Below are 115,343 nucleotides of genomic sequence, written 5' to 3' on the forward strand. Positions count from 1 at the left end.
CATTTTCCATCGGTACTGCTATCTCAACTGTCGGAGTTGTTGAAAGCCCTAAATCGACAATATCAATACCTAATCCTACCAACGTATTAACAACCAAACTCTGTATCATTGCACCAGAAATACGAGCATCACGACCAATGACTACCTTAGGATTGTCTTTTTTACAATAGTCCTTTAGCCAAGTACCATAGGCCGCAGCGAACTTTACAGCATCTACAGGTGTTAAATTATCGTTTACTTTTCCTCCTATAGTTCCTCTTATTCCAGAGATTGATTTTATTAGTGTCATGAGATTATTTTAAAACGCATCAAAGATAACTCTTTGACTAGGAAAGAAAAGGCATTTTATCGTGTTGTTCGACTTTCTGTCGAGTAGGAATTAAGGACATCTAATAATTTAGCGAACTTCTTTGTTGAAACAGATAAATCCCTTCCCTGGAGAGGAGACAATCACTGTATTAACTATATTTCTTAAAAAGTAATTAAACATAAAAACAGTAATTTCGATTAATGAACTTTCTAGCCCATATTTATCTTTCCGGAGAAGACGACCACATCAAAATCGGAAATTTTATTGCAGATAGTATCCGTGGAAAGAAATACGAAAACTTTCCAACGGCAATTAAAAATGGGATTTTATTACACCGTCAAATCGACACCTATACTGATAAACATCCCATCGTAAGGCAGAGTACAAAGCGTCTTCATAAGAACTATGGGCATTATAGCGGTGTAATTGTCGATATTTTATATGATCATTTCTTAGCTAAGAATTGGGCGCGTTATTCTGACATTCCACTAGAAGATTATATAAATGATTTTTATGATTTGTTAGAAGATAATTTTAATATCCTCCCTGATCGAATTCAGCATATGATGCCATATATGATCGCTGATAACTGGTTGAAAAGTTATGCCACTGTAGAAGGGATTGGCAAGATTTTACATCAAATGAATCGACGCACCAAGAATAAGTCAAAAATGAACTTCGCAGTCATTGAACTAGAGCAATTTTACACAGAATTCGAAACAGAATTCACCAACTTCTTCGAAGAGTTAATTGCTTTCTCTAAAAATACATTGGAGGAACTTCAATCTAAATGAATTATAAAATTAGTCGATGAGGCAACACTATTTTGTTGCATTAAGAATCTTTATATTTGAAAGCAAGTGAAATCAAGCTTCATTTTATAACCAACCATTATGAGAAAAATACTAGTACTCTCTTCCCTTTTCATTCTTGTATCAACTTCCAGCTGTAAACGTAACATCGTACGAGGCAAAATAGCCGAAAAAGCGATGGTTGTTTCTGCTCGTGAAGAAGCCTCGAAAATAGGCCAGACCATATTAAAGAATGGCGGTAATGCTTTTGACGCAATGCTCGGAGTTGACTTAGCTTTGAATGTGGTGTACCCCTTTGCAGGAAGTATTGGTGGTGGTGGTTTTATGGTATATAGAATGAACAATGGCACTTCTGGAAGTTTAGACTACCGAGAAAAAGCACCGGCTGCGGCCACTAGAGATATGTATTTAGATTCTCTGGGCAATGTTATTCCCGACAAAAGCACCTTGGGTGCTATGGCAGTAGGTGTTCCTGGTGGGATTGCCGGAATCTTCGAGGCTCATGCCAAGTTCGGAAAACTACCTATTGCTGATATTATTCAGCCTGTAATTGATCTGGCAAGAAATGGAGTTCCAGTAACCGAAAATCAGGCTAAGAGATTAAAAAATCAACAAGAGAAATTCCTTCAGGTAAATGACTCCAATTTCTTTTTAGCTAAGGATTTCAAAAATGGGGATATTATCAAATATCCCAAACTCGCTGAAACACTGACATTACTAAAAGATAAAGGCCCGCAAGAATTTTATACTGGAGAAACCGCAAAAAAGCTAGCTGCTTTCATGCGAGAAGCTGGCGGAATTATTACCGAGGAAGATCTTGCCAATTACAAACCAGCTTGGCGAGATCCTGTCGTTTTTGATTATGACGATAAGAAAATCATTTCTATGAGTCCGCCATCTAGTGGTGGCGTTTGTATTGCGCAGATTATGAAAATGATCGAGCCTTATGATATTGATAAGTTTGGTCACAACTCTGCAAAAACAATCCAAGTTATTACCGAAGCCGAACGACGTGCTTACGCTGATCGCTCTTTCTTTTTGGGTGATCCTGATTTTTCTGAGATTCCAATGAATGAACTGACATCTTCAGCATATCTCGCTGATCGCATGAGCAATTTCTCTTTCGATCAAGCTACGACATCAGAATCTGTTAGTCACGGTACAATAAACATGACAGCTGAGAGTATGGAAACTACCCACTACTCTATTGTCGATCAATTTGGAAATGCAATCTCGGTTACTACAACGCTTAACGGTGCTTACGGATCGAAGTTATACTGCGAAGAACTTGGTTTCTTTTTAAATAATGAAATGGATGATTTCAGTTCAAAACCTGGTGTGCCTAATATGTTTGGGTTAATTGGTGCTGAAGCCAACAGCATTGCTCCTGGTAAGCGCATGTTGAGTTCTATGACTCCTACTATTGTCGAGAAAGACGGTAAATTATGGATGGTTGTTGGTACTCCCGGAGGGTCGACCATTATCACGTCAGTAGTGCAAACAATTTTGAATGTGCATGAATACAAAATGGGAATGCAAGAAGCTGTTAACGCAGCTCGTTTTCACCATCAATGGCTGCCTGATGTCATTACATTTGAGCCTGATGCTTTTTCAGCTGAATTGTTACAGGAATTAAAGGATAAAAAATACATTATTAATGAGAATCGCACCCCAATAATAGGTAAGGTTGATGCAATTTTGGTATTAGAAGACGGAACACTCGAAGGTGGTGCCGATCCGCGTGGAGATGATGCTGCGGCAGGATTTTAATTGAAATTAAATGAAAAGGATATTTAAAGCATTACTTAAGATTCTCGGTATTTTTATCGGACTTCTAATTGTAGCATCGATTGTCATCTATTTTATTTATAATGAACCACTCCCAGAGGGAAAATCAGGTGCTAAGGCAGATGCATTGGCGGAAAAAATGCTTATTGCGGTCGATCAAACCTCTTATAGGAACACACGCTTTTTGGAATGGACCTTTGCTGGAGTTCATACTTACAAATGGGATAAGGAAATGGGATTAGTAGATGTCACTTGGGACACCTACAAAGCTGCACTCAACCTAAATGACCCGATAAAAAGCAAAGTTTACAAGAACGGAACTAAACTGATTGGAGATGCTTCGGAAAAACAACTACAAAAGGCCATTGACTACTTCAATAATGATTCATTTTGGTTGGTAGCTCCTTTCAAAATATTCGATAAAGGCACGACACGAGCCATTGTTGACAGTGAAGACGGATCTAAGGGTCTTTTAGTTACTTATGGCCAAGGAGGCTCGACACCTGGAGATTCTTATCTATGGAAATTAAATGATAACGGCTTCCCTCAGTCATATAAAATGTGGGTTAAAATTATTCCTATTGGTGGTGTTGAAGCTACATGGGATGATTGGAAAATTGTGCAATCAGGAGCCCGCCTTCCTGCTTCACATCAACTTTCGTTTATGGAATTGAGTATAAGTAATCTGAAAGGCTATAATTAAATAACGAAAATAGATAAATTCCTGAAGCCAGTATTAACTTGGCTCCTATCCTTAGAGTTTAGTAATTGCTGCTTACTGCTACTGCCAGTCCAAGACTATTCTAAAGCACTTCAAGCTTTGCAAATCTCAGCAAGAGCTTTTTAAGTCCGCCATTTTCGAAACGAATCTCAGCTTTTTTGTCTTGACCAACACCTTCTAGCTTGATAATCTCTCCTCTACCAAATCGAGTGTGGTTCACTTTTGTACCTGCGACTAAATCGCTATCAAACAAATTGCCTGTGGGTGCACCATCAGAAACTGGTTTTAGCTTGCGGAGTTTTCGTAGTTGTTCTTCCGAAGGTCCTTTTGGTGATTTCCCTGCAATTGGTTTTTTAAGGCGGAGTTTACTTTTATCGACTTCACCAAAAATATCTGCATCGATCATTGGCTTGTAGCGTCGGTCGTTTATTGGAGTAATGTATTCTAAATATTGTTCATCGATCTCTTCTATAAATCGACTAGGCTCAGCGTCAATAAGTTTCCCCCATCGGTATCTGGACAAGGTATAGGTTAAATAAGCCTGTTTTTCGGCTCGAGTAAGTGCTACGTAAAATAGACGGCGTTCTTCCTCTAACTCAGTACGTGTATTCATACTCATCGCCGAAGGAAACAGATCTTCTTCCATTCCCACAATATAAACATGAGGGAATTCTAATCCTTTTGCTAAGTGAATGGTCATTAAGGCAACCCGGTCGTCATCACCTGTGTCTTGATCTAAATCTGTTGCCAATGCTACGTCTTCTAAGAACTCCGATAACGAACCAGTTGCATCGGCAATTTCTTGCTGCCCTTCGACAAAATCTTTAACACCATTCAATAGCTCCTCTATATTCTCCATGCGGGCAATACCTTCTGGAGTACCGTCTTTTTTAAACTCTTGAATTAGTCCCGTTTTCTTCGATACATGCTCGGCTACTTGAAACGCATCTGCATTGGCGTTCATCACCTGAAAACTTCGAATCATCGTAACAAAATCTTCGAGCTTTCGCTTCGTTCCTGCGTTGATCTTCAATTCGATCTTATCAAGATGCATCATTACCTCGAAGATCGATCGGTTATAGTGATTTGCAGCTACCACCAAACGTTCTATTGTAGTCTGACCAATACCTCTTGTCGGGTAATTAATAACACGTTTTAAAGCTTCTTCATCAGCTGGGTTGACAATTAGACGCAAATATGCCAATACATCCTTTATCTCCTTACGTTGGTAAAAGGATAGGCCGCCATAAATGCGATATGGAATATCCCTTTTTCGTAAAGCATCTTCAATAGCCCTAGATTGGGCGTTCGTTCTGTATAAAACAGCAAACTCTCCGTTCTTGAGCTGATTGTTCATTTTATTGTCCCAAATAGAAGCGGCAACGAATCGACCTTCTTCAGCATCAGTAATCAATCGATTAACGATAATTTTTGGACCATCATCATTCGCAGTCCAAACAACTTTATCTAGCTTGGTTTTATTTTTATCGATAATAGAATTAGCCGCTTGTACAATGTTTTTAGTAGAACGATAATTCTGTTCTAAGCGATACGTTTTAACATCGTCATAATCCTTTTGGAAATTCAGGATATTATTGATGTTCGCGCCTCTAAATGCATAAATACTCTGTGCATCATCACCAACTACACAAATATTCTGAAAACGGTCCGATAGTGCTCGCACAATCAAATATTGCGAATGGTTCGTATCTTGATACTCATCCACCAAAATATATCTAAAACGATCTTGATATTTTAAAAGTACATCTGGAAAACGAGTAAGCAATTCATTTGTTTTCAGTAATAAATCATCAAAATCCATTGCACCCGCTTTAAAACAACGATCCACATAATTTTGATAAATCTCACCCATCCGTGGCCGTTTTGCCATGGCGTCACTTTCCTGCAATTCTCCATTTTGAAAATAGGCCTTGACGGTAATCAGGCTGTTTTTGTAAGATGATATACGAGAATATACTTGCTTGTATTTGTAAATATCCTTGTCCAAGCCCATCTCCTTAATAATACTAGAAATAAGACGTTGCGAATCTTGAGTATCGTAAATCGTAAAATTGGAAGGATAGCCTAGCTTATCAGCTTCAAAACGCAAAATTTTAGCAAAAATGGAATGGAAGGTTCCCATCCACAGGTTTTTCGCTTCGCTATTTCCAACAATATCGGCAATACGTTTTTTCATCTCACGTGCTGCTTTGTTGGTAAAGGTCAACGCCAAGATGTTAAACGGGTCAACCCCCTGACTCATTAGGTATGCTATGCGAATAGTAAGCACTCTTGTTTTACCCGATCCCGCACCAGCAATGACGATCATAGGACCATCTTTTTGCAGTGTAGGTGCAAGCTGTGCTTCGTTAAGTTGACTTAGATATTGTTCCAATGAAAAATAGCAATTTTAGAGGTCGTGAATTTAAAGAAAATGATACCAAACCAAAAGCAGTGAACCCATTAGTTATAAACATCAAGTCACTAAAAGTAAATTCCCATTTTTTAAATATCTTTAGCCTTTAACCAATAAAGTAAATGCACCAAAAGAACATACTAGTCCTTCTATCATTTCTTTTCGTTTTAGGAGTACAAGCACAAAAAAAAGGTCCGATTATCAAAGATTTCGGAGCAGTACGTCAAATTGAAAATCCGGATTTTAAAACTGATACTTCCGAAACCTTTAAGGTTGTTTTTGATGTGATGGATTCGCCTGAAGATTTAAATGCTATTAACAAAAAAATAGAGACCGCCGCCCGCTTTTTAAATATGCATGCACAAGCTGGTGTGCCTAAAGAACAGCTAAAAGTAGCATTGGTAGTCCACAATAAGGCATCAAAAGATCTAATTACTGATAAAGCATATCAAAAGCGATACAAAACAAAAAATCCGAATTCACAACTTATCCAATCATTAATGGATGCTGGAGTTGAAGTCATTTTCTGTGGTCAATCTTCAAAATCAAGAGGCTTCCCAAAGGAAGATCTTATTCCAGGGACCCAGATATCATTATCTGCAATGACAGCTTTAATTCAATTACAAAATCAAAATTACAGACTAATCAAATTCTAAATAATGAAATATTTTTTATTGGGCACTGCCCTGTTATTAGGTGGTTTTACATTTTCTCAAAGTAAAATTGACAAACAAATCGACAAGATTGAAAAAAAAGTCATCGAATGGCGTCGCGATTTTCATCAAAATCCTGAATTATCAAATAGAGAGTTTGAGACTGCAAAAAAAGTGGCTGCGCACCTTAAGTCATTAGGTATGGAAGTAACTACAGGTGTTGCTCATACAGGAGTTGTTGGTATACTTAAAGGTGGTAAACCAGGAAAAGTTGTTGCTTTAAGAGCCGATATGGATGGACTTCCAGTTGATGAACGTGTGGACCTTCCTTTTAAGTCGACCGCAAAGGCTACTTATAACGGAAAGGAATCTGGTGTAATGCATGCTTGTGGCCATGATACTCATGTTGCAATCTTAATGGGCGTTGCCGAAATACTTTCTAAAAACAAAAAAGATATTAAAGGAACTGTTAAATTCATTTTTCAACCAGCAGAAGAGGGTGCTCCCAAAGGTGAAGAAGGAGGTGCAAAATTAATGGTAAAAGAAGGTGTCCTTAAAAATCCAGATGTAGATGCTATTTTTGGATTGCATATAAGTTCAGGAACTCATATTGGGACTATCAACTACAAACCAGGGGGTATTATGGCTGCTGCGCAGCGGTTTGAGATTACTGTGAAAGGTAAACAAGCACATGGTTCTAGACCTTGGCAAAGTATTGATCCTGTAGTCGCATCAGCACAAATAATTATGGGGTTACAGACTATTGTTAGTAGAGAAACGGAATTGACTAAGGAAGCGGCTGTCATATCAGTTGGAATGGTAAATACAGGTATTAGAAATAATATCATTCCAGAATCTGCTACCATTATTGGTACTATCAGAACCTTAGACTACGGCATGCAAAAGAAATTAAATGATCGCATGAAAGAAATGGTGCCCGCTATTGCTAAAGCATATAAAGCCGAGGCGACTTTAGAAATTGCTGATGGTACTGCGATTACTTATAATAATGAAACCTTAGTTGCGCAAATGTTACCAACATTACAACGAACGGCAGGTAATGACAAGGTAAAACTTATTGATGCGATCACTGGTGCTGAAGATTTCTCGTTCTTTCAAGAAAAAGTTCCTGGTTTCTATTTCTTTTTAGGCGGTACACCATTAGACATGAAAGAAGAAGATGCGCCTTCACATCATACCCCAGATTTCTTTATTGACGAAGATGGAATGAAATTAGGAGTTAGAGCATTGACTAATCTGACTTTCGATTATTTGAATAGTAAATAAGAATAAGCCTATGTACCCTCGAGCGCAGTCGAGAGGTCTCTGGTTAGAAACTGTTTGAAATAGGTCTCGACTGCGCTCGACCGGACACACTAGTATCATGCAAGAAATTCTTGATTTTTTTGGAAATATCCCATGGTGGGGGTGGATCATAGTTTTAGTTGCGCTTGTTGCAATACGGGATATATTCTTTCAAAAGAAACATACCATTAGCCATAACTTTCCAGTTGTTGGTCACATTAGGTATATGCTAGAAAGTATTGGTCCTGAACTTAGACAGTATTTGGTTGCTAATAACCGCGAAGAGCTTCCTTTTAATCGCATTGAACGCGGTTGGATCTATGCATCAGCCAAAAAAGAAAACAACTACGAAGGCTTTGGTACTGACAGGGATATCTATACGCATCAATATATCTTTATAAATAATGCGATGATACCTTATAAAGTGAAGGAGGATCATCCTAATAAAGATGATAATACATTCGTGCCTTGTGCGAAGGTAATGGGCTTGCATAAGAATAGAAAACGTCCATTTAGACCTCGTTCTGTGGTAAATGTCTCTGCCATGAGTTTTGGTTCTCTATCGGCCAAGGCCATAGAATCACTAAACAAAGGTGCGGGATTGGCAGGTGCATATCATAATACTGGAGAAGGAGGCCTTTCCCCCTATCACAGTAATGGTTCGGATGTAGTGTTTCATTTTGGTACTGGCTATTTCGGAGTGCGGGATGAGAATGGGAATTTCTCTTTGGAAAAAATGAAAAAGTTAGTAGCCGATAATCCATTTGTTCGCGCTATAGAGGTGAAACTATCGCAGGGTGCAAAACCGGGAAAAGGTGGTGTATTGCCTGGGAAAAAGATAACTCCCGAAATTGCAAAAATTCGAGGTGTAGAAGTCGGAAAAGATGTTTTATCGCCATCTACACACTCCGCTTTTAATACCGTGGCAGAATTGGTTGATTTTGTTGAAGACATAGCCAATGAAACAGGATTGCCTGTAGGTATTAAAGCTGCAATTGGTAAACTTGATCAATGGGAAGAATTGGCAGATATCATGAAAAAAACCGGGAAAGGCCCTGATTTCATTGCTGTTGACGGTGGTGAAGGTGGTACAGGCGCCGCTCCCCCGGCCTTTGCAGATCATGTGTCATTACCTTGGGTGTACGGTTTTAGTGATATATACAAGCTCTTCAAAAAAAGAGGTTTGTGTGATCAAATTGTATTTGTAGCGAGCGGCAAATTAGGCTTTCCCGCAAAAGCGGCTATGGCCTTTGCTATGGGTGCTGACTGTATTAATGTTGCCCGCGAAGCAATGATGAGTGTTGGTTGTATACAAGCACAAATTTGTCATACTAATAAATGCCCAGCTGGGGTTGCTACCCAAAAGAAATGGCTTCAAAATGGAATTAATATCCCATTAAAATCTGAAAGACTTAATCAATATTTCAGGACTTTTAGAAAGGAGTTATTAGATATTACACATGCCGCAGGATATGAGCATCCTTCGGAGTTTACTATGGATGATGTTGATATTAGTTTGGGGGATAAAAACCTAACTAGGACATTAGCAGACACCTATATGTATCACAAGGAAAAAGTTGATTTCGATTCTATGCAGTTTTTAAAAGATTGTGAGCACATTGGGAGTATTCACGAATCACTTTAGTTCGGACACAACGCTTGGTCTTAGATTATATATATCCCAAAACATCTGAAACTTATCAACATAAGCCTATTGGTCTTCTATAAGTTTTCTATTTTTATCCTTCAAATCGCAAATAGTATAAAATATGGCAACCGTTACATTAAAAGGTAATGCAATACATACATCAGGAGATCTACCATCAGTAGGTAACGAAGCTCCTAATTTCAAACTAGTTTTAAATGATCTTTCATCTATTTCTTTAGGAGATTTCAAAGGATCGAATCTCGTTTTAAACGTCTTTCCTAGCATAGACACAGACACGTGCGCTGCATCTGTCAGAAAATTTAATGAGCAGGCGGCATCATTAGAAAACACTAAAGTATTGTGTATTTCTCGTGATCTTCCTTTCGCTCAAGCTCGTTTTTGTGGTGCTGAGGGGATTAAAAATGTTATTAATTTATCTGATTTTAGGGATCGTGAGTTCGGTAGATTGTACGGTCAAGCATTTATTGATGGCCCATTAGAAGGGTTATTGGCGCGTGCAATTGTAGTGATTGATGGTGATGGCAATGTAACGCATACTGAACAAATAAGTGAAATTGTTGACGAACCAAATTACCAAGCGGCGCTAGATGCGCTCACAAATGAGTAATAAAGATCAAAAAACATATAGCAAACGCTTTTTAGGCATTCAATATGCACTAAAAGGCGTTTTTCTTTTGTTCAAAACTGAACGCAATTTTCAGATCCAGTTCACTATAGCTATTATTATGACTGGAGCTGGGTTTTGTTTCAAAATTTCTACAACAGAATGGCTTTTTCAAATCATTGCAATTTCGATGGTGCTATCCTGCGAAGCTATGAATACAGCATTCGAAAAATTAGCAGATTTTATAATGCCTGATCATCATGATAAAATAGGACAGGCAAAAGACATTGCTGCAGCTGCTGTTTTCCTAACTGCCATTTTTGCTGGCGTTATAGGTTTGATTATTTACCTACCTAAACTGCTCTAGCACTATACTTTTTTATTAGGAAAAGCGTTAAACATTCGTATTTTTGTTTGAACCCTAACACCAATAATGGCAGTAAAAAAGAAACCTAAAAAACGTACCACTACTCCGAAGAAAAAATTAAGTTTTAAGCTTTCTAAACAGAATAAAATTATTCTTGGAAGCCTTTTAATGCTTTTGGGGATAGCCCTATTTATTGCTTTCGTTTCATTTTTCTTTAATTGGCAAGACGATCATAGCACTATAGCTAGTTTCAATGATCGCAACGTAGAAACCAAAAATTGGATGAGTAAATTCGGAGCCAATATTAGCTACTATGCCATTTATAAAGGCTTCGGAATTGCATCTTTTATATTAGTAGGCCTTTTATTTACTACCGGGTTGTATTTGTTTTCTAGTATTCCTCTCAAAAAATTGAATAAGAACTGGTTTTGGGGATTGATCATTATGCTTTGGACCGCTATCCTTTTAGGATTCCTTGCGAAGACAGAGCCACTACTTGGCGGTGTTTTTGGTTATGAAATGAACTCCTTTTTAAAAGATTACATCGGCACACCAGGAATTGCTTTACTTCTAACCTTTGGATTAGTGAGCTATTTAGTCGTTCGTTTTGGCCTGACCCCAGAAAGTGTTGTCTCCTTCTTCCAAAGAACTAAAAAAGAAATCATTCATGATTTTCAAGAAGAAAAACCATCGGTTCAAACGGAATCCTCGGTATCAACTGAACTCCCAAAAACAGATGACACTAAAAAAGAAGTTGTTTTTGATGCGACTGATGATGCTCAAGTATATGGCTCCTTTAAAGAGAAAGAAAATAAAACTCCTATAGACACCCCTATTTCTGTTACTCCTATTAAGAATGAAGTCGAAGATGTAGCTATTGAGGTTGAAAAGGTTGTTGAGGAAAAAGCAGTTAGTAAAAATCAGGCAGACCGATTAGTGAAAGAGTTTGGGGAGTTTGACCCGACATTAGATTTAAGTAATTACAAATTCCCAACGCTCGAATTATTAAAAGATTATAATGCCGGTGGCGGAATTACGATCAATCAGGAGGAGTTAGAAGAAAACAAAAACCGGATTGTAGATACGCTAAAAAACTACAAAATTGGCATATCGCAAATTAAAGCGACTATTGGTCCTACGGTAACTTTGTACGAAATTGTACCGGACGCAGGTGTACGAATTTCGAAAATAAAGAATCTTGAAGATGATATCGCCTTGTCTTTGTCCGCTTTGGGAATACGTATTATTGCTCCAATTCCAGGAAAAGGTACAATCGGTATTGAAGTGCCTAATAAAAAGTCGACTATTGTATCGATGCGATCCGTTATTGCATCACCTAAGTTTCAAGGTGCTGAAATGGAATTGCCAGTGGCGCTTGGTAAGACCATCAGTAATGAAACATTTGTGGTCGATCTTGCCAAAATGCCTCACTTATTAATGGCTGGTGCTACAGGACAAGGTAAATCGGTTGGTTTAAATGCAGTGTTAACTTCTCTTTTATACAAAAAACATCCTGCCGAAGTAAAATTTGTGCTGGTTGACCCCAAGAAAGTAGAATTGACTTTGTTCAACAAAATAGAGCGTCATTATCTAGCAAAACTTCCAGATTCGGAAGAAGCCATTATTACAGACAACTCCAAAGTGATTAGCACCTTAAACTCGCTTTGTATTGAGATGGATAACCGATATGAGCTTTTGAAAACAGCATTGTGTCGAAACATCAAGGAATACAATCAAAAGTTTAGAGCACGTAAATTAAACCCGAATGATGGGCATCAATTTTTACCATATATAGTCTTAGTTGTTGATGAGTTCGCCGATTTGATTATGACCGCTGGTAAGGAAGTAGAAACTCCTATTGCTCGATTAGCCCAATTGGCAAGAGCAATCGGTATTCATTTAATTATTGCAACGCAACGACCATCGGTAAATGTAATCACAGGTATTATTAAGGCAAATTTCCCAGCGCGAATTGCATTTAGAGTAACGTCTAAGATCGATTCTAGAACTATTTTAGATAGTGGTGGTGCCGACCAGCTTATTGGTCGTGGTGACATGTTATATACATCTGGCAATGATTTGACACGTATACAGTGTGCTTTTGTCGATACGCCTGAAGTAGAACGCATTTGTGATTTCATCGGTGCACAACGTGCCTATCCTGACGCTCATTTACTACCGGAATATGTTGGTGAAGAAAGTGGCACAAGTCTTGATATGGATATAAGTGACCGAGATGCACTATTTCGTGAAGCGGCCGAAGTTATTGTAACAGCCCAACAAGGTTCAGCCTCTCTTTTACAGAGAAAGCTTAAATTAGGGTACAATAGAGCCGGTCGTATAATCGATCAGTTAGAAGCTGCTGGCATTGTAGGACCCTTTGAAGGAAGTAAGGCTAGACAAGTACTAGTGCCCGATTTTGTTGCACTCGATCAGCTATTAAATAATGAAAGTGATTTAATTTAGTAAAAACCCAAAAATGAAAAAATTAGGAGCCCTTTTAATATGTTTGTTTATCGCGAATAGCGTACTAGGGCAAGATGCTGCAAAAGCAAAACAATTGTTAGACGATGTTTCTAAAAAAGTAAAAAGCTACGATAACATTTCACTCGACTTTAAATATGTGCTTAATAACACAGAAGAAGATATTAAACAGGAAACTACTGGTAATGTCGTTCTTCAAGGAGAAAAGTACCTTTTAAACTTTATGGGAATCACCAAGTTGTTCGATCTTAAAAAAGAATACACTATTGTTCCTGAAAATGAAGAAATCACGATTGCTGAGCCAGAAGATAGCGAAGCCGGTGTAATCACCCCATCTAAAATGCTTACGTTTTATGAAGATGGATATAATTACAGTTGGGATATTGTGCAGAATATAAAAGGTAGAAAAATTCAATTCATCAAACTAACTCCAATGGACTCTAGCGCAGAGATTTCTCAGATTTTGTTGGGTATTGATGTTCAAACAAAACATATCTATAGTTTAATTCAAAGTGACGGTAGCAGTACCACTACAACCTTTACTGTTAATTCTTTTAAAACCAATCGGCCTTTATCAAAAAGCTTGTTTACCTTTGATCCTAGTAAGTACAAGGATTATTACATTAACAACTAGACATTCATTTTGAAGATACTCGACAGGTATATTCTGTTCAGCTTTATAAAAATATTCGTGAGCACTTTAACGTTGCTCATGTTTATTTTTGTCCTACAGTCATTATGGCTTTATATAAATGAGCTCGCAGGAAAAGGACTGGGTATCGACATCATTCTGAAGTTTTTATTCTTCGTATCACCAAAATTAGTTCCGCTTGTACTTCCTTTATCAGTTTTACTAGCGTCCATCATGACCTTTGGTAACTTTGCTGAAAACTACGAGTTCGCGGCAATGAAAAGTAGCGGTATTTCGCTACAAAGAGCCATGGGAAGTCTTATCATTTTCATTTTTTTTACAGGAATTGGCGCTTTTTATTTCTCCAATACAGTAATTCCAAAGGCGGAATTAAAGTTTTTCAATCTAAGGCGAAATCTTGCTAAGTTACAACCAGCACTGGCAATTGAAGAAGGTATTTTTAATGATATTGGTGATAAAATCAATATTAAGGTAGATGATAAACACGGTGATAATGACGAATTCTTAACCAATATTACCATTCACGAAAAATCTCCTGATGGGACCAATCGCATAGTACTTCGAGCCAAAACTGGTGAGTTAAAAAGCAGTAAAAAGTCCGATGTTCTTCAACTCGTTTTATTTGAAGGAAATCGCTATGAAGATGTAAACCCCAAAAAGAGAAGGGACCGGGAGAAACTACCACATGCGAAAGTGTTTTTTGAAGAATATACTATGAACATCGATATTTCTGACTTTAACGATGTTGATCTGGAACAACAAGATTATAAGACATTTTATCGAATGCTAAGTGTTGTTGATCTAAAAGCAAAAAGAGATACCCTTACGGAAGAATACACAAAAAAAGTAGAGCTTTTTGGAGATAATGTTTTAAAACGCACAGGTATTGTTTCCTTATCAAATACAACCACAGTTACTGATAAAGAAGGAAGGACTAAGACAAAAAAGAACGACAAAGTCATAGCTAATCCGCAAACACCAAATCTTGATAGTGTTGTCCAAAATCTAAAGGATTATAAGACAATTATGATCCTCGATCAAGCAATCAACAATACCAAAAATTCCTTAGATATTGTAAAGAGTAAGGAGAAAGAGCTTTTTAATAGTGATAAACTTATCAACCTACATATAACGGAATTTCATAATAAGTTCGCACTTGGAGTCTCTTGTATTATCCTCTTTTTTGTAGGTGCTCCTTTAGGCGCAATAATTCGTAAAGGTGGTATGGGATTACCGATGGTTTTGGCTATAATCATCTTCCTGGCATACCATTTTATTGGAATTTTCGGTAACAAAAGTGCCGAAGACGGCACGCTAAACCCGATTATTGGGTCTTGGCTTTCAACCATGATTATGCTTCCATTTAGTGTTATTTTAACCAGGAAAGCAACAGCTGATAAAGGCCTGTTTAATCCTGATAGTATTACAATGCCAATTAAAAATTTCTTTGAAAAAATAGCAGGGATTAAGAAGAAAAAGTCGCAATAGCCGTAACTTTGCGTTATTGTATTTAAGGAGATAAGATATGCAGACATCAGAAACTATTACTTCTGTCAAACTCAACACCATAGCTGAAGCTATAGAAGACATTAGACAGGGTAAAGTCATTATTGTCGTAGATGATGAAAATCGTGAGAATGAAGGAGATTTTATTGCGGCAGCCGATAAGGTACATCCTGAAATGATCAATTTTATGGCAATGCACGGCCGTGGATTAATCTGTACACCGCTAACCGAGTCTCGTTGTAAAGAGCTAAAGTTGGACATGATGGTAAGTAATAATACTGATCCCATGGAAACTGCTTTTACCGTATCTGTCGACTTAAAAGGTAATGGTGTTACCACAGGTATTTCTGCTTCTGACAGGTCCAAAACAATAAATGCTCTAGTTGAACCTGGAACCACATACTACGATTTAAGTAAACCTGGTCATGTTTTTCCATTAATTGCTAAAGATGGTGGTGTCTTAAGAAGAACTGGTCATACTGAGGCTGCAATTGATTTTGCAAGGCTAGCTGGTTTAAATCCTGCCGGAGTGATCGTTGAGATCATGAATGAGGATGGCACTATGGCGCGACTTCCTCAGTTGTTGGAAGTCGCTAAAAAATTCGACCTTAAAATTGTATCCATTGAAGATTTGGTTGCTTACAGAATGCAACATGACTCTTTGATCGATAAAAAAGAAGATTTTGATATTGAAACGCGTTTCGGGAAGTTCCGATTACGTGCATATCAACAAACTACAAATGACCAAGTACATATTGCGCTTACCAAGGGAAGTTGGAAAGAGAATGAGCCTGTACTTACACGTATTAATGCCAGTTTGGTAAACCACGACCCGCTTAGTATGTTGACCAATAATACTGACAAAAAACTGGATGAAATGTTTGCTCTACTCAACGCAAATGAAAAAGGTGCAATCATTTTTATAAATCAGCAAAGTGATTCATTGAATCTGCTAAATCGCCTAACAATCCTAAAAAACACCCAACAAGAAAATAAAGTAACCAAAGCGCCGCGAATCGATATGGACGCAAAAGATTTTGGAATTGGTGCTCAAATTCTTCACGATCTAAATATTAAGAAGATCAAACTGATGTCGAATACCAAACAAGCCAAGCGTGTTGGGATGATTGGGTATGGGTTGGAGATTACTGAGTATATTAATTACTAGTTAAGAGTTCTAATATTCAAAAAAAAGCCAAATGTCAGTTCGAGTGATTTCGACGCTAGGAGAGATCGTATCGAGAACCTTTTCAAAACTAGTTCATTCCAAGACAATTGTAAAATTCTAAATAAACTGAGTAAGTACTTCCGCCATCTTTCTAGCTCTTTCCTGAACTTGTTCTTCTGTCCAAGACAATTTAATTAAACTAGAAACAGTGCGTCCCATCCAATGGTCAGACTTAGAAAAATCTTGATTATGATAATCCGGTAGTTGATTCTTAATTTCTTGTGGTAGTTTTCCTAAAGACTTTAGATCTTTTAAATGATCCCATTTTTTAATGTAGTGCCAATTGTTGTCATACCAATAAAAACAGGCGTCAACTCCATTTTCACCCAACGCTTTGTGCGCATTTCTAGCTGAATCTTCAGTAGGTAAAAAGAAATTCAAAAACCCATAATTAGGAACACCTTCTTCTGGAATCTTTCGAAATGAAATACCATCAATTTTCGATAATTCATTTTTAATAATAGAATAGTTTCTTTTTTGAAGCTCTAAAAAGTGAGGTAGTTTTTCCACTTGTGCTAAACCCACAGCAGCGTTTAATTCAGATATTCTAAAATTATATCCTAGAAAAGGATGCGACTCTGCTCCCCTATCATTTCCGACATGATCATGACCATGATCAGTATAATGATCACTATTGATATAGTAATTCTTATTATTGGTAATTACGGCACCACCTTCACCACAAGTTATAGTTTTTACGTAATCGAATGAAAAACAACCTAAATCTCCATAAGAACCTAGTGGTTTATTCTCATAAGTACCACCAATTGCCTGGCATGCATCTTCCAATAAAATAAGATTGTATTCGTCACAAATTGCCTTCAGCTCCTTCAATTGAGCCATACTACCGCACATATGCACTGGCATAACGACGCGCGTTTTTCCTGTAATGGCATTTTTAACCGCTTGCGGATCTAAGGTTAGGGTATCATCAATATCTACAAGAACAGGAACTGCTCCTAGTGCTATAATAGATTCAAAACTAGCTACAAATGTAAAGGTAGGCATAATGACTTCATCTCCTGCTCCTACACCAGCAGCAGCGAGTGCAACCGTAAGCGCAGCCGTGCCACTAGAAGTAAGTTGTGTATGCTTTACCTGCATTATTTTTGATAAAGCGGCTTCCAACTCTTTCGCTTTCCAATGGCCATTCCGCATGCCATCGAATCCATAGCGCATTAAAACGCCATTATCTAAAACATCATTTACTTGTTGGCGTTCTTCTTCACCAAAAAATTCAAATCCAGGCATAGTTATGTATTCAATATTACATGCAAAAATATTGAAAATAGACGGTGTAAAGGGAGTAATTAACGAATAAGACTAGAGCATCTTATCAACAAAATCAAAATACAATTCTGGCGAACCTGAATACGAATTAATGGTATTCTTGATCTTACCTTTTGAATCTAATTGTAATACCGTAGGGAAAAGACCACGCTTATTGTATTTACCCATTAACTGGATATTGTATTGCATTTGCTCTTTGGTAAGCAAATCGCGTCGTCGCGGAATATCGACCATCACTAAAATCAGATTTTGAGACTGTTCCACGAACTTCTCACTATTGAAAAAGTCTTTTTTCAACATTTTACAAGGTCCGCACCAATCACTTCCTGTGAAATACATTAAAATGGGTTTGCTTTCCTTCTTTGCAATTTTTTGGGCTTTATCAAGATCTGTAAGCCAGTCTAGCTTTGTTTCCTGTGCTCCAGCAAACGAAAATGTAAAAATCGATACTAGCAAAATTAGCGTTTTCATAAGCTTAGTTTAGTTGAAAATTTATGAACTACTGAATGTTTAACAATTATCTTGCCAACTTTATTGTATAGTAATAATAGAATCATGAAGTTCTTTACGTACTTTTTTAAAATCTGAGAACATATCATCATCGGCGCGATAGCCTACTGGCATTACTAAAACAGCACTTAATCCCTTTTCCTCCAAGCTCAATATGCGATCGTACTCTTCCGGAATAAATCCTTCCATTGGACAAGCGTCTATTTTTTCAATTGCACAAACAGTTAGCAAATTACCCATTGCCAAATAGGCCTGTTTGGTCGCCCACTCATTAACCTCTTCTCTATTCTTTTCTTTAAAACTATCAATAAGTGATTCTTTAAAAGGATCTAACACCACATCCGGCGTATTTCTAACCTTTTTGACGCGATTAAAATAAGATGTAATGTAATCGCTATCAATGCCTTTTTCAATAGCAAAAATCAAAAGATGAGAGGCATCTGCTACTTGCTGCTGTTGCCAAGAGTGAGGCACCAATGCTTCTTTTATCAGCCGATCCTTAATAATGATAAGCTTGACCGGTTGCAAACCGTAAGAGGTAGCCGTCAAGTTGAATGCATTTTTAATAGTTGCAATCTGTTCTTCTGACAAGTTCTTATTAACATCAAACTTTTTGACTGCATATCGCCACTCCAAACTTTCAATTATACTCATGCTATGCCATTTTTTACAAAATTAAGAAATAGTGAGTTTGTTGTTGCTAACTATACTATTAATTCAATATATAGTCCGATTAAAAGAACCATAGTTTAATCGAAATGGCTATTACCATAATAAGTAAGAAAACCTTAATTACCCCATCTCCCTTTTTTACAGACCATCGGCTTGCAAACCATGCTCCTAAAGAGTTTCCTACAGCCATTATAATTCCAATTAAATACTCGATTTTATCATTTAAAGCGAATACCACGACCGCGGCAATGGTATAAATAAAAGCTACTGTAACTTTGGTGGCATTACTTTTTACTAGCGATAGTTTATTAAACCGAGATAACAACAGCATCATAAAAAAGCCGATTCCGACATTTATAAATCCGCCATAAATGCCAATGAAAAAGAAAACTATTATTGAAATAGCTAGGTGCTTGCCACTTAGTCGCTCTATAGCCTCAGAAGTCGCCATTTTGGGTTTAAAAACAACAATAAGCACAACCATGATCATTATGATTGCAAGGATTCTGTCAAAAAGATCTCCTCGAATATCAGTCGCCAATTGTGCACCGAGTATGGCACCAACAAGGGCCGTAATACCAAAATAGATGCTATACGGAAAGGTAGTAACACCCTTTGATTTGAATCCGCCTACTGCTGTTGCAGTTTGAAACATGATAGCGATACGGTTAGTCCCGTTAGCAATGTCGGCTGGTAATCCAATAAAAATTAGGGTAGAAAGAGTAATTAGTGATCCGCCGCCTGCCATCGTATTGATAAATCCTGCAGCAAAACCAGCTGCTATAAGCAAGGGGATTTCCCAGGTAAGTTCCATTAAATGTTGGTTAGTTAAAGGAAATATTAGCAATGCGAAGTTATGCTTAAATGCCGAAACAATTACATTAAAAAAAGTTAGATATTTCTTTCAATAACCGTAAAAAGGATGTTATATTTGCACCCGCATTCAGCGAATAGCTGATGAGGCACTCGAGGAGAAATGGCAGAGTGGTCGAATGCGGCAGTCTTGAAAACTGTTGAGGGTCACACCTCCGGGGGTTCGAATCCCTCTTTCTCCGCTTAGTTAAAAGCTTCACCCATAAGGTGGAGCTTTTTTCGTTTTACATAGACTAAAGGTGCAGCTTTCAAAGTTGGAGTAAAATGAAAAGTGCAGTAGAGCACGATCTAAAACCATTTTTGATGTATTCTACTATTTGTTTAGGATCGGTGGAGTTGGCCCCATTCCTCGTATAGGAATTTAATATGTTCCGCTAAAATATTAGCGCTCAAAACGCCTCAAAAGCACAGCAGCTTCTAGATAATTACGACGTCTTCTAAAATCACGCTTTTTGGTATAATGTACATTCACAAGCTCACCAAAAGCAGTTTTTTGCTCAATATGATACAGTAGCTTTTGAATATTGTTAAAAGATCCGGTTACCGAAAAGGAGTAAGTGATTACTTTATAATCTTTTTCATTAAATATATGTGGCGCTACAAAAGCAGAAACCTTAAGATCATTTGCTGCATCAAAAGACGATAAGGTTTTTAATAATTCGTTCTGTAAAGAAGAACTCCCTATATTATTTGCGTTTAAAATGGAATCGTAATAGCGTTCCTTCTGTTTTAAGATAGAAATTCGTTGCGGAGTATTTTCAAAAGCAAGTTGCTCCTGTTCTAACTTCATATGCGATTTTCGCAACCGCAAAGTTTCAGCAAAAGCAAATTGGTAGGCAATGATTACCATTAAAGCAAATCCAAAAATCAATGCAATATTTTTATTTCTTTTCGTCATTGATTGTAAGAATTAATTCAAAATTCGCAGTTCGATTTCCTTCTTCGTAGCTTGATGTGAGAACAGACTTAATCCAATTTAAAGATTCGAGCATAGCGACCCAAGCTGTGAAAGATTCTTTATTAGCAGTAGTTCCCGATATAAATATTTCGTTTGCTTTTACATTAATTGCACTGTCGTTTTTTATTGCTCTTAATAAAGGCTGGTAGTTAATTTCTTCCAACACAACTGCAGCCGGCAATATTGTGATGATCTCATCGATTTGTTTAGAACTTTTCGAGGAGGCAGCATTTAGCAGGTTTTCACTTAATTGCTGTTTCCGTTTCACTTTTTCATTTAACTCAAGAAGTTTACCACTATTGGTGGTATTGGTTTGAGCTTGCTGTTGCAGGGTATTAACGCCATCAAAATAGTAACTAAACAGAAAAAAGTTAATAAGTAGGCTTCCAAGTAAAAGAGCAATAGCAACCCGTGAGAAAACAAAAAAGAAGCGATCTTGAAGGTAATCAGTTTTTACCTGATTGTTTCTATCAACTAAATTAGAATTGGCATTTTCCTTCCGTAAAACAGATTGTAAAGCGCCGCTAAAAGCTAAGAGTGATTGTGAACTTATATCTAATCCGTTGATATGGTAATTAAAATCCTCGCTACTCTCGCTTTTTTCTATATTCTTAATGTCATTATCTTCAATCGTTGTTTTAAAACCATTGGATATCAAATTCCCTGAAATAAAAGGAGTAAGTTCTTTTATCCCTATTGGGCCCAACAAAATCTGTACAACTTTAATTCCTTCTTTCTGATAAGAACTGACAAGGTCATTCACAATTTCTTTACGACAAATTGAAATAAACGTGGTAGTCGCTCCTTCACAAAAACTGTAGTAAAAATGATCAATAGCAATATTTGGAAATGCTTCGTTGAGCAGAGCACTAATAGTCCCCGATTTAGGAATAGTTTTAGTAAGCACCTGCTTTGTATTGATCGTTAAGAAAGCATGCTGCTTTTTAGGAAGCTTATTCGCTAGTTGTTCAATTTCGTTTGCTTCTACCCTTTGATCAACATCTAGCGTATTTTTCTTTTGCTTTATCAATAAAGCTAAAATTCCTTGATCAGTATGTTCTATACCGCAAAAGCGATGACAATATTTTGCGTATGACAACCAAGAACTCAACACTATTTAATAATGGTTGGTTTTATTAACACGGTCAATTTCTTTCTGGAATCTTCGCGCTTGCGCTTACTGAATAGCCATTTTATTACGGGGATTCTTGCTAAAAAAGGAACTCCAGAACCAGAATCGTTCTTTAAACGCTCTTCTAACCCACCTAAAACCACCAAATCTTTATTTTGAACTCGTATAGAGGAACTAAACTCTCTTGAATTTATTCCCGGAGGGGCGTCCTCATCAATTCGCTCTCCATTAAAATCAGATTGTATTACAAATACATTAAGTGTTACCTGACCATCCCCTGAGACAATTGGTTTTATGGTAATACCCAACTCCGCATCTATAGGAACAAAATTTCTAATCTCACTGGTTTGTGGATTATCCGTACCGAATATGTTTCTATTGGTTATCGCGTAATATGTAGTAGTTCCACTAGAGAAACTCGCTTGATGTCCGTTGAGCGTTGCTAACTTGGGTGTTGAGCGTATCTTGATATTACCGTTGGCTTCCATCGCCTTTACGCGTGCAAAAAACTCAGGTACCACCTGTCCCAAATTTCCCAAACCGCTGAATCCGCCAATTACCTTGTTAACCGTTTCAGCCCCAAAGGTGATATCTGTATTAGGAAACACATTTCCTTCTGTTTTTACTGGGTCCGAGCCAATTCCCCACTCAATGCCAGTCTCAACTGTGGCGCTCCGACTTACTTCAATGATCATTACTTCTATGAGTACAACGGGTACAGGCTTGTCTAGATTTCGAACGAACTTTTTAAAGCGAACAATATTTTGACTTGGTCCACTAACGACAAAGCTGTTTAATTCAGTATCACTGCGAATATCTAACCCTTGTTTCACTTCATCAGGTACTAAATCTAGTAAGCTTTGAGATTCCTGCGTAGTATTACTACTTCTTTGGAAATCTCTCGTTGTCGATCGATTATTCCTATTTTGAAAACCATTGACGCCCTGATTTCCAAAGCCACCTTGATTACCAAATCCTTGACTTAGGCCACCATAATAATTTTGAAATCCTCCAAAATCACTAAAGGTCCTTCCGACGCTTCTACTCGTACCTGCCGCTGGATCCCCTAAAATTTCAATAGCTCTGAATCGCATCGGCACCACTTCTACCTGACGCACACTTAATTGATCTGCTGTTCCGAAAAAATAAATATTCCCTTCTTTCTTAAACGTAAAGGCAGTATTGTTAACACCTCCAGAAATTGATGGTTGCGTGGCTTGAGGGCGATTATTAGAAGTAGTAGTTTGTTGATTGTTATTTTGAATTCCACTAGCACCTCCTTCAAAAAGGTCAACTAGTAATTTATCAAATGAAATGCGCTTTGCTTTAAATGATGCATTCCCAGCTTCTGTTAAGGGCGTCGCCGTAAAAATATTGATTCCTAAATCACTACCTATATCATTAATAACACTCGAAATTGGAGTATTCTCAAAATCCACCTCTACCACCATTTTTAACGAATCAAGAATCTTGTAATAGAAATTAGAATTTCCTCGTCTTCGAGGTCTAACTCTATTAGGCTGATTGTTGGTATTTCCAGTACTTACAATTGTTGTTGGTGTATTATCTTCAAACATGAAGAAGCCATCTCTAGTCTTGTTTACACTTAAATTATTAGCAAAAGCCAATTTGTTCATTGCTACCTCAAAAGGGGCTTCCTTGATGAAAAATGAGATTGACTTATTTTGAAGTTCAGGTGAAAAAACCAAATTCTTTCCTGTTTTGTTGATGACTTCCTTAAAAGCAACATGGAGTGTATCATTCTTAATATCTAGACTCAGTAAATCTCTAGCCGTATCATAACTAATTGGAATTATTCGATCAGGAATTTCCAGCTGTGGAGCTTTATATTTCCTAACCAACAAAATATTCCCAGTAAACTCAATATCAAGATCATACGCTTTACATAAAAAAACCAACAAATCAGAGACCGTCACATCTGGGAAGTTGTTGACAATATTCGTTTCATTTAATTCGGGATTCACCGTAATATTAACCTTATGCAACTGCCCAACTGCAATCAATAAGTTAGAAAGCGTGGTGCTCGTAACGTTAATATTCACTTTTTCAGTAAGACCTTTATTTTCAACCGCAAGTACCTCCAGATTATTCCTAATCTGTTGTATACGGTTCTCGTCCTGAGCAATTATGCTCAAACAAGTAAAAAGTAATATTAGGAGAATACAGCTTCTTTTCATTCAGAATAGTTAGTGAGCCAATATAGAAAATACTTCTTCAATTGAAGTTGTTCCGTCTTTAACCAGAGCTATGGCATTTTGCTTTAGGGTATTGATATTATTTTCGGCAATATAGTCATCTATTTGCAGTTCGTTAGTTTTTATTCGATCAGATAATGTATTTGTAATTGGAATAATCTCATAAATAGCCTTTCGCCCCAAATATCCCGTATGATAACATTTTTCACATCCGTTGGCGATCCATTGATTTTGAATATTTTTTAGGGATGATAATTCGGTATACTCTAGATGATCCAAGGCGATTTCCTGTTTACATGAATTGCAAAGTTTTCGAACTAAGCGTTGGGCTATACTAATATTTAAAGTACTAGCTATTAAAAAAGCTGGAACTCCCATATCGATCAATCGTGAAACTGTTGCCCAAGCACTGTTAGTATGTATAGTTGATAATACTAAATGTCCAGTTAGCGCTGCGCGAATTGCCATATTAGCCGTTTTAGCATCTCGTATTTCACCAACCATAATGATATCCGGATCCTGTCGTAAAAAGGTGCGTAAGGTACTGGCAAAATCTAAACCAATATTCTCTTTTAATTGTACCTGATTAATCCCTTCTAAGGTATATTCAATCGGATCTTCAATTGTAAGAATATTGGTCTTACTATCGTTTAATAACTTTAAAGTCGCATACAAGGTTGTGGTCTTCCCTGAGCCCGTAGGTCCAGAAATCAGAACGATACCGTTTGGCTTTTTTACGGAATGTTTATATCGTTTTAACTCCTCAACTGTGAAACCCAATTGTTCGAGTTGAATGGCACTCGCATCTTTACTCAGAAGTCGAAGCACGATTTTCTCACCATGCAGTGTTGGCAAAGTCGACACCCGAATATCAAACTCATCGTCTGATGAAGTCATGGTAATACGGCCATCCTGCGGAAGTCGCTTCTCAGAAATATCTAGCTGCGCTTTGATTTTAATTCTATTGATAATAACTGGGTATTCATCAATATTTATTTCATACTGTTCCTTTAGCTTTCCATCTAAACGAAATCGAATTCTACACTTTTCTTCATAGGGTTCAAAATGAATATCACTACTACCCACAGCTTTTGCATGGTGCAAAACTTTTTCCAGAAAATTAGCATTATAATGTAGCTCTTCAGTCTTGTTATTCTGTGTTTTACGGTAATTGGTAAATAATAATTTGTCTACTAATTCGGTATTTTCATTTTGAATTTGAACTTCTCTTCCTAATAATATTGACAACTCCTCCTCTACTAAATCCGATTGATCATTATCAGAAAGGAATTGTATTGTGCTTCCATTAATCGAGCTCGGTACTACTCGATAGTGATATGCCTGATCTGATGTGATTAATTGCTGCAAAGCAGCTGATAGTTGATAATCTTCAGTCCTCATTATTAAAATGTATAAATACTATCAAAAACTCCAATTCCATTTAATATGATACTAACGGCAAAAAAAAGTGCCACATATCCAGCTAGAGGAGCAGTTTGGTCTTTCATTTTTCTTCGAAAACCTAAGTGCATGACCAGAGCGAATATCAAAGAAAAAGATAGTAATACTATAAAAGCGATTGTCGGATACCCAAAGCATAATGCGATAAACAACAACAAGTCCCCCACACCAAAGCTATGGTTCAAAAAATTTTTTTTCAAAACAAAATTCGAATATCCATACAACACCGTTATGATAAGTGCAACTAGCACTAGATTAATCCCAATGTAATACCTCATAATCATATAATCTATTTGATTAAACGCAAGTGCACCAAACAAAAGACCGGTAATAACAAACAACCACCAATAAACTGCTCTATCGTTTATATCTTGATATAAGATGTATACAAGGCTAATAACTAATAATATCTGCAAAGCTAAAATCAATCTTTTACAACTTGTTTAGGGTTCCCATTTTGATCAATCTCCCAAATATTAAAAACCCCGTCACCATCAAAATCGACTACGGCAGTGGCTACTGCTTTAAAAGTAGAACCTGTAGCCTCCGTAATTTCATAACTGTAATTCGCTGTTCCATTCTGGTTAACTGTATTAGGCGCTTCAAAATCGATCTCATCAAAATCTAGCGAGTACTTAGAATGCATATACCTAAAAGTGGTCTGCATATTATAAATCTGCTTTAGTTGTGTTTGGGCTTCTAGGCTTTTTGTTTTACTTATTAACGGCATTAAACGCGGTAATGCCAAAAGAAGTAAAATTCCAATTATTGCCAAAACAATTAATATTTCCTGAAGGTTATAGGCCCTTAGTTTATGGTTTAGATGATTTTTTCTCATAGATAGTGCAAAGATTCAAATATAGAAAGAAAATGATTTTCTCTTAGCTTTCCGACAAAACATAGCATTTTAACATATACACCTACTTCATAGTATGTTTTAGCTGTTTTAAACAACAATAATCGAAATTCAACACAATTAATTTAAATTCAATGCATTACAATTTATGTTAACAACTAATAGAGATTTTTTTCTTCTATTTGTTTGTTTCATTATCATTTTTTTTTAGATTTGATTCATCCTCTAACAATAAATACTACACCTTGTGTAGGAGTATTGAAACTGTTTATAAAGAATATCCTTATTAAGGAAAAGGAATGTCCCAACCATTCCGGACTTTTATAACCAGCCAAATCGTAGTTTATTTTAATAATTCTCCGTTGATGTGATATCAATGGCTAAACGATATTGTACTAAAACGAGCCTTTAATACTTTTAAATGAAAACGATCTTTAAATTATTCTTATTAGTTTGGTTGATTCCTTCAATTTGTCTTTCTCAAGACAATGGAGAAAATCCTTATAACGTAGATTATCAGGCAGAGGTAAATCAAATGGTTAATATTCCTAATTCTCCTGAAGCTGCGGCATTCACTAAATACGGAAATACAAAGGTTAGCTTGTATTCAGGTACTCCTGATATTAGTGTACCATTATATACTATTCAAGGTAGAGAATTAAATGTCCCTATAGCGCTTACCTATGATGCCTCGGGAGTCAAAGTTTCTCAAATTGCAACATGGGCCGGATTAGGATGGAATCTAAATGTTGGAGGTCGTGTTTCAAGAATCACCAACGGATTACCAGATGATTATTTACAAGGCGCTTATACATCAATTTATAACGCAGATGTAAGGCAAAAAATAAACCATTTTGGAAGTAGAAATATTTATCAAGAAGGAAATGAGTGGTTTGATAGTGTTCAAGAAGCTCAGGAATATTACGAATGGTTACACCAAATTAATCAGAGTTTCATTGACACGCAACCAGATATTTATAGTGTTAATGCACCAGGGTTAAGCGCCCACCTTGTTTTTGATATTAAGACCAACAATCTTCCAAGAGCATTGAACAATCCTAGAATTAAAATACAAATATTAAACAGCAATTTAGGCTACAATCATATAAATGGATGGATCATCACTAATGAAGATGGAACACAATATTTCTTTGAAAATGTTTTTGAAAAAACACTGAGTTTAGGAGAAGACACCTCCGCCAATGGAGCTTTAGTTAACGAATATGCATCCTCATGGATGCTTACAAAAATAATTTCTGCTAATAAGAAAGATACTTTTGAGTTTGATTATACAACAGATGCCGAAGTTGGGTACTGGCTAAGTGAACAAAATGGATCGTCGGCATCTGCAGCTGTTACCACCACGAGAAATGAGGTCTACAATTACCCTGCAGCTGACCAAACATTCTCGGCCGGTGCTGGGCATTATACACTTCAGAAATTTTTAAAATCAATAAAACACAATGGGACTCCTTTAGCAACAATTTCTAGAGGTAATAGAACAGATATCGATCAAGCCCCAACAAATACAAAGCTGGACGGAATCACGATCAAAGACTACAAAGGAAACCTAATCAAGCAAGTTGATTTTAATAACAACGATTATTTCAATAATCACAAAACCTCATCAACCGACATCCGCTTAAAATTGAATGGTATAACCATCAAAGGGCGTAATAACGAAAAATACCAAGAATATACTTTTGAGTATGACAGCCCGAATGGTCTTCCTTCAAGAAACTCTTTTGCCCAAGATTACTATGGGTATTATAATGGTGTTAACAATAACGTATTATATCCTTCTTACCAATATGGAGAATTTTCTTTCGGTGGAGCCAACAGAGAGCCAAATTTTACTGAGGCCAAAAAAGGTCTGCTTAAAAGAATAACTTATCCTACCGGAGGATATAGCATTTTTAATTTTGAAGGAAATCAAGTAGTAGAATCAGTAAACACACCAATCACAAGAAATTACGCTGGAGCTGGTATTAATGCCTTAACGGAAAATAACGATGCCCTTTATCAAAATGAAGACGGCTCTTGGGCTGATGATCAATACCTCCCTTTTGCTCCAAAAATAGTGATCAAAAACTTTGATATACCAGAATCTGGATACTACACAATTAAATATTTTGGGAATGTAAATCAACAGGAAACTGAAGCTCATATTATTCAACGTGGAGTTATTGATAATACTTGTTATCAAAGTGGAGGCGAATGGACCTGCCCTAATTTTCCAAAATTTAAATCGTTTGGAGAGTTTTTGAGTGCTCCCGTAGAACATAAATTCTGGCAATCTACTGCCTATTATCAGGGGTCGAAATATTTCAACGCTGGGGTTTATTCTGTTATGGTGGTAATGGACGAAAATAATGAAGTTCAAGGTGATTATGGAAGTGTAAGCTTTACCATCGAACGACAAGAAACAGTAGCTGTAGACCAAACAAAAGACCTTGGAGGCATTCGTATCGCAAATATAATGGACTACACCGAAAATGGAACCTTTGCACAAGGTAAAAGCTATACTTATGATAATGTTAAGGTCAATTATAAGCCCTCTTTTGTTTCTTTGGATGTTAGCTATAGTGGACCTAGTACTTCAGCTGCCTATGGAACTGTTAATAGTTCTATAATTAGAAGGGGCAATATTCCAAGGGGGGATGATCCAGCTTTTGTTTATGGTAATGTTATCGAAAAAAACATCAATAGTAATGGGAATTCTATCGGATATACCTCCTATACTTTTAGTACTGACCAAGCAGGAATGAGGCCTAGAAACTCCCCTCCTTATGAATCAAACTATTTCCCAAGTATTTCTGGTGGGCAAGTAAACAAGGTAGAGGTTCTTAATACTAATGCTGAATTAGTATCTAGCTCAACAACATCGTACTATGAAGTTCCAAATTTTTCTGTTAGAGGGCGGGTTATTGTAAACAACAATGATCATGGCGAGAAAACAATTTTTCTTCGACAAGGAAGTAACGGAAAGTTAATTGCAGATAGGCTAAATAACTGGGCCTGTGGGGAAGGTTATTATGGAAGTTTCGGCAGTCCCATTACTCTGAATACTGAGTGCTGGGAACCAAGATATTTCACACATCCGGAAGAATATGGTTATGTGGCAATTTTAGCTGCTCACTATAGTCCACTTGAAAGCCGCTATACATTTGCTTCAGGAGCTGTTGGTGGACAGTCTTTAGTAGTTCAAAAACAATATTTTAAAAACACGGATACCACTTTTTCAGAAACATCACAAACCAGTGAAACAGTATATGATTCGTCTATAGGCTATTTAACCAGGAATGTTACAACAACCGATAGTAAGGGTGATCAAATCAAACAAAGCTTTGAGTACCCTAAGGATCATGCTTTGGTCAATAACTCCAATTCAGATGCTGTAGCACTACATGCTCAAAATAAACTAAATACCGTTTTAAAAACAGTTACGGAAGTAAAAAAATCTGGCTCTTATACATTTACATCTCTTTTTGAAAAAGAATATGCCTACTCTTACATAGCACAAGGTATCACATCACCAACAAGTGTAATTTCAAAAAAAGCTAATGAACAAGGAGAAGATCGTATAAACTTTACATACTATTCAAACGGCAATATTAAAGAAACCAAACAGGTAAATGGCGCTACATCCGTCTATGTCTGGGGATATAATGATATGTATCCGGTTGCTAAAATTGATAATGCTACCCATAGTCAGTTAGGAGGTACCGGTTATAATAGTGCTGTCTTAAATAATCTTGCTAGTTCTGATACCCAAATCCGAACAGAGATTAATAAAATTCGTACTGGATTACCTAATGCCATGATTACTTCATACACTTATGATCCCATGATCGGTATGACATCTATGACTGACCCTCGAGGATATACCTCCTATTATAAATATGATGCCTTTAATCGTTTGAGTTATATCGAAGATGCCGATGGCCATATCTTGAAGAAGTATAATTATAATTATGACGGACAAAGTACCGAAGGCTTGGCAGCACTAAATGCTAGCCTTAGTTTACCCGGAGCCGCACTGATCAATGATAATTCATCTTTAGTTGCTAATAACAGTGGTGGTTCTGGAAATTATAAACACCAATGGACCATTAACGACCAGCCATTAGCTCATAACAACAGTACACTCGATTTTGTATTTGAAGCTCCTGGTGAAAACAATGTGTCCTACATCCTAACAGATCTAAACACCGGTCTTAAAAAGACTGTCAATGGTACTGTTACCGTATACCAACCTTTAAAAACACCAACATTAACTAAGGATAAAACTCATATTATCAAAGGTAGTTCAGTAGTATTTACTACTGCTAATGTAGGTGGAGGCTCAGGTAGTCGTTCCTATGAATGGTATGAAGGTAGCACTAAACTTTCTTCTACTAACGGCTCTACTCTTACCCATACACTTAACAATACCGGTACTATTCCTGTTAAGTTCAAGGTAATTGACAATAATATCTCAGGGCATAGCAATGAGGTTTCTACAACAGTCAGTGTCTATAATCCATTAAACGCACCTTCAGTATCCGCCAACAATACCTATGTCCTAAAAGGGACTACCATTTCATTTGGTACTGGAAACATTGGTGGTGGGTCAGGCAATAGAAGCTATAAGTGGTATGTAAATAACACTGAACAATCAGCTACTGGTACTTCGTTTAGCTATACCCCTTCTACGGCAGGTAACTATACCATTAAATTTAGAGTGACGGATACCACTGTGCCAGGACATTATAAAGAAGGTGTGAGAACCGTATATGCGTACGAGCCGCTTTCTACACCAAATGTTGGGTCGAATGTCACCTATTTGCTCAAAAATGGTCAGGTGAACTTTACTGCTAGTAACATTCGAGGTGGTTCGGGAAATAGGCGTTATGAGTGGTTTGTAAAACACAACAGCGGTGGTTATGTTAAACAGACTACAACAGCGACTAGTTTTAATTACAATACTCCTAACACAGGTACCTATACCATCTTATTTAGAGTTTGGGATACTAGGATATCAGGGCATTATAAAGATAGAACAAGAGTAGTCTATTCATACAACCCTCTAAATACACCAACTGTTAGTTCAAATAAAACTTATGTGGTTAAAGGAAGTCCTATCAACTTTACAACTGGCAACATTGGTAACGGCTCCGGATATAGACGTTATGAATGGTATGTAAAACAAGGTTCTGCTGGCTATGTCAAACAATCGGTCACAGGTACTTCATTCACCTATGCACCACCAACCAATGCAACCTATTATGTAAAATTTAGAGTGATTGATACTAGAATCGCTAATCATTACAAGGAATTTGCAAAAGTGGCATATGCATACAACTCATTAAGTACTCCCAATTTATTTGCGGACAAAACATACATCTTAGAAGGTAAAACTATTAGCTTTACAACCAATGGCATCGGTGGTGGTTCAGGCTATAGGCGTTACGAATGGTTCTGGAGACGAAACGGTAGTAGTTGGACTAAAGAGTCTACAACAGCTACTAGCCTAAATAAATCATTCTCGACTGATGGTACTTATGTCATTAAATTTAGAGTATGGGACACCCGAACCAATCAGTATGTAGATCGCGATCGAACTGTATATGTCTATAATCCTCTCGGTGGTGGTATTTCTGCGCCTTCAACAGTAACGGTAAACAACAATGCTTCATTTAATATGGGGATTACAGGCGGAAGTGGTGTTTTTACGTATTCTTGGAACATTACTACTCCTTGGAAAACATATACCAATACGTCTAAATCATTTACCTTAAAAATGAACTATGATTACTATGGCACTAGAACAGTTCGATGTACTGTTCGGGATAGTAGAACGGGCGATAGTAGAACCGTCACTAAATCAATCACCACTAATGGCGCACCAACGCTGGGTGGAACATTAAGCAAATCAAACATTAATGTAAATACTAATTACGAGCAGTACCGAATTACGGCAGTACCAAAGTCTGGCTCCGGACATTATACTTATAAATGGTATTTCGGCAAATCGACAAGCGTAGTAAGTACCGCTACCAATGTATCTATTTATCTTGATTGCAGTACACTGAAGAAAAAAGTTACTTGTGATATTAAAGATACTAGAACCGGGCAGACTAAAACAGTGTATGCAACGTACTACTTCTCAGGTAACTGTAATAGCGGAGGCGATCAATACTAATCACTAACAATAAATAAGAAAAGACATGTTTTCATTTAAAAAATCTTTATTCGCTGTTCTTATCACGTTGTTAGGAACTAGTGCTCTCTATAGTCAAGTAATTACATCTGATAAAAACTATGTGCATGAGATAACGCCCCAAGTACCAGTTACTATTGGTAATATTAATAATGTTGGTGGTTTTGATGCTCCTGCGACAGAACGCCATATTAACAATGTCACCTATTTCGATGGTCTCGGTCGTCCCATACAACAAATCGGAGTGCAAGCTGCGGGGAGTACTAACAAACCTGTATACGCACCTGGGTGGACTAATGATTGGACTACCGGATCAGGCTCAACCGGATTCTATAATCGTAATGGAAATGTAGCCGAGAATGTACGACAATATGGCTCTGACCCTTTTGGTAACAACTCGATTCTTTGGAAATGTGTCAATGATGCTGCTCGTAATGGAGATGGAGGATGGAATACCGATTATATCCCCATCGATAAAAATGTAAGCTACCGCTATAGCGTTTGGGTTAAGCGTACTCACGGTATAGACGGAAATACCTATCACGGTACTCAAAATGTAAATGACCTTAATGGTAATTTTCAATCTAATCCGTATTTCTGGGTTGGTGCCCCACCAACTTTAGGACAGTGGTATTTAATGGTCGGAGTGATTCATCCTTACAACTATACTGGAGCTGATACAGGAATTAGTGGTGTCTACGACCGTAATGGGAATAAAGTTCTTGACGGAAAAGAATTTAAATGGACAGCTGACAGAACTACATCCAGATTTAGAAGCTATTTCTACTACTCTACTGATGTCAACACCCAACAGTATTTTTGGAATCCTGTACTAGAGCAAGTTGATGGTACCGAACTATCCATCCAGCAAATGGTCAATGGGCCTTCCATCAAAGATGTGGTTACCCATATTGAATATGATCAATATGGAAGACAAACCAAAGAGTATTTACCATATGCCACGGCTAGCAATAGCGGACTGTTTTTAGGTGGTGATCAGGTAGTTCAAACGCGAAGCTACTACCAACAGCACTATCCTGATGATTTTGCTGATTTACCAGATCATAGAGTAAACCCATTCTCTGCAACTGCATTAGAGGCTTCTCCACTAAATCGGGTACAAAAACAAGCAGCACCAGGTAAAGATTGGGCAATGGGTAGCGGACACGAAATTAAATTCGACTATCAAACTAATAGTACTGACGAGGTACGCTTATTTACCGTAAGTCTTGCTAGTGACTACACTCCTACTTTGGTTGATGGTAATAGCTATTATAACCCAGGAGAACTCTCTAAAACCATTACACGAGACGAAAACTATACTAGTGGTCTTGATCATACCACCGAAGAGTTTAAAGACAAACTAGGACGGGTAGTATTAAAACGTACCTATGAAAGTGAAATGCAGCATGATACCTATTATGTTTATGATGACTATGGGAATCTTACTTATGTATTGCCTCCTAAGGTCGATACTACTGATGGAGTCTCTGCCATAGAATTATCGGAGCTATGCTACCAATACCAATATGATGGTAGAAACCGACTAGTAGAAAAGAAAATCCCTGGAAAAGGAGAAGAATACATCATCTATAATAAGCTAGATCAACCTGTGATGACTCAAGATGCCAATCTTCGTGAGCAGGACAAATGGCTAATCACAAAATACGATGTGTTTGGCAGAGTAGCCTTTACCGGTATTCATCATCAACCTGCCGGATTTAGTAGAGAAACCATGCAGAATGATTACGCCAATAACACCAATACATACACCCAATATGTCACTAAAACAACCACACCAACTAATATTGGTGGTGGTATCATTTATTATACCAATACAGCTATACCACATGGTATAGCTGAACTGCTTAGCGTAAACTATTACGATGATTATAATTTTGATCGTGACGGCTTGGATAAACCGAGTTCAGTAAACGAAATAACTACCACGAATAACGTAAAAGGACTCGCCACAGGTTCTAAAGTTCGAGTACTTGGAACCAACAATTGGATCACCACCGTTACCGCTTATGATGAAAAAGGAAGAGCCATTTGGACAGGTAGTAGAAATCGCTACCTAAGTACCATTGATAAAACAGCATCGAAGCTTGATTTTAATGGAAAGGCTCTTGAAGTGGTCAATAACCATATACGAAATGGTGGAGCACCTATTATCACTATTGACCGCTTTACGTATGATCATGCGGGTAGGCTACTAAAACAAACCCAAGAACTTGATGGCAATATTGAACTGATTGCCGAAAATACTTATGACGAATTAGGTCAATTAATACGAAAAGGTGTCGGCGGAGGACATAACAACCACTCTCTTACCATTATAGACGAACTACTAACCCAACAAAATGACGATTTGATAACGACCACAACTACCACCAATTCATGGGGAAATAGTGGATTTGCTACTCTAGAAAGTATCTCGGGCGATGGTTATGTTGAATTTGAAGTAACTGCAACTAATAAATATTTAATGGTTGGCCTATCAGTTGACAATCCGGATGCACACTATAATACAATTAATTTTGCAATTTATCCTAGGTCTGGAGGAGAAGTACGGGTATACGAAAACGGAAGTTATAAAGGTTCATTTGACACCTACGTTATAGGCGATGTTTTAAGGGTAGAAAGGGTCGGCAGTACTATTTACTACAAAAAGAACAACACTACTATTTACACTTCAACAATAAGTTCAACTGCTACCCTTATTGGTGATGTAGCTTTCCACAGCACGGGTAGTTCCATTAAAAACCTAAAAGTTGTCAATTTTTCTTCGCAAAATTTTAAAAGTAGTGCCTTACAAAATGTAGATTATAACTACAATGTACGTGGCTGGTTAAAAGACATTAATGATGTCAATAACCCAGGCAATGACCTCTTTAGTTTTAAAATTGATTACAATACCAGCGCGAATGCATTATTTAACGGTAACATTGCCAAAACTTCGTGGCGTACGGCTAATACCGATAACAGCTTAAAAAGCTACGACTACACCTATGATGCGCTCAATAGAATTAAATCCGGGATCAGTAATAACGTGAACTACGACCTCTCCAACGTTAACTACGACAAAAACGGGAATATCCTAAACCTAAACCGTAAAGGACACCTAAACACAGGTGCGACTTCCTTTGGCGTGATGGATATCCTGAGTTATCAATATGACGATGGCAATAAACTGACCAAAGTCACTGATGCCGGCAATGACAATTACGGATTTAAAGATGGTTCTAACAATGACAACGACTATACCTATGATGCCAATGGTAATATGGAAAAAGACCAAAACAAAGGTATTACTAATATCGTGTATAACTATTTAAGCTTACCAACCAAGGTAACAGTAACTGGCAGTAATGCAGGAGTGATTGAATTTATATACGATGCGACAGGTGCTAAACAACGAAAAGTTGTAAGTTCTGGAACTACTGTTGACTATGCCGCAGGATATATTTATGAAAACGGAAACTTAATACAGTTCTCACAACCAGAAGGATATGTGAAACTTGATGGAAACGGTTATATGTATGTGTATAGTTTTCTTGACCACTTAGGTTCTGTTAGATTGGATTATTCTGATATGAATAATGATGGTACTGTAAACAGTTCTGAAATATTACAAGAGCGAAATACGTATCCCTTTGGACTTGAACACAAAGGATATAATGACCAAATTATTGATGCCGAAAATACTTATCAAACGTATTTAGGTCAGGAAACCAACAAAGAGTTAGGCTTGAATTGGTTAACCTTTAGGCATCGAAACTATATGCCAGAAATAGGCAGATTCTTTGGTGTTGATCCTGTTTCTGCGGATTATGTAAACATATCTACTTATCAATTTGCGCATAACAACCCCGTCTCTAAAATTGAGCTAGAAGGATTAGAAGGATATCAACCAAATGGTTTTGATGTTATAAATGCGCTTCCCTCTGGAGGAGGTACACAAAACCCTGCAGCTCACTTACCATTACCTATTGGCGATGGAACAGGAAAACATGGTAGCGTTGCTAAGGCAAAACCACAAATTAATGCGCAAATAGGAGTGGGGGCAGGAAAAACTATCGGCGCAAACTTTAAACTATTTGGCATTGAAGCGGGAGCAACTTATGACGGAGGTACAACGGAACAAACTTTTAGTACTTTAGATGGCGGAGTTACCTCTCATACGGAAGGATACTCCGTAAATGCTGCGATATTTGGTTATTCCAAAGGAACATCTACCGATTTGAGTGTAGGGGAAAACAAAACAACAAGCAGTTCGACCATGATAGTAACCGAAGAACAAACCTTTTCCACTACCCAAACTAGTTCGGAAGCTTTTTCGTATGCCTTTGGAGAAGCCTCCTTTGATACAACTACTAACGTTGATGTCTCAATTGAAGAATTTTCTACTACTGTAACTAATCATTCATCAAGATTAGTTCATGCCAGTAAAACGTCTTTTAATACTTCCATTTCCGAACCGACATCCGCTAACACTAATTCTACAAGTCATACATTAAATATTTTTGGTTTTGAAGTTAATTTTGGATTAAGAATTAAGGCTGATTTGAGTATTGACATACCTTCAGACTATCGCTCTAAAAAACCATATTTGCATCCAATATGTTTTATTCAAGGAACTAAAATAAGGATGGGTAATGGAACATTAAAAAATATTGAAGATGTAAAGAATGGTGATTATGTAAAGTCTTATAATGAAAAAAACCAGAGGATAGAAAATAAAAAAGTAATTTTAACGGAAATATCCAGTAGTTCTGAGTTTATAGAAATAGAGTTTGAAAATGGGACTAAAAATATTAATACATTAACTCATCCCTATTTTATCAAGAAAAAAGGTTGGAGTTCGTATAATCAGATTGAGGCTATTGACAAATATAAAGTAGCCGTTTCTAAGTTATCAGTTGGAGACATTGCTTATAAATTAGAAAATAATAAGTTAAAAGAGTTGAAAATTATAAGTATTAAAATTTTAAAAAAGAAAGAAAAAACCTATAATCTCTCCAATGTTGAAGACAATCATAATTTCTTTGCAAATGGAGTATTAGTTCATAATAGAAGTTAAAATGGAAGATAACAGTATAGGAAGCGAAATTTTGGTCAAATCGCAAAATTTTAATATCAATGTAAAAAGAGTAATTGCATTTTTCATTGACTTAATAACTTTTGCTGTATTTCCAATTATAATAAACGTATTAGAAGATATTATTGGTAAAAAAATTATCAGTTCAGATGTTCTTTTTTATGCTACAACATTTTTTTATTTATTTAAAGATTTGTTTAATAGTAGTGGTTCTTTTGGCAAAAAGACAATGAATTTAACTATTATCAATTCAAGCAATCAAGGAATTAGCTTTTCTTTAAAGAAAGTTTTGAGAAATATAACCAATTTTATTTGGCCTATTGAAGGAATTTTCATCCTTCTTACTAAACAAAGATTATCTGATAGACTTTTAAATATTGATGTCATAAACAACAATCAATAATGGTAATTTTTGCCTTGGGATTTAGCCAGTTCGATCTGGCTTAGTCAATAAAGCCCAGCTTTAGGTAGATGGTTTGGTATTGATGAACTAGCAGAAAACCCCGCTCTGCGAAGTGTAGCTCTGCGAACGCCCCGCTCTGCAAAGTGTAGCTCTGCGAATGTCTGTGACTTCGCAGCCTTACTAAGTTACAATGAAATTATTAAAATTATATTGCAGTTTGTAACTGGAAGCCAACATTTTATTGAACAGAAATAGCAATTGAGCTACTACATAAAGAAGTGCGAAGTTGTAAACTTCGCACAGCACTACACGAACGTATTTAGTATATTTCAACATGCAAACAGACGGTTACAAAATAAGAGATCAATCAAAACCGCATTTCATCACTTTTACCGTAGTTAACTGGGTAGATATTTTTACCAGAAAAGTATATAAAGATATCGTTATAGAGAATTTGCAGTATTGTATCAATAACAAAGGAATGGTTCTTTATGGATATGTTGTAATGAGTAATCATATTCACTTAATAATTCAAAGTAGTGATGATGATCTATCCGGACTAATACGAGATTTTAAAAAGAATACCGCAAAGAAAATTATAAAACAAATTAATACGGGACCTGAAAGTAGAAGAGAATGGATGCTAAACCAATTTAAAAAGGCTACTGAAAGCCACAATCGCAATCAAGAATATCAATTCTGGAAATATGGTAACCATCCGGAAGAAATATATTCTCAAAAATTTATGTGGTCTAAGTTAGATTATATTCATTTAAATCCAGTTAGGTTGGGCTTAGTCAATAAAGCTTCACACTACATATATTCCAGTGCATCGAATTATGTAAATAATGACGGTGTTATTGATACTACAAAAGTAGATAACGCAATTATTAACACTAATAATGATCAAGATTTTTGGAAAAGTATTGCGTGGTAGTTTAAACGCATTAAATTCTTTTACGGTCCACTATTGCTAGTCTGTAAATGAGAGTAAATACAAAGAGTTTTCCCACTTTATACATTTGACAATCACAACAAATATTCTATATTGCGATATAGGAATGAACTCCTTTTATGACAAAAAAACTACTATACTTTTTTCTTGTTTTAATTTCCTGCCAGTTCATTAACGGGCAACAAGAAACCGCTATTTGGTATTTTGGTGAGTACGCAGGCCTCGATTTTCGTGGTGGAGACCCAGTAGAACTTACAGACAGCGCCATGCGTACTATTGAAGGTACATCTGTCATAGCTACTGCAACAGGCGATTTACGATTTTATACCAACGGTGTTAACATCTGGAACCGTAATCATCAAATAATGCCTAACGGTAGTGGGCTAAAAGGAGACTCTAATTCTACCCAATCTTCATTAGTCGTACAACGCCCAGGATCTACCCAAGAATATTTTTTATTTACCGTAGAAGAATATGCCGGAGCCGATGGGTTTAGCTACTCCGTTGTCGATATGGCTTTAGATGGTGGTTTAGGTGCGGTAACTAGTCAAAAAAACATACAGCTAGCCACTCCAGTAATGGAAAAATTAACGGCTGTAAAACATCGCAACGGTAGGGATGTTTGGGTCATCGTTCATGGTTGGCCAAATACTGATTTTCAAGCGTATTTGGTCACTGACGCTGGAGTAAATACAACGCCAATAATAAGCAATGTTGGCGCAGATATCAGTACACAGTTTAATTTTACGGGCGAATATACATTGGGCTATTTAAAAGCTTCTCCTGATGGTCGTAAACTGGCAATCGCTCATTTTAATACCACCGTAGAGTTACTAGATTTTAACAATGAAACCGGAATTGTTTCAAATCCCATTCGTTTAGATAATCCTACAGATCGCTTTTACGGGGTGATTGGAGGGTTCGAACAACGTAATTTTTATGGTTTAGAATTCTCTGCTTCCGGCGATCGTTTGTATGTCGCAGTACAGCAAACGATTAATAGTCCAAGGGTAGAATCTGCCTTACTGCAATACGATTTAACCGCTGCTGATATTCCTGCCTCAGAAATTGTAATTGACCGCCCTTTATTTTTAATCGGTGCCATACAACTTGCTCCAAATGGTAAAATGTATGTGGCCAATCAATCTCAAAACAGTTTGGGTGTAATTAATAATCCTGAGGCACTAGGTACTGGGTGTAACTATCAAAAAGAAGGTTTTGCGCTTTCAACACGAAGCTTTGCAGGTTTACCACAATTTAATCAGTCCCTTTTTGTAGCAGGAATTTCTGCTGAAAATTTGTGTTTAGCTAGTATAACAGAATTCAAGTTAAATGCCAACCAAATACCCGATGCGGTCGTTTGGAATTTTGATGATCCCGCTTCTGGGGCGAACAATACTTCAACCTTAGAAAATCCAACTCACACATTCTCTGCGCTGGGTACCTATATGGTAACTGCACAAGCTACTATTGGGGGTATTGTTTCTGATTTTTCAAAAGAAATAACGATCAACAGCGTGCCCTCAATAACAAATATTGAAGATTTTGAAATATGCGATAATGATGCCGATGGCTTTGCTGAATTCGATCTGAGCAACTTGGAACAACAGCTAATTAATGGTCAAACAAATGTCAATGTTCGGTATTTTAATGAAGATGATGACGTTATTTCAAGTCCAATTTCGGATTCGTATGTCAATACAATCGCTAATCAACAACAAATTACTGCTAGGGTTGAAAATGTAAATGATGCCGGTTGTTATTCAGAAACTTCATTCAAGTTAATTGTACATCCCAAAGTGGTAGCCAATCCAGTTGCCAACATTGCAGTATGTGACGACAATAACGATGGATTTTTCGCTTTTAACACCGCAACTATTGAGTCAACCATTTTAGATGGGCAAACTGGGTTGGTAGTTACCTATGAAAATGAGAATGGTGACTTATTGCCTAGTCCGTTACCAAATCCATTCACAAATACAATTGCTAACCGGGAAACAATAAAAGTACGAGTCACAAACCCTGTTACCATGTGTGATGATGAAACATCTTTCGCGCTTATTGTAAACCCATCAGCAAAAGCATTTGCGATAACTGATTTACATAGTTGTGATGAAAATAATGATGGTTTTGCAGATTTTAATACATCAACCATCGAACAGGAAGTACTCGGCACACAAACAGGGGTAAAAGTGCGTTATTTTGATGAAAACGGAACGGAGTTGCCAAGCCCTTTACCCAATCCATTTACAAATACCATTGCTAATTTGCAGACTATTCGGGTTCGAGTAGAAAACGAGCTACTACCCACCTGTTTTGAAGAAACGAGTTTTAAATTAATCGTAGACCCCACTCCTACTGCTCATCCTCTCAATGATATTTTGGTATGTGATGATGACAATGACGGTTTTGCCGATTTTGATTTAACTGTAATACAAAATGAAGTTCTTAATGGGCAAACAGGTTTAGAGATTACCGTTTTTGACCAAAATGGCACAGCACTACCTAACCTCTTGCCTAGTATGTATACAAATAAAACTGCAGTTGAAGAGGCATTGAGAGTTAAAGTAACGAATCCGATTACTGAATGCTATGATGAAACCACTGTTAGCCTAAAAGCTATTCCAAAACCAGTGGTCCAAATCATAGACGATTTAGAAAGCTGCGATGATGATAATGATGGATTTACAGTATTTGATACTTCAGCAATAACAAGCACCATATTAGATGGACAACCAGACGTGCATGTTTTCTTTTATGATGGTAATAATACCTTTATCGGCGAGGAGCTTCCAGATGAGTTAATTAACACCGTAGCCTGGGAAGAAACAATAACGGCGAGGTTGGAGCATACGATCTTGTCGACTTGTATGAACGAGATTCAATTTAAACTAATAGTTAAACAAACGGGAATTGCTTATCCGGTTCAGAACATCGAAGAATGCGATGCTGATAATGACGGATTTATCGATTTCTTCGATACTTCTGCAATAGAATCTACGGTACTAAATGGCCAAACCGATGTTTTGGTTTCATATTTTGATGGTGATGGTAATGAATTGCCTAGTCCATTGCCAAATCCTTATACCAATAATAAAGCCAGTGAAGAAACAATTACGATACGCGTTACGAATCCTGAAACTAGCTGTTTTAATGAAACCTCATTCAAATTTATAGCACGTAGTTGTTCTGACGATATTATATTTGACTTTCCTAAATACTTCACTCCAAATGGCGATGGGTATCATGATATCTGGCAAGTGAATGTGCGATATGAAGATGCGATTTCAAGGCTATCTACAATCTCAATTTATGACCGCTATGGAAAATTAATAAAACAAATATCACCACAAAGCAGCGGCTGGGATGGGACATTCTCCGGCTCCGCAGTACCAGCTAGTGATTATTGGTATACTGCGACAATAGATAACCAAAAAGTGATTAGTGGACATTTTGCGCTAAAACGCTAGCCAGTTACTAATTGAAAAGGAGTTGACCAATTCTACGAAATGCGACTTTGAAAAGTCTATTGCCAAAACTATATAGAAACAACTTCGCAACACTATTCAATAAAAAATAGATAAACCTTATAAAAAGCGTATACAGACTATACGCTCAACCAAATATACTATCTGAAGATTAAAGACTATAATTTTATGATTTAGGTATCCTTTTTCATATTTTGAAAAGGAAATTTAGCTATAGAAAGAAAACTATTTATAAGCGTCCTTTAGAAAAAACTTCACTACTCGACCCTCGTAACTAATTTATAATCCAAATGCTGTATGTATATGTTAAACAAAATTTACTACATTTTATGTTAACAACTTACAGCGATTTTTTTCTTTCCTTCGTTTATTTGGTTAACATTTTTTTTATATTTACTTCCTCCTCTAACAATAAATACTACACCTTGTGTAGGAGTATTGAAACTGTTTATAAAGAATATCCTTATTAAGGAAAAGGAATGTCCCAACCATTCTGGAATTTTATAACCAGCCAAATCATAGTTTATTTTAATAATTTCCCATGCATGTGATGCCAATGGCTACGCAATATTGTACTAAAACGAGCTGTATAACTATTTTTTCAAATAACCCTATGAAAAAGTTTTTCTTCTTTTTTCTATTTGTATACAACATTAACTTTTTATTTCCGCAAACTAAGAATGAGCTACCTCAGGTAGTTCCTCCATCACCAACTGTCGCCAATCTTATGAGTTTTGAAGAGGTTCCAATTGATTACTATACTGGCCAACCAGATATAGGTATTCCTATCTACTCAAAATCCATTGGGAACGGTTTAACGGTAAACCTTTCGTTAAAATATCATACATCGGGAATTAAAATTGACAATCGATCTAGTTGGGTAGGAACAGGATGGTCTTTTATTGCTGGTGGTAGTATTTCTAGAACAGTTAGAGGAGTTCCAGACGAATTTCAAAAAGGGCCAGATTCTAGCAAGAAGACAGGGATACTACACAACCCGGATTTTTGGAATTACGATAACTTAAGTCAGCTAGAAAAAGGAAGGTTTAATTGGCGTGTAAACGGAGCAGAACAAGATATTTATGATTCTCAACTCGATTTATACCAATTTAGTTTCTTAGGGTTTTCTGGTCGATTTATAATAGTGAAGAATGGGAATGTCTTAAAGCCTGTGCTACTAACAAAAAACCAGAATGTAAAAATTGAAATTAACTATGAGAGTGCAAGCTATAAGATCAATAGCTTTTTGCTAACTGATCCCAATGGAAATAAATTTGTTTTTGATGTTATAGAAGATACAGAGTCACAACCTTTTTCTGGTTTTATCCCACAAGGATCGGCAGGAGTTGGGACTATTCCAGCAAGCGGTGTTGATGCTATTTACGCGAATCGCTCTGCCTGGCACTTATCTTCAGTGAAGAGTAGTAATAACATCACCCTTGCAACCCTTAACTACAACACTACTCCCTTAATTGAATCGTATACCGCATCGGTCACTCGAACTGAAAACAGAATAACCTCTATAGCAGGAAATATTAATGAAATGCTAGCAAATGCCTATAATACCTCCATTTTAAAACCAAAAGCTTCTGTAAATTTTCTTACTATAACGGCTTTTACTAAAAAACTAACTAGTATAACATTTAAGGACAATACTAGTATCGAGCTTAATTCCACATCTGGGCATCCAGAAACTAATGGGCAGATTTTAAAAGATATCATCATTAAGAATATTAATGGAAGTGAAAATAAGCGATACTCCTTAATTCATGAAAATACCGACAGACTTTGGTTGACTAAAGTAGAAGAAAAAGCAGGGGTAAATGTTTTAAACTATACACTTAACTATAACAGCAAGCATGAATTACCTTCTTTTGATAGCGGTTCTAATGCTTGGGGTTATAATTCCGGTCTCGGAAATTCTAATACTACCTGTAACCAGCAAGTTAATTTTGATCTGAATGCAATAAAAAAAGGACTGTTAACATCTATTACATATCCTACTGGGGGTAAAAAACAATTTGTTTTTGAACACAACACATTTTCATGGGAAGGAAGCACTCCCCTAACAACGGCTGACTTTTTCACTTATAATGCGAATAATGTTGAAAGTAGTTCTCTAATAGATAACTTTAGTATAGACAACAATTCAGGAAACCCGTTATTGCAAAATTTGTCTGTTGATTTTGACCAGAAAGTTACTATTAAAGTTAATTTATCTTCAAGTAATCCAGATGGTCTGTATAGATGCAAACTTGTTTTAACAGATGGTAATGGCTTTGAGTATCGCCAAGATTTAGATGATTCTAACTGCAATGTTGTTTCACTAGAAGCGGGTAATTACTCTTTTGGTGTTCAATTAATTGATCCACTAACATTGGATTCATTTTATGTAACAGGCTCCGCAAGTATTAATTTTAAAACTCAGAAATTAAATTATGCCGAAGAAGCTTTAGGTGGAGGCGTACGCATTAAAGAAGTGTCTTTTTACGACCTTGAAGATCCTTTTACTCCTAAGAAGAAAATAAATTATTTCTATACAGATGCAAATAACCCTAACCGGTCTTCTGGAAGCGCTGATGCAAAACTGGGAAGTCTAAGAAGAAATTATTCAGTAACAACAACTAAATATTTGTTTGGAGGAAGTATTAATATTTCTGGAGGTTTTAGTGCAAGACAAGTCGTCTATGATGTAACTTCTAACGGTAATACTGCTCAATTAACCAATGGGGGCTATATAGGCTATAAAAATGTTATCGTTTCCGAAACGGGCAATGGTAAAAAAGAATTCAGCTATACCAGCCCACGTGATTATCCTTCTCCTTCGGGGACTTTTTATTATCCGTATCCTCCAGCTCCTAATTTAGATTACAAAAGAGGATTGCTTATAGAACAGCGGGTTTATTCCGAGTCAGGAAGAATCCTTTCAAAACAATCAAACGACACTTTTAACTTCGTGGAATCGGTTGAAGGGCCAACATTTAATGTCTATGATCCCGAAAATTGTGAATGGAAGCAGTTTTACAGCATTTATGATATGTATATAAATAATAGCCTTCCTTTGGAAGGCGCGGTTCCGCTATGTGGTCCAAGTTTTCCCTGTATTACTGTTTTTTATAATTGTGGTCAACTCCCTATATATGCTTTAAAGGATAATGTGACTTCGGGTTGGGCGCAGTTAAAATCTTCCACCAGCAAGCAATATTTCTATGATGCCTCTGGCAATCAATCGGTGGTTGAGAAACGTCAGGAGTTTGATTACAATCCGGAGAACTTTCAACAAAGTGTGGTGCGATCCTTTCATAAAGAAAATGGAGTCGATGTGCTTTATAAAACAGAACTGTTCTATCCTGTGGGCGGATATCCTACCTCAGAATTTTCTTCGTCAGAGCAACAGCATATTACCAAAATGCAATCGCTTAATATGATTAATAGTCCGGTCTATACCAAGAGTTATCGCAATACAACGCTATTAAGCAGTGTTCAAAATATTTATAGCGAGCCTGTTAGTAATATGATTAAACTTTCAACAGTAAAGACCAAGAAAAGAAATGATGCTGCGGAAGATCGAGTAGTGTATCATGAGTATGACAGCCATGGTAACCCACTAGAATTATCTAAAAAAGACGGATCGCATGTATCCTACATCTGGGGCCATAATAAAACATTACCTATTGCTAAGATTGAGAATGCATCGTATCAAGAAATTGCAACTGCACTAGGAATTTCAATAAGTACATTAAAAGGCTATAACCAGACCAATCTTCCTACGATTAATACCTTAAGAAGTAGCCTTCCGAAAGCGATGATCTCGACCTATGCATATGATCCTATAAAAGGTATTGTAAGTAGCACGGATACCAGAGGTTACACGATGACCTATTCTTATGATGATTTTAATCGTCTTAAGGAGGTTCGTGATGCTAATAATAAACTAGTTACTGATTACGAATACCACTATAAAAACGAATAACCAATGAAAATTAAAAAGATTATACCTCTTTTTCTTTTAACATTAGTCAGCTTAAGCCCGTTATTAAGTCAAACTGATTTGCCCAACGTAATTCCACCTTCTCCTACCGTGTCAAGTTTGATGCGATTCGAAGAAGTGCCTGTTGATTATTACACAGGTGTGCCAGATATCAGTATCCCTTTAATGTCAAAACAGTTAAACGGCGATCTCCAACTTCCTTTAAGTTTACGATATAACACAATGGGTTTACGTGTAGACGAACGTTCTGGATGGACGGGAACGGGATGGGCACTTGATGCCGGTGGAACAATCTCTCGTACTGTAATGGATTTTCCAGACGAAATAAACTTTGACTTAGGCGGGTTTACTAGCTCAAATCAAAAAGCATACGGGGTATTACACAATGGTTTTTTTAATTATGATACTATGACGTTAGCAGAAAAATCAGAATTCTTATACAAGGCTCGCGGGGGATATGAAAAATATGACAATGAGTTAGATGTATATCAATTTAGTATTCTTGGTGCGTCAGGAAGGTTTGTTATTGTTAAGGATGGGATAAGCCTAGTACCAAAGTTTCTATCCAATACCAGCAAGGTTCGAATTGAACTTACATACGATTTCAACACATTTATTATCGATAAGTTCGTAGTAATTGATACTAGAGGGTATAAATTTCATTTTGAAGTTTTTGAGCAAACTACCACAGAGCCAATTACAATGGTAACACTTCAGGATGGAACAGTTTCTGCACCAAGTTTAGGTTCCTATACCTATTCAAAGTTTAGGTCCGCCTGGAAGATGACTAAAATCACTTCAAGTAACAACATCACTTTAGCAAACTTTTCTTATCAAGATGTTGACGAAAACTTTTTAACCCCTATAAATCAAACTGAAAATAAATTGCTAAGTGGACATCAAGCGGTTTTTCACCCAGTGCAGCAAGTAAGAGGATATAATATTGGAGTTGTAAAACCAAAATATGTTTCTAGCCAAAGTAGCGTATCTATTGACACTAAAAAACTATCAAATATCTCTTTTAAAGACCAAACAAGTATCCTTTTTAATATTTCAAATGGGCACCCCGAGCTTTCCAGTAGTGGTGCGAAATTAAATTCTTTGATTATTAAAGACCATAATAATCTGGAATCAAAGCGATTTAGCTTCTACTACTCCACAAATCAGTATAACAGATTGTTCTTAGATAAAGTAAGCGAAACAGCGGGAACGACGACCTTAGATTATACTTTGGAGTATAATTCCAAATCAAATCTTGAAGGTTTTGGGTCATCAAATAAAGATTATTGGGGCTATTTAATACTAAATCAAGGCATTACTTATGACCAAACTGATAAAACCGGAATAAAAACCGGTGCGCTTACTAAAATTACATTCCCTACAGGAGGCTCAAAAGAATTCGATTTTGAGTCAAATACTTTTGGATACGAAGGTTCTAATAAGCTGGATGAAGGCCAGTATATTGCCAACCCAGATAATACGGCTAATATAAATAATGATTCATTTACATTTAGTTATGACCCATCCAATCCTATTTTCCCAACCAGTTTTTTGAGTTTTGATCATGATCAGACCATTAATTTAAGTTCATTTGTATCAAATGACGCTACTGGTATTGCCAATTATTTTAGAATAACACTAACTAATGGATCTGGATTTAGTCAAGAAATTAAACTAACTGATCAAAATGTAGACATCCCTGTTCTGGCCGGCAATTATAGCCTAAGCATGTCTATAACTGAGCCATTCATTCCAAACACTAATGATACTGTTACGGCACAAGTCTCCCTACGATATCGAGATTTAAATAGTGGACCCTTAAAAGAATTTCTATATGGTGGCGGTTTACGGATTAAGCAAGTACTGTTTAAAGATTTCGATGGGAGTTTGCAACGAAGCATGGACTATACCTATGACGAAGGTAACAGTAATACTTCCTCTGGTGCTATTGATGGTTTTTTAAAAAATAAAGTGCGCATTTATCAAAAAGCCTATCCTACCTATCTTGCGATACAATACGATGGAAGTTTAGGTGGTAATTATATTGGTAATACAATTGGTATAACGTATGAAATCATCGACCGAAGTAATGCTGTACATCTTCAAGCTACTAAAGGGCAGTATATTGGTTATAAGACAGTCACAATGTCTGAATTCAACAAAGGTAAAACGGTTTTCACGTACACTTCGCCACAAGATTTTCCTTCGTATCCACCAAACTATGGCTGGCCATTTTTACCAATTGACGACATTGACTATAAACGTGGCAATATACTCAAAACGGAAGTCTATGATAACACTGCCAGAATGTTATCTCAGAACACCAATAATTATCAGTATATAGAAAGTGATGTTGTAGCATCAAAAACACTTTATGATATAGGGGACTGCCCCTGGTCACGATTTTACAGATCCTACACTCAATATGTAGCTAAGGTGTCAGACACAGGAGACCCTTTTAGTCCAATTGTAATTAATAACTGTGGGACTCTAGATTCCAATATTGGCTTTAATCCTCATACCTATACCAATGGCCGAGTAGAACTTATGTCAACCACTCAAAAAAGTTATTTCTACGACGAATTAGGCAATCAATCGGTGGTTGAGAAACGTCAGGAGCTTGATTACAATCCGGAGAACTTTCAACAAAGTGTGGTGCGATCCTTTCATAAAGAAAATGGCCTCGATGTGCTTTATAAAACAGAACTGTTCTATCCTGTGGGCGGATATCCTACCTCAGAATTTTCTTCGTCAGAGCAACAGCATATTACCAAAATGCAATCGCTTAATATGATTAATAGTCCGCTCTATACGAAGAGTTATCGAAATACAACACTATTAAGCAGTGTTCAAAATATCTATAGCGAGCCTGTTAGTAATATGATTAAACTTTCAACAGTAAAGACCAAAAAAAGAAATGATGCTGCGGAAGATCGAGTAGTATATCATGAGTACGACAGCCATGGAAATCCACTAGAAATATCTAAAAAAGACGGATCGCATGTATCCTACGTCTGGGGTCATAATAAAACATTACCTATTGCCAAGATCGAGAATGCATCGTATCAAGAAATTGCAACCGCACTAGGAGTTTCATTAAATACGCTTAAGGGCTATAATGAGACCAACCTTTCTACGATTAACACCTTAAGAAATAGCCTTCCAAAAGCGATGATCTCAACCTATGTATACGATCCTATAAAAGGTATTGTAAGTAGTACCGATAACAGAGGTTATACGATGACCTATTCTTATGATGATTTTAATCGTCTTAAGGAGGTTCGTGATGCTAATAATAAACTAGTTACTGATTATGAATACCACTATAAAAATGAATAAGTCAGAAACTAAAATAACTCGAAATCCAGATTCGCTAGATAAATTAATAAAACCTTCGTTCATGAAAAAGGGTCAACTTAAAACAACGCTTCCTCAAATTATTCAACTAACGGCCATTATTATGCTGCTTTTAGTAGCAATGCCCATACAATCACAAATAATAATTGGAGGACCTGGAGGTGGTGGTAATAGCAGTTATAGTATGTCTGGTTCTAGTAATGTTAATGTGGGAGAAACACATACCTATACCATTACTGGCGATACTCAAAATGCAGTTAGTGTTAGTTGGCCAAATAGTAATTCCAATTTTCAAGTTTTATCAACAAGTGGTTTCAGCGCTACAATTAAGTTTTTAACAGTAGGGAATTTATTTTTATCCGCTAGCGTTCAAGAAAATCCACTTATTACAGGTAATAGTACTCCTGTTCCGGTATCGGTTTTTATTTCAGTATCAGAACCACCTCCAGCAAATCCTAACAATCCAACAATGTCAACAAATTGTGGACAGGCAACACTAATCAGAAGTGGTACTCCGCCCTCTGATATAAGGTGGTATTGGCAAGGGAAAAGTAGTAGTGGCACTAGTACCTCATTAGGATATGGAAGTACATTTAATGCAAACCAAGGGAATGGATGGTATTACATAAGAGCAAGAAGAAATAGTACAGGACAATGGAGCAACGGATATGGAGCTGTATATGTCTCCATTAAATATTTTAATGCAGGAAGCATTAATGGGACGCAGACCATTTGCTATGCAGGTGATCCTAGTACTTTAGGTAATGCCAGCTCTCCCACTTATGGAAGTGGTGGTTATACCTACCAATGGCAATACTCCAATAATAATATCAATTGGGCTAATATAAGTGGAGCAACTTCTAGTACTTATAACCCACCAGGAGGGTTAACTATCAATCGTTGGTATAGACGCCGGGTAGTATCTTGTGGTAGTCAAACAAAATACACCGGGTCTGTAAAAGTAACGGTACGCGCAAATTTAAATGCCGGAAGTATTGCTGGAGTTTCAAATATATGCTACGGGGGTGATCCCAGCACCTTAGGTAATAGTGCAAGCCCAACTGGAGGTAACGGATCCTATACCTACCAATGGCAAATATCATCTAACGGATCTAGCGGATGGTCAAACATTAGTGGGGCAACAGCTTCCACTTATAACCCACCGGGAGGACTGACCTCTTCAAAATGGTATCGCCGACGAGTTATATCTTGCGGACAAACCAAGTATTCTAACACCCGTAAAGTAACAGTATACAGTAATTTAAGTGCTGGAGCCATTGGTGGTACACAAACCATTTGCTATGGTGGTGACCCGAACACTTTAGCCAATAGTACCAGCCCTTCTGGTGGTAATGGATCATACATCTACCAATGGCAGTATTCAAATAACAATAGCAGTTGGTCAAATATCTCTGGGGCGACCGCTTCTACCTATAACCCACCGAGCGGCTTAACGGCAGATCGTTGGTATAGACGTCGGGTAATCTCGTGTGGGCAAACCAAGCATACAGGTAGTCTAAAAGTAACTGTTAATGGTAATTTAAGTGCTGGAGCGATTGGTGGTACACAAACCATTTGCTACAGTGGTGACCCGAACACTTTAGCCAATAGTACCAGCCCCTCTGGTGGTAATGGATCATACACATACCAATGGCAGTATTCAAATAATAATAGCAGTTGGTCAAATATCTCTGGGGCGACCGCTTCTACCTATAACCCACCAAGCGGCTTAACCGCAGATCGTTGGTATAGACGTCGAGTAATCTCGTGCGGGCAAACCAAGCATACAGGTAGTCTAAAAGTAACGGTATATAGTAACTTAAGTGCGGGAAGTATTAATGGTACTACATCCGTTTGTTATAATGGAGACCCGGGCACTTTAGGCAATAGTGCTAGCCCATCAGGAGGCAATGGATCATACGCTTACCAATGGCAGATATCCTCTAACGGATCAAGCGGATGGTCGAACATCTCAGGAGCAACAGCATCTACCTACAACCCGCCAGGAGGCATGACAGCCTCTCGATGGTATAGACGTCGGGTCATATCTTGTAGTCAAACTAAATATACAGGCACCGTAAAAGTAACGGTATATGGTAACCTTAGTGCCGGGAGTATTAATGGCACTACATCGGTTTGTTATGGTGGAGATCCGGCTACACTGGGTAACAGTGCAAGCCCATCTGGCGGTAACGGATCGTATACCTACCAATGGCAACTATCGGCTAACGGATCTAGTGGATGGTCGAATATCTCGGGAGCAACAGCTTCTACCTATAATCCGCCAGGAGGAATGACTGCTTCACGTTGGTATAGACGTAGTACTAACTCTTGCGGCCAAACAAAATATACCGGTACGGTCAAAGTTACCGTATATGGCAACTTAAGCCCAGGAAGCATTAATGGAACTCAAACTATCGCGTATAATGGCGACCCTAGCACCTTAGGTAATAGCACAGGTCCATCAGGGGGTAATGGATCCTATACCTACCAATGGCAATTATCTTCTAATGGTTCTAATGGTTGGTCGAACATTTCGGGCGCAACAGCTTCTACATACAACCCACCAAGTGGATTAACTGCTGATCGTTGGTACAGACGTAGTGCCAACTCTTGTGGACAAACAAAATATACTGGGTCGATAAAAGTTACTGTGCTACCTGTATGGTATGCCGATTTTGACAAAGACGGATTTGGAGATCCAGGAAATAGTATATCTGCTGCTTCGGCACCTGAAGATTATATAGGCAACTCATTAGACAATTGCCCGGATATAGCAGGTGGCTTTAATGGCTGTACCTTTGCTTCTACACCATATACGCCTGTTACCAAAAGTGATGCGAACTATGTGTACACCCGCAATTATCAAACCGATGGTGCCGTCACAATTAATGGGCATATCATCGAGCAGATCACCTACCTTGACGGACTAGGGCGCCCTACGCAAAATATCAGCGCCAAGGCCACTACAGATGGAAAGGATATTGTAACCTATATGAAGTACGATCAATATGGGCGGCAAACAAAAGAATACTTGCCCTATGCGACGACTTCAGGTGCTATAGGAAGTCATAGAACCAATGACCAACTGGCTGCTGCAAAAACATATTATAACCAAAAATATGCTGCCGACTTTGCTGGAATGTCAACTATTGATATGAACCCCTATTCTGAACAAGATTTAGAAGCATCCCCTTTAAATCGTGTTATGAAACAAGCGGCACCCGGTAAGGACTGGAAAATGGGCAGTGGTCATGAAATTGAGTTTGACTATCGGGCTAATACCGCTAATGAAGTTAGATATTACCGAGTAAATCTTGCTGCGGATTACACCCCTACTTTAGTAGGCAATGGGTCGACCTATTATCAGCCAGGAGAGGTCTATAAAACCATTACTCGTGATGAAAATCATGATGGTACAACGGCTAAAGATCATACGTCTGAGGAATTTAAAGATCAGCTAGGTCGGGTGGTATTAAAACGCGCCTATGAAAGCGAAGTTCTTCATGACACCTATTATGTATATGATGATGATGACAATTTAACCTATGTACTACCACCAAAAGTTAACACGGCTGATGGTATCTCAACAACAGAGCTCAATGAGCTGTGCTATCAATATCGATACGATGGTAGAAATCGACTCGTAGAAAAGAAAATACCAGGTAAAGGTTGGGAGTATATTGTATATAACAGACTCGATCAACCAGTTATGACGCAGGATGCGAATCTTCGAGCTCAAAATAAATGGTTGTTTACGACTTATGATGCATTAGGTAGAGTTGCTTTTACAGGAATCGATGCGAATAATACATCGACGAGAATACAAGTACAGCAAAGTGCCAATAATGCAACAAGCACTTATGTAACTAAAACAACTACAGCAAATGTGTATGTTGGCACGACCATCTATTATAATAAGGGGTCTAACTTCCCTAGTAGTTTTGATGAAGTATTAACAATAAATTATTACGACGATTATACTTTTGACAATGCTGGTTTAAATATACCGAATACTGTACAAGGTCAAGCGACCACCACTGCTGTTGATGGACTACCCACTGGAAGTAAGGTTCGTGTCTTAGGCACTAACGATTGGATTACCACAGTTACGGGTTACGATGAAAAAGGTCGGGCAATATATGTTGCTTCTAAAAACACCTATCTTAATACAGAAGATGTAGCTGAAACCCGCTTAGATTTTGCTGGCAAGGTATTACAAGCAACTACTACCCATACCAAAGGCAGTAATGCACCCATCGTAACAGTCGATACCTTTACCTATGACCATATGGCACGGGTGATAAAACAATCACAACGTATCAATAATAACCCACCGCAAATCATAGCTAGAAATACTTATGACGAATTGGGGCAATTAGTACGTAAAGATGTTGGAGGGGTTCATAGTAACAATGCAGTTAGCTTAATCGATATTGTAAAGGCTAAGCAAAACAATGAACTTATCGAAAGTACTATAACTGCAAACGGCTGGGGAAATAGTGGTTTTGCTACCCTAGAAAGTATATCTGGTGATGGCTATGTTGAGTTTGAGGTAACCGCTACCAATGAATATCTCATGGTTGGCTTATCTGTTGACAATCCTAATGAGAATTTTAACAGCATTGACTATGCAATCTATCCAAGATCAGGAGGTGAGCTTAGAGTGTATGAAAATGGGAGTCATAAGGGTACTTTCGGCACCTTTACCATAGGAGATATTTTAAAAATTGAGCGAATAGGGAGTACTGTTTATTATAAAAAGAATAATAGCACCTTTTATACTTCAACCATCAATTCAACTGCCAACTTAATGGGTGATGTGGCTTTTAATAGTGTAGGAAGTTCTATTAAAAACTTTAAAATTGTAAATGCTTCCTCACAAAATAATGGAAGTTCCTTACAAAACGTCGATTATACCTATAACGTACGAGGCTGGTTAAAAGACATTAACGATGTAAACAACATTGGTAATGACCTCTTTAGTTTTAAGATTGATTATAATACTGGAACGAATGCTTTATTTAATGGAAACATTGCGAAAACTTCGTGGCGCACTGCCAATACAGACAACAATTTAAAAAGCTATGACTATAGCTATGATGCGCTTAATAGGATTACAAGCGGATTGAGTAATGTACATCATTATAACCTATCATATGTTACCTATGACAAAAATGGAAATATCCAAACCCTAAAACGTCATGGGTGGCAAAACAGCACTAACTACTGGGACATGGATATCCTGACCTATCAATATGACAATGGCAATAAATTAACTAAAGTTACCGATGCTGGTAATGGCAACTATGGTTTTAAAGATGGGGCTAACCAAGCTATAGAATATGAATATGACGCCAATGGGAACATGACCCAAGACCTTAATAAAGGTATTCAAGCCAATGGTATTACCTATAACCACCTAAACCTGCCAACCAAAGTAACTGTTAACGGGGGTGGTAATAATGGCACAATTGACTATATTTATGATGCCACAGGGGTCAAGCTAGAAAAAAAGGTCACTGATGGAGGTTCTTTGACGACTACAGCTTATGCAGGTAACTTCATTTATAAAAATGGGAACCTTGAGTTTTTTAGTCATCCTGAGGGATATATAGAACCCAATGGAAACGACTTTACATACTACTACCAATTAAAAGATCATCTTAGAAATAACCGGGTCAACTTTAAGTACAATGAAGCTACCGTTCAAGTTGAAATTACAGAAGAGAATAACTATTACCCTTTTGGACTAAAACATAAAGGCTATAATAGTGTTCAGGTAGGAAGAGACCATACCTATGAATACAATGGTGCAGAAATGGAAGAAGCACTAGGGCTGAATATGATGGAAATGGAGATGCGACAGTACAATCCTGCAATAGCCCGATGGGTTGTAAATGATCCTGTCACCCATCACTCTTTATCCCCTTACAATGCATTTGACAACAACCCTGTTTTTTGGGCCGACCCCAGCGGAGCAGATAGTCAAACATTTACTGGTATGGCAGCTAGGGATGCCTATAGACAGATTGTTTATAGCATGAATAATAATACAGATAGTAATGATCAAGGTGATGGAGAAGAGGATTGCTGTCCTGGATTGAAAAAAAAGCTCTCAGATTTTGCCGATCAGACTTATGGGAAAATTCTATTTGATACTGATATCAAGGGTGAATTATGGTTTGGTGAGGATAATTACACCTATCATATACAAGGGGATAATGAATTTTACCGTATTAGAAGAAACAGCTATGAAAGAGTAGATGAACTTCCTGCTAGTAATCAAGCTATACAGATTGTTCTTCCACAAAAAGCAGCTGCAAAGAGCGGAATAGTGCTTATGGGTGCCAAGGCATCAACAAAACAAACAATGGTTTATCTTGCTAAACGAGGAGGCAAAGTAATATATGTAGGAATAACTAATAATTTTGCAAGAAGAGCAGTACAACACTTAAAAGGCCCACACAAGCTTAAGATTAATCAAATTGATGATGCTTTGGAAAGTCTCTCAAGAAATGATGCAAGAGCAGTAGAACAGGTATTAATAGAGTATTTTGGACTAGGAGGAAAAAGAGGGCAAACAGGGCAACTGTTAAACCGTATTAATAGTATATCTGAAAAGAACAAAAAGTATGGAGCAGCCCTAAAAAAAGGTAAAAAATTACTTGAAACTGCAGGTTTTACATTTTAATTAGAATTTTATAAAAAATGGAAATAGGCGATATTATTGAAATAGAAGAAAAAGGAAAAAAAGCGTATTTACAATATGTTAAGGAAGCTAAAAATGAAACTTTATTGGAGAAAATGAGAGTTTTCTATGAAATATATGATAATCGTCCTCATGATGTCAAATCTGTTATAAAAGATGATTTTTTCTTTTTAGATTTTCCATATAGGTATGGTATTAAAGAGAAAGGCGTTAATCTAGTAGGTAATATACCTTTACCTGATAATTTTCAACTTCCCAAACAGTTTAGAACGGAGAACGTATTTGGTTCAGGTTGGAGAATAGTGAATGATGGTGGAGGGTCTAAAGTTGTTGAAGAACTTAATGATGAGCAGAAAAAGTTATCTCCATATGGAATGTGGAACATTCCTGAGATTTTTGAAAATTTAAAAAATGGATGGCGTTTGGAAAATTGGATTTAAAAATTACTGAGAAGTATTTTGCAAAAACCCCGCTACCGCTAGTCTGTGACTAGTGGCAAGCATGAGTAAGAAATAATAAACCCCCGCTACCGCTAGTCTGTGACTAGTGGCATATACGAGTAAGAAAATAGAAAGAGAACCACGGTCAAAAGCCGTGGTTTTTATGTTTTAACCCCCCGCTCCCGCTAGTCTGTGACTAGTGGCGAGTATGAGTAAGAAAATAGAAATTGAACCACGGCCAAAAGCAGTGGTTTTATGTTTTAACTACCCGCTCTTCGAAATCTAGCTCGCGAATGTACGTTACTTCACAGCCTTAATAAGCTGCATTAAATAAAAAAACTAAAATTCTAGTTTGTAATTGTATACTAAAACATCCGCCACTGCTACGCTTGCAACTTCGAAACTTACATAAGTATAGAACAACGAACGGTTGCTATTATATACATTTAGTAATGCTAATAAGATTAGCCAACTGCCTTATGTCTAGAAAAAAATTCTTAATTTTTAGGTCTTAATTCCTAAAACTAACTAGCCTTTAACATTATGGTAAGACCTATATTGGTTGTATTAGCACTGCTAGCCTGCTTGATAAGTTTTGCGCAGCAAAATAACGTACAACTAAAAAAAATAGACAGTATACATCAACTTGCTATTGCACAAGATAGCACGAAAGCCGCACCACTATTTAAAAATGCAGATGAACTGATCAATTCATTAAACACCAAAAAAAATGAACAAATAAACCTTCATCTTTATTATCAATTAATAAGTGCTGTAAGAAATGGGCAAAACAAAAAAGGAGATTCTATTTTTCAATTAATACAGACAACGGTTTCACCTTCCGACACCTTATTATTAGAATCTTTAAACTACAGGGCAAATCACTTTAGAAGACAAAATGATTTAAAAAACACCTTGGCCACTTATACACGCCTGATGAGCTTGGCTGAAAAAAGAGAAGATCCTTACTGGTTGGGAAAAGCTCATTTTTATATGAGCTTTTATTATTCTGACGTTAACAATGATGGGCAAACTTTACACTTTCGTAAAAAAGCACTTAATTATTATGATTCTGTCTCTAATACGGAGGCACAAAAGGCTATGGTTTGGTACGCTATGGCCCCTATTTATGCTTCAAGAGGGCAAATTGATTCAGCCATTACAGCAGTACAGCGTTCATTAGAATTAGACAGGACTGGGCTGTTAAATAGGCATGGTTCTAGACTGTACAACAGATTGGCTTTGATGCATTTTCACAGCAGAAATGTGGACTCTGCACAATATTACTTAACCAAGTACATTAATGCCTCTAAACACACACCAGATTCTACCTTTATTTACAAAGCGTACGGCAATAAAGCAATGTTTGCCGCTAGATCTGGCAATAGAGCAGACGCACTAAAATATTTAGATACCGCTACCACCTATTTCACGTCGGATATTGAAAATCGAGATTTATTTAATGTTCGTCAGTTTTATTATAACAAGATTACTGTTCATTCGGGGCCAAACAAAGAAATCATGCCGATAGTAGCACAAATGGACTCGATTATTGGCAAGAAATACGAAAATAAGGTACATGTTGAAATAGATGAATTAAAAGCATCATTTAAACGAGAAGCAAACCTAGAACAAAACGAAACCAATCTTAAAAAGAGTCAAACCCTATTAATCACAATAAGTTCAATTTTACTTTTAGGAATTGCACTAGTGTTTTTAATTTTCCGGAATAAGCGGCAACGATTACAGCTTGAAAAACTGGAGATCGAACAGCGACTACTGCGCGGACAGATGAATCCGCATTTTGTATTTAACTCATTAGCTTCTTTAAATACATTTATTGATAATGAACCTGATAAGGCGAAAGAGTATTTGAACAAGTTTTCTCATTTATTAAGAGGTACTCTCGAGCTTACTTCTGAAAGTTTTGTTTCTATTAATGAAGAGATCAATCTTATTAAGAACTATTTAGACATCCAACAACTAGCAAAACCTACTTTATTTGAATACAATCTTGTAAGGGATATTATTAATAATAACATTATGATACCGCCATTTTTAATTCAACCTTTCGTTGAAAATTGTGTAAAACACGGTTTTAGTGATATGATTGAAAATGGAAGGATTACCATTACTTTAAAGGAAAAAAATCAGTTTTTAAATATTCAAATAGAAGATAATGGTATTGGTATAGGTAATAGTGTTAACAGGGCGAACAAATCATATAGTCAAGATATTGTTGAAAAAAGGTTGAAAGGTTTAGAACGACTAACCAATAGAAAAGCGCAACTATCGATCTCTAATAAACAAAACGAAAAAGGGACCTTAGTAGTAATGAAAATTCCATATCTTGAATCTTGAGCGACTTAGTAATCCTTAAAAATGAAAGTACTAATTATTGAAGATGAACCAAATCAGCTAAAGTATATTGTTAAGCTGATTGAAAAGTACTTACAACAAGTTAAGGTCATAGAAACGGCTGATAGTATTGCTCAAAGTGTCGAAAAAATAAAATATTTTAAGCCGGATGTTTTGTTAGCTGATATTCAAATAAAAGACGGATTAAGCTTTGAGATTTTTAAAGAAATACCAGCCGAATTTGAAGTTATTTTTATTACCGCTTTTGAAAAATTTAGAGTAGAAGCGATGCGACACTTTGCTTTTCATTTTTTACTTAAACCTATATTCCCAAAAGACTTGATTGAGGCTTTTGATGCATTACGCAGTGTTTCTTCAAAAAAAGACAGTCATAATACTATTGAAAAAGGCTTTGACTTTATTAAAGGTCTTAGTGATACCATAGTTTTACATTCGCAGGGAGAAACCAACTTTGTCAGCGCTGCAAAAATTATTAAATGTGAGGCCTCCGGCAGCTATACCAATTTGTTTTTAGATGATGGCAAAATACATCTTGTATCTAAAAACCTTAAGCATTACGAAGTTCTATTAAAAGTCCACAATTTTGTAAGAGTCAGTCGCTTTGCTATCGTGAATACAAACTACATTGAAAAAATAATAGGAGACAAAGAGCTAATTCTTCGAAATGGTGACAGGCTAAGTCTTTCAAAAATGGGGAAAATTAATATAAAAGCTGCTCTTTCTTAATACCAATAAGTTCGTTTGGTTTTGTTCATAAAAGGAAATAGATAGTTCGTAAAACTATAAGACTATCTCATAAAACCATTTCGATTATTTTCCACAATTCTCTTCAAATCTCGTAGCTTTAATTCATTATTAAAGTGCGTACCTGTCGCTTTAATTTGCAAACTTCTAATAATTAAACGCTGACCATGAAAAGTAACCAAAGAATTATTCTTTCATATCTCACTTTCATAAGTCTACTGCCACTTAAAGCGCAAGACAGTAATAAGTACATCGCTGATATTGTACCCCCAAGTCCAATGGCTTATGAAATTACTCGCTTTGAAGCACAGCAGCCAGATTTATATACTGGCACCGCAAGTGTAAATATCCCGCTGCACACAATAGATTTTGATGGTTGGCAACTGCCTATGACGCTAAACTATCACGCCAGCGGCATTCAGACCAATCAAGAGGCTACAGAAGCTGGTTTAGGGTGGGCTTTAAATGCCACCGCAGTGATTAGTAGACAGGTTAGAGGAATAAACGATTTTCAACAATCAAACAACTATAAAGGTCATATATACAATACTTTAGATTACAATGACAAATTACTTAATTGGAGTAGTTTATCAGAAAATGAAAAGACTTCTATATCATTAGGTATAAACGGCAATTTCATTGACACTGAGCCAGATATTTTTAACTACAACTTTTTTGGTTTTTCAGGATCTTTTAGTCTCTCAAGAAAAGAAGTAACCAACGATGTAATTGAAGTAATTAAACATGACGTTGATGGAGTAGAGATAATTTTTAATGAGGGTGACCCACAATCACGAGGTGATGAAGATTTTGAAATTATTACTCCAACCGGTTTTAAGGGGATATTCCGGATTAAGGAGCGTTCAACCAATATGAGTGGTTCTGGTGACAAAGGCATTAACCTTGATGACAATGGTAATTTAATTGACTTTCAAACAATCATAAACCGAGGTAATTTTAGAGTTGTCACGGGTTGGTACCTCGAAAAAATAATAAGCCCAAAGGGCAAAGAGATATACTTTTCCTATAATATCTCTCCAAACCAAAATAGCGAACACCTCTCAGTTACAACTCCAGCTTTTGGCGAAGAAAGACTGCCAAGTTTACTCAACGTTTTCAGTAACGGTGCATCCTTTTTTTACCCAGGAACGGGCAATAAAGTTTCATTCAGCAGGCAAATTCATGAGCATGTATATCAACAATCAATAACAGTACCCGGTGAAGTGGAAATTACCTTTACCATGGAGGACAGGGAGGACATCAAAAAAAATGATCTGTATTTGAATCAGTTTGTTAATATTTTCCCCCAACAACTGCAAGATGTTAAAAAGCCAAAGCGATATACAAATATTACTATTCAAGGATTAAATACAGCATCGACCTTTACTAAAAATATAGAATTAGGTCAAAGTTATTTTAATTATGACAAGCTTTATGAAAACAGTAATCTTTACAGTCAATATCAATACTTAAGGAGCAGGTTAGATTATATAAAAATTGATGACCAACGCCATAATTTTGAATATGCAGAAGGTTTAAATGGCTTGCCCCGTAAATCAACATTAGCTGTTGATCATTTTGGTTATTACAGTGGTAAAGATGGTAACAATGCGCTATATCCACCTATAAACGGTTATAATTTACTGTTGAATTCTGCCCTGCAGTATTCGCCCAATGAAAACAGAATTAGTTGGGGAGATGTTATTAATTGTGATGTTTACACACAGCTACCCAATTCTTTATATTATGTGCAACGTCAAGATAGAAAACCAAATGTTGATTATGGTATTGCCGGAGCGCTTGTAAAAGTCCAATATCCAACAAGAGGTTATAGCACCTTCGAGTATGAATCACAAGAGTATTATGCTACAGGAAGAGGTCAATCACAATTATTTTTGGTTCCCGAGGCTATTAATTACAATGGTGAAAGTGGCAATGTCAAGGCTGGAGGATTAAGAATTGCATCTATACAAACGAGAGATGAAAATGACCAATTGGTCAGTAAAAAATCATATAGTTACACTAGTACCATAAATTTTTCGTCAGGCCGCCTAATGACACCCATGTTATATCTGCAGGATACTAGTGCAGATAATTCGATGTTTTGGTTTGAAGTTGTCACTAATAACGGAGCACCTTCTCTTTGTTTAAAGGCTTTTCATTATCAACTCTCCATTCCAGGAAGTAATACTGCTGGCGGGAAACGAATTGGTTATAGCAAAGTCATTGAAACCATTGAAAGTACACAAACAAATGAAAACTATAAGGTGTTCTATGAGTTTGAAAATACTCCAGCTGAATTTTTAGGCAATCCTCCAAAGGTATTATTGAAATCTAAGCTAAATAGTAAGCCTATTTCACGAATTGATACAGATAAAAATGGCACTGTGAAACAGCTTACTGAATATCAAAAATCCTCTAATTCGGACGGATTCGTTGATGCTGTAGGATATACCAATTTGCTTTATGATTTTGGAGCTGGTATTCAGGAAAGCCAGGGAAGCGTGCCTGTTACTAAACTTTTTTTAACTCCATTAACACCCTATACAACACCTATTGAGACTGTAAACATAAGTCAAACGAAAACCACTCAATACTTCGATTCTGGTAATTTGACTGCAACTTCAGACTATGAGTTTAACACTAAAAATCAACTAATATCAGAGCAATCAATCAATAGTAAAGGTGAAGTAGTTAAATCTGTTTACAAACGTTTGTCAGATTTTGGAAATGCGCCGTGCACCTATGATACAAGCGGTCAAATTTGTATGAGAGATTATATGAATAGTAAAAATATTATCGATCTAATAATGGAACAAATTACATACGTAAATGACATCGCTGTATCTGCTATGGGATACAAATATGATGTAGAGGAAGGTAATGTAATTCTAAGAGCGATTTATACATACGACAAATCTCAAGGTAATTTTACCGGATCCAGTAATGGTTTTGATTTCACCATTGGTTATGAATTAAAAGTAACTTATGATAAGTATGATGGTGAGGGCAATGTGTTACAATATACGATAGCCGATGGTCTGAAAAGCTCGTTTATTTGGGGTTATGACAATGAGTACCCAATAGTGAAAGGAGATGGTATATCGCATGCAAATCTTTTAGTTGCCTACAATTCAGCATCTAATCAAGGTACAAATTATGAGCAAGTTATTAGAGAACATCCAAATACAATAAACGCTTTTGTCTCAACTTATAAATTTAATCCATTAACTGGCTTAACAGAAAGTAAAGATCCCGCTGGAAGAAGTACTCATTACACATATGATGAATTTAGAAGATTAATAGGGATAAAAGATTTAAATCTAAAATTAGTACAAGAACTTAAATATAAATACGCCGACATATTAAAAAGTGGTGGACTCACTTCAGCATCCGTACTACCTTTTGGAGTTGTCAATTCAAATACATCAAGAGAGGCATACATTAAACTCACGAATACTGGTAATTACGGTATTACAATTAATGACCTTCAGCTACCCACTAATTTTAGTAGTCCATGGGATAATCAGATAATTTTTATTCCTCAAGGCTCTTCGTTTAACTTACCAATTACATTCAACGCTCCATCTACTACTGGTAATTTTGGAGGGACATTATTGATAAAAAGTGATGATATTAACGGAGATTTAGCTATTACGTTAAATGCTTCGGCAGGAGTTGAGACAAGAGATCTAACCATTAATCCTGATTGCTATATAATAGATATAGAATTTGGATATGTTGAAGTCGCTCTAGTTAATTCAGGCAATTCTCCCTTGTATGTAGCTAATATTGTAAGCGACGATAATTGCATAACAAACGAATGGCAGCAGCTAGTATTAACCCCGGAATACGAAATTGTTCCATATGTAATTCCAGCTAACAGCACAAAACTAGTTAAAGTTCAATTGGAATGCCCGTTAAATACGAATGCAAATTGGGATGCGCGGTCTCAGTTAACAGTTAGATATTCTGAGAATTATAGTGATTTTTCCAAATACTTATCGTTTCAGGTAGTTCGGTATGAAACTTATTGTCCCGACCCTCCTCCTACTGGACCTGCTTTTACAGTAACCGGCGATACTGATGCAGATTGTTCTACAGGAATGGCCGGAAGTATAATCGTAAATAGAGGGGCTATACGAGTTGTAAACAACTCAAATCAAATAAGCGGACCATCATTCGGCGGAACAACCATCGATTTGGGAGCAATAAATTTAAATCCTGGGGCATCAATAATTCTAACTCCACCATCATATCCGTTTACCTATAATTTCAATAGTAGTCCTGCTGATTGTTCTAATGGTTTTGGCACTAGTCAAATACAAGTGTATCCCAACTAAAAGAAACAGAAAAACAAGTTGTAAAACTTTGAAAACAAAAACAAAAACTAACCACCTGAGAAAAATAGCGAAGTATGAACTTAATTAATTCCTTAAAAGATAAAACAAGTATCGTTTTATTCTTCTTACTCCTACTTTCGACTCTTGCTGCAAAAGCTCAAATTAGCGGACCATCTACTATGACAGTTGGTCAACAAAGCACATTTTCAATTCCCTTTGGTGACCCAAGCATTTCTTGGAGTGTGAACAATACTTCACGCGCACAAATCATCTCAGGAAATGGAAGCACAAGTGTTCAAGTAAGGGCATTATCTGCGGGTACTTTCATTTTGCAATTACAATTAAGTGGTGGTTCATCGAGCAAAACTGTTACTGTACAGTCAACCCCAACTCCGGCAAAGCCAAGCACTCCAACACTAAGTATCGCAAACTGCTTGGCAACTTTAAGTCGCTCTAACCCTCCTAGCGGAGTAACATGGTATTGGCAAACTAGTTCAACCGGCACGAGCACATCAAACCAACAACAAAGTTTTAATCCAACTTCTAATGGTACATACTATTTAAGAGGGCGAGCAAATGTCACGAACGGACCGTGGGGACCAGCTTCTAATGGAGTTTCAGTAACAATCCCCACTCCACCATCAACACCAGCTACAGTTTCGGTTTCTAACCAATGCGGACAAAGTGTATTGACGAGACCTAATCCACCAAGTGGAGTGACTTATTATTGGCAATCCAGCAGTTCAGGAACGAGTACTGGAAATTCTTCTAGTTCTATAACACGAACTTCTGGTAGCACATATTACCTAAGAGGAAGAAATTCATCAGGTTGCTGGAGTGGAGCACGAACAGTTAATTATAGTATTAATGCGATACCAAATGCCCCTGGCCAGCCAACTGCAACTAATAATTGTGGTTCAACGACATTAACAATGGGTAGCGGTATTAGCGGAGCCACTCTATATTGGCAAACATCAGCTAATGGTACTTTAACTGCAAACTCAGCACAATCGTTTAATGTTACATCAGGTACAGTCTATTATCTAAGAGCACGATATCCTAACTCCTGCTGGAGTCCTGCTGTTTCGGTGAGCTACACTGTTAATCAAAACCCATCAACACCACCAACTCCTTCGGTTTCATATAGCGGCTGTAATGCTGTTTTGTCAAGAGCTAATCCGCCGAGTGGTACGACCTATTATTGGCAAAGTAGCAGTACGGGAACAAGTACTTCAAATTCAGCAACATCCATTACAAGATCATCTGGATCCCAATATTGGATAAGAGCAAGAAGTGGTAATTGTTGGAGTACAGCAAGAAGAGTAACTTACACTATAAACAGACCTGCAACACCCACCATTGCAGACACTGATCAATATTGTGGATATACCATAATACAACGAAATAATCCACCATCAGGTGTAACTTGGTATTGGCAATCAAGTGCAAGTGGTACTAATACGTCTAACTCAAATACCAATTCTCCACAACTGACTTCGGGAGGGTCCTACTATTTAAGAGGTAGAAATAATACCACTGGATGTTGGGGTACTACAGCGACAATTAATTACACAGTTAATAACGTACCTCCAAGCCCAGCTCAACCAACTGCAACTAATAATTGTGGTTCAACAACGTTGACGATGGGATCCATTCCAAGTGGAGCTACTGGCTACTGGCAAACATCAGCTAATGGTACCTTAACGGCAAACTCAGCACAATCGTTTAATGTTACATCAGGTACAGTCTATTATCTAAGAGCACGATATCCTAACTCCTGCTGGAGTCCTGCTGTTTCGGTGAGCTACACCGTTAATCAAAACCCATCAACACCACCAACTCCTTCGGTTTCATATAGCGGCTGTAATGCTGTTTTGTCAAGAGCTAATCCGCCAAGTGGTACGACCTATTATTGGCAAAGTAGCAGTACGGGAACAAGTACTTCAAATTCAGCAACATCCATTACAAGATCATCTGGATCCCAATATTGGATAAGAGCAAGAAGTGGTAATTGTTGGAGTACAGCAAGAAGAGTAACTTACACTATAAACAGACCGGCAACACCAACAATTGCAGGTACTGATCAATATTGTGGATATACCACAATTACCCGAAATAATCCACCATCCGGGGTCACTTGGTATTGGCAATCTTCTTCTGGAGGCACGAGTACAGCTAACTCAGCAAGTACTTCTCCTCAATTAACATCTGGTAGCACCTACTATTTAAAAGGACGCAACAATACAACTGGATGCTGGGGTACAGCAGCAACAATTAATTATACCGTTAATACAGCACCGTCAAGTCCGGGCCAACCAACTGCAACTAATAATTGTGGTTCAACAACGTTGACGATGGGATCCATTCCAAGTGGAGCTACTGGCTACTGGCAAACATCAGCTAATGGTACCTTAACGGCAAACTCAGCACAATCGTTTAATGTTACATCAGGTACAGTCTATTATCTAAGAGCACGATATCCTAACTCCTGTTGGAGTCCTGCAGTTTCGGTGAGCTACACGGTTAATCAAAACCCATCAACACCACCGACTCCTTCGGTTTCATACAGTGGGTGTAATGCTGTTTTGTCAAGAGCTAATCCGCCAAGTGGTACGACCTATTATTGGCAAAGTAGCAGTACGGGAACAAGTACTTCAAATTCAGCAACATCCATTACACGATCATCTGGATCCCAATATTGGATACGAGCAAGAAGTGGTAACTGCTGGGGGCCTTCAACTCGAGTAACCTATAACATTAATAGACCTGCAACACCGACCATTGCAGACACTGATCAATATTGTGGATATACCATAATACAACGAAATAATCCACCATCAGGTGTAACTTGGTATTGGCAATCAAGTGCAAGTGGTACTAATACGTCTAACTCAAATACCAATTCTCCACAACTGACTTCGGGAGGGTCCTACTATTTAAGAGGTAGAAATAATACCACTGGATGTTGGGGTACTACAGCGACAATTAATTACACAGTTAATAACGTACCTCCAAGCCCAGCTCAACCAACTGCAACTAATAATTGTGGTTCAACAACGCTAACAATGGGGTCTATTCCCAGCGGAGCAACAGGTTATTGGCAAACCACCCCTAATGGAACACTTACAGCAAATTCGTCTCAATCTTTTAGTGTAACATCTGGTACAGTTTACTACTTAAGAGCACGATATCCTAATTCCTGCTGGAGTCCTGCTGTTTCGGTTAGCTATACCATTGACAATAGCCCTATCTGGTACGCCGACACAGACAATGATGGTTTTGGAGATCCGAACAATACAAGTTCGGCTTGCACACAACCAACGGGCTATGTAAGCAATAATACCGATTGCAATGACAGCGATGCTACTATCAGCCCTAATACTATCTGGTATCTCGATGCTGATGGGGATGGCTACGCTGCTTCAACACAAACAGGTTGTACTAATCCGGGAGCAAACTATACAACGACCGTATTACCAATTGGTGATTGTGATGATACCAATTCAAGTGTTTATCAAAACATAACCTGGTACGCAGATACCGATGGTGATGGTTTTGGAGATAGCAATAACACAACCGTAACTTGTACGCAGCCGGCAGGTTACGTTAATAATAATACAGATTGTGATGATACCAATGCTACGATTAACCCTAACAAAATTTGGTATGCGGATACTGATGGTGATGGTTTTGGTGATGCTAATAATACGACTACTAATTGTACTCAACCTAATGGATACGTTGACAATGGTGATGACTTAGATGACACTAATGATCAGATAACCGATACTATTCCCAATACTTTTTATCAAGATAGCGATGGAGATGGTTTTGGTAATCCGAATCAGTCAATTAACCAAAGTACACAACCCGCAGGCTACGTAACGGATAATACGGATTGTGATGACACCAATACCAGCATCAATCCCAATACTATTTGGTATGCTGACACAGATGGTGACGGACTAGGAGATCCAGCTGTTTCTATAACACAATGTACTGCTCCAGCGGACTATGTTTTAGATAATACAGATCAATGTCCCACAATCAACTCCACAACCAACGATTGTTCAACTAACCCACCAGTAGGTGGTTGTACTGCCGATGTTACGGCGTTCCCATATTCAGAAAGTTTTGAAACCGATTTAGGCGGATGGACACATGATGCTAATGATGATTTTGATTGGAGAAGAGATAGTGATGGAACTCCCTCAGGTAGTACCGGGCCGTCAAACGCTTCAGATGGAACCTTTTATATCTATACAGAAGTATCTAATCCTAATTTCCCAACAAAAACAAGCATCCTATATTCTCCCTGTTTTGATCTATCAAGCTTGAATACTGCGATGTTCAAGTTTGATTATCATATGTATGGTATCGATATCGGGACAATTAAGTTAGAGATTTCTACTGATGATAGTGCTAGCTGGACAGAACTATGGTCGCTATCCGGAAATCAAGGTAATTCCTGGAAAAATCATACCATCGATTTAAGTACTTACGCTGGTCAATCTGTCAAACTTCGCTTTAATACCGTTTCAGGAACCAGTTATCGCGGAGATATCTCAATTGACAACATTGCCTTACTAGATCCTAACAACATTCCAAGCTGTACAGCGGAAGTAGCTAGTTTCCCATATAATCAGAGTTTTGAAAACACCTTAGGTCTTTGGACTCAAGATCAACTAGATGATTTTGATTGGGCCTTAAGAACCGGTGGCACTCCCTCGAGCAATACTGGACCTGCAGGAGCTATTGAAGGTTCCTATTATGTATATGTAGAGGCCTCGAGCCCAAACTATCCCAGCAAATTAACAAATCTAGACTCCCCTTGCTTCGATTTTACAAATGCTAGTAGTGCTACCCTTACATTCTCTTATCAAATGACTGGAAATGCAACCGGGACATTTACCGTACTTGGTAGCACCAATAATGGTTTCTCATGGGAGTCACTATTAGAAATTACAGGTGATCAAGGAGCTGATTGGAAAACAGCTACAGTCGACATCACGGCTTTAGCTGGTGGTACTGCCAAAATTAGACTTACAGGTCTAACCAATGGTTGGCAAGGAGATATTGCTGTAGATAAATTAAGTATTGATATTGAACAAGGCGTAGCCCAAACTCCTTATCAAACTCCAACTTTTAGCGACGAAAATTATGTATTCACTCGTAACTACATGGTAGAAGCTAATTCTGAAAACGACATTCAAAACAATAGGGATGTGATTGAGTCGATTACCTATTTCGACGGTTTGGGCAGAGCAAAACAAAGTATTGGCATAAAAGCCTCCCCTACTCAAAAAGACATTATAACCCATATGGAATACGATCAATACGGTCGTATGCAAAAAGAATTTTTACCCCATATGGTTGATACAGGTGATTTAGGTAGTTTTAGAACAGGTGACCAAGCATTAGCAACACAAAGCTATTATCAAACGGCTTATCCAGATGACTTTGCGGGTATCGCTAATCCCGCGGATGTAAATGCCTTTTCGCAAACACAATTTGAAGCATCACCCTTAAATAGACCTTTAAAACAGGCTGCTCCAGGTAAAGATTGGGCTTTGGGTAATGGCAATGAAATTGAGTTTGGTTATGATACCAATCTAGCGAATGAGGTACGACTATTTAAAGTCACGCTTTCTTCTGATTTTACTCCAGTCTTAGTAGGAAATGGCACTACCTATTACAGTGCAGGTGAGCTAAACAAAAACATTACGAGAGATGAAAATCATGATGGTTCTGCAACAAAAAACCATACTACCGAAGAATTTAAAGACAAACAAGGTAGAGTACTCGTAAAACGCACCTATGCAGACATTGATCTTAATGATGATGGTACTTTAGAACTAGAAGTCCCGCACGACACCTATTATGTATATGATGATTTTGGAAATCTAACCTATGTGCTACCTCCAAAAGTAGATACATCTAACGGAGTTCAAACAACTGAGCTAGATGAGCTTTGTTACCAATATAAATACGATTACCGAAACCGACTTATTGAAAAGAAAGTACCTAGCAAGGGCTGGGAATATATTGTGTACAATAAGCTGGATCAACCTATAATGACCCAAGATGCTAATATGCGCACTGAAAATTCTGGAGAGGCCGATGACAAATGGTTATTTACCAAGTATGATGTCTTTGGTAGGGTGGCTTATACGGGGATGTTAATTGATGGTAGCAATAGAAGTGTACTACAAACAAGTGCCAATAATGCTACTGCTGCCTACGAAATAAAAAATACTTCTGAAGCGAATGTGGGTAATACTAACTTATACTATAGTAATAATGCATACCCAACAGCAATAGGAGAAATTTACACGGTTAACTATTATGATAATTATAATGTTGATCTAACTCCCTTTAATACTAATAATTTCCCTAACGGAATATTAAACCAAAATGTCAAAGGTCTACCAACCGTTTCGGCAGTACGCGTTTTAGATGTACCCGAAGCTAATGGCTGGATTTACACCCTAACGGCTTATGATGAAAAGGGAAGGGTAGTTTTTACAACTTCTAAAAATTTGTACCTCGATACGGAAGACACCGTAACTATGGATCTTGACTTTACGGGCCGGGTTCTAAAAACAACCACTTCTCATAAAAAGGGTACCAATGCACAAATATTGACAGTTGACAACCTTAGCTATGACCATATGGGCCGTATGAGTAAACAAACACAGGAGTTAGCAGGTAAAACTGAGGTTATTGCCGAAAACACCTATGATAATTTAGGGTTATTGGTAAGCAAAGATATTGGCGGTGTAGAAGGCACTAACCGATTACAACAAGTAGATTATAGCTATAATGTAAGAGGGTGGTTAAGAGGCATTAATGATGTTAATAATATAGGTGACGACCTCTTTAGTTTTGCTATTCACTATAATACTAGTCCCAATGCCCTATACAATGGCAATATTGCTGCAACACAGTGGCGTACCGCGAATGTAGATAGCAGTTTAAAACGTTATGACTATACCTATGACGCCCTGAATCGGATTAATAGTGCAACAGATAATACAGGTAGTTTTAACCTAAGTAATGTGACTTATGATAAAATGGGTAACATAAAAACCTTAAACCGTCAAGGTGCTATTGTTGAAACCCCAGTACTAGGTACACCTTCACATTTCGGTTCAATGGACCAATTAGAATATGAGTATCAATCTAACAGTAATAAACTAAGTAAGGTAGTCGACCTAAGTAACTCGATTTACGGCTTTAAAGATGCTAGTAATACTGGTGATGACTACAGTTATGATGCGAATGGCAATTTAACTCTAGACCAAAATAAAGGGATTACTGGTATTGAATATAATCACCTTAATTTACCAACAAGAGTTATAATTAATAATGCTGATCACAATGGCTATATCAATTATATCTATGATGCAACTGGTGGAAAACTGGAAAAATTAGTAGCGGAAGGCTTTAATTTTACAACCACTAAATATGCTGGCAACTTTATTTATGAACGTACAGGAACAACAGATGAATTAAAATTCTTCTCACATCCCGAAGGATACATTGAACCAGAAACGAATGGTATTTTTAATTATATTTACCAATATCGCGATCATCTTGGCAATAGTAGATTGAACTTTCAATACAATAAAGCGCTAGCTCAAATTGAAATTATTGAGGAGAATAATTATTATCCCTTTGGTCTTAAACACAGGGGGTACAACGATGTCATGTCTGCTAACGTGAATAGCGTTGCAAGTAAATTTGAGTTCCAAGGAGTTGAATTTGAAGAAGCTTTAGGCTTGAATCTTCACGAAATGGATTTTAGAAACTATGATCCAGCCTTAGGAAGATTTACGAGTATTGACCCAGTTACTCATCATTCAATGTCGCCTTATGTAGCGTTTGATAATAATCCTATTTTTTGGGTTGACCCTAGTGGAGCTAATGCAACAGACCCAATTAAGGAAACAAATACTGTAATAAGCTCTAAAGTTGATGAACACAATGTAACTCATATTACTCAAACTAAGACTACAACAACGACAACGACAAATGATGATGGTAGTGTATCTGTTACATATTCATCAGGTTCAATTACTAATACGGTAGATGCTAATGGTAACGTGACGAATGGGACAACTCAAATCACAGTTACAGGGACTATAACAAAAGATGCCAATGGTAAAGTCTCTGTAGGCGATCCAACATCTACAATAAGTGATGTCAATGCTAACAGCAATTCTGCATTAGGCGAATGGACAGGTCTGGTAGCTAATTATAACAAAAACAATAAAGGTGTTTATAATAAAGATAAGATTAATGAACTGTCAGAAAAAACAACAAATGCTACAAGAGTTGGTATTGCAGTCCTTTCCATATTTGGACCTTTAGATAATAAAGTAGCAAAGCTTCTTGAGAAAAAATTAGGAGATAAAGGCGCTTCTGCTATAGGCCTTGTTGGTGTTCCAACAAGTTTAGATGGGGTAACCCAATATGCAGGAGATGCCTTAAATAAGGCTATTGGAGAAAATAATGGATATATGATGATTTATGGAGTAGAACAGATTAGAAATGGCGTAACGCTTAAAAATATGAAGACACCTTCAAAACCTGAAAGCAGTAATAGAAAGAGTGTTGGTCCAACTTCATTCCAAGACTTGTTTAAAGTCTCTAAATGGAAAGAATGGTGGAATGGTGGTAATTAAATTAAACAATGGAATTAGTAAAACAAAACCCAATAATCTTTAGAGTGATAATACTTATTATCACTCTAATAATATTATATTACAGATCGGATTTTATAATTAAATCATTAAAGCTGAATATAACCAAAAGACAATTATTGATCTTTGCTTTTGGATTATATCTTTTGATTGACTTTATGTTGTCTTGGCTATGAAAAAGAAAAGTATTAGGGAGATTACAATAAAAAAGTCTTTCCTGCTCTGAAGAGTGTAGCTCTGCGAATGTTTGTGACTTCGCAGCCTAACTAAGCTTCATTAAATACCCACAATAATATTTCAGTTTGCTCCTAGAAGCAAAACATAGAAATTGAGCTATATGAAGAAACACGAAGTCGCAGACTTGGAATAGTAGCGGTATCACTTCTACTTCGCTATATTGAAAATGCAGATAATTCCAATCTTCTATCCTCCAATTACCCTAGAACTTTTCGCCTAAGCCCTTTGCATCCCCAGCACTTTTACTTACATTTAAAAAATATTCATCATTTGTATTTATGAAGAGAAGAGAAATGCTTTTTTATACAATCCTAGCAACATTTTTTGTCGCTACAACGAGCATTGCACAACAACAAAAATCTGCTCAAAATGCCATTTTTTTAGGAACTGTAGTACAACAAAAAGGCATGGTTTTTAATAAAAGTATAGAAGCGAGTGCAGTCGTTAATTGGATTGAAAAACAGCCTTTGAGTGTTACCGTTACCGATTTCACTCAAAAAAGCTATGCATTGTACAAAAAGGCCATACGCGATCAAGGAAAAACGGTTTTTTTTGAATATCATGATTCTATAGCTGAAAAGCCCACCTATCTCACACTAAAATTGGCAGATAAGGTTGGTATTATTGAACAGTTAGAACAATCTCAAAATAAGAAGTTACTCCACTATATAGAAAATAGCGAGGATAATGAATTGGTCAATGAAGTGAACATATTAGTGCAACAACCCATGTATGACCAAATTGTATATGCTCAAAAAGTGTATTTACATACAACTAAAAATGGATTGTTAGCACTTCAACTACAAAACGGAAAAACTACGCAATCGATAACTAGTAATCAATTTCAAGTATTTGGTTTTGAGACAGCTTGTCTATGTTGGAAATTAGGTGAGAGGGAGGATGTTATAGTGGTTGATCTGGCTGCAAAATCTAGCAGTTGTCCCAAGGGAACAAAATCGCACCCAAGAAAACTAAAAAGAAAAAAAGAAGAACGTTACGATCGGTTTTAATTTATGAAAGGTCCTTTAAAAATAGTTATAGGTTGTTTGTTACTTGTTGTAGGCTGTAAAGACATTTTAAATGTTGAAGATATCAGCGAAGCTCAAGTCAACTTAATCGCACCAATTAATGGTACTAGCTTAGGCATTGACAATATAAATTTCTCTTGGGAAGGAGTGGAATTTGCGGAAGGGTATCGCCTTCAACTAATCACTCCGAATTTTGAAGCTCCATTACAGCTTGTTCAAGATACCTTAGTAAACGGTACAAATTTCACTTTGGCATTACCACCGGGGGAGTATTCATGGAAAGTGCGCGCAGAAAACAGCGCATTTGCTAGTGGTTTTTCAGAAACAAGACAATTGCAGGTTACTGATATTTCGTTTGCAAATAGAATTGTAACTTTAGTAAGTCCGTCAGATAACTTTAATACCAATACCGAAATGCAAACGCTTACTTGGCAAGAAGTACCTACGGCTATGGCTTATAATGTGCAAATACTTGATAATGCAAATACCTTAGTTAAAGAAGAAAGTGTTACTACAACATCCTTTAATAATACCTTTACAGAAGGGACTTTTAACTGGCAAGTACAAGCCATAAATGGCAGCGATACCACCGCATTTAGCACCCATCAAATAATCATCGATCTAACAGTACCTAGCAAACCTGTTGCAACCCAACCAGCAGACGATAGTACAACCACTCAAACAGCAATTACATTTGCCTGGACACGTATGGACGTTCCTGGAAGCACTGAACGAGACAGCGTATTTGTTTATAGCGATAATTTGCTACAAAATTTGGTAGTAAAAGATGAAGGGACGGATAAAAGTTTTAGCGCAACGCTGGATCTTGGGCAGTTTTATTGGGTGGTGAAAGCCTACGATGATGCTGGTAACGAAAGTGAACAAAGTGATACCATGAGCTTTACCATAAACTAGTGAAAAAGAATACAAAGACATACGTTTTATTAGCTGTAGTAATACTCATTTGGGGATTGCTGCTTTATCGTATGTTTAGCTGGGGAGATGATGAGAATACCATTACTCAGAATAACAATGCCTTCGCCCAATTTAATCCTATCAAACCGACCGAGAAAGATACTTTTTCGATCACTGTTCATGAAAGAGATCCTTTTTTAGGAACGATTGAAAAACCGAAAAGAAGAACAACTACAAGACCAAAACAAGTTGAAACAATCGTTTGGCCAACCATTTCATACAAAGGACTTGTAGGCAGTAATACAGGATCAAATGCCATTTTTTTGGTGGACATTAATGGAACACAACACCTTATAAAAAAAGGAACAACCACGAACGAAATAACCCTGATTAGCGGTAATAAAGATCAAGTTGTCTTGCGGTTTAAAGGGAAACGCAAAACCTTTAAACGCACTTAATGAAAAGGGCGTTTTTCATAAAACTAAAAGCCGGGTCCCTACAATTCGTTTTATTTATTGGTGTGGTGATTGCCCTGTTACTACTTGCAGTGATTCTACTTACACAAACACAGCATACTTTTGAGAATAAAAAGGAACAACTTATATCCACTATTCAACAAACAAACGCGCTATTCAAATCAACTTCATTACCACAACAAGATATTGACAGCACATTAAAGATATCTGACTCCAATTGGGGGCTTTTTAAGAAAAGAAGTGTTCGGAATTCGAGATTTGAAAAACGTGCATTAATAGGCAATTCACGTTCTAAAACATCGACCAAAGCCTTATTCGTCAAAGATGAAAATCGACCCTTGGTTTTAGTAGGCAATACTAAAATCGAAGGAAATGTTGCTATTTCAAAATCTGGATTAAAAGCTGGGAATATTGCTGGAGTTTCCTTCTATGGATCATCACTCGTAGATGGACAAGTTACTTCAAGTAAAACAGAACTTCCGTCTTTTGATTCCAACACCAAAACCTATTTGAAATCGCTCTTGAGCCTCATGCCTTCAACTTTAGGTGCGATTGATGAGAATTATAAACCAGGTGGCTCACTTTCTAATTCATTTAAAAACGATACTAAAGTAATTTATAATGATGGGGCAATTGATCTGTACGACGGTCAACTAATTGGAAATATTATTCTTAAATCCGCCACTCGTATAACCATCACAGCCAATGCTACTTTAAAAGATGTTATTATAGTGGCGCCTGTTATTGAAATTAAATCAGGCGTAACTGGCTATTTTCATGCGATTGCTTCAAAAGCAATTGAAATGGGAACTAATTCTAATTTACAATATCCTTCTAGCCTTATACTCATTGATTCTGATAGAAGTGACGATAAAAATTTCAGACGTACAAATCACCATCAAATAACAGTTGGTGAAAACAGCATTTTCAAAGGAAACTTAATGATGTTATCTGAAAACACCAATAGTAAGTTTGAACCTCAGATTATTATTGGCAACAATAGCGCGATTCATGGAGAGGTTTACTGTGAAAAAAGCATTGAATTAAAAGGTAGTGTTTATGGAAGTGTATACGCAGGTAGTTTTATAGCCAAAGAATCAGGGTCTACTTACCTAAATCATATCTATAACGGATCTATCCACGGAAATTCACTCCCAGATAATTATGCAGGGCTTCCATTTGAAAACAAGAATACTTCAGTTGCAAAATGGTTGTACTAAAAAAAATAAAAGCTTCCACTTTGATGGAAACCTTAGTGGCAACAGTTTTAATTGTGGTGCTATTTATGATCGCTAGTTTGGTCCTAAATGGCATCGCAAGATCGAATGCAAAAAGGAATACTGTCGCCATTGAAAGCAGATTACAAAAACTAATTTATCTAGCTGAAAATGATAAAGTCTCTTTTCCATACACTGAAGTGTTTCAAAATTGGAATATTTCTGGGGAAACAACTATAAAAGATGAAATAGTAAACACTCAATTCATTGCAACGCATGGTACTACAAAGAAGAGTTTAAGCAAACAATTGCAATATGCCAATTAAAAAAGTAAAAGCGTTTACATTGAGTGAGCTGTTGGTGGTTTTAGGCATTACCACCATTGTTGTAGCCATCGCCTATTTAGTTCTGGGATTGGTTCAAGGAAATATTTTTCGCTTGCAACAGAACTATAAAGACAGCACTCAAGTGCAACAATTGCAACAAGCGCTTTGGATCGATTTAAACACCTGTAATCAGGCAACCAATTCTAATATCGATGGCATAATTCGATTTAAGAATGAGCTGGATTCGGTTCAATATGCGTTTTCCGATTCCTTACTTGTTCGTTATCCCGATACTTTTAAAATCAATATTGAAGAATTGAAGTTCTACTTTGACGGTACTGAAATTAAAAATGGAAATATCGATGCTATTGAAGTAGGTGTTTTAAATAATAGCGTACAACAATCATTGTTTATCTTTAAAGAGAATGATGCAGCTACTTATATGAATAATTAATGGCATTTAAATTAGAAAATACAAAGGCTGAAAAGTCAAAAACCAAGGCGTTTGATTTAGATGGCTTATTGAAAAAGGAAATCGAACTTTTTGGAAAATCATTCAATTCCAAAAAGAAAGAGGCTTTCTATATTGAATTAAGTGTGTTATTAAAAGCGGGGATATCTTTAAAGGAAGGATTACAATTACTATCAGAATCAGCCAAAAAAAGATCAGAAAAGCTGTTATTTGAAGAGATCATTCAACAAATAATCAATGGTAAAAGTCTGTCAGAAGCCATTGCCACTAATAAACAGTTTTCCGAATACGAATTCTTCTCCCTAAAAATAGGTGAAGAAACTGGAACTCTTTACAAGGTAACTGAGGAATTAGGGGCCTACTACACACGAAAAAACGAACAACGTAGAACGCTAATAAGTGCTCTTACCTATCCGATTATTGTACTGGGAACCGCGTTTTTGGTCGTATTTTTTATGCTGAAATACGTAGTGCCAATGTTTCAGGATATATTTAAACAAAATCGGGTTGACCTCCCTCCCATTACAGAAGCTATTATAAGCATCTCTAAAGGGCTGGAAACATACGGCTGGTTGCTATTACCAACTATCGCCATTCTTTTGATTATTCGTTACATCAACAAGAAAAAACAGTGGTATAGAAAGCTAACCGATTCCACTTTATTACGATTCCCCTACTTAGGTCAGTTTATTCGAAAGGTATATATGGCGCGTTTTACGCAAGCCGTTTCATTATTGACCGCTTCTAAAGTTCCAGTGCTGAATAGCATTCAATTAGTGAAAAAGATGGTTGATTTTTACCCACTAGAAGATGCGCTAGAATCCGTAGAGTCAAATATCCTCAAAGGAAGAAGCCTAAGTGAAAGTTTACAACAACATTCCATTTTTGATAATAAGATGATTTCCTTAGTTCGGGTATCAGAAGAAACAAATCAAACAGAATTTATCTTTCAGCGACTTAATCAGCAATACAATACTGAAGTGCAGCAGCAGTCTAAAACCTTAACTACGGTTTTGGAGCCATTTATAATTCTAATTGTGGGTATAATTGTCGGAGTAATTTTAGTTGCGATGTATTTACCTATGTTTAGTTTGGGAACTGCTATTGGATAATTTCTCAAGGGAGAATTTCAATTGTTTCTTTGCGCATATTTGATTATTAATGTTTTAAAAAAATAGGTGAGTAATTCAGTGCAAAAAAACTAATAATTTCCATAACCACGATTAAAAATAAGATATACTCCATTGAGCAATATCTCATTGCAAATAAAACAGCATTTCAGCATACTGATTTAAGTCATTTTGAATATAAGCTAAAATCTTTAGATTAAAACTCTAAAGCATACTTACTATGGCTGTTAAGAAATTAATTGGACTCATTATGTTTTTAGCGACCATAAGTGATTTTCTTTTGATTATTAGGGTATCTAAATTATCTAATGAACAAGGATTACCAAATCCTTGTTCTCAATCACCTCTTAGTAGCATTATAGCTCTGATGTTTTTGACGATAGCCTTCTTTTTTGGTATTTCTCTTTTACTTGAAAAATTTAACGGTAATAAAAATTAAGCGTTTGTAATAAGCTAGGTTACACCGCAATAATTAAGTTCTTTCAATTAAATTTAAGTAAAAAACTAATTTAATTGAAAACCTTCCCTTTTAAGGTAAAAGAGAAAGACTTTACACATTATAGGTCTAGTCTAATCACAGCGTAACTCATGACATACTCAAGAGATTTTGTCCTATTATCATAATCTTAGCCAATTGTTATGATCGCTCTTTTATAATTCAAAAAACTACCCAAAAATAAATCTTAGCTTACTAGGTATTTTGTAAAACTATAAGTAAGGTATAAAATCACCAAACAAGCACCTTCTCCTTTTTGAATTCCTTTTTTTCGATTTAAAAACCATAAGAAAAAAATACTTGTAACTAGCAGCATGGGCATATCGAAATAAAGAATGATATTGTCCACTTTAATTTGTGTAATTAATGAACCTATACCCAAAGGAACCAATAAATCAAAAATGTTGCTTCCTACAATATTACCAACAGAAAGAGTAGGTTTTCCCTGAGAAATAGCCTTTAAAGATATAGCAAGTTCTGGCAGACTCGTTCCTAATCCGATAATAATAGCACCTATAAAAGATTGATTAATATTCCATCTTTCGACTAAAAATAGGGCATTTTCTAGTGTAATGTGCGAACTAACAACTACTGCAACAAGACTAACTATCAAAAGTAATACAGGCACGATTATATTCTTGTTGTCTTCTTCGATAATTTTATCTTTTCTAGTTTTCTTCTCTCTTCGATATAAAGTGAAAATGTACATTAAAAATGATATGAGAAGTAAAGCACCATCATTCCAAGTAATTGTTTTGTCAAAGGAAACAAGTGCCAATAAAACAACAGATCCGATAAGTTCTGTTGCCATTTCCTTTATTTGGATTCCTCCAATCGTAATGTAATGAAACAATGCAACGAAACCGATTATGACGCTAATCTGAGCAATAGAACTACCAATGGCATTACCAATAATAACACCAGAGGCGTCGATTCCAGCTAAATTTTTAAAAGCACCATCAATAACTACAACCAATTCGGGTAAATCAGTCCCAAAAGCCAAAACGGTAAGTCCTATGAATAATTCAGAAACATTGAGATATCGAGCAATTTTTACGGCATTTTTTATAGTGTATTCTGTAGAGGCTAATAGACCGAAAATTCCTAGAATAAGATAAATAAATGGATTCATAATAGAACCTTGGAATTGAAACCATTTAACTCGGAGATGACCAAATAATTATTGGCGCATCACGGCTAATCGATTAAAAAATAAAATTAATATGCTAACGGTTTAGATGAAATGACATGGGTCATTAGAAAAATATTTGTAGCTAAGACTATGTCCTTATACTCTCTCAACATCTCTCCTACTCTTAAAGCTCAAGTATATAAGAAATAATAACCCTGACCTAGGTCATTTCTTGAACAAGCTACAGACCCTATTTTTATCACCTATTGTATAACTAAAAAATAAGAAATTATGTCATTAGTAAAGTTTAGAAAAAGAACACCGTTCGGCGGTCTCATCGCTTCAGATTTTTTTGATTCCGACTCTATCTTCGATAAACGAATATGGGATAGTGATCTTTTTAATTGGGATTTCTGGAATGGAAAATCACAAGAACCTGCATTGAATATCAGAGAAACAGATGATGCCTTTGAAGTGGAGTTAGCCGCACCTGGATTTTCTAAAAAAGATTTTGAAGTAACCATAGATAATGGATGCCTTAATATTTCAGCAGAAAAGTCAGAGTCTAAAGAAGAACAGGAGGACAACTATAGACGAAAAGAATTTAGTTACAATTCTTTTGAAAAACGCCTACGACTCCCAGATTCTGTAAAGGATGAAAATGTTATAGCAAAATAAAAAAAATGGGATATTAAGGTTCGATCTTATTAAAAAAGAAGAAGCCAAAGCAAAAAAACCAAAAGTGATTGACATCGTTTAAAAACACCTATCTTCTTTAGAAGATCTTCAATAATGACCCTCTAACTAAATCTTTTCTACATAAGGTTATGGTGTGAGGGTCTTCGGTTATGGATACAAACCAATCTAATTCATAATAATGACTCTAGAACCTTATGCTACGGAAATTGAAAAAGTTGTACAAAAACAAGACAGCTCTATTGAGTTTGGTTTAACCAATGAGCAAGTACAAAAACGTATTAAAGAGTTTGGAGGCAACGAGATACTTGAAGGTAATCCCAAAAGTAGATGGCGCATTCTTCTAGATCAGTTTATAGACCCCATTATACTAATACTAGGTCTCGCGACATTTTTCACTTTTCTATTTAGTCCTGATCTACTAGAGACTATAGCCACATTAACAGTTATAATTCTTACAGTATCAATAGGATTTGTAATGGAATTACAAGGAATTCGCTCTCTTGAAGCTCTTCGCAAAATGGGAGCCACAGAATGCCTTGTTTTACGTGACGGAAAGATTAAAATGATACCATCATCATCATTGGTGCCTGGTGACATTATTCTTGTTGATACTGGTGATATGGTATCGGCAGATGCACGTTTAATAACTGTTAAAAATCTATCTATTAAAGAAGCTTCGTTAACGGGAGAAAGTACAGCAGTAGAAAAGGATGTTAAACCACTTCCGCAAAACATACCTCTTGCAGAAAGGAGTAATATGGTTTTTAAGGGGACATCCGTCATTCAAGGTTCAGCAAAAGCTATTGTAACCAATACTGGATTAGATACACAATTGGGTAAGATCCAGAAAATCAGCTCGACGATTGAAGAACCCAGAACGCCATTGGAAAAAAAGTTAAGTCAACTTAGCAAATGGCTCATTTGGCTCACCTTAATATTTGCTATACTCATCTTTTTTACTGGATATTTAAGAGGTATGGATATAATAACAATTCTTAAAACAGCAATAGCGCTTGCTGTTGCAGCCATACCAGAAGGACTTCCGATAGTGGCAACTATCGCTCTAGCAAGAGGCATGCTTAAACTGTCTAAACGGCAAATTATTATTAAAAAGATGGAGGCCGTAGAAACATTAGGTGCTACAAACATTATTTGTACGGATAAGACAGGAACCCTTACCGAAGATAAAATGCAAGTACATACACTGGCCTTTGAAGGTAATATGTTGAATGCTATTCAAAATGAAGAACATCATTTCTTTGAGCAACTACTCCAAAAAAAATATTTCAACAAATTGATAATGGCTAGCGTTTTATGCAACAATGTTGTTTTAGATAACGCAAATAAAAGAGGTGATAGTATAGAATTGGCGCTCATAGAATTTGTTGAAAAATTGAAATTAGATTCAAAAAAGATTAAGGCGGTTAACCCAGAGCAGCTAGAAATACCTTTTAACACCAATAGTAAATTGATGGTAACACTAAACAAAAACGAAAGTAATGGCTCTACTATATATGTCAAGGGAGCATTTGAAGGTTTAGTTAAATACTGCAATACAATTATCAAGGCAAATAAAATTGAAAAATTTACAAACAAAACCGAATGGTTTGAATTGGTAAATAACTTGGCATCACAAGGGCTAAGAGTATTGGGGTTTGCTTACAAGGATATAGATGCGCACTCGCCAAAAGAGGATTTATTATCCCAACTGACCTTTATAGGCATTATCGGATTTTTGGACCCGGCAAGAAAAGATGTTAAACCAACTATAAAGGCATATAAAGACGCAGGAATTAAGGTTGTTATGCTCACGGGAGATCATCCCGGTACAGCTAAAAAGATTGCTGAAGAAGTAGGACTATTAACAACAGGCTCTAATATTGAAGCTGTAATTCACAGTGAAAACATAAAAATAGAAGAAGAACTCGATACTGATAACAAAGAACGATTACTAAATGCCTCAGTCTTTGCAAGGGTCACTCCTGAACAAAAACTAAAGATAATTTCGTTTTATCAAAAGAACAATAATATTGTAGGCATGTTTGGTGATGGTATAAACGATATTCCTGCACTACGTAAGGCGGATATTGGAATCGCTATGGGACTTCGGGGAACTCAAGCTGCAAGGGAGGCAGCCGATATCATCCTAAAAAATGACCGATTTACCGCTATGCAGCTAGCCATTAACCAAGGACGTGCTATTTTTGATCATATCAGGCAATTCGTTGTATATCTCCTGTCTTGTAATCTTGCTGAAGTAGTATCCGTAGGTCTGGTGGCATTACTCAATTTACCAGCTCCATTGTTACCATTGCAAATCTTATTTCTAAATCTAGTTACCGATATTTTTCCTGCACTGGCTTTAGGAATGGGCAAGGGAGAAGTCGATATAATGAATCGACCGCCTCGAAAAGCAGATGAGCCCATTATGACTCCACAGCTCTGGTCATCTACAATTATTTATGGTTTGTGTATTACTGCCGCAGTGGTAGGCATTACTGCCTATGCTCATTTCACATTAAAAGCTTCTCCAAGCGAAATAAACAATATGGCTTTTTTCACCTTAGTACTGGCGCAACTCCTCAATGTATTTAACATGTCTAAATCCGAGGTTTCATTTTTAAATAACGAAGTCATAAAAAATCCTTGGGTATGGGGTGCTATTGTCCTATCAATATTTATAACGGTAGGTGCATATTATATAACTCCTATTGCTAATGCATTGCACCTAATTAATTTATCAACACAACAATTCGGATGGGTGCTTGTATTTGCACTTGGATCTTTGGCATTGTCTCAGATAATTAAACGTTCTGGAGGTACATTTTGACAACCTAATTTTTCTGATACCGGTAAATGTCATTTAGAATTTGTTCTTTCCCAAATTCATCTGCAATAATTGTATCGTATCGTATGGTGATTTTAGTACCAACAGGTGCGTGATAATAGAGTACCCAAGCATCTGCTTCACGGGTTCCAATACAACCATTTGAAGATGCTTTCCCAAGAGAAATAGGATTAGTCGTGGGATGAATTAATTGTCCATTTCTTATACCACTCACTTCAGTTTCTAAAAATGGTATTTGAGGTAGTTTGGTTACTTTATTATCATCTCGTTTTGTTGTTAAATATTGATGCCCGTCTACTGGGTTGTAGTAATCAGGTTTTTTTATATGACCAACAATGGTACCATTCCCTGTAATTGTTCTCAAGTCTGTTATTCTATCGCCCATTTTAAGATATTTTTGTTCATTGCGACCAACACGAATCACAAATTGATGTAGTAGTAATGTATCTTCATAAATACGCAGCTTAAATTCTGGTATATTGATATCGATGTGAGTCTTTTTCAAAGAAGAATGTATTTTTTCCGCTTTTATTGAATCTGGAACCTCAAGAACACTTCCAGCTTTAAGAGCAATCATTTCTTTTTGATCATACACAAAAGAGTCTTTTGCTTTCATGTGGTAGTAATCGGTATTTTTAAGCGTATCAATTATCCATGGATTCGCATGTACCAAAATATGTTCGGTTAATGCATAAGGTGTTAGGGAGTCGTATTGAATTGTGATAGAATCGAGAAACTGAAAATAAGTTCGGACTGGTATATTTTTAGGAACCCGAATAAGCGTTGTTGAATCATTTTGAACACTAATTTCGTTCACAATTGCATTTGCTGAAATGCTAATAGGGTTGTTTTCTCTTAGATGATAAAGAAAAAAACCTGCCAACGTGATTGTTAACAATAGACGTATATATCCATATTTAGAGGCAATCATTAGTAAAAAGATAAGGAATCGTAATTCTTATTCGTCATGATATTAGAATTGGGCTTCTAAAAGATTATAAATAGAAAACGGGAAGCCAATGACTTCCCGTTCCTTGAAAAGTGATTATTATTCATTCATCAATTCCAATCAATCAAAGTAGCTATTTCTAGCTATTCTGAACCGATGGCTTTTGAAAAAAAAGCAAGTCACTCAACAATGCCCTCTTCGCACTTTGCAGTATAAAAAGGGTTTTATTTTGAAGAAACTGAGACACCTAAATATCCCAGTTTCTCCGAAGATATCAAATGTACTTTAAGATTGCTTACTGTTAGTTGAATAACTATCACTAGAAACCCAATAAAAAAAGCGCTTAAAACACTTTTGATTACCTTCAGGATTCAAAGTGTATTGCTACCCTTTAAATCTGTTTTTTAATATTTTAAAGAACTTGTTTTTTAATTACAGTGCTAATATATAGCAGCTTTTTTAGTTATAAATTGATCTGGATCAGTTAGAGGATATTTTTTTGTTTTATTTCCAAAAACAAGCGAAACAATAACACGAATCAACAACTATTTCTTATTCCTAAATAAATATATGATTAAAAATAATCCCTTTTAAGGCTTTGGGTAATTCACCTCGAATATCCTCCATTTCTCCATCTGAGACATATTGTTTGAGCATCATAAAGGTGCTTGTGATATAATCCTCAGCAATTTCATTTGATTCAAAATCATATAAAGAAGTCTTACCATCAAAAGTTCTGATAAGATCAATAAACCCTTCTACGTTTTTTACTTTTTCCTTATGTGCTTTTATCGACCACCCATTTACGTAAACTGCTTTTAAAAACATAGGGAGTTGGGCTATTAATTGTAGAGATTCCTCTACGGAGATTATAGAACGCAAACCATGCAGAATTGCTGTGAGTACACGACCCGCTCTATCTGGGTTATCAGGTAATCCAATTTGCTTTGCATATTGTTTAAGAAAGGTATTTCCTTCTGCTGCGTATTGATTAAAATTAAGTGCCATAATTATTGTTTTTTTGATTCTATGAAACGATGGTTTGATTCTTCAAGAATTCGTATTGCTCTTTTATCCAAAACAGGATTAAATTTTTTATAAAACTGTCCAACTGCTCTAAAGTGTTGTGGAATTCTTAAACAAACTACCTCATCTATATAAGGTGAATTATAAATTTTTTCGATAGCAGACCTTGAGGCAACCGGAATTGCTACAATTGTCTTAGAAGGTTCTTGCTCTTCAATTAATGCAACCGTTGCAAGTATTGTATTTCCAGTAGCAATGCCATCATCTACAACAATGACAATTTTATTAGTAAGCACCTTAGGTGTAAGATTTTTATAATATTGATCTTGTCTCTGACGTAAAACCTCCCGAACGCGCCTAGTTTCTTCTTTTATATAACTTAATGCCGCATCCGAAGAGTCTGTTATGTATTTGTTTTGAAGACTAACAGCTCCTATTGCAAACTCCTTATTAAGTGGATGCCCAATTTTTTTGGTTAGAACAACGTCTAAAGGTGCGTTAAGTTCTTCAGCTACTATTGCACCTAATGGAAGCCCACCTCTAGGAATAGCTACGACAACTACATCCTTATTTTTATAGTTTATTAATTTTTTAGCCAATTGCCTTCCCGCATCCGTTCTATCCTTAAACATAATCTGCGGTTTTGGCTTTCATTTTTTCTGCAAACCAGTTAGCCGAAATAGCGGCGACTTCTTCCAACTTCCCTTTTTCTTCAAATAAATGTGTAGCATTCGCAATAATCTTTAAACTACGATCACAAGTCAATTTTTGATATGCTTTTTTATTAAGTTCTATAACAGCAGTATCATTTCCGCCAACAATAAATAAGCTTGAAGCGGTTACTTTATCTAACACATCCAATGCTAAATCAGGTCTTCCTCCGCGGGAAACAACAGCTCTGATCTCACCTTTTAAAGCCGCTGCGGCTCGTAAAGCGGATGCAGCTCCTGTGCTGGCACCAAAATATCCAATAGGAAGATTATGGACTTCATTATAGGTTTCCATCCATTGAGTTACGTTAATGAGTCGTTTGGTCAACAGCTGAATATTGAACCTATTCTCATAAACGCTATCTTCCTCTTCAGTCAATAAATCAAAAAGTAATGTTGCAAGGCCATTTTCCTGAAGATATTGTGCTACATATCTATTTCGAGGACTCAATCTGCTACTACCACTTCCGTGAGAAAAAATAACGAGGCCAATGGCATTTATAGGAATGCTCCATTCCCCTTTTAGCTTTACATCCTTTAACTCAATATCAATTGTGGTATGTTCTATACTAATTTGCATTTAGAATGAATATGAAGTTTACATCAAAGAAAGCAAGCTTAATTATGAATTGGAATGATATAGATCAGTTACATTATTTTTAAGATAATCATTGATAGGTTGCTACTATATTCAAATTTTTCTCTGCTTTATACATATTTGATATGCCTTTTATTAAGGCATCTGGATTAAATGAAATACTGTTTATCCCTGTTTGAATTAAAAAGGAAGCAAATTCTGGGAAGTCACTAGGAGCCTGGCCACACAAACCAATTTTAGTATTTGTTTTTTGTGCAGATTTTATGACCGTTTCTATCATTCGTTTAACTGCTTTATCGTTTTCATCAAATAATGTCCCCATTAATTCTGAATCCCGATCCACACCTAAGGTAAACTGCGTAAGATCATTCGTCCCAATAGAAAACCCATCAAATATGTCGGCATACTCTTCAGCTAATATGACATTGCTAGGAACCTCTACCATTACGTATACTTCAAGATTATTCTCACCTCGTTTTAACCCATTTTCTTCCATAATAGCAAGGACTTTTTCACCTTCTTCAACGGTACGACAAAAAGGCACCATGACTTTTATATTGGTAAATCCCATGGTCTCACGAACCCGTTTTATTGCACTACACTCCAATGCGAATCCTTCCTTGTATAAAGGATTATAGTATCTTGAAGCCCCTCTAAGACCTAGCATGGGGTTTCCTTCCTTAGGTTCAAAATCTGCACCTCCCATAAGATTTGCGTATTCATTGGTCTTAAAATCACTTAGTCTTAAGATCACTTCCTTAGGATAAAAGGCGGCGGCGATGGTTGCAATACCTTGAGATAGTTTGTCAATAAAATAGTCTTCCTTGTTTGGATAAGTGACTGTAATCTTCTCAATCTCTTTTTTGACGGTATCATCTTCTATTTTGTTGAAGTGGATTAATGCCATTGGATGCACCTTTACCATATGCGTAATAATAAACTCCATTCGCAACAAGCCCACACCATTATTGGGGTAGAATGACATTTGAAAAGCATTCTCCGGATCTGCTAGAATCATTTTAGCCTCAGTTAAAGGCATTTTAATTGTTGAGAAGTCAATGTCTGTCGTTTCATATGCAGCTTTACCTTCATATACATAGCCTGTTTTGCCTTCGGCACAGGACATTGTAATTATGGTACCATTCTTAATACTATGCGTAGCATTTTCACATCCGACAATAGCAGGAACGCCAAGTTCACGTGAGACAATGGCAGCATGGCTTGTTCTACCGCCTTTATTAGTAATAATACCACCTACCTGTTTTAATATAGGATCCCAATCTGGTGTAATCGTATCGGTTACTATTATTGTATTTGCATCTAGTTTATCAATATTTTTAGAAGATTTTAGAAGACGCGCCTTTCCAATACCAATTTTTGTTCCTATCGCGTTTCCAGTGCTTAATATCTTTCCCTTTTCTACTAATTTGTATTCTGTAAAGATGTTCTTGTTTCTTGTTTGATGTACCGTTTCAGGTCTTGCTTGGGTAATGAATAAGGCATTAGATATGCCGTCCTTGGCCCATTCAATATCCATGGGCTTTTGATAATGCTCTTCTATTATTCTTGCCCAGTTTGCCAAGGTGATTATTTCTTTATCAGAGAGTACATATTGTCGCTGTTTTTGTGAAAGCGTTTTTATATTTTTTGTTCCACTTTGATCGGGGGTTTCTGAATAAATCATTGTCAACTTCTTATCTCCTAATTTCTTCTGAATAATGGGATACGAATCTTTAGATAGAAAAGGTTTGAAAAGATAGAATTCGTCTGGATTAACAGTGCCTTGCACAATATTTTCGCCTAATCCCCATACACCAGATAATAAGATTGCATTGCTAAAACCAGACTCAGGTTCTACAGTAAAACCAACACCAGAACAACCTTTATCTGCTCGTACCATAAGTTGCACTCCTACCGAAATTGCTATGTTGTGATGCTCAAATCCTTTATCTTCTCTATACTTAATAGCCCGATTTGTAAACAACGAAGCAAAACATTTTTTGATGGATTCTAATAGAGGTTTTTCGCCACTCACATTTAAAAACGTATCGTGCTGACCCGCAAAACTAGCATCTGGAAGATCTTCGGCAGTAGCACTACTACGCACTGCAATAGCACACAAACCTCCGTTACATAGTTCTTTATAAGCTAGCGTGATTTCTGTTATAAAAGCATCCGAAAACTTTCCTAAGAGTATAAGATTGCGAGCTTGTTGACCTATATCCTGTAAGTTGGAGTAATCCTTCCTATCCAGCTGTGATAGAAGCTTTTTTATAAAAGCTTGAATTTTATTCTCCTTTAAATATTCCCAAAAGGCAGCTGAAGTCGTTGCAAAACCATTTGGGACTTTAACTCCTTTGGGCATTAATTGATTATACATTTCTCCTAAAGACGCATTTTTGCCCCCTACAATTTCGATATCCTTTATACCTACTTCACTGAATTTTTTAATGCGAGTTCCCATGTGCGATTTATATAAACTAAAGTTAGTTTTAGTTTATTTCAGAATAAATGATCCTAATCAGTCTTTGATAGTTCATTGACTGACGCAAGTCATTTTATTCTAGATCTTCTGTTTGCATCTTTATACTAATTATTGAACTCAAAACGCGTTGCTATGGCAAAAGAGACTAAATATTATGTAGATCGTGAGGAACTTCAGATATTAATAAAACAGAAGTTACCCGATCTTGTTAAACTCAAAGCAGAAGAAAATAGAATTGCATTCGACAAATTACTATTAGATATAGTCCCTGAAATAAAAAAGTACATAATTAAAAAAGTACGTCATGCTATCAAAAAAGGACATTTTCCAAAGAACAAATACACTGCAAATGATTTCATAGATCAATTATTTATTGAGGTTTATGACGGTATCGAGGGTTTCTCAGGCGAAGATGAATTCTACGTATGGTTATTTAGAAAAACTAATGAGCTTCTGGATGAAGCCATAACTGAAGAGGAATTTGATGATCTATTTATCCAAAACATAGACGACTATTCTAAAAATGAATGGGATCAAATGCAAGAAAAATTCACTGCTGAAAGCGATGGCGATCTTATAATGAAAGAAGAATTGGCCGACATTTCTTATTACAAAGACACCTATGCATTAGATGATGTATTTATAGAAAATACAGAAAAAGAGCTTGTAAAAAAGATAGATGAAACTTTACATCAAGAAGAGGTAGATAGGCATATAGAAATGGTATTGCACAACTTGCCAACAGCTATGCGTAATGTATTCGAGCTATTTACGAAACAACATCTTACACTTGCAGAAATTGCAGAATTAAGAAAAACAACTATTGAAAAAACCCAACAACTTCTCAATGATGCTAGAAAAGGTCTTAAGATAAGTTTTTTCAACAGGTATGACCTCGATTAATAGCAGCCACAAATGAACTACAAGGACTATTATAAGATACTAGGTGTTGTGAAGGATGCTTCTGCGAAGGACATAAAAAAAGCCTATAGAAAACTTGCAGCTAAATATCACCCAGATAAAAACCCTAATGACCCTACGGCTGAGGAAAAATTTAAAGAAATCAATGAAGCAAATGAGGTTTTAAGTGATGCGGAAAAAAGGGAGAAGTACGATACCTTGGGCTCAAATTGGGAGGCATATCAACATGCTGGTGATGATTGGAGGGATTATGCAAATCAGCAAAGACGTTACAACCAAGGTGGTTCGTCTGAGTTTTACGGAAATGAAAGCGGAGCAGATTTTTCAAGCTTTTTTGAAACGTTCTTTGGAGGTGCCAGACAAACAGGAAAACAAGGGAGAAATGCATTTTCTGGTGGGGACATTCAAGCCGAACTACCTATTACTTTACTTGAAGCTTATCAAGGAAGTAAACGCACTTTTGAAATTCATAATGAAAACTTGAGAATTACAATAAAACCTGGTTCCTACGATGGTCAACAATTGAAAATAAAAGGTAAAGGGCAACCTGGTGTAAGGGGTGGCAATAGAGGCGACCTTTATATTTTTTTACGCGTACAACCAGACCCTCGATTTGAAAGGAATTTTCATAATCTTTTGTACAATGCATCTATAGATTTATATACTGCCATTTTAGGTGGAAAAATTGAGGTTCCAACACTTTCTGGAACGCTAAAAGTTACAGTCCCCAAAGGAAGTCAAACTGGAAAAACACTACGGCTTAAAGGAAAGGGAATGCCTAAATATGAAACTCAATCTTCATTTGGAGATATGCTAGTTAAACTAAATATAACATTACCCAAAAATCTAACCGAAGAGGAAGAATCGTTGTTTAAACGATTAAAGGAACTACGAACAAAAAAACAAAGCATGTATGGAGTATGAAATTAAAGCAAATTCAACCACCAACAATGGCGCTGCATTAGCAATTAAACAAAATGACATTGGTTTTGGAATAACTTCAGAATCTGAGGTTGTTTCTCCTAATCCTGCTGAATTATTCTTAGGTTCTTTTGCGGCTTGTATTCTGAAAAATATCGAGCGGTTTTCTAATCTAATGAAGTTTACATATTCAGGCACAGATATTATTGTGAAAGCCAAACGTACTAATGCGCCTCCAAGAATGACAGATATTGTATACGACCTAACTATCTATTCTGACGATTCCCGTTTAAATGTCAATTTACTTAAAAAGAATATAGAGAAGTTTGGCACCATATATAATACCGTAAAACTGTCTTGTTCAATAGCAAGTACTATCAGGGTTTTAGAGTCAAATGCAAACACTATAAAAACGTAATTATTATGATAACCATGTTACAGAAAAGCACATATCGAGCTAATAACATAAACTACTTTTTAGACCTTTATTATAGTTTGAATATGAAATATTGGGCTAGCGATCTGCTGGAAAAAGGACTATCGCCTAAACAAATCAGTGAGGCAGTTAATACCGCAATTAAAATAGCCAATGCTTCAGGTCTTGACACAAGAAAACATTTTAAACCAATGTTTAGCGGAACAAAACAAGACATCATTCAAGATTGTAAACTCTCTCACTTAGGCTATGGACTTGTACTTCTTAATGCAGATAGTAATCTTTCTGTTGTTGGAACGTTTCAGGTGGGTTTGTTAGAGGAATTTCTTCATATTGAACCCTAAACGTAACTAACAAATAAGACTCTTCTAGTACTCTGAAGAATAAAGCCACACATTTTAACTTAGAACTAATGAACGGTTTCAAAACGACAAAGAATAACTTAATTCAAACAGGCATAGTATCGTTGAGTCGTTTTCCCAAAATGCGTTCTAAATCTTTTTCATCAACTATTTCTTGTTTTAAAAGTAACTGTGCAAGTTCTTCTAATTGCGGCCTGTACTTTTCCAATAAGGCTTTTGCCCTTTCATATTCCGAAGTGATTAATTCAATAACCTCTTCATCAATTCGTTTTCCCAGGTATTCGCTATAGGGTTTTCCCAAAAGACGTTCATTTTCTCCTGTTGAGTCATAAAAACTCACCGGACCTAAATCTTCATCTAAACCATAATATGCAACCATACTGTAGGCCTGTTTTGTTACCTTCTCAAGATCATCTAATGCTCCCGAGGAAATCTCATTAAATACAACTTCTTCTGCAGCACGTCCTCCTAGTGCTGCACAGATTCTGTCTGTAAATTGTGGTTTCGTAATAATTTGATGCTCTTCAGGTAGATACCAAGCGGCTCCTAAAGACTTCCCTCTTGGTATTATTGATACTTTCACTAGTGATTCTACATTTTCAAGATACCAACTCACGACGGCATGTCCCGCTTCGTGATATGCTACAATTCTCTTCTCTTTTGGTGAAATAAGCTTACCCTTTCGTTCTAGACCTCCAACAATACGATCGCGCGCCTCCATAAAATCTTCTTGTCCAACTTCTTTCTTAATTTTTCGAGCGGCTATTAAAGCCGCTTCGTTACACATATTTGCTATATCAGCTCCAGAGAAACCAGGAGTTAAGGATGCCAAAAGTGGCACATCTACGTCACTTCCTTTCGTAACTGGTTTTAAATGTACTTGGAAAATAGCTTCACGCTCTTGTTTGGTAGGAAGTTCTAAATAAATATGCCTATCAAAACGACCAGGTCTCAATAATGCTTTATCCAAAATATCGGCTCTATTGGTTGCAGAAAGTACAATAACACCTGTATTCGTTCCAAAACCATCCAATTCAGTCAGTAATTGATTTAAGGTATTCTCGCGTTCGTCATTACTTTGCAGGGCGTTAGCTTTACCACGTGCTCGACCAATGGCATCTATTTCATCGATAAAAATAATACTAGGTGCTTTTTCTTTAGCTTGTTTAAAAAGGTCTCTAACTCTAGAAGCTCCCACACCAACAAACATTTCAACAAATTCAGATCCTGATAATGAAAAGAAAGGCACTTGAGCTTCTCCAGCAACGGCCCTTGCTAATAATGTCTTACCGGTCCCTGGAGGACCTACCAGCATTACCCCTTTTGGTATTTTTGCGCCCAGTTTTGTATATGTATCTGGATTCTTCAAAAAATCAACAATTTCCATGATCTCAATTTTAGCTTCCTCTAGGCCAGCCACATCTTTAAAGGTCACCTTGCTCTTTACGTCTCTATTGGTCAATTTTGCAGTAGATTTTCCAAAATTTAATATTGAGCCTGGTCCCAAACCTCCTTTACCTGATCGTCGAAATAACAGCATCCAAAAAATCAAAAGTAATATGATCGGAAATATCCAAGAAAGTAAATTGATTAAACTCGTGCGATTCTCATAAAAGACTTCCACCAACTCATCTTCTTTAAAATCCTTTTGAGCTTGTTCCATTTTATTTTCAAAACTTTCTATAGATCCTATCTCTAAGGAATAATTTGGTATTCCTGATATGTTGAATTTGGAGGTATTGATTGACTGATATTTTGAATCGGAAAGACGATCAGTCCTTATGTATATTTCTGCTGTCTGCTTATTTACAACTACTACCTTCTTAACATCATGAGCATCTAACATCGTTGTTTTAAAAGTGAGCCAACTTATATCTGCGGTATTGTTTAAAGAACTGAATAATGAAGTAACCAAAATCAAAATAAGGAGAAAAGCATATAGCCAAAAGGGGTTGAACCCGATTGGACGCTTACTACTTTTTGACTTCTTGTTTTCTTGATCCATTAGTTCTCAACAGTATTAAATTGATCTAACACCTCCATTGCCTCGCAACCATAAACCAGTGCAGGACCACCTCCCATGCAAATCGCAACACCAATAGTTTCCATGATTTCTTCAGATGTTGCACCACCTTTAAGAGCATCATGTACGTGATAGGTTATACATCCCTCACATTGAACAGTTATAGCGATACCTAAGGCAATAAGTTCTTTGGTTTTAGAAGGCAATGCCCCATTTGCGACGCTAGCCTTATGGAGTGCCCCAAAACCTTCCATTGTTTCGGGTATTTTTGTTCCTAATTTCTCCATACGTGATGAAATGTCTTCGTATTTCTTCTTATAATTTTTCATAGTACTCCTTTAGATATGGTCTTACCAATGTTGAGATTTTATGAAATCAAAATTATTTTAAACACCCCATCTATAAAATGACATGGATCATTTCCATCCACATGCCCGCTTGCTTTCTTTGTACTATCAAATAACTCATTATGAAAAGGAATAAACCATTATTATCTATTCTACTAATTTCGAGTCTACTATTTTTCGGAAGCTGTGGACCCATAATTATAGCTCCTGATCCACATGCTCCACCTCCACCATCTTGGTTTTATCCCGCTAGAATTGAATCTGTACGTTATGTCTATTTCCCTGAGTATGTAATCTACTATGACCTTTCCGTACGACAATATCTTTACTTAGAAAATAACATTTGGATTCGTGTTAATGTGCTTCCTCCAAGATTTAGGAGTATCAACCTCAGACGAAGCAAGTTTGTGCGTATTAAGGGGCATAGAAGTAGTAGTATTAAGACCTACCATAGAGAAAACTACTCTAATAGCCCTAGATCGAGCAGGACGTCTAGAACAAGAGGCAGAAGAGGTTAATTTAAAACTTGAAAGAAATGAAAAACAGTTTTTTTTCTGCTGTTCCTAATGTTCTTCTTAGGATATAACAGCCAAGAAAAAGGGAAAAGGAACCATTGTCTGTAGCTAACATCTCTTCGGGATTAATGTCTTGTATTCTTTACTTTTTTTACATACGGGGTTTTGTATCTCCTTTTCTTCGTATGGTTAACTAAACTCGGTTAGTTGTTGACAACTCTTCTCCTTCTCATTCCTGTATAATTACTGTAACTGACTCAAATCATTTTAAATTGTTTAAGTGCACTCTAATTTTGAGACATTATTCAATTTTAAAATCTAACAAAATGAAAAAGGTATGTGTTTTAGTGGTAATGTCGTTAGTTGTAATGACAACCGCATTTGCTCAGGATCAAGATCAAGTACGAGATAGAGATCGGCTAATGCTAGTAGATGGAGATGTTTTACAAATTAGAGATCGCGATCAAATCAGATTAAAAGACAAAGCTACGCTTGCAGATGGTACCATTTTAAGTGCAGATGGTTATATCCAAATTAGAGATAGAGACAGATTACGCCTAAATGATGGCGAATGTATAGATCCAGAGGGTGTTCGATATCGCAATGAATACCATTACCGTTTTAAAATGCATAAAAATAATCAAGGACTTACTCAGGCTCAAATACAAGCTAGAAGCCAGAACAGATTTCATTACGTCTACATTGATGGAGAGGTTATTAAGGTACTTAACCAGTCCCAAAATAAAATTGAAAAACAAGTGCGACTTGGTGATGGTACGACTGTAAATCCCGATGGTAGTTATGTGCGTGCACGCGATCAGGATCAAGCTAGGCTAAGGGACGGCGAGTGAATTAATATGGAAGGAAAGGTTTATAGAAATATGCTACAACACCGTAAAATGCTCTTACAGAAAAAAATGCTTAAGAATAAAATGAAAAGTAAGCCCAAGACTAAAAAAAAGATTGGAACATCAAATTAGGGAGATCTGGGCTCTGTTTTAAGATAAAACAAAGCCCATTCTCAACATAAAAAGGATTCTTATGAAAAGGTATGCAGTACTTAGTCTTTGTCTTGTTTCCTTCTCCATATCTTCATTATTCCCGCAACAACGAGAAGAAGTTATTAAAGAGGTATCTAATGACGACTCTTATATTCTTGCCGATATAAGTTATATTAGTGATGCTGTTTTTATGGGGCGACGAGACTCTATAGCCGCTCCTTATGTTTTTCCATCTATTGGGTATTATGATGCTTCTGGTTTTTTTGTCGATGCAACCCTATCCTATCTTACAGCTTCCGAAGAACAGCGAGTAGATCTATTTTTACTGAGCGGAGGCTACCTATTTGATAAAAATAAATGGAGCGGTGGTATTACAGCCACTGGCTATTTTTACAATGATGACAGCTATAATGTTCAATCCGAAATATCGGCCAGTTTAAATGGTCTTCTGTCTTACGATCTAGATTATATAGAACTTTCTGTAAGTATAGGTAGTTTCTTCACTTCTGGAAGTAGCAATGATTTGTTTGCAGGTTTTTTTATCGAACGAGCGTTCATAAATAAAAAGGAAAACTTACTGTTTCAACCTTCCATTGGAGTAAACATAGGTACTCAAAATTTTTACGAAGCCTATTACCAATCCAGTCGCTTAGGAAATAGAAAAGGGAAAGGATCTGGTAACGGAGGTCAAACAGAATCGAATACGGTAACATTTGAAGAGAGTTCTTCCTTCAATATCCTAAACATTGAGCTATCTGCACCCATAGAATATCATTACAAATCATTCATATTCTCATTTACGCCATCATTGTCTTTTCCACAATCAAGCGTTACTATCGTTACCGAAGATGCGGTTTTTGAAGAAGACCTAGATACTGTATTCTATTGGGCCGCTGGTGTTAGCTATTGGTTCAAAACAAAAAAGAAGCAACAATGAAATATTTAGCCTTCATACTATTTTGCGCGATTCCATTAGCTGTTATTGGTCAGTATGACACCATTTTTATTACAAAGAAGGAAGTATTATCTAAGATAACTTCTAACAATATGATAAAGATTTCTGAACAAGAAGTGCTTGCTGCAAAAGGGAATTTTAATCAAACTAATAGCATTTTCTTACCTAAGATCACAGCATCTCATACAGGCATATCTACCACGAATCCGCTCATGGCTTTTGGTTCAAAATTAAATCAGGAAGTTTTAACGGAGAGTGATTTCAATCCGCTCTTATTAAACGATCCTACACGAATAGAGAATTACAGCACTAAAATTGAAATATTACAACCTTTAATCAACTTAGACGGTATTTATCAGCGCAAAGCCGCCAAGGATATGTTAAACGCATCGGAGCTTCAGTCAGAAAATGCAATCAACAAAATCTCATTACAAGTAGAAAAAACCTATATGCAATTACAATTGGCGTATAAGGTGATTGGTGTACTTGAACTAACAAAAAATACGGTTGAAGAAAATAAGCGTCTGGTTCAAAACCTATATAAACAAGGTCTGGTTCAAAATTCTGACGTCTTGGAGATGGATGTTAGAAGTACCGAAATCGAAAATCAACTGCAATATGCAAAAAGTGCTATTCTAAATACTTCGAATTATTTGTCGGTTTTGATGAATGAATCTACAACAAAATTATTGAAGCCTTCAGATTCTTTAAAGATCAATCCTATAAACGAACTTCTAGAATCTGTTCCAAAATCAAGAGCCGATATTCTAGCTATGGATTACTCCATAAAAGCATACACTTCCATCAATAAAGCAGACAAGATGAGTTTTCTTCCTAGGTTAAATGCCTTTGGAAGCTACGAATTATATGACAACACATTGTTTCAAGGAAATGCAAGCGGTTATGTAATAGGTGCGAGCATACGTTGGGATCTTCTAGACGGCTCTAAACGTTTTGGCAAAGCCCAAAAAAGCAGGGCCGAACTGGAAAAATCAAAATTTCAGTATAGCGAATATATAGCGCAGAGTCAGCTAGAATTAAATAAGGCTATTCGCCACTTTCAAGATGTAAAGAACAAACTCGTTTTAACAAATCTGGCAGTTACGCAATCGAAAGAGGCTCTAAGAATAAGAACCAATCGATTTAAACAAGGATTAGAAAAAATAAGTGATCTACTAGCTTCTGAAATGTTATACGCTCAAAAACAATTAGTCTATAACCAGACTGTTTTTGAGTACAATTTCGCACAATTATACATCCAATATTTAACCAAAGAAGGAAAACAATGAAAACGTATAGATATATAATCACGCTAAGCATATTGACACTTTTGGCTTGGAGTTGTAGTAGTGATGAAAAAAAGAACCGTTCGGATGATACACCTGCCGTCGCAGTCGCAGTAGCATCTGTAGAACTAGATACTAGTGCTCCCACCCTTAATGTGAGTGGCAAAGTGCAAGCTATAAATAGCGCTACCTTAAGTACACGTATAATGGGCTCAGTAAATGAAGTCTATGTGAATATAGGAGACAAAGTGAAAAAGGGCCAGTTACTTGTATCTATTAATAGTGACGATCTAAGAGCAAAGCAAGCACAGATCAACGCAAAAATATCCGAAGCCAATGCGTCCTTCATAAATGCTGAAAAAGATTATAACCGTTATAAAATATTGTTTTCAGAATCCAGCGCAACACAAAAGGAGTTAGACAATATGAATACAAATTTTGAAATGGCTAAGGCGCGATTAGAAACTGCCCAACAAATGAGAAATGAACTAGAAACACAATTTTCATATACAGATATTCGTGCACCCTTTAATGGTGTCGTTACCAACAAATCTATTAAAAGCGGGGCCATGGCCACAATGGCAACACCGCTGGTCACCATTGAAGCTCCGGAAAAACTTGAAGTAAGTGCTATGGTACCTGAAAGCGAAATTTCAAAAATAAATACAGGAATGGACGTCGACGTTCTTATAAAATCAATCAATCAAACATTAAAAGGACGTGTTACACAAGTAAGTCCGTCTGCAAATGAAACGGGAGGGCAATATGCCATTAAGGTTTCTCTAGATGATAGTAAGGTACCTGTTTTATCGGGAATGTATGCCACAGTTCGTTTTCCAATAGAGCCTAGTATGTCTTCTCAAAGGATTAGTATTCCACATACCGCCATCATAAGAAAAGGTGAATTATCTGGAGTATACACCATAAGCGAAAGTAATAAAGCACTGCTGCGTTGGTTACGTTTAGGAAAAGATCTAGGAGACCATGTCGAGGTATTATCTGGACTTAAAGCTGGCGAGTACTACATCGTTTCTGCGGAAGGAAAACTTTTTAACAGAGCGAAAGTAGTAGTAAAATAAAATCATAATGAAAGAAGGTTTAGCAGGAAAAATAGCCAAAGGCTTTATAAGTTCGAAACTTACAGTATTGTTAATGATCGTTTTCATGGTTATTGGCGTGTACAGTTCGTTCTTAATTCCAAGAGAAGAAGAACCTCAGATTGATGTTCCTATTGCAGATATATTTGTAGGTTATCCCGGAGCGAGTCCTACAGAGGTCGAATCTCGTGTTATTAAACCTTTGGAAAAACTCGTTTCCAATATTAAAGGCATCGAATATGTCTATTCAACGGCGATGCAAGAGCGAGGGATGGTTATTGTACAATTCTATGTGGGTGAGGACATTGAACGCTCTTTTGTAAAACTATACAACGAGATAAACAAACATATGGATCAAATGCCTGAAGGTGTCACATTTCCATTAGTAAAAACAAGAGCTATAGATGATGTTCCCGTTTTAGGCTTAACACTTTGGAGTGATCGTTATGACGATTTTCAATTAAAGCAAATGGCGAGTGAGCTGACAAATGAGATTGAAAAAATTACTGATGTCTCTGCTACGCGCAAAATAGGTGGTAGAAATAGACAATTACGGGTTGTTCTAGATAAAGATAAGTTATCGGCTAGCGGGCTAGACTTTTTATCGGTTTCAGAAATGATCAAAGCCAATAATCATCAATTAAACTCAGGAAGTTTCAATAAAAATGATACAGAGTTTTTAGTAACAACAGGGCGCTTTTTAAAGAGTAAAGAAGATGTTGAAAATCTGATTGTTGGTGTTCAACAACAGCAGCCTATCTATTTAAAACAAATTGCTGCCGTCCACGACGGACCCGAAATACCATCAAATTATGTCTCATTTGGTTTTGGTCAAGCGGGTAATCAAGGTACTTTATATCCTTCAGAATATCCAGCAGTCACGATATCCATCGCTAAACGAAAAGGCGCGGATGCTATGAAACTTTCCGAGGAAATATTAGGTAAAGTTGACCATTTAAAGCGCACGCTTATCCCAGATGATGTACAGGTTACCGTTACTCGAAATTATGGAGAAACCGCTTCTCATAAAGTATCAGAATTATTAATGCACCTTATTGGAGCCATCTTTGCTGTGACCCTTGTTGTTATGCTTGCTATGGGCTGGCGTGGCGGTCTTGTTGTATTTTTATCAGTACCTATCACCTTTGCTCTTACCCTATTGAGCTACTATATGCTAGATTATACCCTTAATAGAATTACGTTATTTGCACTAGTATTTGTTACCGGTATTGTGGTGGACGATTCTATTATCATAGCCGAAAATATGCATAGGCATTTTAAAATGAAACGCCTTCCTTTTAAACAAGCCGCACTATTTGCCATTAACGAGGTTGGGAATCCTACTATACTTGCGACGTTTACAGTAATTGCTTCTGTATTGCCTATGGCTTTTGTTTCTGGCTTAATGGGACCTTATATGTCGCCTATGCCCATAGGTGCTTCAATAGCGATGCTGTTATCCTTGTTTGTAGCATTAACTATAACACCATATTTGGGCTATATCTTTCTTAGAGAAAAAGATAAGAAGAAGGTAAAAAAGAAGGAAACAAAATCATTAGAAGACACCTTTATATACAGAATATACGCAAAACTTGAAACACCATTAATCGAAAACAAGAAGAAAAGATGGTTGTTCTTAGGCATTACATTTCTACTGTTATTAGGATCAGTAGGTTTATTCTTTACGAAGTCTGTGGCAGTAAAAATGTTACCCTTTGACAATAAGAACGAGTTTCAAGTTGTCATCGATATGCCCGAAGGAACGACACTTGAACGAACTGCAGTCGTAACTCAAGAAATTTCACAATACCTATCTAGTCGTCCAGAAGTAGTAAACTACCAGGCATATGCAGGAACATCAGCTCCCATAACTTTTAACGGACTTGTACGCCATTATGATCTTCGTGGCGGGAGTAATATGGCAGATATTCAGGTAAACCTTACAGACAAAACTGAGCGCAGTGCCCAAAGTCACAATATTGCTAGCGCGATGCGAGTAGACATTCAAGCTATTGGTAACACATACAATGCCAACGTGAAAATAGTAGAAGTACCCCCAGGTCCCCCAGTGTTATCAACTATTGTAGCAGAGATCTATGGCCCGGATCATAAAACACAAATACAAATTGCAGATCAAATACAAACCATTTTAAACAAAACTGATGATGTGGTTGATATTGATGGAATGACCGAAGCAGATCAAACCGAATATGAATTTATCATAGATAAAGAAAAAGCAATGTTATACGGTATTGCTCCGCAACAAATCGTGTATACAATGAATTTGGCTCTTTCTAACAGGCCTATTACTACTCTATACGACGAAAATGCAAATTCACAAATAGGCTTGGTTTTAGCACTAGATGAAAAGGAGAAATCGACTCTAAATGATATTTCTCAATTACGCATTGCTTCTAAAAGTAATACAATGACAAGTATTGGTGATCTTATGGTCATCAAGGAACGTATTAAGGAAAAGAGTATCTACAGAAAAAATCAGAAACGGGTTGTATATGTACTTGCAGATATGGCTGGTAAATTGGAAAGCCCGGTATACGCAATTCTTGGAATGGAAGAAAAACTTGAAGATATAAGTTTACCTAAAGGATATAGTATTAACGAATTGTATATTAATCAACCTAGCCTAGAAGATGATTATACGGTAAAATGGGACGGCGAATGGCAAATAACTCTCGAAGTTTTTAGGGATTTAGGAATCGCTTTTTTAGGAGTAATCATCATTATTTATATCCTAATTGTAGGTTGGTTTCAAAACTTCAAAGCACCTATAGTTATGATGGTAGCTATACCACTTTCGCTTGTCGGTATTGTGTTAGGGCATTGGATAATGGGAGCATTCTTTACAGCGACCTCATTCATTGGAATGATTGCTTTAGCAGGTATTATGGTTCGTAACTCGGTGTTATTAATTGACTTCATCAACCTACGACTGGCCGAGGACGTCCCAATAAAAAAGGCAGTTATTGAAGCTGGAGCCGTTAGAACAACACCTATTTTACTAACGGCAGGTACCGTGGTTATTGGAGCTTTCGTGATATTATTCGATCCCATTTTCCAAGGATTAGCAATTTCTTTAATGGGAGGTACTATTGTCTCCACCATATTGACACTGCTTGTGGTGCCGTTGGTGTATTATTTAATTGAACGTAAAAAATATGAAAAATGAAATTACTGATCGTAACCGTCGTAGAAGAATATCATGAGGATATCCTAGAATTATTTAAAGATGCTAATATTGAGAACTTTAGTGAATCTGATATCGACGGATATAAAACAACCGGATCCCTATTAATGACTTCCAATTGGTTCCCAAGTGAGAAAGGCGCAGCCGATTCGAGATTGTTTTTCTCGTTTACGGAAGACGAAAAAATTGATGCCGTATTTAAGTTGACTGAAGCTTATAATAAACGTTTGGTAACCTATAACCCAATAAAGGCTGTCGTTGTTCCTATCGAAAAATACATTTAAAACAAAGTATTATGAAAAATCGAATTGTAAGAGGTATAGCTGGAAGTTTTATACTAATAAGCCTATTATTAGCTGTTTATGTGAACTTGAATTGGCTTTGGTTTACAGCTTTTGTAGGAGTAAATCTTTTGCAATCCTCAATAACTAAATGGTGCCTATTAGATACTATTCTAGAGAAGTTTGGAATTACGGAGTGAGTTTTTATATATGAAAACTAACCAGACAGTAAAACACTAATATTCAATTAGGTAAACCTATCTCTATTCTCAAATTAGTAACCTTCAAAAATCAAACTTGACAATGATCTATATCATTGATTTAATGTGTTGCTCATTGTAAATTTAGATGTTCAATTTGAATTTTTATTTAAAGGAAATGAATACACTTAAAGATAAAGTAGCAATAATTACTGGAGGTGCAGGGGGAATAGGCAAAGAAACAGCCAAACTATTCTTAACTCAAGGTGCTAAAGTAATGCTCGTGGGAAGAACAGAACAAAAATTAAAAGATGTTACATATGAATTTAATACTCCCAATGTAGCCTATTGTATTGCCGATGTTTCAAAACCGGAAGACACCAAAAATTATGTAGCAAAAACATTGTTAAAATTCGGTAAAATCGACCTCTTTTTCAACAACGCTGGCATTGTAGGAACATCTATGTCCATTGCAGAATATCCCGAAGACATATTTGATCAGATCATCGCAATAAACTTAAAAGGTGTTTGGTTAGGATGCCAAAATGTGATTCCTAAAATGTCTGATGGAGGAAGTGTGATTATAACTTCTTCTGTTGCTGGAATAAAAGGATTTAAAGGCTTGGGGGCATATGTCGCCAGTAAACACGCTGTAGTTGGAATTATGCGTACCGCAGCTTTAGAAAATGCAGATAGAAATATAAGAGTAAATACCATACATCCTGGGCCTGTGCATACTAAGATGATGCGATATCTTGAAAAGAATATATCACCAAATGATCCAGATGAGGTTCAAGAAGCTTTTGAATCAAAAGTACTATTTGGAAGGTATGCTGAAGCCAATGAAATAGCAAATTTGGTGTTGTTTCTGTCTTCAGATGAAAGCAAATATATTACTGGAACAATGCAGGTTATAGATGGTGGGATGAATCTATAAACACAGTGCCTATTCATGAATAACATTGTTGATTGGCTTCTAGAAGGAGACGTATCTATCCAATATCAAGTATACCTCGATTTGCTATCCACCAATAACGATGACCTACGAAACCGCATTTCTGAAGAAGGTTGGGGGGCGAAACTATTGTCACAACGCCAGCAAAATGGAAGTTGGGGAAAGTCCTTTTATAAACCAAAATGGACTTCTAGTCATTACACATTATTTGATTTACGCAATCTAACTATAGCTCCCAATAATCAACTTATTAAAGAATCCATTGAAATTATTTTAGAAAACGAAAAAGCAGCTGATGGCGGTATTTTACCAATTGGTAAAAAGAAATTGAGCGATCTATGCATAAACGGAATGTTCTTAAACTACGCTTCTTACTTCAAAACAAATGAAAAGGACCTAAAGTCTGTTGTTGACTGCATACTAACACAAATAATGCCCGACAGCGGATTTAATTGTAGGTCTAATAGATATCCAACAGTTCATAGTTCATTACATACAACCTTATCTGTTTTAGAGGGACTTACAGAATATGTCTTTAATGGATATCAATACAAAGTAAATAAGGTGAATGAAGCTATCTTATCTGCCAAAGAATTTGTTCTCTTACATAAATTGTATATTTCAGACAGGACGGGAAACATTATCAATAAGGATTTTCTCAAACTATCATATCCTAGAAGATGGCGGTACGATATATTAAGTGCGTTAGATTACTTTCAATATTCAAATTCGCCATGGGATCCAAGAATGCAAAAAGCTATCGATGTGCTTTTAAAAAAAAGAAACAAAGATGGTACTTGGAATGTACAGGCGAAGCATCCCGGGAAAATTCATTTTGAAATGGAAAAAGCAGGAAAACCAAGCCGTTGGAACACCTTAAGGGCACTTCGAGTATTTAAACATTTTGCAATAGAGTAAATTGGAGAATAAACTTCAGAGTAATCCTTGATAATTTGATTTTTTTAAAGAATATTCTAAATGAGGTCAGAGTATATTTCAAATAATAAGACAGCGTCACTAATTATGGCTTTTTTATCAAACTATCTAAGTTCATTTAATACTAGAATGACTTTCAGATAATAAATTGAATAGATACCTTAATACTGGCAAATGAAAAACATTCTAAGAGTATAAATAAAGGGCCAGAAGAGGTCATAATTTTAGTCGAAGCGTCAAAACAATAAAGCAATTCTATAAACACCATTGAAAGAGCACTTTAAAAAACCATAAATCATGAAAAAAAACCGCAATTACTTTTAGTATTATACTTTATGCCGTAGTTGTACCATTTTTAGAAATTAATGTAACACATGTTTTTAATCCTAATTGGACACCACATGTTCGTATTCATGAGGTTTGGCAACTAATTACCAATTCTAGTATTGGGCTTTTGTGCTTGTGGTTGGTTTGGGTAAAAAAAGAAGTTATTGTAAGTGCGGTTTTAAGTTTAATCATAACGGGGAGCTTTTTAGTGGCGTTTATTCTGCAAGATTTTTATGGAGGTTCAATGAAGTATCTCGATGGAACCGAGAAAACCCTATTCGGACTTAATATTGGAATTATTGGGTTTGGGGTAGCCGCTATATTATTAGTCATAACATTATATACTGAACTAAAACAGTCTAAAAAATAATAGGGTTATTAAAATTCATTATTTCTATCAGTGCTCAACTACTTGGATTAGGTACGAGCAACTTTTCAAAAGCTCCTATTAAATGTTTTTTACTATCCTCAAACTCATTTCACTTTTTAGTGGCTACATCTTGATATGACAAATATCATAGAAAAAAAAGAGGTTGATAGATAACTTAGTATACAAACTAAGTATCATGAAACCAAAAAAGAATCCAAAAGTAGATTTAAATCGAAATAGCAGCTTATACTTCGTAATAGGCTTAAACATTGTTCTATTCCTTACATGGCGAGCAATGGAAATGAAAACATACGAGCAGCCAGAGCATTTATCGATAGTTCAAAATATTGCCGAGGATATTACAGAGGATATCCCAATTACCAAAACACTGAACCTTCCCCCTCCACCACCTCCTCCAGCGGCTCCAGATGTCATTCAGGTAGTTGAAGATGAAGAGGAAATTAAGGAAACTATTGTAATATCAAGTGAATCGGATCAGGAGACAGAAATATCAGAATTTGTTGAAGTTGATGATGTCGCAACCGAGGATGAAGTCGAAGAAATTTATGTGCCATTTTCAGTAATTGAAGAAGCACCTATTTTTCCAGGATGTGAAGGTCTGGACAAATCGGAACGAGCGGCTTGTTTCAACAAAAAAATGCAAGAACATATCAATAAGAACTTTAAATACCCTCAAATCCCCTTAGACATGGGAATTCAAGGCAGGGTGTTCGTGACATTTGTTATAGATAGAAATGGTGACATTGTAAAAATCCAAAAAAGAGGGCCTGATAAAAACTTAGAAAATGAGGCTGTTCGAATCATAAAACTTCTACCAAAAATGAAACCAGGTAGACAGCGAGATAAAAACGTAAATGTACCTTATAGTATTCCTGTGAATTTTATTATTCGAAACGGTTAGCAATACTTAAGTAACATCTGGTTTTATGAATATTAAGTCTATCCCATATCACATAATTTAACCACTAATAATTACCTAAAAAATGAATAAAACGATCCTATTTGCTACTGATGGTAAAGAGCATTCCGCTCCAGCTTTAAAGTATGCTCATTTTATAAGTAATGCCTTAAATGCAGCGCTGGTTGTATTGCATGTATACGACATACCGATAATGGCAACTTCAAGAAGTTCTCGTTCGGCTTTTAAAATAGGTAGTTTCGCCGAGCAGGAACATCTAGAAATATTACAATCGTTTTGCGCACATCATTTAGGCCACGAACTTGATAAAATGAATGTTCGAGCCAGAGTCGTTAACAATGTTTCTATTAGCAGCACCATTATCTCTGAAGCAAAAGAACTCTTCGTCGATATGGTTATTGTGGGAACAAAAAATCAAGACTCCGATAGAGGATTCTTGTCAGGAAATATCGCAAAAACACTTACAGGAAAATTAGATTGCCCACTTTTAGTATTACCGGCTGATATTGAAACCAAAAAGCCCCAAACCATAGTTTATGCCACCGATTTTGAAGAGGAGGATATCTACTCGATAAAAAAACTAATCCCCATTGTGGCTCCTTTTAAACCAGCAATAAAGATAGTTCACATATCTCCCGACAGTGAATATTCTGGCTACGACCAAATGGCATGGTTTAAAGAAATGCTATTGCAAAAAGTAACCTATGATAACATGTCTTTTGACATTTTCTTCTCCGATGATGTATATGGTGAGTTATGTAATTATTTAGATAAGATCAACGCAGATATGATCGCCATGTTGGAGCGAGAAGACCGTGGTTTCTTCCAGAAAATTATTCATAGAGACCTCGTTAAAAAAATGGAATCTCAAACAACTATTCCTTTGATATGCTTCACAAAAACCTTTTGAGATTAGGAGTATCAAGTTATTAGTTAAAAATTAGATATGGGACAGCATCATGTTCAAAATAGTAGGGACGAAGAAGCACGAGTCAAGTTCACTCGGCACTTAATTGATGACATAAAAGCATTAGAAGTAATGCTAGAAAAGGGGTTAATTGAAGATGATATTGAACGTATTGGCTCTGAACAGGAATTCTGCTTAATTAATGAAAACTGGAGACCTACTTGTAAGGCTCTTGAAATACTACAAGAATTAGATGATCCTCATTTTACAACAGAAATTGCCCAATACAATCTCGAGATTAATCTAGATCCTATTGAATTAAAAAAGGACTGCTTTAGTTTCGTAGAAAAACAACTTATAAATCTACTTGCTAAGGCAGGTAATGCAGCTTCGAAACATGACACAAAAATTTTATTAACTGGCATTCTTCCTACTATAAGTAAAAGTGAGTTACAGTTTGAATATATGACACCTAACACCCGCTATCAACTGTTAAACGATATGATACGAAAATATCGAGGCGGCGATATAGAACTTCATATCCGTGGTGTCGATGAACTTTCTATTAATCATGAATCGGTATTGTTTGAAGCTTGTAACACCAGTTTTCAAATGCATTTACAAATTGCACCAAATGATTTTGTTTCGAGCTATAACTGGGCTCAAGCAATTTCAGGACCTATATTAGGTGTTTGTACAAATTCACCATTATTATTGGGGAGAGAACTGTGGAGCGAAACTAGAATCGCATTGTTCAGACAAAGTGTAGATACGCGTAGTTCATCTTATGCCCTAAAAGATAGACAGGCAAGAGTAACTTTCGGAAAAGCCTGGGCCAGCGGATCAATAGCTGAAATGTATAAACATGATATTGCTCGCTACAAATTAATGCTTATAAAAGATATAGAATCTAATTCTCTTGAACAGCTTGATAATGGTATTACACCAAAACTATCGGCTCTAAATGTGCATAATGGTACTATTTATCGCTGGAATCGACCTTGTTATGGTGTTGGCGGCGGTAAGGCCCACGTACGTATTGAAAATAGATATGTGCCAGCAGGCCCATCCGTATTGGACCAAATGGCCAATTTTGCATTTTGGGTAGGATTAATGGCTGGCCGCCCTGCAGAATTTGATGATATGAAAAATCAGATGGATTTTCGTGATGCGAATGCGAACTTCATCAAAGCCGCTAGAACTGGAAGAGAATCGGTGCTGCTGTGGAAAGATAAGCTGTATTCCGCTAGAGATCTTGTTATAAACGAACTGCTTCCTATCGCCTACTCGGGTCTAGAGAAAAAGAGAATCGATAAAGCAGATATTGAACGCCTACTTGGTGTTATTGAAAAAAGAACAGTCGGAATGACCGGAAGTAAATGGCAAATAAATAATTATCGTAAGCTTCAAAAAGAACTAAAGCAAGATGATGCTTTGGTTCTATTAACAAAAGAGATATATCAAAATCAGCAAGCTAACCTTCCTGTCCATACATGGCCTACTATGAAACAAAATCAAAACCCGCACACGATGGCAACTCAGGTTCGTCATATCATGTCGACACAATTATTTTTAGTGAATAAGAACGATTTGTCAAACCTTGCTACCAATGTTATGCTTTGGAAAGGAATACATCACCTCCCGGTAGAAAATGATGATGGCGAGTTAGTAGGACTGCTTACATGGAAACACATGAAAGAACATGCCAAAAAACCTGAGGCAGACAGTGCCAATCTAGTATCAAATATTATGATAAAAGATGTGATTACTGCAGAACCCGAAACTCTAATTAGCGATGCAATACGACTTATGATTGAGAAAAAAATTGGATGTCTACCTGTTGTTAGAGACAAAGATCTAGTCGGAATAATAACTGTAAAGGATGTAATTGCATTACAAGATGACTGAAGTATATAGCCAAGCACTTAATGAAACCATAAAAGTAAACCGCATCATTGGGCATATTAAGGGAAGTCAACCCGGTACTACCTTGATTTTCATGGCGGGTATGCACGGTAATGAACCCGCTGGTGTATTTGCAATAAAGCAGGTTCTTGATGAGATTGAAGCAAATAAAATTCCTATTTGCGGAAATATCTATGCGATAAGCGGCAATTTATGGGCGCTCGATTATGGTAAACGGTATCATGAAAACGACCTTAATAGGCTTTGGACAAAAGAGCGTATACAAGCATTACTTGACGGAAGCCTTACGGTTAGCAGTGAAGATATCGCCCAGCAAATAGCAATTTACAATGAAATAACAAAAATTCTCAAAATTGAGAATGGCCCATTTTATTTCATGGATTTGCATACCACATCGAGCGAAACAATTCCGTTTGCGGTTGTAAACGATAGTTTGCTTAATCGCAAATTCACTATGCAATATCCTGTGCCTCTTATATTGGGGATTGAAGAATATCTAGAAGGACCACTGTTAAGCTATATCAATGAATTGGGGTATGTAGCCTTTGGTTATGAAAGTGGGCAGCATAATGACATTTCATCTATTCATAATCACATTGCTTTTATCTATTTAACACTTGTTTTTTCTGAAAGTGTTAGCAAAGATGATATTGATTTTTATCATTATTATGAATTGTTGGCCAAGACATCAGTAGATTCTAAAGATGTATATGAGATTTACTACCGTTACAAGATTAAGCCAAGCGAAACCTTTAAGATGGAACCTGGGTTTGTCAATTTTCAACATGTAAAAAAGGGAGAGCAATTAGCTACAAGAAATGGTGCCCCTATCTTTGCACATAAAAACGGCCGCATCTTTATGCCTCTTTATCAAAGTCAGGGTGATGAAGGATATTTTTCTATCCAACGAATTCCACGATTTATTCTTCACCTTTCTGCTATACTTCGCAACATCCATTTTGATAAAATTTTACCGCTATTACCAGGTATTAAATGGGCTTCGGATAAGCGCGATACATTAATAGTAAATCGTAAAATAGCTAGATTTTTTGCCAAGCAATTCTTTCATCTTCTAGGATATAGAAGTAAGAAAATTGATAAAACACATTTAAGAATTAATAGCAGAGAAACAGCTTCACGAGATGATGATTACAGACATGCCAATTGGTACAATTGGAAAAATAGTTAGAAACCTAGACAAGCTCGTTTTCCGAATGATTGCCTTTATTCCAGCGGATCAAATTATGTATAGTTATTTCGGCAATGTTGGTCAGCGCTTCTTTAGTAGCGAATGCCTGGTGCGGTGTTAGTAATACTTTAGGATGATGTATAAGTGCTGCTAAGTCTTCGTCTTGTATCTTATTTGAAGAGTGATCATAAAAAAACACTCCACTCTCCTTTTCATAAACATCAGTCGCATATCCGCCTAATTTATCAGAATTTAATGCTTGTAATATCGCCTTTGTTTTGACGATGGCTCCTCTTGCGATATTTACGATAATTGTATTCTTTTTGACCTTCTTAAGGAAGGTTTCATCTATTAAATAATGAGTTTGTGAAGTAAGCGGTAAACTAACAATAATGATATCAGCCTGCCTGCATATAGCTTCTTTTGATACATATTCCACGGAAAAATTTTTTACCAATTCGTCATTAATAATTTTGTCATTTGCGAGAATATTACAATCAAAACCGTGGGCAATTTTGGTAATAACGCTTCCTATTTTTCCAGTTCCTAAAATGCCTACCGTTTTACTCTCTAAATTGAATCCAACAAGACCGTCTAGTGTAAAGTTATTTTCGGCAAGTTGTTTATTTGCAAGTACCAGATGCCTGTTAATACCCAACAAAAGTGCAATAGCATGTTCGGCAATCGCGTTTGGCGAATACTTGGGCACATTGGCTACTTTAAAGCCAAAATGCTTAGCGATTTTTAGGTTTACATTATCAAAACCTGCTGAACGTAAGCTGATAAATTTCACGCCAAAATCGCGCAGCTTCTCTAACACTATGGCCGAGACATCATCAGCTGAAAACACTGAAACTGCCCTAAAACCAACTGCCCTAGCTGCTGTTTCCGAGGTAAGTCTTTCTGAAGTAAATTCTAATGAAAGAGAAGAATTTGAGGCAGACTTTAAAAAGGGAATCTCAAAGGGTTTGGCGCTATAAATAAGCACTTTCATAATGCAGAAACTAATAGTTGATTATCCTTAAGTCCTTTAAAAAGAATATTGAGATATTTATTAATATTTCTATTCACATTATCTGCATCTACTACCTCGATTTCTCCTCGCCATAATAGTTCCCGTTCTTTTCCCGGACAGATACAGTATAGTGAAGTTTCCGTATTATAAACGGTGTAAGATTGTTTCTGCTCGTTTAAATACAAATGCTGATTACTAAAGTAATAGTCTTCGAATGTGTGAAACTCTCTGCCCAAATTATTATATGATTGTATAATTGAAACCTTGTCTTCTTTACCAATCACCTTGGCGAATAATATCGCATCGAAGCCAGCATCTAATAACTGGTTCTCAATGTTATTTAGTTGTTCTAATGATTGTTTGTTATTGGTAAAAGACGATTCGAAAAAATCGATGCTTTTAACTGCCCGTACATTTTGTTTTTCTAAACTCTTGACTACCCTCTTTTCAAATATTTCCCTTACATCCTCATCTGGAGTTATTCCAATAACAAGGACCTTATTAGCTTCAAAAGAAACCGTTTCGGGATTTTTATACTGCTGTACCATTTTACTAGATGAACAACTAATTAGCATGGTAATAGCAAATATTAAAAGAAGTAGATTTTTCATGACATTTAGTTTCAGTTGAGTAATCTTTTTTGTTTGTTCGATTTCATTATGGCGCTGATGAGTTTAAATATCTTTTTCTTCAGTTTCTTGAACCTAGCGTTATATCCTATAACCTTGAACATAAGGTCATAGTGTTCGGCTTTATAATCTTTTAGCTCGTTAGGAACGTCGATATCATCCATTAATATCTGGAGTTTATTTCTATGAATTTTAGCTTGTGCAATTAAAGGTTGAAGCTCTTTTTGCTGGGCAATAAGTGTACCCACAATTGCTTTACTCTCTTCAAAGGTTTCTCCAGAAATAAGTTGAATCGTATGCTCTTTTATAAGTTGGTTAAGAAAATCTAGTTCATCATTAATGAATTCTAATTGCGAAATGCATCCTGAAGTATCCTCATGCAGTCCGTCAGGATTACGCCATTCGATATATTTAATATGTGTAGGATTTACATTCATCTTCTTTAGTATTAAAAAGGGCAAAAAACAACTAGTAGATCTGCCTTCTGCCCTTCATATCAAGGATGTTAAACTATCTCAATCATTTTCTTCGCAGGTTCAATAGCCTTCTCCGATTTGGCTAGTTGAAGTTTTAGCAATCCATTATTATAGGTAGCTTTCACTTCTTTTTCTTGGTCGACAGATGATGGCATCGTCAACTTGCGGTCAAAAGAGTTATAACTAAACTCTTTACGTGTGTAACCATTTTCGTTTTCCTCAATATCTTCTTTACTCTTTTCGGCACATACATGAAGAATGTCGTTTTCAAGAGAGACCTCGATCTCTTTTTTTGAGAAGCCAGGTACGGCCAACTCGATTTCAAAATTATCGGTATTCTCTTTTACATTCATCGCTGGTAAATTACGATCTCTAATAAAGAAATCATCTGAGAAAAAATCATCGGTATCAAACCAATTTGCAATTCCGTCATTTAGCCACGGAAATCTTCTTTTGTTGAATTTTACTAATGACATAATGTTGTGTTTTTGGTGTTACTAACTAATTGATATTATAAAGTTACACTAGTATGTATGTGTACGAAATGACAATTATCAGTTTTGATTCTGCTACGATTTGTTGCTGCGATACTTAATAAATAATGGAGCTTAACGAAAAAGAAACCCGACAATCTCAAATCAAAATTTCAGCACAATCGCCTATTTTAGGAATAGCAACCTTCCAAGAAAAAGTATCATTTAGTTTTACTCTAAAGGCATCTAAGGCTGAAGGTTCGCCATGTATCAAAAAGACTTCTTCGGGAATATTTTTAACCTTGCTTAACCAAAATAAAAGGTCGTTCTGATCTGCGTGCGCTGACAAACTTTCAATATGATGAATAGCCGCTTTTACTGAATACCATTTTCCAAAAAACTTAAGTTCATGAGCGCCGTCTAATAATTGCCTTCCCCTTGTACCTTCCGCCTGATATCCTACCAATAACACCGTGGTTTTAATATCATCAATACCCTGCTTTAAATAAGTTAGCACACGTCCTCCTGTAACCATCCCGCTGCCAGCAATAACAATTTTTGGCCTAGGATCATCAATAGTTTCCCAAGTCTCGCGATACGATCTAACAATATGCATTCGTTTCTTCATTGAATGAAATTCATCCATTGGAATTTTATGCCATTCTGGAAATCGTTCGAAGACTGATAGTACATTGTTCCCCATTGGACTATCGACAAAAATGGGAATATTAGGTATTCGACGCTCTCGATATAGCTTAAAAAGTATATACATTAACGCCTGTAAGCGCTCTACAGCAAAAGATGGAATAATTAATGATCCGCGATTATGAATGGTGTGGTTGATGAGCGTGACAAGTTTTTCTGTGACACTCTCGGTGGGATGTAACTTGTTACCATAGGTGCTTTCTATAAACAAATAATCAATCCATTCTGGCTTTTGTGGTGCATCTAGTAGTAGATCATCCGTTCTTCCTATATCTCCTGAAAAAACCATTCTTTTTCCAAAAACATCGAGTTCAATGAATGTAGCCCCTATAATATGACCATTATATCGAAACCGATATCTTATATTTTTCGATAGTTGACACCAAATATCTAATGCGGAAGTTTTCATTAAACTAATTGTTCTCTCGGCATCTTCTATTGTGTAAAAGGGTTCTGCTGGATCGTGTTTAGAATATCCATTCTCATTGGCCCTTTTAGCATCTTCTTCATGAATCTTACCGCTATCTTTTAATATAATCTCGGTTATAGCAATAGTCGGTGCAGTTCCAATAATTTCACCTTTAAAACCCTGCTGAAACAATCGTGGTAGGTATCCAGTATGATCTAAGTGGCCGTGGGTTAATAAAACGGTATCAATCGTTGTTACATCAAAAGAGAAAGGGTTCCAGTTTTGCTCTCGCAGCTCCTTAATACCTTGAAACATACCACAATCAATCATAAGATTACATTCCGAAGTCTCAATAATGAATTTAGAACCTGTAACCGTACCTGCTCCTCCTAAAAAATGAATCTTAATGCTGTTCATTTACTGAAGTTTCGCTGCAAAGCAGCTTGATTTCACTTATAATGTTCGATTTTCTCTCCTCAGAAACTCCTA

At 36.6% G+C, this 115,343-nt stretch carries 81 protein-coding genes and 1 tRNA gene (2 of these 82 running past the window's edge); 55 read left to right on the forward strand and 27 right to left on the reverse strand.

All coding sequences use genetic code 11. From position 1 onward, the window contains the following. On the reverse strand, positions 1 to 289 hold the start of the coding sequence (gene glmM / locus GWK10_RS05970; protein ID WP_164030213.1) for a phosphoglucosamine mutase. 1,100 nt of this gene lie to the left of the window's left edge; only the first 289 of its 1,389 coding nucleotides appear in the window; its start codon is at positions 287 to 289; the stop codon falls past the left edge of the window. 221 nt (positions 290 to 510) lie between these two features. Between glmM and GWK10_RS05975 the strand changes: the two genes are divergently transcribed. From GWK10_RS05975 to GWK10_RS05985, 3 genes are all read left to right on the forward strand, one after another. Further along, entirely contained in the window at positions 511 to 1,104 is a 594-nt protein-coding gene (locus GWK10_RS05975) for an acyl carrier protein phosphodiesterase (RefSeq protein WP_164030215.1), read from the forward strand. A 99-nt stretch (positions 1,105 to 1,203) separates the two neighbouring features. Then, positions 1,204 to 2,892 (forward strand): gamma-glutamyltransferase, encoded by a 1,689-nt coding sequence (gene ggt, locus GWK10_RS05980; protein WP_164030217.1) that lies wholly within the window; start codon positions 1,204 to 1,206, stop codon positions 2,890 to 2,892. Positions 2,893 to 2,902: 10 nt separating this feature from the next. After that, on the forward strand, positions 2,903 to 3,613 hold the full coding sequence (locus tag GWK10_RS05985) for a hypothetical protein (protein ID WP_164030219.1): 711 nt from the start codon (positions 2,903 to 2,905) through the stop codon (positions 3,611 to 3,613). Between the two features lie 100 nt (positions 3,614 to 3,713). On the opposite strand, the gene GWK10_RS05990 is transcribed toward GWK10_RS05985, so the two are convergent. Then, positions 3,714 to 6,026 (reverse strand): ATP-dependent helicase, encoded by a 2,313-nt coding sequence (locus GWK10_RS05990; protein WP_164030221.1) that lies wholly within the window; start codon positions 6,024 to 6,026, stop codon positions 3,714 to 3,716. 143 nt (positions 6,027 to 6,169) lie between these two features. Between GWK10_RS05990 and GWK10_RS05995 the strand changes: the two genes are divergently transcribed. From GWK10_RS05995 to ribB, 9 genes are all read left to right on the forward strand, one after another. Next, positions 6,170 to 6,703 carry a DsrE family protein gene (locus GWK10_RS05995; protein WP_164030223.1) on the forward strand — a complete coding sequence of 178 codons (534 nt, stop codon included), beginning with the start codon at positions 6,170 to 6,172 and terminating at the stop codon, positions 6,701 to 6,703. A 3-nt stretch (positions 6,704 to 6,706) separates the two neighbouring features. Continuing rightward, the gene (locus GWK10_RS06000; protein WP_164030224.1) at positions 6,707 to 7,987 is read left to right on the forward strand and encodes an amidohydrolase; all 1,281 of its coding nucleotides are present in this window, start codon (positions 6,707 to 6,709) and stop codon (positions 7,985 to 7,987) included. Positions 7,988 to 8,084: 97 nt separating this feature from the next. Then, entirely contained in the window at positions 8,085 to 9,650 is a 1,566-nt protein-coding gene (locus tag GWK10_RS06005; RefSeq protein ID WP_164030226.1) for an FMN-binding glutamate synthase family protein, read from the forward strand. Positions 9,651 to 9,774: 124 nt separating this feature from the next. Continuing rightward, a complete protein-coding gene (gene tpx, locus GWK10_RS06010; RefSeq protein WP_164030228.1) occupies positions 9,775 to 10,281 on the forward strand; it encodes a thiol peroxidase in 507 nt (168 codons plus the stop codon). Continuing rightward, a complete protein-coding gene (locus GWK10_RS06015; RefSeq protein ID WP_164030230.1) occupies positions 10,274 to 10,645 on the forward strand; it encodes a diacylglycerol kinase in 372 nt (123 codons plus the stop codon). The genes tpx and GWK10_RS06015 overlap by 8 nt, the downstream gene beginning before the upstream one ends. 66 nt (positions 10,646 to 10,711) lie before the next feature. After that, positions 10,712 to 13,111: an FtsK/SpoIIIE family DNA translocase gene (locus GWK10_RS06020; RefSeq protein ID WP_164030232.1), complete on the forward strand. Its 2,400-nt coding sequence runs from the start codon at positions 10,712 to 10,714 to the stop codon at positions 13,109 to 13,111. Between the two features lie 13 nt (positions 13,112 to 13,124). After that, a complete protein-coding gene (locus tag GWK10_RS06025; protein WP_164030234.1) occupies positions 13,125 to 13,763 on the forward strand; it encodes a LolA family protein in 639 nt (212 codons plus the stop codon). A gap of 9 nt (positions 13,764 to 13,772) precedes the next feature. Beyond that, the gene (locus tag GWK10_RS06030; RefSeq protein WP_164030236.1) at positions 13,773 to 15,269 is read left to right on the forward strand and encodes an LptF/LptG family permease; all 1,497 of its coding nucleotides are present in this window, start codon (positions 13,773 to 13,775) and stop codon (positions 15,267 to 15,269) included. A 37-nt stretch (positions 15,270 to 15,306) separates the two neighbouring features. Next, entirely contained in the window at positions 15,307 to 16,455 is a 1,149-nt protein-coding gene (gene ribB, locus GWK10_RS06035; protein ID WP_164030238.1) for a 3,4-dihydroxy-2-butanone-4-phosphate synthase, read from the forward strand. Positions 16,456 to 16,572: 117 nt separating this feature from the next. Here the strand turns inward: ribB and GWK10_RS06040 are convergent, their stop codons facing one another. The 4 genes from GWK10_RS06040 to GWK10_RS06055 all read right to left on the reverse strand — a co-directional run bounded on the left by GWK10_RS06040 (position 16,573) and on the right by GWK10_RS06055 (position 19,801). Then, on the reverse strand, positions 16,573 to 17,766 hold the full coding sequence (locus tag GWK10_RS06040; RefSeq protein ID WP_164030240.1) for a DegT/DnrJ/EryC1/StrS family aminotransferase: 1,194 nt from the start codon (positions 17,764 to 17,766) through the stop codon (positions 16,573 to 16,575). 72 nt (positions 17,767 to 17,838) lie between these two features. Next, on the reverse strand, positions 17,839 to 18,276 hold the full coding sequence (locus GWK10_RS06045) for a thioredoxin family protein (RefSeq protein ID WP_164030243.1): 438 nt from the start codon (positions 18,274 to 18,276) through the stop codon (positions 17,839 to 17,841). 60 nt (positions 18,277 to 18,336) lie between these two features. Continuing rightward, positions 18,337 to 18,969: an NAD(P)H-dependent oxidoreductase gene (locus GWK10_RS06050; RefSeq protein ID WP_164030246.1), complete on the reverse strand. Its 633-nt coding sequence runs from the start codon at positions 18,967 to 18,969 to the stop codon at positions 18,337 to 18,339. A gap of 79 nt (positions 18,970 to 19,048) precedes the next feature. Further along, positions 19,049 to 19,801 (reverse strand): sulfite exporter TauE/SafE family protein, encoded by a 753-nt coding sequence (locus GWK10_RS06055; RefSeq protein WP_164030248.1) that lies wholly within the window; start codon positions 19,799 to 19,801, stop codon positions 19,049 to 19,051. A gap of 156 nt (positions 19,802 to 19,957) precedes the next feature. Here GWK10_RS06055 and GWK10_RS06060 point away from each other — a divergent pair. Then, positions 19,958 to 20,042, forward strand: a tRNA-Ser gene (locus tag GWK10_RS06060). 200 nt (positions 20,043 to 20,242) lie between these two features. Here the strand turns inward: GWK10_RS06060 and GWK10_RS06065 are convergent. The 6 genes from GWK10_RS06065 to GWK10_RS06090 all read right to left on the reverse strand — a co-directional run bounded on the left by GWK10_RS06065 (position 20,243) and on the right by GWK10_RS06090 (position 26,465). Next, on the reverse strand, positions 20,243 to 20,758 hold the full coding sequence (locus GWK10_RS06065) for a hypothetical protein (protein WP_164030250.1): 516 nt from the start codon (positions 20,756 to 20,758) through the stop codon (positions 20,243 to 20,245). Next, positions 20,742 to 21,848: a hypothetical protein gene (locus tag GWK10_RS06070; RefSeq protein WP_164030252.1), complete on the reverse strand. Its 1,107-nt coding sequence runs from the start codon at positions 21,846 to 21,848 to the stop codon at positions 20,742 to 20,744. The genes GWK10_RS06065 and GWK10_RS06070 overlap by 17 nt, the downstream gene beginning before the upstream one ends. Positions 21,849 to 21,931: 83 nt before the next feature. Beyond that, a complete protein-coding gene (locus GWK10_RS06075) occupies positions 21,932 to 24,148 on the reverse strand; it encodes a type II secretion system protein GspD (RefSeq protein WP_164030254.1) in 2,217 nt (738 codons plus the stop codon). A 9-nt stretch (positions 24,149 to 24,157) separates the two neighbouring features. Further along, positions 24,158 to 25,567, reverse strand: a complete 1,410-nt coding sequence (locus GWK10_RS06080; RefSeq protein WP_164030256.1) for a GspE/PulE family protein — start codon at positions 25,565 to 25,567, stop codon at positions 24,158 to 24,160. A gap of 2 nt (positions 25,568 to 25,569) precedes the next feature. Continuing rightward, on the reverse strand, positions 25,570 to 26,043 hold the full coding sequence (locus GWK10_RS06085) for a general secretion pathway protein (RefSeq protein ID WP_204263091.1): 474 nt from the start codon (positions 26,041 to 26,043) through the stop codon (positions 25,570 to 25,572). An 8-nt stretch (positions 26,044 to 26,051) separates the two neighbouring features. Next, complete coding sequence (locus GWK10_RS06090) at positions 26,052 to 26,465, reverse strand: prepilin-type N-terminal cleavage/methylation domain-containing protein (RefSeq protein ID WP_164030260.1); 414 nt, start codon at positions 26,463 to 26,465, stop codon at positions 26,052 to 26,054. A gap of 439 nt (positions 26,466 to 26,904) precedes the next feature. Between GWK10_RS06090 and GWK10_RS06095 the strand changes: the two genes are divergently transcribed. The 5 genes from GWK10_RS06095 (at position 26,905) to GWK10_RS06115 (ending at position 42,614) form a co-directional block, all read left to right on the forward strand. Beyond that, a complete protein-coding gene (locus tag GWK10_RS06095) occupies positions 26,905 to 32,667 on the forward strand; it encodes a hypothetical protein (protein WP_164030262.1) in 5,763 nt (1,920 codons plus the stop codon). A gap of 25 nt (positions 32,668 to 32,692) precedes the next feature. Further along, complete coding sequence (locus tag GWK10_RS06100) at positions 32,693 to 37,768, forward strand: DUF6443 domain-containing protein (RefSeq protein ID WP_164030264.1); 5,076 nt, start codon at positions 32,693 to 32,695, stop codon at positions 37,766 to 37,768. Position 37,769: 1 nt separating this feature from the next. Beyond that, on the forward strand, positions 37,770 to 38,189 hold the full coding sequence (locus GWK10_RS06105) for an RDD family protein (protein WP_164030267.1): 420 nt from the start codon (positions 37,770 to 37,772) through the stop codon (positions 38,187 to 38,189). A gap of 334 nt (positions 38,190 to 38,523) precedes the next feature. Then, the gene (locus tag GWK10_RS06110; protein ID WP_164030269.1) at positions 38,524 to 39,126 is read left to right on the forward strand and encodes an REP-associated tyrosine transposase; all 603 of its coding nucleotides are present in this window, start codon (positions 38,524 to 38,526) and stop codon (positions 39,124 to 39,126) included. Positions 39,127 to 39,263: 137 nt separating this feature from the next. Beyond that, positions 39,264 to 42,614, forward strand: a complete 3,351-nt coding sequence (locus GWK10_RS06115) for a T9SS type B sorting domain-containing protein (protein WP_164030271.1) — start codon at positions 39,264 to 39,266, stop codon at positions 42,612 to 42,614. Positions 42,615 to 42,964: 350 nt separating this feature from the next. On the opposite strand, the gene GWK10_RS18285 is transcribed toward GWK10_RS06115, so the two are convergent. Further along, positions 42,965 to 43,189 (reverse strand): hypothetical protein, encoded by a 225-nt coding sequence (locus tag GWK10_RS18285; protein WP_204263092.1) that lies wholly within the window; start codon positions 43,187 to 43,189, stop codon positions 42,965 to 42,967. A gap of 56 nt (positions 43,190 to 43,245) precedes the next feature. Here GWK10_RS18285 and GWK10_RS06120 point away from each other — a divergent pair, with 56 nt between their 5' ends. The 16 genes from GWK10_RS06120 to GWK10_RS06195 all read left to right on the forward strand — a co-directional run bounded on the left by GWK10_RS06120 (position 43,246) and on the right by GWK10_RS06195 (position 79,543). Then, positions 43,246 to 46,605 (forward strand): RHS repeat domain-containing protein, encoded by a 3,360-nt coding sequence (locus GWK10_RS06120; protein WP_164030274.1) that lies wholly within the window; start codon positions 43,246 to 43,248, stop codon positions 46,603 to 46,605. A gap of 3 nt (positions 46,606 to 46,608) precedes the next feature. Then, a complete protein-coding gene (locus GWK10_RS06125; protein WP_164030276.1) occupies positions 46,609 to 49,962 on the forward strand; it encodes an RHS repeat protein in 3,354 nt (1,117 codons plus the stop codon). Then, positions 49,937 to 56,674: a DUF6443 domain-containing protein gene (locus GWK10_RS06130; protein WP_164030279.1), complete on the forward strand. Its 6,738-nt coding sequence runs from the start codon at positions 49,937 to 49,939 to the stop codon at positions 56,672 to 56,674. The genes GWK10_RS06125 and GWK10_RS06130 overlap by 26 nt, the downstream gene beginning before the upstream one ends. A gap of 17 nt (positions 56,675 to 56,691) precedes the next feature. Next, the gene (locus GWK10_RS06135; RefSeq protein ID WP_164030281.1) at positions 56,692 to 57,132 is read left to right on the forward strand and encodes a hypothetical protein; all 441 of its coding nucleotides are present in this window, start codon (positions 56,692 to 56,694) and stop codon (positions 57,130 to 57,132) included. A gap of 543 nt (positions 57,133 to 57,675) precedes the next feature. Beyond that, the gene (locus GWK10_RS06140; protein ID WP_164030283.1) at positions 57,676 to 59,493 is read left to right on the forward strand and encodes a tetratricopeptide repeat-containing sensor histidine kinase; all 1,818 of its coding nucleotides are present in this window, start codon (positions 57,676 to 57,678) and stop codon (positions 59,491 to 59,493) included. 21 nt (positions 59,494 to 59,514) lie between these two features. Then, on the forward strand, positions 59,515 to 60,237 hold the full coding sequence (locus GWK10_RS06145) for a LytR/AlgR family response regulator transcription factor (protein WP_164030286.1): 723 nt from the start codon (positions 59,515 to 59,517) through the stop codon (positions 60,235 to 60,237). 185 nt (positions 60,238 to 60,422) lie between these two features. Then, entirely contained in the window at positions 60,423 to 64,598 is a 4,176-nt protein-coding gene (locus GWK10_RS06150; protein ID WP_164030288.1) for a hypothetical protein, read from the forward strand. Positions 64,599 to 64,672: 74 nt separating this feature from the next. Continuing rightward, positions 64,673 to 73,285, forward strand: coding sequence for a DUF6443 domain-containing protein (locus tag GWK10_RS06155; RefSeq protein WP_164030290.1), 8,613 nt, complete (start codon positions 64,673 to 64,675; stop codon positions 73,283 to 73,285). A 533-nt stretch (positions 73,286 to 73,818) separates the two neighbouring features. After that, entirely contained in the window at positions 73,819 to 74,550 is a 732-nt protein-coding gene (locus GWK10_RS06160) for a hypothetical protein (RefSeq protein ID WP_164030292.1), read from the forward strand. A 3-nt stretch (positions 74,551 to 74,553) separates the two neighbouring features. Then, entirely contained in the window at positions 74,554 to 75,483 is a 930-nt protein-coding gene (locus GWK10_RS06165) for a hypothetical protein (protein WP_164030294.1), read from the forward strand. After that, positions 75,483 to 75,941 (forward strand): hypothetical protein, encoded by a 459-nt coding sequence (locus GWK10_RS06170; protein ID WP_164030296.1) that lies wholly within the window; start codon positions 75,483 to 75,485, stop codon positions 75,939 to 75,941. Before GWK10_RS06165 ends, GWK10_RS06170 begins: the two co-directional genes overlap by 1 nt. After that, complete coding sequence (locus GWK10_RS06175) at positions 75,941 to 77,179, forward strand: hypothetical protein (RefSeq protein WP_164030298.1); 1,239 nt, start codon at positions 75,941 to 75,943, stop codon at positions 77,177 to 77,179. Before GWK10_RS06170 ends, GWK10_RS06175 begins: the two co-directional genes overlap by 1 nt. Positions 77,180 to 77,202: 23 nt before the next feature. Then, a complete protein-coding gene (locus tag GWK10_RS06180; protein ID WP_164030300.1) occupies positions 77,203 to 77,502 on the forward strand; it encodes a hypothetical protein in 300 nt (99 codons plus the stop codon). Next, a complete protein-coding gene (locus GWK10_RS06185; RefSeq protein ID WP_164030302.1) occupies positions 77,492 to 77,956 on the forward strand; it encodes a PulJ/GspJ family protein in 465 nt (154 codons plus the stop codon). Before GWK10_RS06180 ends, GWK10_RS06185 begins: the two co-directional genes overlap by 11 nt. Further along, positions 77,956 to 79,086, forward strand: a complete 1,131-nt coding sequence (locus GWK10_RS06190) for a type II secretion system F family protein (RefSeq protein WP_164030304.1) — start codon at positions 77,956 to 77,958, stop codon at positions 79,084 to 79,086. Before GWK10_RS06185 ends, GWK10_RS06190 begins: the two co-directional genes overlap by 1 nt. A 238-nt stretch (positions 79,087 to 79,324) precedes the next feature. Beyond that, on the forward strand, positions 79,325 to 79,543 hold the full coding sequence (locus tag GWK10_RS06195; protein WP_164030306.1) for a hypothetical protein: 219 nt from the start codon (positions 79,325 to 79,327) through the stop codon (positions 79,541 to 79,543). A gap of 244 nt (positions 79,544 to 79,787) precedes the next feature. Here GWK10_RS06195 and GWK10_RS06200 read toward each other — a convergent pair whose 3' ends face one another. Continuing rightward, complete coding sequence (locus tag GWK10_RS06200; protein WP_164030307.1) at positions 79,788 to 80,732, reverse strand: calcium/sodium antiporter; 945 nt, start codon at positions 80,730 to 80,732, stop codon at positions 79,788 to 79,790. Positions 80,733 to 81,023: 291 nt separating this feature from the next. Here GWK10_RS06200 and GWK10_RS06205 point away from each other — a divergent pair, with 291 nt between their 5' ends. Both GWK10_RS06205 and GWK10_RS06210 read left to right on the forward strand, forming a co-directional pair. Continuing rightward, positions 81,024 to 81,410: an Hsp20/alpha crystallin family protein gene (locus GWK10_RS06205; protein ID WP_239540711.1), complete on the forward strand. Its 387-nt coding sequence runs from the start codon at positions 81,024 to 81,026 to the stop codon at positions 81,408 to 81,410. Positions 81,411 to 81,609: 199 nt separating this feature from the next. Continuing rightward, on the forward strand, positions 81,610 to 84,261 hold the full coding sequence (locus GWK10_RS06210) for a cation-translocating P-type ATPase (protein WP_164030309.1): 2,652 nt from the start codon (positions 81,610 to 81,612) through the stop codon (positions 84,259 to 84,261). A 4-nt stretch (positions 84,262 to 84,265) separates the two neighbouring features. Here the strand turns inward: GWK10_RS06210 and GWK10_RS06215 are convergent, their stop codons facing one another. From GWK10_RS06215 to ppsA, 5 genes are all read right to left on the reverse strand, one after another. Further along, a complete protein-coding gene (locus GWK10_RS06215; protein WP_164030311.1) occupies positions 84,266 to 85,210 on the reverse strand; it encodes a L,D-transpeptidase in 945 nt (314 codons plus the stop codon). Positions 85,211 to 85,786: 576 nt separating this feature from the next. Continuing rightward, positions 85,787 to 86,236 carry a DUF2267 domain-containing protein gene (locus tag GWK10_RS06220; protein ID WP_164030313.1) on the reverse strand — a complete coding sequence of 150 codons (450 nt, stop codon included), beginning with the start codon at positions 86,234 to 86,236 and terminating at the stop codon, positions 85,787 to 85,789. 2 nt (positions 86,237 to 86,238) lie between these two features. Next, entirely contained in the window at positions 86,239 to 86,886 is a 648-nt protein-coding gene (locus GWK10_RS06225) for a phosphoribosyltransferase (protein WP_164030315.1), read from the reverse strand. Further along, the gene (locus tag GWK10_RS06230) at positions 86,879 to 87,544 is read right to left on the reverse strand and encodes a dienelactone hydrolase family protein (protein WP_164030318.1); all 666 of its coding nucleotides are present in this window, start codon (positions 87,542 to 87,544) and stop codon (positions 86,879 to 86,881) included. The genes GWK10_RS06225 and GWK10_RS06230 overlap by 8 nt, the downstream gene beginning before the upstream one ends. Before the next feature lie 88 nt (positions 87,545 to 87,632). Further along, the gene (gene ppsA, locus GWK10_RS06235; RefSeq protein ID WP_164030320.1) at positions 87,633 to 90,026 is read right to left on the reverse strand and encodes a phosphoenolpyruvate synthase; all 2,394 of its coding nucleotides are present in this window, start codon (positions 90,024 to 90,026) and stop codon (positions 87,633 to 87,635) included. 153 nt (positions 90,027 to 90,179) lie between these two features. On the opposite strand from ppsA, the gene GWK10_RS06240 reads away from it, so the two are divergent. From GWK10_RS06240 to GWK10_RS06255, 4 genes are read left to right on the forward strand one after another with little or no spacing between them, the layout of a single operon-like run. Next, complete coding sequence (locus tag GWK10_RS06240; protein ID WP_164030322.1) at positions 90,180 to 90,950, forward strand: RNA polymerase sigma factor; 771 nt, start codon at positions 90,180 to 90,182, stop codon at positions 90,948 to 90,950. 12 nt (positions 90,951 to 90,962) lie between these two features. After that, positions 90,963 to 91,892, forward strand: coding sequence for a DnaJ C-terminal domain-containing protein (locus GWK10_RS06245; protein ID WP_164030324.1), 930 nt, complete (start codon positions 90,963 to 90,965; stop codon positions 91,890 to 91,892). Beyond that, complete coding sequence (locus tag GWK10_RS06250; protein WP_164030326.1) at positions 91,882 to 92,307, forward strand: OsmC family protein; 426 nt, start codon at positions 91,882 to 91,884, stop codon at positions 92,305 to 92,307. Before GWK10_RS06245 ends, GWK10_RS06250 begins: the two co-directional genes overlap by 11 nt. 5 nt (positions 92,308 to 92,312) lie before the next feature. After that, on the forward strand, positions 92,313 to 92,669 hold the full coding sequence (locus GWK10_RS06255) for a hypothetical protein (RefSeq protein WP_164030328.1): 357 nt from the start codon (positions 92,313 to 92,315) through the stop codon (positions 92,667 to 92,669). Positions 92,670 to 92,772: 103 nt separating this feature from the next. Here the strand turns inward: GWK10_RS06255 and ftsH are convergent, their stop codons facing one another. Together ftsH and GWK10_RS06265 are read right to left on the reverse strand one after the other, a co-directional pair. Beyond that, a complete protein-coding gene (gene ftsH, locus GWK10_RS06260; protein WP_164030331.1) occupies positions 92,773 to 94,692 on the reverse strand; it encodes an ATP-dependent zinc metalloprotease FtsH in 1,920 nt (639 codons plus the stop codon). Further along, the gene (locus GWK10_RS06265; RefSeq protein WP_204263093.1) at positions 94,692 to 95,039 is read right to left on the reverse strand and encodes a carboxymuconolactone decarboxylase family protein; all 348 of its coding nucleotides are present in this window, start codon (positions 95,037 to 95,039) and stop codon (positions 94,692 to 94,694) included. The genes ftsH and GWK10_RS06265 overlap by 1 nt, the downstream gene beginning before the upstream one ends. Positions 95,040 to 95,179: 140 nt before the next feature. On the opposite strand from GWK10_RS06265, the gene GWK10_RS06270 reads away from it, so the two are divergent. The 15 genes from GWK10_RS06270 to GWK10_RS06340 all read left to right on the forward strand — a co-directional run bounded on the left by GWK10_RS06270 (position 95,180) and on the right by GWK10_RS06340 (position 111,147). Beyond that, positions 95,180 to 95,575, forward strand: coding sequence for a hypothetical protein (locus GWK10_RS06270; RefSeq protein WP_164030332.1), 396 nt, complete (start codon positions 95,180 to 95,182; stop codon positions 95,573 to 95,575). A gap of 323 nt (positions 95,576 to 95,898) precedes the next feature. Beyond that, a complete protein-coding gene (locus GWK10_RS06275; protein WP_164030334.1) occupies positions 95,899 to 96,423 on the forward strand; it encodes a DUF6799 domain-containing protein in 525 nt (174 codons plus the stop codon). A gap of 190 nt (positions 96,424 to 96,613) precedes the next feature. Further along, positions 96,614 to 97,510 (forward strand): hypothetical protein, encoded by an 897-nt coding sequence (locus GWK10_RS06280; RefSeq protein ID WP_164030336.1) that lies wholly within the window; start codon positions 96,614 to 96,616, stop codon positions 97,508 to 97,510. Continuing rightward, positions 97,507 to 98,817 carry a TolC family protein gene (locus GWK10_RS06285; RefSeq protein ID WP_164030338.1) on the forward strand — a complete coding sequence of 437 codons (1,311 nt, stop codon included), beginning with the start codon at positions 97,507 to 97,509 and terminating at the stop codon, positions 98,815 to 98,817. Before GWK10_RS06280 ends, GWK10_RS06285 begins: the two co-directional genes overlap by 4 nt. Beyond that, the gene (locus tag GWK10_RS06290) at positions 98,814 to 99,893 is read left to right on the forward strand and encodes an efflux RND transporter periplasmic adaptor subunit (protein ID WP_164030340.1); all 1,080 of its coding nucleotides are present in this window, start codon (positions 98,814 to 98,816) and stop codon (positions 99,891 to 99,893) included. The genes GWK10_RS06285 and GWK10_RS06290 overlap by 4 nt, the downstream gene beginning before the upstream one ends. A gap of 7 nt (positions 99,894 to 99,900) precedes the next feature. After that, entirely contained in the window at positions 99,901 to 103,098 is a 3,198-nt protein-coding gene (locus GWK10_RS06295; RefSeq protein WP_164030341.1) for an efflux RND transporter permease subunit, read from the forward strand. Beyond that, positions 103,095 to 103,400: a hypothetical protein gene (locus tag GWK10_RS06300; RefSeq protein WP_164030343.1), complete on the forward strand. Its 306-nt coding sequence runs from the start codon at positions 103,095 to 103,097 to the stop codon at positions 103,398 to 103,400. The genes GWK10_RS06295 and GWK10_RS06300 overlap by 4 nt, the downstream gene beginning before the upstream one ends. 11 nt (positions 103,401 to 103,411) lie before the next feature. Next, positions 103,412 to 103,597, forward strand: a complete 186-nt coding sequence (locus GWK10_RS06305; protein ID WP_164030345.1) for a YgaP family membrane protein — start codon at positions 103,412 to 103,414, stop codon at positions 103,595 to 103,597. Between the two features lie 178 nt (positions 103,598 to 103,775). After that, positions 103,776 to 104,534 carry an SDR family NAD(P)-dependent oxidoreductase gene (locus GWK10_RS06310; RefSeq protein WP_164030347.1) on the forward strand — a complete coding sequence of 253 codons (759 nt, stop codon included), beginning with the start codon at positions 103,776 to 103,778 and terminating at the stop codon, positions 104,532 to 104,534. 15 nt (positions 104,535 to 104,549) lie between these two features. Next, positions 104,550 to 105,470, forward strand: a complete 921-nt coding sequence (locus GWK10_RS06315) for a hypothetical protein (protein ID WP_164030349.1) — start codon at positions 104,550 to 104,552, stop codon at positions 105,468 to 105,470. Between the two features lie 589 nt (positions 105,471 to 106,059). Then, positions 106,060 to 106,185 carry a hypothetical protein gene (locus tag GWK10_RS18560; protein ID WP_262886643.1) on the forward strand — a complete coding sequence of 42 codons (126 nt, stop codon included), beginning with the start codon at positions 106,060 to 106,062 and terminating at the stop codon, positions 106,183 to 106,185. Positions 106,186 to 106,381: 196 nt separating this feature from the next. Beyond that, positions 106,382 to 107,107 (forward strand): energy transducer TonB, encoded by a 726-nt coding sequence (locus GWK10_RS06325; protein WP_164030351.1) that lies wholly within the window; start codon positions 106,382 to 106,384, stop codon positions 107,105 to 107,107. An 82-nt stretch (positions 107,108 to 107,189) separates the two neighbouring features. Next, complete coding sequence (locus tag GWK10_RS06330) at positions 107,190 to 108,035, forward strand: universal stress protein (protein WP_164030353.1); 846 nt, start codon at positions 107,190 to 107,192, stop codon at positions 108,033 to 108,035. A gap of 36 nt (positions 108,036 to 108,071) precedes the next feature. After that, positions 108,072 to 109,940: a CBS domain-containing protein gene (locus GWK10_RS06335; RefSeq protein WP_164030354.1), complete on the forward strand. Its 1,869-nt coding sequence runs from the start codon at positions 108,072 to 108,074 to the stop codon at positions 109,938 to 109,940. Then, positions 109,933 to 111,147, forward strand: a complete 1,215-nt coding sequence (locus GWK10_RS06340; protein ID WP_164030356.1) for a succinylglutamate desuccinylase/aspartoacylase family protein — start codon at positions 109,933 to 109,935, stop codon at positions 111,145 to 111,147. Before GWK10_RS06335 ends, GWK10_RS06340 begins: the two co-directional genes overlap by 8 nt. Before the next feature lie 4 nt (positions 111,148 to 111,151). On the opposite strand, the gene GWK10_RS06345 is transcribed toward GWK10_RS06340, so the two are convergent. From GWK10_RS06345 to GWK10_RS06370, 6 genes are all read right to left on the reverse strand, one after another. Beyond that, positions 111,152 to 112,141 carry an NAD(P)-dependent oxidoreductase gene (locus GWK10_RS06345; RefSeq protein WP_164030358.1) on the reverse strand — a complete coding sequence of 330 codons (990 nt, stop codon included), beginning with the start codon at positions 112,139 to 112,141 and terminating at the stop codon, positions 111,152 to 111,154. Beyond that, on the reverse strand, positions 112,138 to 112,773 hold the full coding sequence (locus GWK10_RS06350; protein WP_164030360.1) for a hypothetical protein: 636 nt from the start codon (positions 112,771 to 112,773) through the stop codon (positions 112,138 to 112,140). Before GWK10_RS06350 ends, GWK10_RS06345 begins: the two co-directional genes overlap by 4 nt. A gap of 11 nt (positions 112,774 to 112,784) precedes the next feature. Beyond that, complete coding sequence (locus tag GWK10_RS06355; protein ID WP_164030361.1) at positions 112,785 to 113,228, reverse strand: hypothetical protein; 444 nt, start codon at positions 113,226 to 113,228, stop codon at positions 112,785 to 112,787. Between the two features lie 68 nt (positions 113,229 to 113,296). Continuing rightward, a complete protein-coding gene (locus GWK10_RS06360; protein ID WP_164030363.1) occupies positions 113,297 to 113,743 on the reverse strand; it encodes an Hsp20/alpha crystallin family protein in 447 nt (148 codons plus the stop codon). Positions 113,744 to 113,900: 157 nt separating this feature from the next. After that, entirely contained in the window at positions 113,901 to 115,271 is a 1,371-nt protein-coding gene (locus GWK10_RS06365) for an MBL fold metallo-hydrolase RNA specificity domain-containing protein (RefSeq protein WP_164030365.1), read from the reverse strand. Beyond that, on the reverse strand, positions 115,258 to 115,343 hold the final stretch of the coding sequence (locus tag GWK10_RS06370; protein ID WP_164030367.1) for a restriction endonuclease. The gene runs 769 nt beyond the window's last position; the window shows 86 of its 855 coding nt (coding positions 770-855); its start codon lies off the right edge, out of view — the gene reads right to left on this strand; its stop codon occupies positions 115,258 to 115,260. Before GWK10_RS06370 ends, GWK10_RS06365 begins: the two co-directional genes overlap by 14 nt.

The sequence above is a fragment of the Spongiivirga citrea genome, assembly GCF_010671565.1.
Classification (GTDB): Bacteria; Bacteroidota; Bacteroidia; order Flavobacteriales; family Flavobacteriaceae; genus Spongiivirga; species Spongiivirga citrea.

Coding starts and splice junctions, on each gene's coding strand:
- GWK10_RS05975 (WP_164030215.1), top strand. CDS start 511: ATGAACTTTCTAGCCCATATTTATCTTTCCGGAGAAGACGACCACATC.
- ggt (WP_164030217.1), top strand. CDS start 1,204: ATGAGAAAAATACTAGTACTCTCTTCCCTTTTCATTCTTGTATCAACT.
- GWK10_RS05985 (WP_164030219.1), top strand. CDS start 2,903: ATGAAAAGGATATTTAAAGCATTACTTAAGATTCTCGGTATTTTTATC.
- GWK10_RS05995 (WP_164030223.1), top strand. CDS start 6,170: ATGCACCAAAAGAACATACTAGTCCTTCTATCATTTCTTTTCGTTTTA.
- GWK10_RS06000 (WP_164030224.1), top strand. CDS start 6,707: ATGAAATATTTTTTATTGGGCACTGCCCTGTTATTAGGTGGTTTTACA.
- GWK10_RS06005 (WP_164030226.1), top strand. CDS start 8,085: ATGCAAGAAATTCTTGATTTTTTTGGAAATATCCCATGGTGGGGGTGG.
- tpx (WP_164030228.1), top strand. CDS start 9,775: ATGGCAACCGTTACATTAAAAGGTAATGCAATACATACATCAGGAGAT.
- GWK10_RS06015 (WP_164030230.1), top strand. CDS start 10,274: ATGAGTAATAAAGATCAAAAAACATATAGCAAACGCTTTTTAGGCATT.
- GWK10_RS06020 (WP_164030232.1), top strand. CDS start 10,712: ATGGCAGTAAAAAAGAAACCTAAAAAACGTACCACTACTCCGAAGAAA.
- GWK10_RS06025 (WP_164030234.1), top strand. CDS start 13,125: ATGAAAAAATTAGGAGCCCTTTTAATATGTTTGTTTATCGCGAATAGC.
- ribB (WP_164030238.1), top strand. CDS start 15,307: ATGCAGACATCAGAAACTATTACTTCTGTCAAACTCAACACCATAGCT.
- GWK10_RS06040 (WP_164030240.1), bottom strand. CDS start 17,766: ATGCCTGGATTTGAATTTTTTGGTGAAGAAGAACGCCAACAAGTAAAT.
- GWK10_RS06045 (WP_164030243.1), bottom strand. CDS start 18,276: ATGAAAACGCTAATTTTGCTAGTATCGATTTTTACATTTTCGTTTGCT.
- GWK10_RS06050 (WP_164030246.1), bottom strand. CDS start 18,969: ATGAGTATAATTGAAAGTTTGGAGTGGCGATATGCAGTCAAAAAGTTT.
- GWK10_RS06055 (WP_164030248.1), bottom strand. CDS start 19,801: ATGGAACTTACCTGGGAAATCCCCTTGCTTATAGCAGCTGGTTTTGCT.
- GWK10_RS06065 (WP_164030250.1), bottom strand. CDS start 20,758: ATGACGAAAAGAAATAAAAATATTGCATTGATTTTTGGATTTGCTTTA.
- GWK10_RS06075 (WP_164030254.1), bottom strand. CDS start 24,148: ATGAAAAGAAGCTGTATTCTCCTAATATTACTTTTTACTTGTTTGAGC.
- GWK10_RS06080 (WP_164030256.1), bottom strand. CDS start 25,567: ATGAGGACTGAAGATTATCAACTATCAGCTGCTTTGCAGCAATTAATC.
- GWK10_RS06090 (WP_164030260.1), bottom strand. CDS start 26,465: ATGAGAAAAAATCATCTAAACCATAAACTAAGGGCCTATAACCTTCAG.
- GWK10_RS06095 (WP_164030262.1), top strand. CDS start 26,905: ATGAAAACGATCTTTAAATTATTCTTATTAGTTTGGTTGATTCCTTCA.
- GWK10_RS06100 (WP_164030264.1), top strand. CDS start 32,693: ATGTTTTCATTTAAAAAATCTTTATTCGCTGTTCTTATCACGTTGTTA.
- GWK10_RS06105 (WP_164030267.1), top strand. CDS start 37,770: ATGGAAGATAACAGTATAGGAAGCGAAATTTTGGTCAAATCGCAAAAT.
- GWK10_RS06110 (WP_164030269.1), top strand. CDS start 38,524: ATGCAAACAGACGGTTACAAAATAAGAGATCAATCAAAACCGCATTTC.
- GWK10_RS06115 (WP_164030271.1), top strand. CDS start 39,264: ATGACAAAAAAACTACTATACTTTTTTCTTGTTTTAATTTCCTGCCAG.
- GWK10_RS06120 (WP_164030274.1), top strand. CDS start 43,246: ATGAAAAAGTTTTTCTTCTTTTTTCTATTTGTATACAACATTAACTTT.
- GWK10_RS06125 (WP_164030276.1), top strand. CDS start 46,609: ATGAAAATTAAAAAGATTATACCTCTTTTTCTTTTAACATTAGTCAGC.
- GWK10_RS06130 (WP_164030279.1), top strand. CDS start 49,937: ATGAATACCACTATAAAAATGAATAAGTCAGAAACTAAAATAACTCGA.
- GWK10_RS06135 (WP_164030281.1), top strand. CDS start 56,692: ATGGAAATAGGCGATATTATTGAAATAGAAGAAAAAGGAAAAAAAGCG.
- GWK10_RS06140 (WP_164030283.1), top strand. CDS start 57,676: ATGGTAAGACCTATATTGGTTGTATTAGCACTGCTAGCCTGCTTGATA.
- GWK10_RS06145 (WP_164030286.1), top strand. CDS start 59,515: ATGAAAGTACTAATTATTGAAGATGAACCAAATCAGCTAAAGTATATT.
- GWK10_RS06150 (WP_164030288.1), top strand. CDS start 60,423: ATGAAAAGTAACCAAAGAATTATTCTTTCATATCTCACTTTCATAAGT.
- GWK10_RS06155 (WP_164030290.1), top strand. CDS start 64,673: ATGAACTTAATTAATTCCTTAAAAGATAAAACAAGTATCGTTTTATTC.
- GWK10_RS06160 (WP_164030292.1), top strand. CDS start 73,819: ATGAAGAGAAGAGAAATGCTTTTTTATACAATCCTAGCAACATTTTTT.
- GWK10_RS06165 (WP_164030294.1), top strand. CDS start 74,554: ATGAAAGGTCCTTTAAAAATAGTTATAGGTTGTTTGTTACTTGTTGTA.
- GWK10_RS06175 (WP_164030298.1), top strand. CDS start 75,941: ATGAAAAGGGCGTTTTTCATAAAACTAAAAGCCGGGTCCCTACAATTC.
- GWK10_RS06180 (WP_164030300.1), top strand. CDS start 77,203: ATGGAAACCTTAGTGGCAACAGTTTTAATTGTGGTGCTATTTATGATC.
- GWK10_RS06185 (WP_164030302.1), top strand. CDS start 77,492: ATGCCAATTAAAAAAGTAAAAGCGTTTACATTGAGTGAGCTGTTGGTG.
- GWK10_RS06190 (WP_164030304.1), top strand. CDS start 77,956: ATGGCATTTAAATTAGAAAATACAAAGGCTGAAAAGTCAAAAACCAAG.
- GWK10_RS06195 (WP_164030306.1), top strand. CDS start 79,325: ATGGCTGTTAAGAAATTAATTGGACTCATTATGTTTTTAGCGACCATA.
- GWK10_RS06200 (WP_164030307.1), bottom strand. CDS start 80,732: ATGAATCCATTTATTTATCTTATTCTAGGAATTTTCGGTCTATTAGCC.
- GWK10_RS06205 (WP_239540711.1), top strand. CDS start 81,024: ATGTCATTAGTAAAGTTTAGAAAAAGAACACCGTTCGGCGGTCTCATC.
- GWK10_RS06210 (WP_164030309.1), top strand. CDS start 81,610: ATGACTCTAGAACCTTATGCTACGGAAATTGAAAAAGTTGTACAAAAA.
- GWK10_RS06215 (WP_164030311.1), bottom strand. CDS start 85,210: ATGATTGCCTCTAAATATGGATATATACGTCTATTGTTAACAATCACG.
- GWK10_RS06220 (WP_164030313.1), bottom strand. CDS start 86,236: ATGGCACTTAATTTTAATCAATACGCAGCAGAAGGAAATACCTTTCTT.
- GWK10_RS06225 (WP_164030315.1), bottom strand. CDS start 86,886: ATGTTTAAGGATAGAACGGATGCGGGAAGGCAATTGGCTAAAAAATTA.
- GWK10_RS06230 (WP_164030318.1), bottom strand. CDS start 87,544: ATGCAAATTAGTATAGAACATACCACAATTGATATTGAGTTAAAGGAT.
- ppsA (WP_164030320.1), bottom strand. CDS start 90,026: ATGGGAACTCGCATTAAAAAATTCAGTGAAGTAGGTATAAAGGATATC.
- GWK10_RS06240 (WP_164030322.1), top strand. CDS start 90,180: ATGGCAAAAGAGACTAAATATTATGTAGATCGTGAGGAACTTCAGATA.
- GWK10_RS06245 (WP_164030324.1), top strand. CDS start 90,963: ATGAACTACAAGGACTATTATAAGATACTAGGTGTTGTGAAGGATGCT.
- GWK10_RS06250 (WP_164030326.1), top strand. CDS start 91,882: ATGGAGTATGAAATTAAAGCAAATTCAACCACCAACAATGGCGCTGCA.
- GWK10_RS06255 (WP_164030328.1), top strand. CDS start 92,313: ATGATAACCATGTTACAGAAAAGCACATATCGAGCTAATAACATAAAC.
- ftsH (WP_164030331.1), bottom strand. CDS start 94,692: ATGGATCAAGAAAACAAGAAGTCAAAAAGTAGTAAGCGTCCAATCGGG.
- GWK10_RS06265 (WP_204263093.1), bottom strand. CDS start 95,039: ATGAAAAATTATAAGAAGAAATACGAAGACATTTCATCACGTATGGAG.
- GWK10_RS06270 (WP_164030332.1), top strand. CDS start 95,180: ATGAAAAGGAATAAACCATTATTATCTATTCTACTAATTTCGAGTCTA.
- GWK10_RS06275 (WP_164030334.1), top strand. CDS start 95,899: ATGAAAAAGGTATGTGTTTTAGTGGTAATGTCGTTAGTTGTAATGACA.
- GWK10_RS06280 (WP_164030336.1), top strand. CDS start 96,614: ATGAAAAGGTATGCAGTACTTAGTCTTTGTCTTGTTTCCTTCTCCATA.
- GWK10_RS06285 (WP_164030338.1), top strand. CDS start 97,507: ATGAAATATTTAGCCTTCATACTATTTTGCGCGATTCCATTAGCTGTT.
- GWK10_RS06290 (WP_164030340.1), top strand. CDS start 98,814: ATGAAAACGTATAGATATATAATCACGCTAAGCATATTGACACTTTTG.
- GWK10_RS06295 (WP_164030341.1), top strand. CDS start 99,901: ATGAAAGAAGGTTTAGCAGGAAAAATAGCCAAAGGCTTTATAAGTTCG.
- GWK10_RS06300 (WP_164030343.1), top strand. CDS start 103,095: ATGAAATTACTGATCGTAACCGTCGTAGAAGAATATCATGAGGATATC.
- GWK10_RS06305 (WP_164030345.1), top strand. CDS start 103,412: ATGAAAAATCGAATTGTAAGAGGTATAGCTGGAAGTTTTATACTAATA.
- GWK10_RS06310 (WP_164030347.1), top strand. CDS start 103,776: ATGAATACACTTAAAGATAAAGTAGCAATAATTACTGGAGGTGCAGGG.
- GWK10_RS06315 (WP_164030349.1), top strand. CDS start 104,550: ATGAATAACATTGTTGATTGGCTTCTAGAAGGAGACGTATCTATCCAA.
- GWK10_RS18560 (WP_262886643.1), top strand. CDS start 106,060: ATGAAGTATCTCGATGGAACCGAGAAAACCCTATTCGGACTTAATATT.
- GWK10_RS06325 (WP_164030351.1), top strand. CDS start 106,382: ATGAAACCAAAAAAGAATCCAAAAGTAGATTTAAATCGAAATAGCAGC.
- GWK10_RS06330 (WP_164030353.1), top strand. CDS start 107,190: ATGAATAAAACGATCCTATTTGCTACTGATGGTAAAGAGCATTCCGCT.
- GWK10_RS06335 (WP_164030354.1), top strand. CDS start 108,072: ATGGGACAGCATCATGTTCAAAATAGTAGGGACGAAGAAGCACGAGTC.
- GWK10_RS06340 (WP_164030356.1), top strand. CDS start 109,933: ATGACTGAAGTATATAGCCAAGCACTTAATGAAACCATAAAAGTAAAC.
- GWK10_RS06345 (WP_164030358.1), bottom strand. CDS start 112,141: ATGAAAGTGCTTATTTATAGCGCCAAACCCTTTGAGATTCCCTTTTTA.
- GWK10_RS06350 (WP_164030360.1), bottom strand. CDS start 112,773: ATGAAAAATCTACTTCTTTTAATATTTGCTATTACCATGCTAATTAGT.
- GWK10_RS06355 (WP_164030361.1), bottom strand. CDS start 113,228: ATGAATGTAAATCCTACACATATTAAATATATCGAATGGCGTAATCCT.
- GWK10_RS06360 (WP_164030363.1), bottom strand. CDS start 113,743: ATGTCATTAGTAAAATTCAACAAAAGAAGATTTCCGTGGCTAAATGAC.
- GWK10_RS06365 (WP_164030365.1), bottom strand. CDS start 115,271: ATGAACAGCATTAAGATTCATTTTTTAGGAGGAGCAGGTACGGTTACA.